Annotated in this window: 104 protein-coding genes (1 of these 104 running past the window's edge); 51 read left to right on the forward strand and 53 right to left on the reverse strand. The window is 69.8% G+C overall.

Annotated elements, in window-relative coordinates; translation table 11 throughout:
* Nucleotides 1–533: 533 nt before the first annotated feature.
* Nucleotides 534–2,078 (reverse strand): acyl-CoA synthetase, encoded by a 1,545-nt coding sequence (locus T333_RS28325; protein WP_496426412.1) that lies wholly within the window; start codon nt 2,076–2,078, stop codon nt 534–536.
* 142 nt (nt 2,079–2,220) lie between these two features.
* On the opposite strand from T333_RS28325, the gene T333_RS28330 reads away from it, so the two are divergent.
* The 5 genes from T333_RS28330 to T333_RS28350 all read left to right on the forward strand — a co-directional run bounded on the left by T333_RS28330 (nt 2,221) and on the right by T333_RS28350 (nt 7,123).
* Entirely contained in the window at nt 2,221–3,363 is a 1,143-nt protein-coding gene (locus tag T333_RS28330; RefSeq protein WP_496426413.1) for a PucR family transcriptional regulator, read from the forward strand.
* 83 nt (nt 3,364–3,446) lie between these two features.
* Entirely contained in the window at nt 3,447–4,325 is an 879-nt protein-coding gene (locus T333_RS28335; protein WP_355002523.1) for a bile acid:sodium symporter family protein, read from the forward strand.
* 111 nt (nt 4,326–4,436) lie between these two features.
* Complete coding sequence (locus T333_RS28340; RefSeq protein ID WP_496426414.1) at nt 4,437–5,972, forward strand: glycosyltransferase family 39 protein; 1,536 nt, start codon at nt 4,437–4,439, stop codon at nt 5,970–5,972.
* A 22-nt stretch (nt 5,973–5,994) separates the two neighbouring features.
* Nucleotides 5,995–6,363 carry an arsenate reductase family protein gene (locus tag T333_RS28345; protein ID WP_355002525.1) on the forward strand — a complete coding sequence of 123 codons (369 nt, stop codon included), beginning with the start codon at nt 5,995–5,997 and terminating at the stop codon, nt 6,361–6,363.
* A 79-nt stretch (nt 6,364–6,442) separates the two neighbouring features.
* On the forward strand, nt 6,443–7,123 hold the full coding sequence (locus T333_RS28350) for a TIGR00266 family protein (RefSeq protein WP_067847657.1): 681 nt from the start codon (nt 6,443–6,445) through the stop codon (nt 7,121–7,123).
* 200 nt (nt 7,124–7,323) lie between these two features.
* Here the strand turns inward: T333_RS28350 and T333_RS28355 are convergent, their stop codons facing one another.
* Nucleotides 7,324–7,833: an NUDIX hydrolase gene (locus T333_RS28355; RefSeq protein WP_357249069.1), complete on the reverse strand. Its 510-nt coding sequence runs from the start codon at nt 7,831–7,833 to the stop codon at nt 7,324–7,326.
* Nucleotides 7,834–7,905: 72 nt separating this feature from the next.
* Between T333_RS28355 and T333_RS28360 the strand changes: the two genes are divergently transcribed.
* Nucleotides 7,906–8,286 carry a nitroreductase family deazaflavin-dependent oxidoreductase gene (locus T333_RS28360; RefSeq protein WP_357249009.1) on the forward strand — a complete coding sequence of 127 codons (381 nt, stop codon included), beginning with the start codon at nt 7,906–7,908 and terminating at the stop codon, nt 8,284–8,286.
* Between the two features lie 7 nt (nt 8,287–8,293).
* Here T333_RS28360 and yidC read toward each other — a convergent pair whose 3' ends face one another.
* The 9 genes from yidC to T333_RS28405 form a co-directional block, all read right to left on the reverse strand.
* Entirely contained in the window at nt 8,294–9,334 is a 1,041-nt protein-coding gene (yidC, locus tag T333_RS28365) for a membrane protein insertase YidC (RefSeq protein WP_496426415.1), read from the reverse strand.
* A 99-nt stretch (nt 9,335–9,433) separates the two neighbouring features.
* Nucleotides 9,434–9,730 carry a DUF6412 domain-containing protein gene (locus T333_RS28370; protein ID WP_496426416.1) on the reverse strand — a complete coding sequence of 99 codons (297 nt, stop codon included), beginning with the start codon at nt 9,728–9,730 and terminating at the stop codon, nt 9,434–9,436.
* Nucleotides 9,731–9,758: 28 nt separating this feature from the next.
* A complete protein-coding gene (locus T333_RS28375) occupies nt 9,759–10,574 on the reverse strand; it encodes a helix-turn-helix transcriptional regulator (RefSeq protein ID WP_355002529.1) in 816 nt (271 codons plus the stop codon).
* A 301-nt stretch (nt 10,575–10,875) separates the two neighbouring features.
* Nucleotides 10,876–12,933 (reverse strand): CocE/NonD family hydrolase, encoded by a 2,058-nt coding sequence (locus T333_RS28380; RefSeq protein ID WP_496426417.1) that lies wholly within the window; start codon nt 12,931–12,933, stop codon nt 10,876–10,878.
* A 149-nt stretch (nt 12,934–13,082) separates the two neighbouring features.
* Entirely contained in the window at nt 13,083–14,276 is a 1,194-nt protein-coding gene (locus T333_RS28385; protein ID WP_496426418.1) for a PucR family transcriptional regulator, read from the reverse strand.
* Between the two features lie 40 nt (nt 14,277–14,316).
* Nucleotides 14,317–16,131: an AMP-dependent synthetase/ligase gene (locus T333_RS28390; protein ID WP_496426419.1), complete on the reverse strand. Its 1,815-nt coding sequence runs from the start codon at nt 16,129–16,131 to the stop codon at nt 14,317–14,319.
* Nucleotides 16,132–16,409: 278 nt separating this feature from the next.
* Nucleotides 16,410–16,946, reverse strand: a complete 537-nt coding sequence (locus T333_RS28395; protein ID WP_496426420.1) for an NUDIX domain-containing protein — start codon at nt 16,944–16,946, stop codon at nt 16,410–16,412.
* Nucleotides 16,943–17,656: a hypothetical protein gene (locus tag T333_RS28400; protein ID WP_355002534.1), complete on the reverse strand. Its 714-nt coding sequence runs from the start codon at nt 17,654–17,656 to the stop codon at nt 16,943–16,945. The genes T333_RS28395 and T333_RS28400 overlap by 4 nt, the downstream gene beginning before the upstream one ends.
* A gap of 136 nt (nt 17,657–17,792) precedes the next feature.
* A complete protein-coding gene (locus T333_RS28405; protein WP_496426421.1) occupies nt 17,793–18,986 on the reverse strand; it encodes a DUF418 domain-containing protein in 1,194 nt (397 codons plus the stop codon).
* 92 nt (nt 18,987–19,078) lie between these two features.
* Here T333_RS28405 and dop point away from each other — a divergent pair, with 92 nt between their 5' ends.
* From dop to T333_RS28435, 6 genes are all read left to right on the forward strand, one after another.
* Nucleotides 19,079–20,578, forward strand: coding sequence for a depupylase/deamidase Dop (dop, locus tag T333_RS28410; protein ID WP_355002536.1), 1,500 nt, complete (start codon nt 19,079–19,081; stop codon nt 20,576–20,578).
* Between the two features lie 175 nt (nt 20,579–20,753).
* Nucleotides 20,754–20,948, forward strand: coding sequence for a ubiquitin-like protein Pup (locus T333_RS28415; protein WP_067781199.1), 195 nt, complete (start codon nt 20,754–20,756; stop codon nt 20,946–20,948).
* Between the two features lie 14 nt (nt 20,949–20,962).
* Entirely contained in the window at nt 20,963–21,811 is an 849-nt protein-coding gene (gene prcB, locus T333_RS28420) for a proteasome subunit beta (RefSeq protein WP_355002537.1), read from the forward strand.
* Entirely contained in the window at nt 21,808–22,581 is a 774-nt protein-coding gene (prcA, locus tag T333_RS28425) for a proteasome subunit alpha (RefSeq protein WP_355002538.1), read from the forward strand. Before prcB ends, prcA begins: the two co-directional genes overlap by 4 nt.
* 339 nt (nt 22,582–22,920) lie before the next feature.
* Nucleotides 22,921–24,279 carry a Pup--protein ligase gene (gene pafA, locus T333_RS28430; protein WP_185757090.1) on the forward strand — a complete coding sequence of 453 codons (1,359 nt, stop codon included), beginning with the start codon at nt 22,921–22,923 and terminating at the stop codon, nt 24,277–24,279.
* 108 nt (nt 24,280–24,387) lie between these two features.
* The gene (locus T333_RS28435) at nt 24,388–24,768 is read left to right on the forward strand and encodes a nuclear transport factor 2 family protein (RefSeq protein ID WP_355002540.1); all 381 of its coding nucleotides are present in this window, start codon (nt 24,388–24,390) and stop codon (nt 24,766–24,768) included.
* A gap of 43 nt (nt 24,769–24,811) precedes the next feature.
* Here T333_RS28435 and T333_RS28440 read toward each other — a convergent pair whose 3' ends face one another.
* The gene (locus T333_RS28440) at nt 24,812–25,108 is read right to left on the reverse strand and encodes an MTH1187 family thiamine-binding protein (protein WP_496426422.1); all 297 of its coding nucleotides are present in this window, start codon (nt 25,106–25,108) and stop codon (nt 24,812–24,814) included.
* Nucleotides 25,109–25,232: 124 nt separating this feature from the next.
* Between T333_RS28440 and T333_RS28445 the strand changes: the two genes are divergently transcribed.
* The 7 genes from T333_RS28445 to T333_RS28475 all read left to right on the forward strand — a co-directional run bounded on the left by T333_RS28445 (nt 25,233) and on the right by T333_RS28475 (nt 33,278).
* Nucleotides 25,233–26,228, forward strand: coding sequence for a helix-turn-helix transcriptional regulator (locus T333_RS28445; protein ID WP_355002542.1), 996 nt, complete (start codon nt 25,233–25,235; stop codon nt 26,226–26,228).
* Complete coding sequence (locus T333_RS28450; RefSeq protein ID WP_355002543.1) at nt 26,225–27,205, forward strand: helix-turn-helix transcriptional regulator; 981 nt, start codon at nt 26,225–26,227, stop codon at nt 27,203–27,205. Before T333_RS28445 ends, T333_RS28450 begins: the two co-directional genes overlap by 4 nt.
* Before the next feature lie 19 nt (nt 27,206–27,224).
* Nucleotides 27,225–28,256: a 2-dehydropantoate 2-reductase gene (locus T333_RS28455; protein ID WP_496426631.1), complete on the forward strand. Its 1,032-nt coding sequence runs from the start codon at nt 27,225–27,227 to the stop codon at nt 28,254–28,256.
* Nucleotides 28,257–28,358: 102 nt separating this feature from the next.
* Nucleotides 28,359–28,619, forward strand: coding sequence for a Sec-independent protein translocase subunit TatA (gene tatA / locus T333_RS28460; protein WP_355002544.1), 261 nt, complete (start codon nt 28,359–28,361; stop codon nt 28,617–28,619).
* A 148-nt stretch (nt 28,620–28,767) separates the two neighbouring features.
* The gene (gene tatC / locus T333_RS28465; protein ID WP_355002545.1) at nt 28,768–29,715 is read left to right on the forward strand and encodes a twin-arginine translocase subunit TatC; all 948 of its coding nucleotides are present in this window, start codon (nt 28,768–28,770) and stop codon (nt 29,713–29,715) included.
* Nucleotides 29,716–29,718: 3 nt separating this feature from the next.
* Nucleotides 29,719–32,415 (forward strand): DEAD/DEAH box helicase, encoded by a 2,697-nt coding sequence (locus tag T333_RS28470; protein WP_355002546.1) that lies wholly within the window; start codon nt 29,719–29,721, stop codon nt 32,413–32,415.
* Nucleotides 32,416–32,561: 146 nt separating this feature from the next.
* Nucleotides 32,562–33,278: a DUF4333 domain-containing protein gene (locus T333_RS28475; RefSeq protein ID WP_355002547.1), complete on the forward strand. Its 717-nt coding sequence runs from the start codon at nt 32,562–32,564 to the stop codon at nt 33,276–33,278.
* A gap of 349 nt (nt 33,279–33,627) precedes the next feature.
* Here T333_RS28475 and T333_RS28480 read toward each other — a convergent pair whose 3' ends face one another.
* On the reverse strand, nt 33,628–34,593 hold the full coding sequence (locus T333_RS28480) for a 5'-3' exonuclease (protein WP_355002548.1): 966 nt from the start codon (nt 34,591–34,593) through the stop codon (nt 33,628–33,630).
* Nucleotides 34,594–34,704: 111 nt separating this feature from the next.
* Here T333_RS28480 and T333_RS28485 point away from each other — a divergent pair, with 111 nt between their 5' ends.
* The gene (locus T333_RS28485) at nt 34,705–35,832 is read left to right on the forward strand and encodes a M24 family metallopeptidase (protein ID WP_357254881.1); all 1,128 of its coding nucleotides are present in this window, start codon (nt 34,705–34,707) and stop codon (nt 35,830–35,832) included.
* A gap of 16 nt (nt 35,833–35,848) precedes the next feature.
* Here T333_RS28485 and T333_RS28490 read toward each other — a convergent pair whose 3' ends face one another.
* Nucleotides 35,849–36,247, reverse strand: a complete 399-nt coding sequence (locus T333_RS28490; RefSeq protein WP_355002550.1) for a PPOX class F420-dependent oxidoreductase — start codon at nt 36,245–36,247, stop codon at nt 35,849–35,851.
* Between the two features lie 105 nt (nt 36,248–36,352).
* On the opposite strand from T333_RS28490, the gene dprE2 reads away from it, so the two are divergent.
* The 4 genes from dprE2 (at nt 36,353) to T333_RS28510 (ending at nt 39,811) form a co-directional block, all read left to right on the forward strand.
* Nucleotides 36,353–37,108 carry a decaprenylphospho-beta-D-erythro-pentofuranosid-2-ulose 2-reductase gene (gene dprE2 / locus T333_RS28495; RefSeq protein ID WP_496426423.1) on the forward strand — a complete coding sequence of 252 codons (756 nt, stop codon included), beginning with the start codon at nt 36,353–36,355 and terminating at the stop codon, nt 37,106–37,108.
* Between the two features lie 7 nt (nt 37,109–37,115).
* Nucleotides 37,116–38,363 carry a precorrin-6y C5,15-methyltransferase (decarboxylating) subunit CbiE gene (cbiE, locus tag T333_RS28500; RefSeq protein ID WP_496426424.1) on the forward strand — a complete coding sequence of 416 codons (1,248 nt, stop codon included), beginning with the start codon at nt 37,116–37,118 and terminating at the stop codon, nt 38,361–38,363.
* 96 nt (nt 38,364–38,459) lie between these two features.
* The gene (locus T333_RS28505) at nt 38,460–39,065 is read left to right on the forward strand and encodes a DUF8020 domain-containing protein (protein WP_496426425.1); all 606 of its coding nucleotides are present in this window, start codon (nt 38,460–38,462) and stop codon (nt 39,063–39,065) included.
* Complete coding sequence (locus T333_RS28510; protein WP_355002669.1) at nt 39,062–39,811, forward strand: cobalt-precorrin-6A reductase; 750 nt, start codon at nt 39,062–39,064, stop codon at nt 39,809–39,811. The genes T333_RS28505 and T333_RS28510 overlap by 4 nt, the downstream gene beginning before the upstream one ends.
* Here T333_RS28510 and T333_RS28515 read toward each other — a convergent pair whose 3' ends face one another.
* The 5 genes from T333_RS28515 to T333_RS28535 form a co-directional block, all read right to left on the reverse strand.
* On the reverse strand, nt 39,812–40,336 hold the full coding sequence (locus T333_RS28515; RefSeq protein ID WP_355002554.1) for a PadR family transcriptional regulator: 525 nt from the start codon (nt 40,334–40,336) through the stop codon (nt 39,812–39,814).
* A gap of 70 nt (nt 40,337–40,406) precedes the next feature.
* A complete protein-coding gene (locus T333_RS28520) occupies nt 40,407–41,012 on the reverse strand; it encodes a TetR/AcrR family transcriptional regulator (RefSeq protein ID WP_355002555.1) in 606 nt (201 codons plus the stop codon).
* 50 nt (nt 41,013–41,062) lie between these two features.
* Nucleotides 41,063–42,739 (reverse strand): precorrin-2 C(20)-methyltransferase, encoded by a 1,677-nt coding sequence (locus T333_RS28525; protein WP_496426426.1) that lies wholly within the window; start codon nt 42,737–42,739, stop codon nt 41,063–41,065.
* Nucleotides 42,736–43,371: a precorrin-8X methylmutase gene (locus T333_RS28530; protein ID WP_141810222.1), complete on the reverse strand. Its 636-nt coding sequence runs from the start codon at nt 43,369–43,371 to the stop codon at nt 42,736–42,738. Before T333_RS28530 ends, T333_RS28525 begins: the two co-directional genes overlap by 4 nt.
* Before the next feature lie 287 nt (nt 43,372–43,658).
* On the reverse strand, nt 43,659–44,096 hold the full coding sequence (locus T333_RS28535) for an Lrp/AsnC family transcriptional regulator (protein ID WP_355002557.1): 438 nt from the start codon (nt 44,094–44,096) through the stop codon (nt 43,659–43,661).
* A gap of 129 nt (nt 44,097–44,225) precedes the next feature.
* Here T333_RS28535 and ddaH point away from each other — a divergent pair, with 129 nt between their 5' ends.
* A complete protein-coding gene (gene ddaH / locus T333_RS28540) occupies nt 44,226–45,068 on the forward strand; it encodes a dimethylargininase (RefSeq protein ID WP_357254891.1) in 843 nt (280 codons plus the stop codon).
* Nucleotides 45,069–45,150: 82 nt separating this feature from the next.
* On the opposite strand, the gene cobG is transcribed toward ddaH, so the two are convergent.
* Nucleotides 45,151–46,329, reverse strand: a complete 1,179-nt coding sequence (gene cobG / locus T333_RS28545; protein WP_496426427.1) for a precorrin-3B synthase — start codon at nt 46,327–46,329, stop codon at nt 45,151–45,153.
* Nucleotides 46,330–46,702: 373 nt separating this feature from the next.
* Between cobG and cobN the strand changes: the two genes are divergently transcribed.
* On the forward strand, nt 46,703–50,359 hold the full coding sequence (cobN, locus tag T333_RS28550) for a cobaltochelatase subunit CobN (protein WP_496426428.1): 3,657 nt from the start codon (nt 46,703–46,705) through the stop codon (nt 50,357–50,359).
* A gap of 318 nt (nt 50,360–50,677) precedes the next feature.
* Nucleotides 50,678–51,187, forward strand: coding sequence for a DUF8020 domain-containing protein (locus T333_RS28555; protein WP_496426429.1), 510 nt, complete (start codon nt 50,678–50,680; stop codon nt 51,185–51,187).
* A 652-nt stretch (nt 51,188–51,839) separates the two neighbouring features.
* On the opposite strand, the gene T333_RS28560 is transcribed toward T333_RS28555, so the two are convergent.
* Together T333_RS28560 and T333_RS28565 are read right to left on the reverse strand one after the other, a co-directional pair.
* Nucleotides 51,840–52,289: an SgcJ/EcaC family oxidoreductase gene (locus T333_RS28560; protein ID WP_355002561.1), complete on the reverse strand. Its 450-nt coding sequence runs from the start codon at nt 52,287–52,289 to the stop codon at nt 51,840–51,842.
* Nucleotides 52,286–52,417 (reverse strand): hypothetical protein, encoded by a 132-nt coding sequence (locus tag T333_RS28565; RefSeq protein WP_355002562.1) that lies wholly within the window; start codon nt 52,415–52,417, stop codon nt 52,286–52,288. Before T333_RS28565 ends, T333_RS28560 begins: the two co-directional genes overlap by 4 nt.
* A 147-nt stretch (nt 52,418–52,564) precedes the next feature.
* Between T333_RS28565 and T333_RS28570 the strand changes: the two genes are divergently transcribed.
* Nucleotides 52,565–53,191, forward strand: a complete 627-nt coding sequence (locus T333_RS28570) for a P-loop nucleotide/nucleoside kinase family protein (protein WP_496426430.1) — start codon at nt 52,565–52,567, stop codon at nt 53,189–53,191.
* A gap of 42 nt (nt 53,192–53,233) precedes the next feature.
* Here T333_RS28570 and T333_RS28575 read toward each other — a convergent pair whose 3' ends face one another.
* From T333_RS28575 to T333_RS28585, 3 genes are read right to left on the reverse strand one after another with little or no spacing between them, the layout of a single operon-like run.
* The gene (locus T333_RS28575; protein ID WP_496426431.1) at nt 53,234–53,665 is read right to left on the reverse strand and encodes an arsenate reductase ArsC; all 432 of its coding nucleotides are present in this window, start codon (nt 53,663–53,665) and stop codon (nt 53,234–53,236) included.
* Between the two features lie 30 nt (nt 53,666–53,695).
* Nucleotides 53,696–54,787 (reverse strand): ACR3 family arsenite efflux transporter, encoded by a 1,092-nt coding sequence (gene arsB, locus T333_RS28580; protein WP_496426432.1) that lies wholly within the window; start codon nt 54,785–54,787, stop codon nt 53,696–53,698.
* Nucleotides 54,784–55,158, reverse strand: coding sequence for an ArsR/SmtB family transcription factor (locus T333_RS28585; RefSeq protein ID WP_496426433.1), 375 nt, complete (start codon nt 55,156–55,158; stop codon nt 54,784–54,786). The genes arsB and T333_RS28585 overlap by 4 nt, the downstream gene beginning before the upstream one ends.
* A 46-nt stretch (nt 55,159–55,204) precedes the next feature.
* Here T333_RS28585 and T333_RS28590 point away from each other — a divergent pair, with 46 nt between their 5' ends.
* Complete coding sequence (locus T333_RS28590) at nt 55,205–55,489, forward strand: hypothetical protein (protein ID WP_496426434.1); 285 nt, start codon at nt 55,205–55,207, stop codon at nt 55,487–55,489.
* A 72-nt stretch (nt 55,490–55,561) separates the two neighbouring features.
* Here the strand turns inward: T333_RS28590 and T333_RS28595 are convergent, their stop codons facing one another.
* The 8 genes from T333_RS28595 to T333_RS28630 form a co-directional block, all read right to left on the reverse strand.
* A complete protein-coding gene (locus tag T333_RS28595; protein ID WP_496426435.1) occupies nt 55,562–56,611 on the reverse strand; it encodes an ABC transporter ATP-binding protein in 1,050 nt (349 codons plus the stop codon).
* Nucleotides 56,608–57,420, reverse strand: coding sequence for a molybdate ABC transporter permease subunit (modB, locus tag T333_RS28600; protein ID WP_496426436.1), 813 nt, complete (start codon nt 57,418–57,420; stop codon nt 56,608–56,610). Before modB ends, T333_RS28595 begins: the two co-directional genes overlap by 4 nt.
* A complete protein-coding gene (locus T333_RS28605) occupies nt 57,417–57,815 on the reverse strand; it encodes a TOBE domain-containing protein (protein ID WP_355002570.1) in 399 nt (132 codons plus the stop codon). The genes modB and T333_RS28605 overlap by 4 nt, the downstream gene beginning before the upstream one ends.
* A gap of 52 nt (nt 57,816–57,867) precedes the next feature.
* Nucleotides 57,868–58,131 carry a helix-turn-helix domain-containing protein gene (locus T333_RS28610; protein ID WP_355002571.1) on the reverse strand — a complete coding sequence of 88 codons (264 nt, stop codon included), beginning with the start codon at nt 58,129–58,131 and terminating at the stop codon, nt 57,868–57,870.
* A gap of 54 nt (nt 58,132–58,185) precedes the next feature.
* A complete protein-coding gene (locus T333_RS28615; RefSeq protein WP_355002572.1) occupies nt 58,186–59,523 on the reverse strand; it encodes a hypothetical protein in 1,338 nt (445 codons plus the stop codon).
* A 76-nt stretch (nt 59,524–59,599) separates the two neighbouring features.
* Entirely contained in the window at nt 59,600–59,989 is a 390-nt protein-coding gene (locus T333_RS28620; RefSeq protein ID WP_496426437.1) for a hypothetical protein, read from the reverse strand.
* Complete coding sequence (locus T333_RS28625) at nt 59,986–60,177, reverse strand: hypothetical protein (RefSeq protein ID WP_355002574.1); 192 nt, start codon at nt 60,175–60,177, stop codon at nt 59,986–59,988. Before T333_RS28625 ends, T333_RS28620 begins: the two co-directional genes overlap by 4 nt.
* Nucleotides 60,174–61,949, reverse strand: coding sequence for a hypothetical protein (locus T333_RS28630; protein WP_496426632.1), 1,776 nt, complete (start codon nt 61,947–61,949; stop codon nt 60,174–60,176). Before T333_RS28630 ends, T333_RS28625 begins: the two co-directional genes overlap by 4 nt.
* Nucleotides 61,950–62,386: 437 nt before the next feature.
* Between T333_RS28630 and T333_RS28635 the strand changes: the two genes are divergently transcribed.
* A complete protein-coding gene (locus T333_RS28635) occupies nt 62,387–62,533 on the forward strand; it encodes a hypothetical protein (protein WP_496426438.1) in 147 nt (48 codons plus the stop codon).
* A gap of 179 nt (nt 62,534–62,712) precedes the next feature.
* Entirely contained in the window at nt 62,713–63,480 is a 768-nt protein-coding gene (map, locus tag T333_RS28640) for a type I methionyl aminopeptidase (RefSeq protein ID WP_496426439.1), read from the forward strand.
* A 16-nt stretch (nt 63,481–63,496) separates the two neighbouring features.
* On the opposite strand, the gene T333_RS28645 is transcribed toward map, so the two are convergent.
* A complete protein-coding gene (locus tag T333_RS28645) occupies nt 63,497–64,216 on the reverse strand; it encodes a DUF8817 family protein (protein WP_496426440.1) in 720 nt (239 codons plus the stop codon).
* 119 nt (nt 64,217–64,335) lie between these two features.
* Here T333_RS28645 and T333_RS28650 point away from each other — a divergent pair, with 119 nt between their 5' ends.
* The 3 genes from T333_RS28650 (at nt 64,336) to T333_RS28660 (ending at nt 65,961) form a co-directional block, all read left to right on the forward strand.
* Nucleotides 64,336–64,884, forward strand: coding sequence for a PadR family transcriptional regulator (locus T333_RS28650; protein ID WP_496426441.1), 549 nt, complete (start codon nt 64,336–64,338; stop codon nt 64,882–64,884).
* A 24-nt stretch (nt 64,885–64,908) separates the two neighbouring features.
* Nucleotides 64,909–65,295, forward strand: coding sequence for a PPOX class F420-dependent oxidoreductase (locus tag T333_RS28655; protein WP_355002578.1), 387 nt, complete (start codon nt 64,909–64,911; stop codon nt 65,293–65,295).
* A 165-nt stretch (nt 65,296–65,460) separates the two neighbouring features.
* The gene (locus T333_RS28660; protein ID WP_355002579.1) at nt 65,461–65,961 is read left to right on the forward strand and encodes a DUF4333 domain-containing protein; all 501 of its coding nucleotides are present in this window, start codon (nt 65,461–65,463) and stop codon (nt 65,959–65,961) included.
* Nucleotides 65,962–66,030: 69 nt separating this feature from the next.
* Here the strand turns inward: T333_RS28660 and T333_RS28665 are convergent, their stop codons facing one another.
* Together T333_RS28665 and T333_RS28670 are read right to left on the reverse strand one after the other, a co-directional pair.
* The gene (locus tag T333_RS28665) at nt 66,031–67,347 is read right to left on the reverse strand and encodes a metallopeptidase TldD-related protein (protein WP_355002672.1); all 1,317 of its coding nucleotides are present in this window, start codon (nt 67,345–67,347) and stop codon (nt 66,031–66,033) included.
* 95 nt (nt 67,348–67,442) lie between these two features.
* Nucleotides 67,443–68,987, reverse strand: coding sequence for a TldD/PmbA family protein (locus T333_RS28670; protein WP_496426442.1), 1,545 nt, complete (start codon nt 68,985–68,987; stop codon nt 67,443–67,445).
* A 197-nt stretch (nt 68,988–69,184) separates the two neighbouring features.
* Here T333_RS28670 and T333_RS28675 point away from each other — a divergent pair, with 197 nt between their 5' ends.
* Nucleotides 69,185–69,841 carry a TetR/AcrR family transcriptional regulator gene (locus T333_RS28675; RefSeq protein WP_355002581.1) on the forward strand — a complete coding sequence of 219 codons (657 nt, stop codon included), beginning with the start codon at nt 69,185–69,187 and terminating at the stop codon, nt 69,839–69,841.
* A gap of 7 nt (nt 69,842–69,848) precedes the next feature.
* Here the strand turns inward: T333_RS28675 and T333_RS28680 are convergent, their stop codons facing one another.
* Complete coding sequence (locus T333_RS28680) at nt 69,849–70,616, reverse strand: TSUP family transporter (protein WP_355002582.1); 768 nt, start codon at nt 70,614–70,616, stop codon at nt 69,849–69,851.
* A 122-nt stretch (nt 70,617–70,738) separates the two neighbouring features.
* Here T333_RS28680 and T333_RS28685 point away from each other — a divergent pair, with 122 nt between their 5' ends.
* Nucleotides 70,739–71,917: a sensor histidine kinase gene (locus tag T333_RS28685; protein ID WP_355002583.1), complete on the forward strand. Its 1,179-nt coding sequence runs from the start codon at nt 70,739–70,741 to the stop codon at nt 71,915–71,917.
* 1 nt (nt 71,918) lies between these two features.
* On the opposite strand, the gene T333_RS28690 is transcribed toward T333_RS28685, so the two are convergent.
* Nucleotides 71,919–72,620: a DUF4132 domain-containing protein gene (locus T333_RS28690; RefSeq protein WP_355002584.1), complete on the reverse strand. Its 702-nt coding sequence runs from the start codon at nt 72,618–72,620 to the stop codon at nt 71,919–71,921.
* A gap of 118 nt (nt 72,621–72,738) precedes the next feature.
* On the opposite strand from T333_RS28690, the gene T333_RS28695 reads away from it, so the two are divergent.
* From T333_RS28695 to T333_RS28725, 7 genes are all read left to right on the forward strand, one after another.
* The gene (locus T333_RS28695; protein ID WP_067791887.1) at nt 72,739–73,398 is read left to right on the forward strand and encodes a response regulator; all 660 of its coding nucleotides are present in this window, start codon (nt 72,739–72,741) and stop codon (nt 73,396–73,398) included.
* 83 nt (nt 73,399–73,481) lie between these two features.
* Nucleotides 73,482–74,006 carry an FxsA family protein gene (locus T333_RS28700; RefSeq protein ID WP_357254929.1) on the forward strand — a complete coding sequence of 175 codons (525 nt, stop codon included), beginning with the start codon at nt 73,482–73,484 and terminating at the stop codon, nt 74,004–74,006.
* 53 nt (nt 74,007–74,059) lie between these two features.
* A complete protein-coding gene (locus T333_RS28705) occupies nt 74,060–75,658 on the forward strand; it encodes an amidohydrolase (protein WP_496426443.1) in 1,599 nt (532 codons plus the stop codon).
* Between the two features lie 2 nt (nt 75,659–75,660).
* On the forward strand, nt 75,661–77,385 hold the full coding sequence (gene lnt, locus T333_RS28710; protein ID WP_357255122.1) for an apolipoprotein N-acyltransferase: 1,725 nt from the start codon (nt 75,661–75,663) through the stop codon (nt 77,383–77,385).
* 378 nt (nt 77,386–77,763) lie between these two features.
* Complete coding sequence (locus T333_RS28715; RefSeq protein WP_496426444.1) at nt 77,764–91,416, forward strand: amino acid adenylation domain-containing protein; 13,653 nt, start codon at nt 77,764–77,766, stop codon at nt 91,414–91,416.
* Between the two features lie 16 nt (nt 91,417–91,432).
* Nucleotides 91,433–92,425, forward strand: a complete 993-nt coding sequence (locus T333_RS28720; protein WP_355002588.1) for an ATP-binding cassette domain-containing protein — start codon at nt 91,433–91,435, stop codon at nt 92,423–92,425.
* A gap of 172 nt (nt 92,426–92,597) precedes the next feature.
* The gene (locus T333_RS28725; protein WP_355002674.1) at nt 92,598–93,380 is read left to right on the forward strand and encodes an ABC transporter permease; all 783 of its coding nucleotides are present in this window, start codon (nt 92,598–92,600) and stop codon (nt 93,378–93,380) included.
* Between the two features lie 60 nt (nt 93,381–93,440).
* Here the strand turns inward: T333_RS28725 and T333_RS28730 are convergent, their stop codons facing one another.
* Nucleotides 93,441–93,776 carry an RNA polymerase-binding protein RbpA gene (locus T333_RS28730; protein WP_067791875.1) on the reverse strand — a complete coding sequence of 112 codons (336 nt, stop codon included), beginning with the start codon at nt 93,774–93,776 and terminating at the stop codon, nt 93,441–93,443.
* A 262-nt stretch (nt 93,777–94,038) separates the two neighbouring features.
* On the opposite strand from T333_RS28730, the gene T333_RS28735 reads away from it, so the two are divergent.
* Nucleotides 94,039–94,362 (forward strand): hypothetical protein, encoded by a 324-nt coding sequence (locus tag T333_RS28735; RefSeq protein ID WP_355002589.1) that lies wholly within the window; start codon nt 94,039–94,041, stop codon nt 94,360–94,362.
* Between the two features lie 66 nt (nt 94,363–94,428).
* Here the strand turns inward: T333_RS28735 and T333_RS28740 are convergent, their stop codons facing one another.
* Together T333_RS28740 and T333_RS28745 are read right to left on the reverse strand one after the other, a co-directional pair.
* Nucleotides 94,429–95,445 (reverse strand): hypothetical protein, encoded by a 1,017-nt coding sequence (locus T333_RS28740; protein WP_496426445.1) that lies wholly within the window; start codon nt 95,443–95,445, stop codon nt 94,429–94,431.
* 222 nt (nt 95,446–95,667) lie between these two features.
* Nucleotides 95,668–96,372, reverse strand: coding sequence for a M23 family metallopeptidase (locus T333_RS28745; RefSeq protein WP_496426446.1), 705 nt, complete (start codon nt 96,370–96,372; stop codon nt 95,668–95,670).
* A 183-nt stretch (nt 96,373–96,555) separates the two neighbouring features.
* On the opposite strand from T333_RS28745, the gene T333_RS28750 reads away from it, so the two are divergent.
* Nucleotides 96,556–96,873: an ArsR/SmtB family transcription factor gene (locus T333_RS28750; RefSeq protein ID WP_355002592.1), complete on the forward strand. Its 318-nt coding sequence runs from the start codon at nt 96,556–96,558 to the stop codon at nt 96,871–96,873.
* Between the two features lie 4 nt (nt 96,874–96,877).
* Here the strand turns inward: T333_RS28750 and T333_RS28755 are convergent, their stop codons facing one another.
* Nucleotides 96,878–97,852 carry a glycosyltransferase family 9 protein gene (locus tag T333_RS28755; RefSeq protein WP_496426447.1) on the reverse strand — a complete coding sequence of 325 codons (975 nt, stop codon included), beginning with the start codon at nt 97,850–97,852 and terminating at the stop codon, nt 96,878–96,880.
* 197 nt (nt 97,853–98,049) lie between these two features.
* Between T333_RS28755 and T333_RS28760 the strand changes: the two genes are divergently transcribed.
* On the forward strand, nt 98,050–98,463 hold the full coding sequence (locus tag T333_RS28760) for a VOC family protein (RefSeq protein ID WP_357254940.1): 414 nt from the start codon (nt 98,050–98,052) through the stop codon (nt 98,461–98,463).
* 57 nt (nt 98,464–98,520) lie between these two features.
* Nucleotides 98,521–99,105 carry an HdeD family acid-resistance protein gene (locus tag T333_RS28765; protein ID WP_496426448.1) on the forward strand — a complete coding sequence of 195 codons (585 nt, stop codon included), beginning with the start codon at nt 98,521–98,523 and terminating at the stop codon, nt 99,103–99,105.
* Here the strand turns inward: T333_RS28765 and T333_RS28770 are convergent, their stop codons facing one another.
* Entirely contained in the window at nt 99,106–102,438 is a 3,333-nt protein-coding gene (locus T333_RS28770) for a protein kinase domain-containing protein (RefSeq protein WP_496426449.1), read from the reverse strand.
* Nucleotides 102,439–102,550: 112 nt separating this feature from the next.
* Complete coding sequence (locus T333_RS28775; protein ID WP_357254946.1) at nt 102,551–103,210, reverse strand: class I SAM-dependent methyltransferase; 660 nt, start codon at nt 103,208–103,210, stop codon at nt 102,551–102,553.
* Between the two features lie 130 nt (nt 103,211–103,340).
* On the opposite strand from T333_RS28775, the gene T333_RS28780 reads away from it, so the two are divergent.
* Nucleotides 103,341–103,709, forward strand: a complete 369-nt coding sequence (locus T333_RS28780) for a helix-turn-helix domain-containing protein (protein WP_355002598.1) — start codon at nt 103,341–103,343, stop codon at nt 103,707–103,709.
* A 5-nt stretch (nt 103,710–103,714) separates the two neighbouring features.
* On the opposite strand, the gene T333_RS28785 is transcribed toward T333_RS28780, so the two are convergent.
* Complete coding sequence (locus T333_RS28785) at nt 103,715–104,308, reverse strand: ClpP family protease (protein WP_355002599.1); 594 nt, start codon at nt 104,306–104,308, stop codon at nt 103,715–103,717.
* A complete protein-coding gene (locus tag T333_RS28790; protein ID WP_355002600.1) occupies nt 104,305–104,910 on the reverse strand; it encodes a ClpP family protease in 606 nt (201 codons plus the stop codon). Before T333_RS28790 ends, T333_RS28785 begins: the two co-directional genes overlap by 4 nt.
* Nucleotides 104,911–105,184: 274 nt before the next feature.
* Between T333_RS28790 and T333_RS28795 the strand changes: the two genes are divergently transcribed.
* Nucleotides 105,185–106,495, forward strand: coding sequence for a lipase family protein (locus T333_RS28795; protein ID WP_355002601.1), 1,311 nt, complete (start codon nt 105,185–105,187; stop codon nt 106,493–106,495).
* A gap of 550 nt (nt 106,496–107,045) precedes the next feature.
* Nucleotides 107,046–108,236 carry an alkane 1-monooxygenase gene (locus T333_RS28800; RefSeq protein ID WP_496426450.1) on the forward strand — a complete coding sequence of 397 codons (1,191 nt, stop codon included), beginning with the start codon at nt 107,046–107,048 and terminating at the stop codon, nt 108,234–108,236.
* Between the two features lie 477 nt (nt 108,237–108,713).
* Here T333_RS28800 and T333_RS28805 read toward each other — a convergent pair whose 3' ends face one another.
* Complete coding sequence (locus T333_RS28805) at nt 108,714–108,941, reverse strand: hypothetical protein (RefSeq protein ID WP_357254950.1); 228 nt, start codon at nt 108,939–108,941, stop codon at nt 108,714–108,716.
* Nucleotides 108,942–109,118: 177 nt separating this feature from the next.
* On the opposite strand from T333_RS28805, the gene T333_RS28810 reads away from it, so the two are divergent.
* The gene (locus T333_RS28810; RefSeq protein ID WP_355002604.1) at nt 109,119–109,685 is read left to right on the forward strand and encodes a DUF6968 family protein; all 567 of its coding nucleotides are present in this window, start codon (nt 109,119–109,121) and stop codon (nt 109,683–109,685) included.
* Between the two features lie 129 nt (nt 109,686–109,814).
* Here the strand turns inward: T333_RS28810 and T333_RS28815 are convergent, their stop codons facing one another.
* The 6 genes from T333_RS28815 to T333_RS28840 all read right to left on the reverse strand — a co-directional run.
* Nucleotides 109,815–110,780 (reverse strand): glycine betaine ABC transporter substrate-binding protein, encoded by a 966-nt coding sequence (locus tag T333_RS28815; RefSeq protein ID WP_496426451.1) that lies wholly within the window; start codon nt 110,778–110,780, stop codon nt 109,815–109,817.
* Nucleotides 110,777–111,550, reverse strand: coding sequence for an ABC transporter permease (locus tag T333_RS28820; protein ID WP_496426452.1), 774 nt, complete (start codon nt 111,548–111,550; stop codon nt 110,777–110,779). The genes T333_RS28815 and T333_RS28820 overlap by 4 nt, the downstream gene beginning before the upstream one ends.
* Entirely contained in the window at nt 111,547–112,722 is a 1,176-nt protein-coding gene (locus tag T333_RS28825) for an ABC transporter ATP-binding protein (protein ID WP_496426453.1), read from the reverse strand. The genes T333_RS28820 and T333_RS28825 overlap by 4 nt, the downstream gene beginning before the upstream one ends.
* On the reverse strand, nt 112,715–113,365 hold the full coding sequence (locus T333_RS28830) for an ABC transporter permease (RefSeq protein WP_496426633.1): 651 nt from the start codon (nt 113,363–113,365) through the stop codon (nt 112,715–112,717). The genes T333_RS28825 and T333_RS28830 overlap by 8 nt, the downstream gene beginning before the upstream one ends.
* Nucleotides 113,366–113,446: 81 nt before the next feature.
* Nucleotides 113,447–114,568 carry an alpha/beta hydrolase gene (locus tag T333_RS28835; RefSeq protein ID WP_496426454.1) on the reverse strand — a complete coding sequence of 374 codons (1,122 nt, stop codon included), beginning with the start codon at nt 114,566–114,568 and terminating at the stop codon, nt 113,447–113,449.
* Between the two features lie 212 nt (nt 114,569–114,780).
* Nucleotides 114,781–115,343, reverse strand: partial view of an alpha/beta hydrolase gene (locus T333_RS28840; RefSeq protein ID WP_357254960.1) — the 3' portion only. Its footprint extends 400 nt past the window's final position; the window shows 563 of its 963 coding nt (coding positions 401–963); its start codon lies beyond the right edge, outside the window — the gene reads right to left on this strand; the stop codon is at nt 114,781–114,783.

Below are 115,343 nucleotides of genomic sequence, written 5' to 3' on the forward strand. Positions count from 1 at the left end.
AAGAACGCCAGTGCCAGCCGTGCGATCGACACGGAGTCGAACACGGGTCAGTACCTGTAGTTCGGTGGGACATCTCGGGCCGCGTCTCTCCTGGGGCGCGGCCCTTGTCGTATCTGGTGAACGGATTCCGGATCTCACTCAGTGGACTGTGACCCAGCCCACTGGACGCTTGTCTGGGAAGATAACGCCAGCTAGAGACCATGTTTTCGGTGCCAAAGCGGCGCCTCGCCGGATTTGTGGTTCGAAAACACCTCCGGCAAGCATCTGAATCATTCATGCTTCAGATTAACGGAGCGCCGACCGTGCGCACCGCATCGAGATGAGGAGCACCCCATGTCCGGATCCGCGTCGGATTTCCTGGCCGAAGTTCTGATCAAGACCATCCAGCAGCTGCTGACGGGCAGCGCGAGCTGAGCGAACTCCGCGTCGAAGGGCCGAGCCACCCTGGTGGCTCGGCCCTTTCGTCTGTGCGAGCGGGAATCGAAGCTGGCGCGGAACTTTCGGGGCGCGACGCCCCGATCCGAGCGAAGGGCTCAGTTGACCTGTCGCGCGTCGACGTCCCAATACTTCTGCCGCAGATCGCGTTTCAGAATCTTCCCGGCGCCCGACACCGGTAGCGCGTCCACGATCTCGATGCTGCGCGGCGCCTTGTATCCGGCGATCAGCTCCTTGGCGTGACCGCGGATCTCCGCCGAGGTCACCTGCTGTCCCGGCTTGCAGACGATGACCGCGTGCACCCGCTCGCCCCATTCGGCGTCCGGCACGCCGATCACCGCCACCGCGGCGACCGCCGGGTGCGCGGCGACGGCGTTCTCCACCTCGGCGGAGTACACGTTCTCGCCGCCGGAGACGATCATGTCCTTGATCCGGTCGACGATGTAGACGTAGCCGTCCTCGTCCATATAGCCGCCGTCCCCGGTGTGCATCCAGCCGTCCCGCACGGCGTCCGCGGTCTCGGCGGGCTTGTTCCAGTAGCCGAGCATCACGTGGCCGCCGCGCACCACCACCTCGCCGACGGTGCCGCGCGGCACCTCGGCGCCGTCGGAATCCACGATCCGGATCTCACTGTGCGGCGCGGCCCGTCCCGCCGAACGCAGCCGACCGGCCAGGTGATCCGCCGGACCGAGCAGGGTGGCGATCGGCGCGACCTCGGTCATGCCGTAGGCCTGGGCGAAACCGGCGTTGCCGAAGGCGGCCATCGCGCGCTCGAGCACCGCCTGCGAGATCGGCGAGGCGCCGTACATGATGTGCTCGACGCTGGACAGGTCGAACTCGCCCGCGCGCGGATGGTCGACGAGCATCTGGATCATCACCGGCACCAGCACGGTGGAACTCACCCGGTGCTGCTGGATCGCCGTCAGGGTGGCCACCGGATCGAACGCCGGGATCATCACGTGGGTGCCGCCCAGCATCAGCACACCCTGCCACCCGGCCAGATCGGCGAGGTGGAACATCGGCGCCGCGTGCAGGAAGACCGCGCCCGGGGCCATCAGATACCCGGTGGCGACGCCGCCGAGCGCGGAGGTCAGCAGATTGGCGTGGCTGAGCACCACGCCCTTGGGGAATCCGGTGGTGCCGCCGGTGTAGAAGATGCCCGCCGGCGCCTCGCCGCCGCGGCGCGCGTCGGGAATCGCCGTGGCGTCCGCGAGGATTCGCTCGTAGTCGAGCGCGCCGTCGGGGGTTGGTCCGTCGCCGCAGTGGATCTCCGCGCGTAGTTCCGGATACTGCGCCCGCAGCGCCGGAACCATCGGGGCGAAGGCGTCGTCGACGAAGAGCACCCGGCTGTCGGAATCGGCGAGGGAGTAAGCGATTTCGGCCGGACTCCACCGGATGTTCACCGGATTGAGAACCGCGTCCGCCCACGGCACCGCGAGCAGGTACTCGTGATAGCGGTCGGAGTTCAGCGACAGCATCGCCACCCGATCGCCCGGGCCGACGCCGAGGTCGCGCAGCGCGCCCGCCAATCGGGCGACCCGGTCGAGCACCTCCCGGTTGGTTCGGGTGCGGGAACCGCAGATGGTCATCAGGCCGTCGGGGTTGAGCTGGGCGGCGCGGTGCAGGCCCTGAGTCAGATACATCGTCGATTCCTCGTCGAACGGCAGTGGTCGGTCCCGACGAGTATTCGGCGGAAAGTGTGATCTGCGCCATGGAAAGCGTGTTGAACTATCAGTCGCCGGTTTGTTGATTTCTCCAAGCGCCCGCCCGTAGGCTCGCCCCACTATGAGCAGACGCCCGACCGCCGCCGAACGTTTGGTGGTGTCGCGCGTGCGGCATCGCGCACCCGAGCTCGTCGACCGCGTCGTAGCGCGAGCCAGGGCGGAGATGTCGGCCTACGCGCCGCTGCCCGCCGCGACCATCGCCACGTCCACCGCCTCGGTCGTCGACCGCCTGCTCGACGCGCTGCACGACGGTCATCCGCTCACCTCGGGCGATCTCGCCGTGCTGCGCGAGTTCGGCGAAATCCGTGCCCGCCAAGGTATTTCGCTGGCCGAGATTCAGAACGGGTGGCGCATCGCGGTCCGTGAGATCCTCGCCGAACTGACCGAGGCTGCCGCCACCAGCGGTGTCGCCGATCGCACGCTGCTCCAGTTGATCACCGCGCTGCTCGACCTCGTCGACGCCGCCGTCGTCCCGTACAGCGGCGGGCACCGCGACGTGGAGATCGCCGCCGCGCGGCACGACGAGCAGTTCCGCGCCGAGTTCACCAGGGCCGTGCTCCTCGGCACCCTCGGTCCCGGGGACCTGCGGATCCGCGCGCAGCAACTCGGCGTCGATCCCGAAGCCGAGTACCGCGCGTACCGGGCCGGGGCGGAAGATTCGCCCGATCCCGCCGCGCCGCTCCCCGCGAGCGGGTTCGTGACCACGGTGGACGGCGACGTCGCCGGGTTTGTGGAAAAGTCCAGAAGCCCGGGAGTGGGCGGCGTCGTCGGGCTCGGTCCGCCGACCCGGCTGGAGGACTTGGCGCGCTCGTTCCGCCTGGCCGGTCGGGTGCTGGTCACCGCGCGGCTGTTCGGGCGCACCGGAATTGTCGACCTGGACAGCGTCGGCGTGCTGCCCGCGATCGCCGCCGACACCGATCTCGGCGCGGAACTCGTCCGGCGCTATCTGGCGTCCCTGGGCGGCGGCGAATCCGCCCGCACGATCGTCGACACCGTCGAGGCCTACCTCGACACCGGCCTGCGCGTCGAGGCCACCGCCGAGCGGCTCGTGGTGCATCCCAACACCGTTCGCTACCGGCTGAGCCGCTTCGAGGAACTCACCGGCGCGGACCTGCGCGCCGCGCACACGGCGCTGCGAGTCTGGTGGGCGATCCAATATCGCAAGACCCAGAACCCGGGGGAGCGGCGCCCGCCGCGCGGGTGAGACTTTCGCCGCGCGGCTTTCCTTCCGTGCCTTCCCACCGATACGGTCGAATCCGGTGGATGCCGGTTCGAGAGGAGATCCGCATGGGTTCAACGGCTTTCGCCGTTTTTCTGCCGCTGGCGCTGGCCTTGGTGATGTTCGGGCTCGGCCTGACACTCACCGTCGACGATTTCGCCAGGGTGCTGCGCTATCCCGCGGCGGCGGCGATCGCGCTGGTCTGCCAGATGGTGCTGCTGCCCGCCGCGTGCTTCGGGCTCATCCTGCTGTTCGGCGTGGAGGGCGCGCTCGCGGTGGGCATGATGCTGCTCGCGGCCTCGCCGGGCGGACCGTCGGCGAACCTGTTCAGCCACATCGCCGGTGGGCACGTCGCGCTGAACATCACGCTCACGGCGGTGAATTCGGTGCTGGCGGTGTTCACGTTGCCGCTGGTCGTCGCGCTGTCCTACACGGTGTTCCTGGACGGCGAGGGTTCGATCGGATTGCGGCCGGACAAGTTCGCGCAGGTCTTCGCGATCGTGCTGGTGCCGGTCGCGGTCGGCATGTGGGTGCACCGGCGTTTCACCGACTGGGCGCGGCGGATGCGCGGGGCGGTGAAGGTGTTGTCGATCGTGGTGCTCGCGCTCGTGGTCGCGGCCGCCGTGGCGAAGAACTTCGAGACCCTCACCGAGCACCTCGGCGAACTGGCCGCGCTGTGCCTGGTGTTCGCGGTGCTCAGCCTGACGGTCGGTTACCTGGCGCCGCGGCTGTTCGGCGTCGACGAGGACCAGGCCGTCGCCTCGGCGATGGAGATCGGCATCCACAACGGCGCGATCGCCATCGCCGTCGCGGTCTCCGTGCTGCACAACGACACGATGGCCGTGCCGGGCGCGGTGTACGGCGTGCTGATGAACATCCCGGCCGCCGGCGCGGCCTACCTCCTGGCGCGCCGCCACCGGTCCGCGAAGGTGACAGCCGCGGCCTGAGCCAGGGACTACGCCTGAATGTTGATCTCGACTCGCCCCGAGGGTGGATGGGCGAGCGGGCGTTTCCCGTTAGATTCGACGCGGTCGGAGTCCGAATCGTCGAGGAGCGGCGTGATCGATACGGTAGAGCGTCAGCAGCGGAACCTCGCGGGGGCGGATCGTCCCGCGGTGGCGTCCACGGGCATCGCCGTCGTCGCGGGCGTTTCCCTCGCGGTGCTGCTGTTCTCGGCGAGCCGCTACGACTACTTCGGCGACGAGCTGTACTTCCTCGCCGCGGGCCGCCACCCGTCCTTCGGCTACGCCGATCAGGGGCCGGTGCTCCCGATGCTGGCTCGCCTGATGGACACCGTCGCCCCCGGCTCGTTCTTCGCGCTCCGGCTGCCCGCGGTCGCGCTGACCACGCTGGCCGTGGTGCTCACCGCGCTGCTCGCCAGGGAATTCGGCGGCGGCCGCCGCGCCCAGTTGCTCGCGGCCATCGCCTACGCGACGTCGCCGTTCCTGCTGTTGCAGGGCAAGATGCTCACCACCAACGCGATCGACACCGTGCTGTGGGTGATCATCACCTGGCTCGTGGTGCGCTGGGTGCGCACCCGCCGTGATTCGCTGCTGCTGTGCGCCGCGCTCGTGACGGCGGTGGACATGCAGGTGAAGTGGCTGATCCCGTTCTTCTGGATCGCGATCGCGGTGACCTCGTCGGCCCTCGGTCCGCGCGAGCTGGTGCGGCGCCCGCTGCTGTGGCTCGGCGGCGCGATCGTCGTGCTCGCCACGGTGCCGACACTGATCTGGCAGGCGGGCAACGGGTGGCCGCAGCTGCACATGGGCGAGGTGATCAGCGGCGAGCAGGGCGTTCTCGGCGGGCGGCTGATGTTCGTGCCGCTCGCGCTGCTGACCGCGGGTCTGCTCGGCGCGGTGGTGCTGGTGTACGGCGTGTGGGCGCTGCTGCGCAATCCCGCGCTGCGCCCGTACCGCTTCCTCGGCGCGACGCTGCTGTTGCTGGTCGCCATCTTCCTGGTGATGGGCGGACGCATCTACTACATGGCGGGGATGTACGGCGTGGTGCTCGCCGCGGGCGCGGTCGGGCTGGTCGAGCTGGCCGCTGGACTGCGCCCGTCGCCGCGCAGGCTGGCCACCGCGGGCGGCGCGGCGGTGGTGCTGGGTTCCACGGCGCTCGTCCTGTGGTCGACGCCGTGGCAGCACCCCGACCGCATCGCACCGCCCGCCGGCGTCGCGGAAGCCGCGATCAATATCGGCGTCTACGGCGAATTCGGCTGGCCCGAGCTGACCACCGCCGTGACCGAGGCCTATGCCGCGCTCGCCCCAGCCGAACGCGCGAACACCGTCGTGGTCACCGACACCTACTGGCAGGCCAGCGCACTCGACCAGTTCGCGCGCGACGAACTGCCGCCGATCTACAGTCCGAGCCGCGGCTACGGCTACTTCGGCAGGCCGGACGAGCAGACCGGAACCGTGCTCGCGGTCGGCGTGCCCGAGAGCTTCCTGCGCTGGAACTTCGACAGCGTGGAACCGGTCGGCAAGGTGGACAGCAGGCTCGGCTTTCCCGGCAACACCCAGGACGTCACCGTGTGGGCGTGCACCGGGTCGCGTCATCCGTGGGCCAAGACCTGGCCGGACTTGATGCATCTGTAGCCGGACGTGGTTATCTGAAGGCATGACATCAGGGCAAACCGAGATCTGGCACAACCCGCGGTGCTCGAAGAGCCGCACCGCGACGGCGCACCTGGACGAGACGGGCGTGGCCTACTCCGTGCGCCGCTACCTGGACGACCCGCCGACCGCGGACGAGTTGCGCGAGGTGCTGCGGCGGCTCGACGCGCAACCGTGGGACATCACCCGCACCGGCGAGCAGATCGCCAAGGACCTGGGCATGGCGGACTGGGGCCGCACGCCCGCCGACCGCGACCGGTGGATCGAGGCGCTGGCCGCCAACCCGCAGCTGATCCAGCGTCCGATCGTGCTCACGGCGAACGGCGGCGCGGTGGTCGCGCGCACCGAGGACGCCTTGCGCACCCTCGACTGAACTCGGCGCGCGAAACCCGGACTCCCCGGGCGGTATTCGCCGATACCTGCCGCCGCGCACAGGCGGTAGGGTCGGCACCATGAAGGTTCAACTGCGCCACAATCCCGCCTCCACCGTCGCGCGGTGCTTCCTCGCGGGCGGTGAGCCGATGCGGGTCGAGAGCGGCGCCATGGTCGCCCATTCGGCGGGAATCACGCTGCAGGCCAAGGCCGAAGGCGGCATCCTGGCCGGTCTCAAGCGCTCGGTGCTCGCCGGGGAGTCGTTCTTCGTCTCCACGTTCACCGCGCCGCAGCAGGGCGGCTGGGTCGACGTCGCACCCGCGCTGCCCGGCGACATGCTGAACCTGCAGATCACCCCGGACCGGCCGTTCTTCATCAGCCGCGGCGGCTGGATCGCCAACTCGCACGGCGTGCAGGTGGAGAGCAAGTGGGGCGGCTTCGCGAACCTGTTCGGCGGTGAGGGCGGCTTCGGCCTGCGCGCGCACGGCGAGGGCGAGATCGTGGTCGGCGTCTTCGGCGCGATCGACGTGATCGACCTGCAGCCCGGCGAACCGATCACCATCGACACCGGACACGTGGTCGCCTACGACTTGGCCATGAACTTCACCATCCGGCGCGCCGTCTCCGGCCGCTCCATCCAGTCGCTGAAATCGGGCGAAGGATTCGTCTTCGACTTCGTCGGCCCCGGCCGGGTGCTGCTGCAGACCCGCAACCCCGGCGCGTTCCTGTCCTGGGCCAGCACCGGCGCGTCGTCGAGCTGACCGAAGCGAATTCCGCACGGCGAGGATTTCCATCCGCGCCCGTCACGTCCGGATAACCTCCCGGACACCCGGGTCCGTGATGCTGGCCGCTCCACTCGATGAACTACCCGAAGGATGACATCTCATGGAGCTGCTCGAAGTCGTCGCCACCATTTTCCAGACGTTCCTGGCCCTGGGCAGCGGCAGCGCGGCGTAACGGATCAGGACAGGAGATCGCCGATCAGCACCCGGGTGTCCGGGACGAACGGCCAGTCCGGGTCGGCGAGGTGGGCGCGCAGTTCCGCGTCGGTCCACCACCAGCCGTCGGCGATCTCCTCGGGCTGATGACGGATGGGGCCGTCGTAGCGCAGCTCGTAGGCGAACAAGTGGCAGCGCATCGGCCTGCCCTCCCATTCCCCGTCCCAGGACGCGCTGGCCATCGGCAGCGGCGGCGTCGCGTCCGGGCCGAGCACGATGCCGAGCTCTTCGCCGAGCTCACGGATCGCGGTCCGCTCCGGATCCTCGCCAGGCGCGACGACACCGCCCGCGAGGCAGTCGTGCATCCCGGCGAACACCATCTTCGTGTCGGTGCGGCGGTGCACGTAGACCCGCTCGCCGTCCATCGATCGCACCAGCACCCCCGAACTGGCGTGCCACAGCCCCGCGCGATAGACCGCGGCGCGATCGGCCGCGCCGACCTCTCGCCCCTGCCGGTCGTAGACCGCGATCATCTCGTTCGGCTGCGCTGACACCGCTCGAGGGTAGCCTGAGTGGTGCACTCCACCTGGAGAGAGGACCGTCCGATGGTGCTTCCGCGCGCAGTGGCGAGATTCAACCGGCACGTGACCAATCCGGTGGCCGGACTGATCGCGGGCACGGTGCCGCCGTTCGGTGTCGTGGTGCACAAGGGGCGAAAATCCGGGCGCGGCTATCGAACTCCGGTGTGGGTGTTCGAGGACGGCGGTGTCTACCGCATCGCGCTGACCTACGGTCGCGACGCGGAGTGGGTCAAGAACGTCGTCGCCGCGGGCGGTTTCGAGCTCGAGACGAGGGGCCGCACCGTCGAGTTGGTGGATCCGGTGGTGCTGGAGGACCGGTCCGCGGGCTGGGCGCCGATCGGTATTCGGCAGGTGCTGCGGAGCATCGCCGCCAAGTACTACCTGCAGGCCGGTCCTGTCGGCTGATCGCGGGTCAGCGGCGGCGGCGGGCTTTGGCGCTGCGCGATGATCTGGTGTTGTGCGGTGCCGGCGTGCGGCCCTGAGAAGCCACGCGCTGCTCGGACCGCACGGTGCGCCCGGATGCCACGGGGTTCTCGGATGCCCCGCCGGGCCGTGGTTTCGCCGCCGGCACCGGTTTCGCGCCCGGCTTCGGTTTCGCGCCCGGACGTGGGGCGTTCGGCTCTGTGGTAGCTGATGCCGTTGGCGCGGAACGGGTTTCGGCGTCGATCCACCGGTACGTGAGGTACTGCTGGGCCAGCGTCCACGCGTTGTTCGACACCCAGTACAACAGGATCACGATCGGAAGCACCGCGCCGCCGATCAGCACGCCCGCGGGAAACACCCACAGCGTCAACGTGTTCAGCATTGGTACCTGCGCGGCGGCCGGGTCCTGGCGGGCGATCGAGGCCCGCCCCGTGAAATGCGTCGCGAGGGCAGCCAGCGCCATCAGCGTGCCGGCGACCGCGGCGATCGAAACGCTCGGCTGCCCGGCCAGGGTGGCCGACAGCGGTGTCCCGAAGAACTCGGCCCGCAGGAACGTCTGCACGTCGGCGGCGTCGAAGACGTAGTTCGGTGTCTGCGCGTTCTGTTCGGGCGTCATCGGCGCCGGCGTCGACTGGAAGGGCAGATGCCCCAGTGCGCCGGTGCGGTCGAACGAGCGCAGCACGTGGAACAGCGCGAGGAACACCAGCCCTTGGCCGAGCATCGGCAGGCAGCCCGCCAGCACACTCACACCGTGCTGCCGTTGCAGTTTCTGGATCTCGGCGACCTGACGTGGCCGGTCGTCGGAATAGCGCTTGCGCAGCGCCTCGATCTCGGGTTGCAGGCGCTTGACGACGGCCTGGGTTCGGACCTGTTTCAGGAAGAGGGGATACATGGCCGCGCGGAGAGTGGCGACGAGGAACACCACGGCCAGCACCCAGGCCAAGCCGCTGCCGGGCCCGAGCAGCGCGGCGAAGGCGGTGTGCCAGAGCCAGAGCACGGCGGAGACAGGGTAGTAGACGACATCGAGCATGGGGGAACACCTGATTCGGTGAGACGTGCGCGCACGCACGGAAACGGGAGAAGGTCACCGCGAAAGGGCCGACCACCACCGCGCGGTGACGCGGGCCGATCAGCCCGTGACCCGTCCCGGAGCTCGCGGCCGCGGACGGCCCGCCGTGTCGGGATTGCTCTGTCGCAGATATGAACCGCGCCTGCGGCGCTGCGCCGAGGGCGGCGGTCCGCAGCGCGGGACGACGACCGGCGCGACCGCCGCGCCGCGCAGCGCCACGATCGCGAACACCGCGGCGGCGAGCACGCCGAGCGCGGCCAGCGAGGCGTGCTCGGGCAGGGGCGTGGCCAGCAGCGCGAACGCGGAAGCCAGGCACGCGAATACCGCGAACGCCGTCAGCTGAACCCGCGAGAACACGGGATCGAGCGTACCGGGTGTGGGCGGGTCACGCTCCGTCGCCGAGATCCCACTGTTCGGCGCGGTGCAAGGCGGCGGGGGTCAGCCCGAAGGTGCGACGGCAGGTGCGGGTGAGCTGGGTGCTGTCGTCGAAACCGGCGGCGTGTGCGGCGGCGGCGAGGTCGTCACCGGAACGGAACCGGCCGATCGCGACCCGCAGCCGCAACCACAGCATGTACGGGCGCAACGGCATTCCGACCTGCTCGGCGAACAGATGCGAGAGCCGGGCGGGGGAGAGCCCGACCCGCTTCGCCACATCGGACCCGCGGATCGAATGATCCGGCACCAGACTCGGCAGCAGCCGCAGCGCCTCGGTCACCGCGCCGTGCCGCTGCGCGCCGTGGGCAGCCGTTGGGACGCCGCGTAATTCGCGCACGATGGCGGCCACCTGCTCGGCGATCGGCGCGCCCGCCAGCGTCGCGGGCAGCGCGTGCTGATCGTCGGCCCAGCCGCCCGCGTGCGCGCGACGGTCGGCGGCGGCGCCCGCCGCGGTCTCCGGATCGAGGTAGAGCGCGGCGCCTTCGGCGGCGGTCTCGATCCGGTGCGGCGCGTCGGCGGGCACGATGATCCTGGTGCCGCGGTGGCGGACCCCGCCCGCGTCCATCACCGTGATCGGAGTGCGGGCGGCGAGCAGTTGGACGGTGTGATGGGCGTGCAGCGCGGTCGGGCGGATCGCACCGCCGAAGGCGAGAATTCCCGGCCGCAGCAAAGCCGTTGCCCGCCGGGGGGATTCGTCGGGCGTGCGGGCGCCGCCCGAGGCTGGGGGTGTCGCGGACACCCCGTCGGTGACCAGAGCCTTCTCCATCGGACGCTCCCGGCAGGTGACGCATGGATCCGGGTTTCGGATCCATCGCCGAGACTATCCGGGTCGCACCGCGGCGGTGAGCGTTTCGGTCAGGTGATCCAGGAATTCACCCACGATCGGTCGCGCGGTCCGGTGTGCGGAAACCGGGTGCGCGACGCCGGGCCCGTCGTCGCAGCGGTCGTGGGGGCGAGCAGCTTTCGGACCTCGGGGAGTTCGGCGACCGCCGATGTGACGGGCCCTGCGGACAGGCCGAACGCCGCGCGGGTTCTCCGAGGAATCCGGCGCGGCGTTCGCGGTCGCTCTAGTCGAATGCGGTGGCGGGCGCCAGCGGGACGACCAGGCTCGACGGCCTGGTCGCGTCCCGGTGGATCTGCTGTGACGAGCCGATCAGCCTGGGCAGATCGGTGGGCACCGGGATCGTGGAAGGGAAGGTGCCGCTGGTGATCCGCACGCGCAGCGCGTGTCCCGGCTCGAGCCGATGGAACGCTGGGCGCAGCTTGATCTCCATCCGCGTCACCTCGCCGGGGACGAGCAGTTGCTCGGCCTCCTTGCGCACCACGTGCTCGGGTCCGTAGACGGTGCCATCCGCGGCCCGCCAGGTCTTCTCCTCGTCGAGGGTGCGCATGCTGGCCAGCTGCGAGCCGCCGGTGATGTTCACCGAGGTGCCGTCCGGGGCCACGTCGTCGAGCCACACCTGGAAAGCCGCGTCGGTACTGGTCGAGGACGCGTACAGGGTGAGACTGCTCGGGCCCGCCAGCACCGTCGGCTCGGTCACCGGATCCATCGTGTACGCGCGCCCCGCGGTCGGGCCCTGCACCCATTCGGTACACGGGTTGTAGGCGTTGAAGACGCGGAAGACGAAGTCGAGCAGGCCGCCGGAGTACTGGCCCAAGGTCTGCCGGTTGCAGATGTTGTCCAAGCCGCTGTAGTCGAGCCGGTCCGCGGCGTCGGGGATCGTGGGCTGCCCGGCGACGAGCCGGTCGCCGTCGAAGTAGCGGCGCTGAATCTCGGCCTGCTCGAACGGGTATCGCGCTGTCGCGACAGCGTTGTTGTTCGCGTCGATGACGTGCAGCGTGCGATCGGCCTCGTCCACGCCGTTGTCGATCCCCTTGAGGAAGCGGTCGAACCAGGCCAGCGTGATCATGTCGGTGTCCAGCCGCGAACCGGGCCCGAAGCCCAGGCCGACGTGGTACCACGGGCCCATCAGCAGCTGGAACCGCCCGTCGGTCGGCTGCCCGGGCGTCATGGGCGCGAACTGGTCGCGCCCGGCCGCCAGGTTCTGCAGCTGGGAGTAGTTGCGCCACGGCCCTTCCTGGTACAGGTCCCACAGCCCGCCGACCTGGTACATGGCGATGTCGTTGTCCACCAACGCTTCCAGCTCGGTCTCGAACCGCCGCTCCTGCCACCACGCGCCGTCGTAGGCCAGCGGGCCGCCCGCGTACGCCTCCACCAGCTTGACGATGGTGCTGTCGGTCGACACCAGCGCCGCGAGGTGATCGCCGAGCGCCTGCACGAAGGTCTGCGGTGTCACCACCGCCGTCATGAACGGGCCGATCAGACTCAGATACGGCACCATCAGCGAGATGACGGTGAGCAGCAGCGGGCTCATCAACCCGTCGTGACCGAGCACCTCGTTGAAGATGTTGTTGGGCATGGCCATCGGCACGATCGCCTTCAACGGCGAACCGGGACCGACGGATTCGGCGGTCCGCATGGCCGACAGCGCCGGGAAAGAGTACCCGTACATGCCGACCTTGCCGCTGGAACCCGGCAGCCGGGCGGCCCAGTCCACTACCTGCGCGCCGTCGAGGCCGTCTTGTTCGGACGCCGGATTCCAGGCGCCGGTGGAGCCGCCGGTGCCGCGGACGTCGGCGATCACCTCGATGTAGCCGCGCCGCACCAGCATGTCCTGGGCGCTGGTGGCCTGATTGATGATCCGGCGCGCGTCGCGCAAATGGTCCGGCAGCGGGATGCGCAGCTGATCGATTACGCCGGTGACGGCGGCGGTGAGCGCGCTGGAGATCGCGCCGTAGGTGGTGAAGTTGACGACTACTGGGAACTCGCCCTCGGCCCGTCGCCCGGTCGCCGGGTCGGTCGGATACCTGACCTCGGCCTGCAACTTGGTGCCGTCGGCAAGCGGAATCACCTGTCCCAGTTGATATTCGATGCCGTACCGCTCCGGGGTCGGCACGTAGTCCGCGGGCAGGCCGAAGTTCGCGGGCGCGGAAGGCACCGGGCCCGCGGCGGGGACGGCGCTCGCGCCGGGCGCGAGCTGAACGGTCGGCCCGAGGGCGGTGATCGCCGCGAGGGCGACCGTGGCGGCGCGGCGGCGGAACCGCGCCCGGCTCGAAATCGTCAACTATATGAACTCTCTGCTCGCGGTGCCGAGACCGGCGACCCGGGGCCTCACTGTCTGATACAGCAGACCGCATAAGTCGGGTGCCGCACCACCGGCAGTTCCCAAGACCGCCGGGCGGCGATTTGTGCGCCCGACCAAACCGGGCGGAACTACGGTGCGAACGAGGCGGCTTCGAGCCGCCTGGCCAGCCGCGCCGCCGACAGCGTCATGGCGTCGGCGGGGCGGTGCGGATCCAGCCCGGTGAGTTCGTGCACGCGCGCGAGGCGATAGGTCACCGTGTTGCGGTGCACCATCAGCTGCCGCGCTGTGGCGAGCTGGTTGAAACCGGTGTCCACGAACGTCTCCAGCGTCTCGGCGAGCATCGGCTGGGCGTCCAGCGGTGCGAGCAGCGCGGCCAGACCTGGCCGGGCCGCGTCGCTCACCGCCACGGTGTACTCGAAGTGCAGATCCGTTCGGCGACAGACGATCTCGCGTCGCGCGAGACAGCGCCCGAGCTCGGCGAGCACGCGCGCCTCGGCGGCGAGCGCGGGGACCGCGGCCCTGGTGGACGCGGCTCCCACGCCCACCCAGTACGGGGGAATTCGGCCGGGCGCGTGCGCGGGCAGGCGGGCGGTGAGCCCGGCCAGCGCGGCTGAGCCGTCGTCGCCGGAGGCCAAGGGGATCAGTGCGGTCCAGCCCCCGGTGTCCAGACGCAGGAAGACGCCGGGGATGGCCTCGACCCGATGCCGCAGGGCCGCCGCGGGACCACCGTTGCTGCCGCACAACCGGAACACCGCGACCAGGAAGGCGTCGGCCACCGGGATGACCGGGTCGTCGGCCCACTCCACCGGATCGCGCCCGGCGAGCAGCGCCTCGGCGATACCGCGGCGGCGCTCCAGCAGTTCCCATCGCGGATCGTGGGCGCGCTGGACGGCCGCGGTCGCGATGCGCGAGCCGACCAGCGCGATGTACTTCAGCAGCGCCGGGGAGGCGTCCAGCAGCAAGGTCTCGTCGGCGCCCGCCGAATCGCGCAGCCGGTCCCAGAGGAACGCCGCGCCGAGCCGATACCGTTCGAGCACATCGGCCAGCGGTGTGCCGTCGCGCAGCCGGTCCATCGCCAGTTCCACCAGCTCCCTGGTGTCGGCCTCGGACGGCTCGACGCCGCGGCGTAGGTACTGGAAGAACAGATCGACATTGAGCTTCGCGCCGCGGGCGAAATCGGTTTCGACCAGCGAGAAGGGCAGCTGCGCGTAGGGCGGCAGTGTGCCGTAGAACCCCTCCAGCAGCGCGGCCGCGGCGCGGTGCAGGTCGTCGATCCGCGCGGATCGCTGCCCGTGGCCGGGAGTTTCGCCCGGGTCGGTCATCGGCGCCTCCGTGTGCCTCAATGCCGTCCTGTGTCCCGGCTCAGGCCGAGTACAGGGCCTCGATGGTATCGGTGTAGCGGTTCGCGATCGGCGCGCGGCGAAGTTTGCCGGTTGCCGTCAGACAGTCGCCGCCCGGCTCCCACACCTCGCCGAGCACCCGATACTTCTTGATCTGCTCGACGCGGGAGAGTTTGCCGTTCGCCGCCGTCATCCCGCGCTCGATCTCGGCGAGCACCTCCGGGCTGGCGGCGAGGTCGGTGACCGAGTTCGCCGCGAGCCCGTTCCGCTTGCCGAAGGCGGCGGCCAGATCGGGGTCGAGACAGATCAGCGCGGTGTTGTACGGGCGCTGTTCGCCGATCACCACGACCGCGCCCGCCAGCGGGCAGTTCTCGGTGATCGTGTTCTCGATGTTGGCCGGGGACATGTTCTTTCCCGCGGCGTTGATGATGAGCTCCTTCTTGCGGCCGACGATCGACAGGTAGCCGTCGGCGTCGAAGGAGCCGATGTCGCCGGTGTGCAGCCAGCCGTCGGGGTCGACCGTCTCGGCGGTCTCGACGGGGTCGCCGCGATATCCGCGCATCACGATCTTTCCCCGGATCAGCACCTCGCCGTCCGCCGCGAGACGGACCTCGGCGCCCGGCAGCGGCGTGCCCACCGTGCCGATCTTGATCCGTCCCGGCCCGTTCAGCGTCGCGCCCGCGGTGCACTCGGTCATGCCGTACCCCTCGCACAACGGCAGGCCGAGGCCGAGAAAGAACTCGTGCACGTCCGGCGGGATGGCCACCGATCCGGTCACCGCGACGCGCACCTGGTCCAGGCCGAGCCTGGCGCGCAGCGGACCGAGCACCAGCCGCTCGGCGACGGCGTGCTGGACGCGACCGGTGAACCCGAGCGCGCGTCCGTCGGAGGCGGCACGCGCGCGGTCGCGCCCGACGCCGACCGCCCACCGGGCCAGCGCGCGACGCGGCGGCGGCTCCGCGGCGAACCGTTCCTCCAGCGCGCTCTTGACTTTCACCCACACCCGCGGCACGCCGAGGAACACGGTCGGCCGCACCTCGGACAGCGCGGCGGCCACCTGTGTGAAATCCGGAACCGTGGTGATCTGGCTGCCCTCCAGCATGGTCAGGTAGTGCGCGAACCACCGGTTGGCCGCGTGCGCGTCGGGCAGATAGGAGATGACTCGATCGTCCGGACCCCCGCCACCGAATTCATCGATGACGCGGGCGTTCTCGATGAAATTGGTGTGCGTGAGCTCGACGCCCTTCGGCGGGCCGGTGGTGCCCGAGGTGTAGACGATGGTGAGCAGGTCCTCGGGACGCACCGCGCGCCACGTCGCCTCGAAACCGAAACCGTCCGGTGCGGAGGCGGATTCGAGCGCGTCGAGCGCCACGGTGCCCGCGGGCGCGTCGTCCACGACGATCACGTGCTCGACGCGGTGGCCCCGCTCGGCCGCCACCGCGATCGCCGCCGCAATCCTTGGCGCGAACTGGCTTTCGCAGATGGCCGCCCGGTTCCCGGCGTTGCCGAACTGGTAGGCGAGCAGCTCGACCGGATTGGTGTTGTACACCGAGAAGGGCGTGGCGCCCGCGTGCAGCACGGCGGTGTCGCACAGGTGGAACTCCGGCCGGTTGGTCAGCATCAGCGCGACGGTGTCGCCGGGGCGCACGCCGAGCGCGGCGAGACCCGTCGCGATGGCGCGGACCCGCGCGCCGTACTCGCGCCAGGTGATCGTCTGCCCGCCGCCGAGAGTGCGCAGCGCGACCGCGTCGGCGTAGCGGGCGACGTTCGCCTGGAACGCCGCGCACAGGGTGTCCGGACGCACCCGTTCGACCGCCGGAGTTGTGGAGGGAACCAAGACCGAGACCTTCTGCTGGAGTGTGGTCGAGGCGACCCCGCGTCACCGGCGGTGGCGTCGACCTCGTCGTCCGTCCAAGCTCAGCGCATCGAGCGGACCTGTCGCCAGGGGCAAAGGACAAGACTGTAACGTCCCGATTTGTGCATCGGACCAAACGGCCGCGCACGACGGCAGCGGTGGAGCATTCCGGCGGCCCGGCCCGCGACCTGCCCGCCGCCCTCGCGGACACCGTCAGAGGACGCTGCCGGTCCGTCGAGAGTCAGTGCGCGGCCGGACGTCTAGCGCGCGGTGGGCCGGTGCAATTCCCTTGCCAGGGTGAGGAGTTCGGGTAGGTACGCGCCGTCGGTGGCGACGTGTGCGAGCGCGTCCTCGAACACGAAGGCGCGGACCTCGAGAATCTGCTCGGCGTCGGCGGGATTGCTGGGGGAGGACTCCAGCACGACGTCGGCGGCGCACCACAGCCACGCCTTGTGCGGGTGCGGCTGCCACGGCCGGTACGGTTCCGGTGCGTCACTGGTCGCGTGGTGCGCGCCGAGCCACCGCACCGGGCCGACCGGGCGCGCGCCCGCCTCCTCGCGCAGTTCGCGGCGCAGGCACTCGTCCACCGATTCGCCCGCTTCCCTCGTCCCGCCGGGCACCAGCCAGAAGTCGCGGTCGTCGCGGCACAGCACGATCCGCTCGCCGACGAAACACACCACGTGCACGTTGGTCACCAGCTCGTCGGCGGGCAGCTCGGTGGAGAAGTGGACGTCCAGGCCACCCCACTCCCAGCGGACGGGTGTATGCAGCAGCGGATAGCGCTCGGCGAGACTCACTCGCTCGAGGTTAGTTCAGGAAGCCGGAACAGCAGCACCTCCGGATCGAGGCCTTCGTCCTCCACTCGAAACGCGTTGCGGAACAAGTCCTGATCGCGATCGTTGCGCCGGATCACGGTGCCGATCTCGGGATTGACCCGGCAGGCGGCGGCGCAGCGCAGCCAGTCGCGCGCGAAGGCGGCGTCCTGGAATGCGGGGAAGCTGAACTTCGGGCCCATCGCCCAGCACATGCTGAGCATGCCGAGTTGCGCGTCGGCGGGCCAGGAGTCGAAACCGGCGAACGGCATCACGACCGCGCCGGTGCCGTGCCGCACCATTCGTCCGCGCAGCAGCGTCTCCAGCTCGTCGAGCCTGGCGAAGACGACGCGGTCGATGTGCTCGTCGGTCAGCCGCAGCTCGGTGACGTCGGCGAAACGGCGGTAGCCGCCCGCCACGAGATCCATCCGGCTCTTCACCGCGTCCCATGCCGCGTTGATCTCCGCGCAGGTGGCGGCCGAGCCGTCGGGGCGGCGCCACGGCAGCCTGCGGGCGGCGATGAGCGAGGCGGCCCGTTCGGCCGGAGTCGGAGCGCCGCGCACCCGTCCGGTGTCGTCGAGCTTGTTGCCGACACCGGTGCTCACGAAGCCTTCGGAATCCAGGTACATCCAGGGCACCCGGCCCTCCAGCGTTTCGTTGAACGGCAGCCAGACACGGCGCACCGCGGCCTTCATGGACGATTCCCCTCGTAGACAGTGCGGAAAGGTGTCGTTTCAGCATGGGACGAGGAGCGGCGGCGAACACGAGTAGCGCACTACTCGTGTTCGCCGCCGAAATTGTGTGCGATCGCGCTGACCGGGGCCGCGCCGGTCAGCGCTCGCGGGTCAGCACCCGGTAGCAGGCGTTCCACGCCCACTCGACCGGCCCGCGCTCGAAGCGCCGCAGCCACAGGTGCGCGGCCGTCACGATGATCAGCGTGACCACCAGGTAGATCGCGATCGTGAACGGGACGCGCGCGTCGGGGGAGACCCGCGCGGCCAGGCCAAGACCCCAGCCGTAGCACAGCGCCGAGGCGACCAGGTTCTGCAGGATGTAGCAGGACAGCGCGGTGCGGCCGACCTCGGTGAGCCGTCGGCCCGCGAAACCGAGCCGAGGACGGCGCAGGTAGAACTCGGCGACCAGCGCGAGGATGCCGAAGGCGACGAACGGCGCGCTGCCGTAGCGGGTGAGCAGCACCAGATCGCCGCCGAACACGCCGACCAGGAAATCGATCGGCGCGGCGATCGCGCCGATCACCATGAGCCGCTTGCGGGTTCGCGCGCCCTCCGGGCGGAACACGCCCGCGCGATACAACCGGGCGCCCGCGAGGAACAGCGCGACCGACATGGCGAAGACGAAGACGGCCTCGACCCGGAACGTCAACGCGTTGTCCAAGCGGAACACGACCAGGTCCGAGAACGAGCCGTTCGCATAGGGATTCGGGTCCAGCGGCTCGCGCGGCGCCGAATCCTGCTGCGGCGCGAACGCCATCGCCAGTGCGACGAGTGTGAGAATGGCCAGGTGGACGCTCGCCGCGATCGTCAGCCAGCGGCGTTGCGCGCGCTCGCTCGTGGCGAGCACGAAGGCGACCACCAGGCCGGTCACCGCGTAGCCCATCAGCACGTCGAACTCGGCGACCAACAGGAAGTTGAGCACGCCGTCCAGGAACAGCAGCCCGGCCCGCCACGGATACCCGCCCGGCCACGCGCGGCCGCGGCGCGCGGCGGAGGCCTGCTGGATGGCCAGACCGATGCCGAACATGATGGTCAGCAGGCCGAGGAACTTGCCCTGCGCCAGCTGTTGCAGCACCCGCTCGGTCCACATCCAGCCGCCGTCGGTCGCGGCGCCCAGTTCGTCGATGTAGCCGATCAGGCCCTCGGGGTTGGTCATGATCCAGACATTGGTGCCGAGTGTGCCGAGGATCGCGATGCCACGCAGCACGTCGAGCGCGACGAGCCGTGTGGGCCGCCCGGCACGGTCCCGTTCGGTGGCTTTCGCCCCGGTTTCGGCGATGGATTCGGTCATGAGTCGACTATCCGGCCCGGGAGCGGGGAACATGATCCTCCGGAAGTACCACCCTCGGTATGACATTGGTCGGTGTCGCCTAGGCTCGAGGTATGCAGCGCATCATCGGTATCGAGGTCGAATACGGCATTTCCACCCCCACCGAGCCGTCGGCCAACCCGATCCTCACCTCTACCCAGGCGGTCCTCGCCTACGCGGCGGCCGAAGGCGTGCCGCGGGCCAAGCGGACGCGCTGGGACTACGAGGTGGAGTCGCCGCTGCGCGACGCGCGCGGTTTCGACCTGAGCCGGATGAACGGACCGGCGCCGGTGATCGACGCCGACGAGGTCGGCGCGGCCAACATGATCCTCACCAACGGCGCCCGCCTGTACGTCGACCACGCGCACCCGGAGTACTCCGCGCCCGAGGTCACCGACCCGCTCGACGCCGTGATCTGGGACAAGGCGGGCGAGCGCGTGATGGAGGCCGCCGCGCGGCATGCCTCCAGCGTGCCGGGCGCCCCGCGGCTGCAGCTGTACAAGAACAACGTCGACGGCAAGGGCGCCTCGTACGGCACCCACGAGAACTACCTGATGAACCGGGACACTCCGTTCAACCAGATCATCGTCGGCCTGACGCCGTTCTTCGTCTCCCGCCAGGTGATCTGCGGTTCCGGCCGGGTCGGCATCGGCCAGTCCGGCGATCACGCCGGGTTCCAGCTGTCCCAGCGCTCGGACTACATCGAGGTCGAGGTCGGGCTGGAGACCACGCTCAAGCGCGGCATCATCAACACCCGCGACGAGCCGCACGCCGACGCCGACAAGTACCGCAGGCTGCACGTCATCATCGGCGACGCGAATCTGGCCGAGATGTCGACCTACCTCAAGGTCGGCACCACCGCGCTGGTGCTCGACCTGATCGAGGCGGGCGAGGACCTGTCCGACCTGCAGCTGGCCCGCCCGGTCACCGCCGTGCACCAGATCAGCCACGATCCGAGCCTGCGCGCCACCGTCGCGCTGGCCGACGGCCGCGAGCTGACCGGTCTGGCGCTACAGCGGCTCTACCACGAGCGGGTCGCCAAGTTCATGGACCGCGAGGGCAACGAGGACGCCCGCGTGCAGGACATCCTGGACAACTGGGCGATGGTCCTGGACCTGCTCGAGCGCGACCCGATGGAATGCGCGAACCTGCTCGACTGGCCCGCCAAACTGCGCCTGCTCGAAGGCATGCGCCAGCGCGAGGGCCTGAGCTGGGCCGCGCCGAAACTGCACCTGATGGACCTGCAGTACTCCGACGTGCGCCTGGACAAGGGTCTGTACAACCGCCTGGTGGCGCGCGGTTCGATGAAGCGGCTGGTCTCCGAGCAGCAGGTGCTCGACGCGATGACCAAGCCGCCCACCGACACCCGCGCCTACTTCCGCGGCGAATGCCTGCGCCGTTTCGGTGCGGACATCGCCGCGGCCAGCTGGGACTCGGTGATCTTCGACCTGGGCGGCGATTCGCTGGTGCGCATCCCGACCCTGGAACCGCGCCGCGGCACCAAATCGCATGTCGGCAAGCTGCTCGACGGCGTGGACACCGCCGCCGAGCTGGTCCAGCAACTCACCACCTGACCGCGCGGGCCAGGTCGCGAATCGGGCGCTGTCCGCGCGGCGAATTGGGCACAGATCCGACATCGTGTCGGCTCGGCTGGGTAGTGTTGTTGTACGAGCACGCACATTGCTCATGATCGGAACCGTGCTCATACTTTGGGTCCGGTCATGATGAGGACAGAGGAGGTCGGCTGCCATGGCACAAGAGCAGACCAAGCGCACCGGGGGCGGCGACGAGGACGAGGGTCCCGACGGCGTCGACGCCGCCGGTCAGGAGCGCCGCGAGAAGCTGGCGGAGGATACCGACGACCTGCTCGACGAGATCGATGACGTGCTCGAGGAGAACGCGGAAGACTTCGTCCGCGCCTATGTGCAGAAGGGCGGCCAGTGACAGCAGGTGACCCCATGCGTCTCCACCCGGGGTACGCCCTCTCCTCGTTCACCGAACACCTGCGCGCACACGCACCGGAGCTGTTGCCCGGCAACAGATTCGCCGCGATCGATGGCGCCACCGGACACTCCGGTGGCGCCGTCGCGAAGGACGTCGCTCCGCACGGCACCACCATCGTCGCGGTGACCTACCGCGGCGGCGTGCTGATCGCCGGTGACCGGCGCGCCACGCAGGGAAACCTGGTGGCGAGCAGGGACATGGAGAAGGTGTACATCACCGATACCTATTCGGCGGCGGGCATCGCGGGCACCGCGGGCATGGCCGTCGAGATGGTGCGCCTTTTCGCGGTGGAGCTGGAGTACTACGAGAAGATCGAAGGCGTTCCGCTCACCTTCGACGGCAAGGCCAACAAACTGTCGAAGATGGTGCGCGACAACCTCCCCGCCGCGCTGCAGGGCCTGGCGGTGGTGCCGGTGCTGGTCGGATACGACCAGCAGGCCACCGATCAGGACCGGGTCGGCCGCATCGTGTCGTATGACGTGGTCGGCGGTCGCAGCGAGGAGCGATTCGGTTACACCGCAGTCGGTTCCGGTTCGATGTTCGCCAAGACGTCGCTGAAGAAGTTGTACGCCAAGGGAATCGACGCCAACCGGGCGTTGCGCATCGCGGTCGAGGCGCTGTTCGACGCCTCCGACGACGACACTGCGACCGGTGGGCCGGATCTGGCGCGCGGCATCTACCCGACGATCGTCACGATCGACGAGGACGGCGCCGTGGAGGTGCCCGAGGAGCGCGTCGAGGAGATCGCCCGCGGCATCGTCGCCGACCGCGCGGCGGCACAGGAAGGGAGCGCCAACGCATGACACTGCCGTACTACGCGTCGGCCGAGCAGATCATGCGCGACAAGACCGAGCTCGCGCGCAAAGGCATCGCTCGTGGTCGCAGTGTCATCGTTCTGGCGTACGACAAGGGTGTGCTGTTCGTGGCGGAGAACCCCTCCGCGACGCTGCACAAGGTGAGTGAGCTGTACGACCGCGTCGGGTTCGCGGCCGTCGGCAAGTACAACGAGTTCGAGAACCTGCGCCGCGGCGGCATCCTGCAGGCCGACCTGCGCGGGTACCAGTTCGACCGGCGCGACGTGACCGGTCGGGCGCTGGCCAACGCCTACGCGCAGACCCTCGGCACGATCTTCACCGATCAGCTCAAGCCGTACGAGGTGGAGATCTGCGTGGCGGAGGTGGGCTATCCGGAGCAGGCGCCGCAGTCGGTGCTGTACCGGATCACCTTCGACGGCTCGATCGTGGACGAGCGCGAGTTCGTGGTGATGGGCGGCACGACCGAGCCCATCGTCTCCGCGCTGAAGGGGTCCTACCGGCCGGGTCTCGACCTGTCGGCCGCGATCGGTGTCGCGGTCAAGGCGCTGCAGGCCGGGATTCCGGAGGGCGCCGACAAGGAGAAGCGAGCGCTCGGCGTGAGTTCGCTCGAGGTGGCCACGCTGGAACAGTCGCGGCCGCGCCGGGCGTTCCGCAGGATCGCCGACACCGCCTTGGAGAAGCTGCTTCAGCCGGCGAGCGCGGCGAAGACGAAGACCACCGTGGTGGAGCTTCCCGAGGAATCCTCGGACTCGGAGTAGTCGAAGACCGATGGCCCGCGTGGGACCGCCTCGATGGCGATCCCACGCGGGCCATCCGCTGTCTCCGGGGGCGCCGCGATCGTGCCGCGCAAAGTTCCAGCGGCCGGGTGCGCGGCAGCGGCCCGTCGAAAGATCTGTCGCGACGCGGCGATCGCGCCGACGAATCTGTGCGCTCGCCGTCCGCTCGGCGCAGGGGTTTCGCTGCGGCCCTCGGGGCGAAATCCGCGTCTGACCGGCCGAGCGCGCCGGGCATACGGTGCCGAATCGTTGTGAAGACGTATGCGTCCGTGTTGTCCGCAGCGCCACGCGAGTACCTGACATGGCTGTAATGTCGATGGTGTGCAGCGACGAATTATGGGGATCGAGACCGAGTTCGGTGTGACATGCACCTTCCACGGTCACCGTCGGCTGTCCCCCGACGAGGTAGCCCGGTACTTGTTCCGCCGGGTGGTGTCCTGGGGCCGTAGCTCTAACGTGTTCCTTCGCAACGGCGCTCGGCTGTATCTCGACGTCGGTTCGCATCCGGAGTACGCCACGGCCGAATGCGACAGTCTGCACCAGTTGGTCACCCATGACAGGGCGGGCGAGCGGGTGCTCGAGGAGTTGCTGATCGATGCCGAGCAACGCTTGGCCGAAGAGGGCATCGGCGGCGACATCTACCTGTTCAAGAACAACACCGACTCCGCGGGCAACTCCTACGGCTGTCACGAGAACTTCCTCGTGGTGCGCGCGGGCGAGTTCTCCCGTATCTCCGACGTGCTGCTGCCGTTCCTGGTGACCAGGCAGCTGATCTGCGGAGCGGGCAAGGTGCTGCAGACGCCGAAGGCGGCCACGTTCTGCCTGTCGCAGCGGGCCGAGCACATCTGGGAGGGCGTCTCCTCGGCGACCACCCGGTCGCGCCCGATCATCAACACCCGCGACGAGCCGCACGCCGACGCCGAGAAGTACCGGCGCCTGCACGTGATCGTCGGCGACTCGAACATGTCCGAGACCACGACCATGCTCAAGGTCGGCACGGCGGCGCTGGTCCTGGAGATGATCGAGGCGGGCGTCTCGTTCCGCGACTTCGCGTTGGACAACCCGATCCGCGCCATCCGCGAGGTCAGCCACGATCTCACCGGTCGCCGTCCCGTGCGGCTGGCAGGCGGTCGGCAGGCCAGCGCGCTCGACATCCAGCGTGAGTACTACGCCCGCGCCGTCGAGCACCTGCGCAACCGGGACCGCGATCCGCAGATCGACCAAGTCGTCGACCTGTGGGGCCGGACACTGGACGCGGTCGAGGCGCAGGACTTCGCCAAGGTGGACACCGAGATCGACTGGGTGATCAAGCGCAAGCTGTTCCAGCGCTACCAGGACCGCTACAACATGGAGCTGTCCGATCCCAAGATCGCGCAGCTGGATCTGGCCTATCACGACATCAAGCGCGGCCGCGGCGTCTTCGACCTGCTGCAGCGCAAGGGTCTGGCCAAGCGTGTCACCGAGGACGACGCGGTGGACGCGGCGGTCGACACTCCGCCGCAGACGACTCGCGCCAAGCTGCGCGGCGATTTCATCACCGCGGCGCAGGAGGCCGGTCGCGACTTCACGGTCGACTGGGTGCACCTCAAGCTGAACGACCAGGCGCAGCGGACCGTGCTGTGCAAGGACCCGTTCCGCTCGGTCGACGAGCGCGTCGACCGGTTGATCGCCTCGATGTAGTCGGTCTTTCCGGAGAGCCGGAGCTCTTCCGGACGAGTGTCGGATGGGCAGGAGACAGCCGCGCGTCGGCTCGGCCTCGTCTGCCCATCCCGCGCCTACTGTGGAGCAATGACCGACACGGATGTGCTCGACGAGTTGCTCGACCTCGAGGGCCGCGGCTGGGACGCGCTGTGTGCGAGTACCGGCGCGGACTTCTACGGCGCGCTCATGACCGACGACGCGCTGATGATCCTGGCCAACGGCATGGTGCTGGACCGCGACGGCGTCGTCGAATCGCTGCGCCACGCCCCGCCATGGCGCACCTACGAAATCCAGAACCCCCGCCTGGTGCGCGTCGGCTCCGACGCCACCGCCCTGATCTACGTCGGCATCGCCTACCGCGAGGGCACGGACCCCGCCTTCCGCGGCGTCATGTCCAGCGTCTACACCCACACCCCCGACGGCTGGCGCCTGTCCTGCTACCAGCAGACACGCTTCCCTGAGGAGTGAGCGGCGCTGCTGCGGCGCTGGATGCGCGCCAGCGGCAGGGAAGTCAGTTCTCGGCGAGGTAGCGCTCGACCGACTCGACCTTGGCGGTCATCGCGTCGGTGACGCCGGGGCGGATGTCGGCCTTCAGGACGAGGCTGCAGCGGGGAGCGATGGACAGGATGGCGTCGGTAGCGTCCTTGACGACGCGCATGACCTCGTCCCATTCGCCCTCGAGGGTGGTGAACATGGCGTCGGTGTGGTTGGGGAGGCCGCTCGCCCGGACGACGCGCACCGCCTCGGCCACCGCGGGGCCGACGTCCACGCCCGTGCCGAGCGGGGTCACTGAGAAGGCAACGATCACCGCACCATTGTGCTCCGCGAGGTGTGTGGTCGTGCGCCGCCGCGCTCGTTCATCGCGCGCCGCCGCGCTCGATTATCGCGCGCCGCCGCGCGGTGATTCGACGGTGGCGATTACCCTCTTACGGGTGGCGATATCCAAGGTCGAGCGGCTGATGAATCTGGTCATCGCGCTGCTGTCGACCCGGCAGTTCTTGAGCGCGGAGCGGATCAGGGAAAGCGTCGCGGGCTACGAGGACTCGGCCAGCGACGAGGCGTTCAGCCGCATGTTCGAGCGGGACAAGAACGAGCTGCGCGACCTGGGCATTCCGTTGGAAGTCGGGCCGGTGAACCGGTATTCGACGCTGGAGGGGTACCGGATCAACCGCGACGCCTACGAGCTACCCGACATCGATCTGAGCGACGAGGAGGCCGCCGCGGTCGCGGTCGCGGTGCAGATGTGGGAGTCCCCCGAGCTGGCGGCGGCCGCCGAAGGCGCCTTGCTGAAGCTGCGGGCCGCGGGCATTCACGTCGAAACGGACGCGGCCGTCGCCTCGGTGCCCGCCGTGCCCGCCCGCACCCGCGGCTCGGAGCCGGTGCTCGGCAAGCTGCTCGCGGCCGTCGACGCCGGGCAGGCCGTGCGCTTCGAGCATCGCGGCGCGGTCAACGCGCCGTACCTCATGCGCGATGTCGAACCGTGGGGCGTGGTGACCCACCACGGGCGCTGGTATCTGGTAGGCCACGACCGCGACCGCGACGCGGTGCGTAGCTTCCGCCTCTCCCGCATCGGCGACGACGTGACGCCCTACGGCCCGGTCAACGCGGTGCACAAGCCCGAGGACGTCGACCTGCGCGCGATCGTCGCGACAGTCACCAGCAGCGCGCCGGTCAGCGGCTCGGCCACGGTGTGGATCGCCGACGGGCGCGGCCAGGAGATCCGCAGGCTCGGTCAGGTCGTCGAGGAACGCGCCGTCGGCGGGCGCGGCGGCATGGTGGTCGAGGTGCCGATCCGCTCGCGCGACTGGCTGGCCAGGCTGATCACCGGTCTCGGCCCGGACGCCCTCGTGCTCGCCCCCGACGACCTGCGCGCCGACGTGGTCGCCCGGCTGCGCTCAGTGTTCGACACGACGGAGGTGCGGGCGTGACGACCAGCCGGCTCTCCGTGCGGCTTTCTCGGCTGCTCAACATGATTCCGTACCTCATCGCCAACCCCGGCATCAGCGCCGCGGACGCCGCCGCCGACCTCGGCGTCACGACCAAACAGCTGATGAGCGACCTGAACCAGCTGTGGATGTGCGGCCTGCCCGGCTACGGGCCGGGCGATCTCATCGATCTGTCCTTCTCCGAGGAGAGCATCGAGGTCACCTTCTCCGCGGGCATCGACCGGCCGCTGCGGCTGACCTCCACCGAGGCCACGGCGCTGTTGGTCGCCCTGCGTTCGATCGTGGACATGCCCGGCATGGTCGACCCGACCGCGGCGCACGCGGCCATCGCCAAGATCGAGTCCGCCATCTCCGGCGGCGCGCCGCGGACGGCGGGCGACGCGCGAGCCACTCCGGTGGAGGCGCCCGCGGTGGCGACCGTGCGTTCGGGCCTGGCCCGCCAGCACGCGTTGCGCATCATCTACTACTCGGCCAGCCGCGACGTGGTGTCCGAACGGGTCGTCGATCCGATCCGGATCGTGCTCGTCGACGACAACAGCTACCTGCAGGCGTGGTGCCGGGAGGCCGAGGGCGTGCGACTGTTCCGCTTCGACCGGATCGAAGCCGCCACCGAACTCACCGAGCCCGCCCGGCCGCCCAGCCACGCCGCCACCGAGGCGGCCGCCTCGCTCGATCTGTTCCAGGACGATCCCGCGGTCCCGCTGGCGCGGCTGCGCATCCGCGGCGACTACGGCTGGGTGCTCGACCAGTACCCGATGCACCGGCAGGCCGTGCATCCGGACGGCAGCCTGGAGGCGACCATGCGTTTCGCCACCCTGGACTGGATGGCGCGGTTGCTGCTCGGCTTCGGATCGGGCGTCACGGTGCTCGGTCCGCCGGAGTTGATCGCCGCGGTGCGCGAGCGATCCAACGCGGCGCTGGCCGCGTACGGGGACGCGGGACTAGAGGAATTGGAGTGAGGTGACCGAGCTCGGCAACATGCCGCGGCGAGTCATGGTGCTCGGCGCGGGCAGCATCGGCGTCTTCGTCGGCGGAAAGCTGGCGGCGGCCGGTGCGGACGTCACGTTCGTCGGCAGGCAATGGTTGCTCGACGAGGTCGGCGCCGCGGGCCTGCGCCTGACCGACCTCGACGGCGGAGAGGTGCTCGTCTCCCCGGACCGGCTCTCGCTCGCGACCGGCCCGGAGGATGTCGGCTCGGCCGATCTGGTGCTCGTCGCGGTGAAATCCGGGGCGACCGCCGCCGCGGTGCGCGAGCTCACCGGCAAGATCCGGCCAGGAACGGTCGTGCTCAGCTTGCAGAACGGCATCGGCAACGACACGGTGATCCGGGAGATTCTGCCCACCTGTGTCGTGCTCGCCGGAATGGTGATGTTCAACGTCGTGCACCACACCGAAGGCCGCTTCCACCGCGGCACCGAGGGCGGGCTCGCGGTGCAGGACGACCCGGCGCTGGCCGACTATGTCGAGCTGTTCGCGCGGGCCGGGCTGCCGTTGCGCCGCCACTCGGACCTGCGACCCGTGCAGTGGGCCAAGCTGCTGCTCAATCTGAACAACCCGATCAACGCGCTGTCCGGCCGTCCGCTGCGCGAGGAACTCGCCGACCGGGACTACCGCCGCTGCCTCGCGCTCGCGCAGCGCGAGGCGCTCGCCGCGATGAACAAGGCGCGAATACGCCCGGCCCGGCTCACCCCGCTGCCGCCGGAGCTGATGACCCGGCTGCTGACCGTGCCCGACGGCGTGTTCCGCCGGGTCGCGGGGCAGGTGCTCGCCATCGATCCGGTGGCGCGTTCCTCGATGGCCGACGATCTCGCCGCCGGTCGCAAGACCGAAATCTCTTGGCTCTGTGGCGAAATCGTTGGTCTCGGCGCGATGGTCGGCGCGCCGACCCCGGTGAACCAGCGGCTCATCGAACTCGTCGTCGCGGCCGAGCAGGGCGATCGGCGGACCTGGACGGGGCCGGAGTTGCTCGCGCAACTGCGCGCCGCGGCCGCGCCCGAATCGCCGCGATAGCAAAAGTCGAGGTTGAACGCACGGCAAACGGGCGAAGTCGGGCGAGTTCGGGTGTCGTGAGGTCCGGTAGCATCGGAGCTACCACAGTCTTGGGAGGTACAGATGTCAGGCACGTTCAGCTGGTCGCACCTGCTGATCATCGCGCTGCTGTTCGTGGTGTTGTTCGGTGCGAAGCGGCTGCCGGACGCCGCGCGCGGCCTCGGCCGATCCTTGCGCATCTTCAAGAGCGAGGTCAGCCAGATGCAGAACGAGGCGAGCCCCGCCGCGGGCGCCGCGCCCGCTCAGCAGCCGGCGCAGCAGCTGCCGCCCGCGCAGCCCTCGAACCAGGCGATCACGCCGCAGGCCGAGAAGAAGTCGGTCTGAGTCGAATGTTCCCGCCGGGGTGAGTACGGTCTCACCCCGGTCAGTGCTGTTCGGCGGTCCGTGAAGGCGTTCGTCGGTCCCTGACACCGCACGGGACGCGATACCGCCGCGCCAGGCGCGGCACTCGAGCACAGGGGCAACCACAGATATGCGAATCCCGTTCGATCCCCGGCGCAGCAGGCGCAGGACGAATCCCGACGGCACCATGTCGTTGGTCGAGCACCTGCAGGAACTGCGCAGCCGGTTGCTGAAGTCGATCTTCGCGGTGCTGCTGACCACCGTGATCGGCTTCCTCTGGTACTCGCATTCGTTCTTCGGCCTCGAGAGCCTCGGCGAGATCCTGCGCGGACCGTACTGTTCACTGCCCCCCGAGTCCAGGGCCGCGCTGACCCCCGACGGGTCGTGCCGCTTGCTGGCGACCGCGCCGTTCGAGCAGTTCATGCTCCGGTTGAAGGTCGGTTTCACCGCGGGCGTCGTGCTGGCCGCGCCGATCTGGCTCTACCAGATCTGGGCATTCATCACCCCCGGCCTGTACGCGAAGGAACGCAAGGTCGCGGTCGGCTTCGTCACCTCGGGGACGGTGCTGTTCGGGCTCGGCGCCGTGCTCGCCTACGTCGTGGTGGCGCACGCCTTGAGCTTCCTGCTCACCATCGGCGACAACGTGCAGATCACCGCGTTGAGCGGTTCGCAGTACTTCGGCTTCATCATCCAGTTGCTGATCATCTTCGGTGTCAGCTTCGAGACGCCGCTGTTGATCATCGGCCTGAACCTCGTCGGCGTGCTGACCTACGAGAAGCTCAAGGCGTGGCGGCGCGGGATCATCTTCGGCCTGTTCGTCTTCGCGGCCATCGTCACACCGCAGGATCCGTTCTCGATGCTGGCGCTCGCGTGCGCGCTGACGGTGCTTTTCGAGTTCGCGGTGCAGGTCGCCAGGCTCAACGACAAGCGCAAGGCGCGCAGGGAGGCGCTCGAGGCGCTGGCCGACGACGAGGCCTCCGCGATCGCCGGGCCCGAGCCGATCGGGGCGGCGGAGTCGATCATGGATCCGTCGGCGAAATCCACGCGACCGGTGTCGGACTACTCCGATACCCTCTGAACGGTGACAGATCACCGGTCCCGCACCGAGCTGGCCAGGTTCTCCGCCGAGCTGAAATTCACCCTCGATCCCTTCCAGCGTGACGCTTGCCGTGCGCTCGAGGAGGGCCACGGCGTGCTGGTGTGCGCGCCGACCGGCGCGGGCAAAACCGTGGTCGGCGAGTTCGCCGTCCACCTGGCGCTGGCGTCCGGCGGCAAATGCTTCTACACCACACCGATCAAGGCGCTGTCGAACCAGAAGTTCGCCGACCTCACCGAGCGGTACGGCCGCGACAGCGTCGGCCTGCTCACCGGCGATCAGACGATCAACCCGGACGCGCCCGTGGTGGTGATGACCACCGAGGTGCTGCGCAACATGCTCTACGCGTCCTCGGACGCGCTGCGCGGGCTGTCGTACGTGGTGATGGACGAGGTGCACTACCTGGCCGACCGGTTCCGCGGCGCGGTGTGGGAGGAGGTCATCCTGCACCTGCCCGCCGACGTCCGGCTGGTCAGCCTGTCGGCCACGGTCAGCAACGCCGAGGAATTCGGCGCCTGGATGGAGACCGTGCGCGGCGACACCTCGGTGGTGGTGGACGAGACGCGCCCGGTGCCGCTGTGGCAGCACGTGATGGTCGGCAAGCGGATGTTCGATCTGTTCGACACGAAGTCCAGCGAGCAGAAGGTGCTCGTCGACGAGGACCTGGTGCGCTACATCCGTCATCGCGAGTCCGCGGACCGGATGAACAACTGGGGTGTGCCGCGCGGACGCGGCGGCATGCGCCGCGACTTCCGTCCGCTGCCGCGCCCCGAGGTGCTGGCCCGCCTGGACGAGGAGGGATTGCTGCCCGCGATCACCTTCATCTTCAGCCGCGCGGGCTGCGACGGCGCGCTGGCCCAGTGCCTGCGCTCGCGGCTGGATCTGAGCCGGGAGGGCGAGGCCGCCGAGATCGACGCGATCATCGAGAAGCACACCGGTGATCTGCCGAAACCCGATCTCGAGGTGCTCGGCTACTGGGAGTGGCGCGAGGCGCTGCACCGCGGGCTGGCCGCCCACCACGCGGGCATGCTGCCCGCCTTCCGGCACACGGTGGAAGACCTGTTCGTCCGCGGGCTGGTGCGGGCCGTCTTCGCCACCGAGACGCTCGCGCTCGGCATCAACATGCCCGCGCGCACCGTGGTGCTGGAACGTCTGGTCAAGTTCAACGGCGAGACGCACGCCGAGCTGACGCCCGGTGAGTACACGCAGCTGACCGGTCGCGCGGGCCGCCGCGGCATCGATATCGAGGGCCACGCGGTGGTGCTCTGGCAGCCGGAGGTCGACACCAGTGCGGTGGCGGGTCTGGCGTCCACCCGGACCTATCCGCTGCGCAGTTCCTTCCGGCCCGGCTACAACATGTCGATCAACCTGATCGATCGAATGGGCGCCGACGAATCGCGCGCCCTGCTGGAGCGTTCGTTCGCGCAATTCCAGGCCGACCGCTCGGTCGTCGGGCTGGTGCGCGGCATCGAGCGCAACGAGGGTGCGCTGCGCAAGCTGCGCGACCAGCTCGGCGGCGCGGAAAGCGGCTTCCTGGAATACATCTCGCTGCGCGAGCGGATCAAGCAGCGGGAACGTCAGCTGGCTCAGCAGAGCCGTACCGACCGGCGCGGCGCGGCGGTCAGCGCGTTGACGGCGCTGCGCCGCGGCGACGTGGTGGCGATTCCGTCCGGCCGCCGCGCGGGTCTCGCCGTCATCCTGGAGCCGGACACCACCCCGAACGATCCGCGTCCGCTCGTGCTCACCGCGGACAAGTGGGCGGGCCGGGTCTCGGTCGCCGACTTCCCGGTGCCCGCGGAGCCGCTCGGCCACATGCGGCTGCCCCGGCGCGTCGACCACCGCACCGCCCGCGCGCGCAGCGACCTCGCCTCGGCGCTGCGCAGCACCGGCATCAGCGCGCCGGGTCGTTCGCGCCGCGGCAAGCGCTCCGAAGCGGCCGATGACCGCGAACTGGCCACGCTGCGCCGCAGCCTGCGCGCCCACCCGGCGCACACCAGGCCCGATCGCGAGCAGATGAGCCGGATCGGCGAGCGCTACAACCGGCTGCTTCGCGAGACCGAGAGTATGCGCCAGAAGGTTGCCGCCACGACGAATTCGCTGGCGCGCACCTTCGATCGCATCGTGGGCCTGCTGGAGGAGCGCGGCTTCGTGCACGAGGGCGAGGTCACCGCGGATGGACGCAGGCTGGCCCGAATCTACGCGGAGAGCGACCTTCTGGTCGCCGAATGCCTGCGCCACGGCCTCTGGCGCGGCCTCGGTCCGGCCGAACTTGCGGGTGTGGTGTCCATGCTGGTCTACGAATCCCGCCAGGAGGGCAGCATTCTCGGTGCGACGGGTCCCACGGCGCCGATCCGGCGCGCGGTCGCCTCGACCATCGGCGTGTGGAGCGAGTTGCGTTCCGACGAGGCGCGGCACAAGCTGCCGCCGACCAGGGAACCCGACCTCGGATTCGTCACCGGCGTCTACAAATGGGCCCGCGGCGACGGATTGGCCGAGTCGTTGCTGGCCAGCGGCGACCAGGGCGCGCCACTGTCCGCGGGCGATTTCGTCCGGTGGTGCAGGCAGGTGATCGACCTGCTCGACCAGATCCACGGCACGGCCGACGACCCGGAGATCGCGGGAACGGCAGCGAAGGCGGTCCGGGCGATCCGGCGGGGTGTCGTGGCAGTGGACGCCGCGTAGCGGATTCGATTGTGATTTGATTTCTTTCGCGTACCGACCGTGGCGTAGGAGTCGCATGAGCGAGCGCAGCGAGCGAATCATGTGAGTGCGACGAGTCGCCGGCGGGGGGCTACCGTGTGAATAACGATGCGAGTGGAGGCAAGCAGATGAGCGGCCCTTACGGACCGAACGACCCCGGGGAGGGACGCAACGATCCCACCCAGCAGTGGGGCGGACAGCAGGCGCCCGGCGGCGCCGGACCGACCCAGCACTGGGGTGGCCAGCAGACTCCGTCGCAGGCGCAGCCCACCCAGCACTGGGGCGACCAGAATCAGCCGCAGCAACAGTGGGGCCAGACCCCCGGCCAGCCGCAGCAACAGTGGGGCCAGCCCCAACAGCCCCAGCAGCCGCAGCAGCAGTGGGGCCAGACGCCCGGTCAGCCGCAGCAGCAGTGGGGTCAGCCGCAGCAACAGGATTGGGGCCAGCAGCAGCAGCCGCAGCAGCAGTGGGGTCAGCAGCCGCAGCAGCAGTGGGGCCAGGGCCAGCAGCAGCCGCAGCAGAGCGGCGGCGGTGGCGGCAAGAAGGGCCTGATCATCGGTCTCGCCGCGCTGGGCGTGCTGGTGATCGGCGCGGTCGTCGCGCTGGTGCTGGTGCTCACCGCCACGGACAAGCTGGACCAGGTTGCCGTTCAGGACGGCGTCAAGAAGGTGCTCACGGATTCCTACGGCATCCAGGACGTCACCGACGTCTCCTGCCCGTCGGGCCAGAAGGTCGAGGTGGACGCCAGCTTCGAGTGCACCCTCAAGGTGAGCGGCGAGCAGAAGAAGGTCAACATCAAGATCACCAAGGACGACGGCACCTACGAGGTCGGCCGCCCGAGCTGAGCGTGATCCCGGGCCGGACGGCCCGTGCTGCGGCGCGGGCGTCCGGTGGGGTGGAGAACCGGACCGAGCCCACGAACCGATGTTCGTGGGCTCGTTGCTTTTTCAGCCCGTCCGGCCCGGCCCGCGCTGTACGGGCCGAGCTCGTGACCGCCTTCTGGCATGACCTGCCGCAACCCCTCGAGAGGATCGGCGGCACAGCCTCGCGGCACGAGATCCTGGAACGCAGCGCTGAGCCCTCCCTCGGATGGTCGGTGAACCTGGCTGCCTTCTCGCTGCGACGGACGCACAGACGCCGATGGTGCATGGTTGCATTCGACGCAAAACAGCGCCGAATGCCGTCGCGGCGGTCTCAGGAACGCGAGGCCAGGGCGGCGGTGAGCCGGGTGACCGGGCTTTCCGCGTTGTAGGCCACCGCGAGTTCCCGCAGGCGGTCCGGATCGGCCGGTGCGATCGGCAGCGCGTCCGGACGCGACAGGTCGACGTCGGCGTCGCACACCACGCGCACCACGGGAGCCGCCGCCTTCAAGTAGTCCTCCGCCGCACGCAGTTTCCCGCGCACGCCGGGGGCCAGCTCGGAGTCCGGATCGTCCACGGCGGCGACCAGCGCGTCGAGCGAACCGAAGCGGGAGATGAGCGTCGCCGCCGACTTCTCGCCGATGCCAGCGACACCCGGCAAGCCATCGGAGGCGTCACCGCGCAACGTGGCCAGGTCGGCGTAGGCGGGTCCGGCGTTGCGCACCGGCACGCCGTACTTCGCGGACACCTCGGCGGGACCGAAGAGTTCGGCCTTGGCCAACCCGCGCCCGGCGTAGAGCACCCGCACGGTCGGCGCGGGCTCGTCGCGCACCAGCTGCAACAGGTCCCGATCGCCGCTGACCACGATCACCTCGTCGGCGCGCTCGCGGCTCGCCAGCGTGCCGAGCACATCGTCGGCCTCCAGACCCGCCGCGCCGCCCGTCGCGATACCGGCGGCGTCGAGAACCTCGAGGATCATCTCGACCTGAGGGGTCAGCCGGTCGGGCACTTCCTCCTCGCCCGGCGCGGCGTCGGCCGAGGTGGCGAGCCGGTGTGTCTTGTAGGACGGCACGAGGTCGACGCGGAACCGCGGCCGCCAGTCCAGGTCCAGGCACACGACCAGCCTGCTCGGCGCGTGCTTGGTGATCAACGAGGCGACCATGTCGGTGAAGCCGCGTAGCGCGTTCACCGAACGCCCGTCCGGCGCGGTGATCTTGTCCGGAATCGCGTAGAACGCGCGGAACCACAGGCTGGCACCGTCGAGCAGCAGCAGCGGGCCTGATGTCGCAGCAGAGGTCACGCGCTGAGGCTACCCGCCCGCTCCGACAGGCCGGAGCCGATCCGAGCGGTGCCGGGGGGCTGCCAGGTGTTCGGGTTTGCTCCGAGCCGAGGACGGGTAACGTCGATCGGTATGAGTGGGCACACGGAGTCCAGGTTCGCGGCGGATGTCTACGGAGACCGGCTCGAGCGGGCGGTGGAGTCGATGCGCGCGGCGCACCTCGACGCCCTGCTCATCACGCCGGGGCCGGATCTGCGCTATCTGATCGGTTCGGCGGCGGAATCCTTCGAGCGGTTGACCTGCTTGGTGATCCCGGCCGACGGCGCGACGCCGTCGGTGATCATCCCGAAGCTCGAACTCGCCTCGCTGGCCGGATCCGCGGCGGGGGAGCTGGGTCTGCAGGTGCTGGACTGGGTCGACGGCGTCGACCCGTACCAGGTGGTGAAGTCCACGCTGCACGTCGGTTCCCGGGTCGCGGTCGCCGACGCGATGCCCGCGCTGCACCTGCTGCCGTTGGCGGTCTCGTTCAGCGGCCTTCCGGTCTCGGCCACGCCGGTGCTGCGAGAACTGCGCATGCGCAAGGACGACGCCGAGATCGACGCGCTGCGCCGGGCGGGCGCCGCGATCGACCGGGTGCACGCCAGGATGGGCGAGTTCCTCCAAGCCGGACGCACCGAGGCCGAGGTCGGCGCCGACATCGCCGCGGCGATCGTCGCGGAAGGCCACACCGAGGCCGCGTTCGTCATCGTCGGCAGTGGACCGCACGGCGCCGATCCGCACCACGGTGTGTCCGACCGGCGTATCGAGCAGGGCGACGTAGTGGTCGTCGACATCGGCGGTCCCGTCGAGCCGGGCTACTACTCCGACTGCACCCGCACCTACGTGCTCGGCGAGCCGAGTCCGGAAGTCGCCGCGCGCTACGCCGAGCTGGAACGCGCCCAGGCCGCGGCCGTCGCCGCCGTCCGCCCCGGCGTCACCGCCGCCTCCGTCGACGCCGCCGCGCGGAAACCCTTGACCGAGGCCGGTTTCGGCGAGGCGTTCGTGCACCGGACCGGTCACGGCATCGGCCTGTCCGTGCACGAGGAGCCCTACATCGTCGCGGGCAACGACCTGATCCTGCAGCCGGGCATGGCCTTCAGCATCGAACCGGGCATCTACTTCCGCGGCGAGTGGGGCGCCCGCATCGAGGACATCGTCGTGGTGACGCCCGAGGGCTGCGAGTCCATGAACGGACGTCCGCACGGCCTGACCGTGCTGTGACGGACGAAAGGCGTTGTCAGCGCAGCGTGCTCGACGAGAGCACGCGGCGCACCTCGATCGCGATCACCACGCGGGTCGGGTTCTCCCTCGGCACTCGGTAGCGGCCCGCGTAACGCTCGACCGCGTCGGCGACGCTCGCCGGGTCGTCCAGCACCCGCGCGGGTCCCTCCAGGGTCAGCCACCGGATGCCGTCCACCTGGCTGACCGCCGCGTACCCGTAGCGGCGCACGTTGCGCACCTTCACCGACCCGTCGTTGGTGATGATCCGCGCGATCCCCGCTTCCTGGTCCCAGGTGAATCCCACCGCGACCACGTGCGGCGTGCCGTTGGCGCGCAACGTGGTCAGTGTCGCCAGATGACGTTCGGTGACGAAGTCGAGTGCGGCGGGGGACAGCGGTGCGGTGGTGGTCGGCATACCTCGACGGTAGCCCCTGTGTTGCACGGTGGCTGCCACGGCACGGGCGTTTTCGCGATGTGAGGGGCTGGTCGGCGTCGTGAGCCGGGATGACAGACTGAGCGCATGGGTAAGCGAGGGATCGCCGAGGGTTCGGTTCTGGTGCTCGGCGGACGCAGCGAAATGGGTCTCGAGATCGCCGAGCGCCTGGCTCCGGGCCGGGTGGTGATCCTCGCGGCGCGACGCAGCGACGACTTGGCGGCGCAGATCGCGACCGTCGAACGGGCCGGAGCGGTCGCGGTGCACGCGGTGGAGTTCGACGCCGACGACACCGGCGGTCACGCCGTGCTGTTGGAGAAGATCGCCGCCGAGCACGGACCCATCGGCGTCGCCGTCTTGGCCTTCGGCATCCTCGGCGACCAGGCCCGCGCCGAGCGCGATCCCGAACACGCCGTCGCCGTCGTGCACACCGACTACGTCGCCCAGGTCGGCGTGCTCACCACTCTCGCGAATCTGCTTCGCGTGCAAGGCCAGGGCCAGATCGTCGTCTTCAGCTCCATCGCGGGCGCGCGCGTGCGCCGCGCCAACTACGTGTACGGCTCGGCCAAGGCCGGATTGGACGGATTCGCCAGCGGACTCGCCGACGCGCTGCACGGCAGCGGCGTCCACCTCCTGCTGGTGCGTCCGGGTTTCGTCATCGGCAGGATGACCGAGGGCATGGACCCCGCGCCGCTGTCGAGCACGCCCGGTCAGGTGGCGGACGCCGTCGTCGATGGGCTGCGCCGCCGAGCGGGCAAGATCTGGGTGCCCCGCGCCCTCGGCCCGGCCGCTGTCGTGGCGCGCATGGTTCCGCAGTTCCTCTGGCGGCGGATGCCTCGATGAGCGCGAGGTGACCGGCACTTGGCAAGGCTCCCCGATCACGGTGGTCGGGATCGGAGCCGACGGATGGGACGGGCTCGGCACCGCGGCACGGGACGCGGTGGCCGCGGCCGAGGTGATCTTCGGCTCCGAGCGACAATTGGCATTGGTGCCAACGCATCTCGATGGAGACCGGCACGCATGGCCCTCGCCGCTGCTCCCCGCGCTGCCCGGACTGCTCGCCGAGCACGCCGCGCGCCGAATCTGTGTGCTCGCCAGCGGCGACCCGATGTTCTACGGCATCGGCGTCACGCTGGCCCGCCTGTTCGGGCCCGCGTCCCTGCGGGTGCTGCCGCAACCGTCCTCCGCGTCGCTGGCGTGCGCGCGTCTCGGCTGGGCGCTGGCCGAGACGCCGGTCGTCAGCGCGGTGGGCCGCCCCGTGGCAGCGGTTCTGCCCGACTTGGTCGACGGCAGGCGGCTGCTGGTGCTCAGCGCTGACGAGACCACCCCGGCCCGACTGGCGGAACTCTTGCGAGACAACGGATTCGGTGGATCGAGCCTCACGGTGCTCGAGCAGCTCGGCGGGCCGTCGGAACGTCTGCGAACCGTCACCGCGGCATCCTGGGATCTCGACGCGGGCGACCCGCTGAACCTCGTCGCCGTCGACTGCGTCGCCGATCCGGCCCGCACCCGCGTCACCCGGTTGCCCGGCCTGCCCGACACCGTCTACGGCGGCGACGGCCAGCTCACCAAGGCCGAGGTGCGGGCGTTGACCCTGGCCGCGCTCGCCCCAGCGCCGGGGGAACTGCTGTGGGACGTCGGCGGTGGCTCGGGCAGTATCGCCATCGAATGGTGCCGAACGCATCCCGCGTGCCGCGCAGTCACTTTCGAGCGGCTGGAGCGGCGCAGGGAGCAGATCACCGCCAACGCCACCGCGCTGGGGGTCCCGCACGTGCGGGTGCGCGGCGAGGTGCTCGCCGAGCTGGCCGCCGAGCACGAAATGCCTTCGCCCGATGCCATTTTCGTCGGCGGCGGGGTCACCCAGGCTGGCCTGCTCGAGACATGCTTTGCCCATCTGCGCCAGGGCGGCAGGCTGGTCGCGAACGCCGTCACCGCCGAATCGGAAGCACTGCTGGTCGCTATGGCCGCCGCGCGGGGCGGTGAGCTGCGAAAGTTCCAGATCTATCGGGCCGAGCCGCTCGGCGGCTTCACCGCGTGGCGTCCCCAGCTACCCGTTGCGCAGTGGACGGTCGTCAAATCGGTTCAGGGTTCACCCTGAAACCTCCGATGCGAGGGTGAAACACGTGCTTGTCAGCGGGTAGGGTCGGGCGCGAGATCCACTCGTTATCGGAAAACCGATTCCATGGGGAGATACATGAAGTTCAAGAAGTTCGCCGCTACCGCTCTCCTGGCCATCGCCGCCACCGGCGTAACCGCGGGCACCACCTATGCCGCACCGGCCGAACCCCCTGTCGCCCAGGAGCAGACCGCGCTCGCGGCGCAGGGCCAGGACCAGGGCGTCGGCTATACCGCGCGACTGGCCGACGCGGGCAAGTCCATCGTCACCACCGTGACGGGCGGCGCGTTCACCCTGGACGCGGACGGCAAGTCCGTCACGCTGAAGAACGACGCGGGTGAGGTCGTCACGGCCATTCCGCTCGCCGCGCGGGAGGCCAGCAACGGCGCGCCGGTGGAGATCGCCGCCGCGATCGACGCCGACGGTCGGTCCCTGACCCTGACCCCGAAGGCCGATGTCGTCGCCGTGCAGGACATCGGCGCGCAGGAATGGTTCTTCGCCGAACTGCAGCGCGCCTCGCTCGGCGCCGCCGTCGGCGCGGTGATCGGCGGCCTGATCGGTCTGCTCGGTCTCGTGGTCGGCGTCATTCCCGGCGCCATCATCGGCGGTGTGATCGGCCTGCTCGTCGCGGGCGGCCCCTCGCTGCTGAACGCGGGCATCGCCTACTTCAGCGGTCAGCCCTGAGAACTCTGATCCTGGGCGGCACCGCCGAAGCGCGGGAGCTGGCCCACATCGCTTCCGGCGAGCGAGGATTCGACATCGTCTCCTCGCTCGCGGGTCGTGTTCGCGACCCGCGATTGCCGGAGGGATCGGTCAGAATCGGCGGCTTCGGCGGCGTCGCGGGTTTACGGGAGTGGCTGGAGGCCAACGGGATCGACGCCGTCGTCGACGCCACTCACCCCTTCGCGGGCACGATCACCGCGAATGCCGCTGCCGCCGTGCGTGGTTCGGGTGTACCGCTGGTGCATGTGCGGCGGCCGGGCTGGACCGAGGTGGCGGGCGACCGGTGGATTCGCGTGCCAGATCTCGCGGCCGCTGCTCGCGCGCTCCCGGACCTCGGCGAGCGCGTATTCCTCACCATCGGCAGGCAGGGCGTGGGCGCGTTCGCCGGACTCACGGAACAGTGGTTTCTGATCCGCGCCATCGACCCGCCGGAAACCGAGCTGCCCCCGAACCGCGAAGTACTGCTCGCCCGCGGACCTTTCACAGTGGACGAGGAATCCCGGCTGCTGGCGCGGCACCGCATCGACGTGCTGGTCACCAAGGACAGCGGCGGTGACCGCACCTACGCCAAACTGGCCGCCGCCCGGGCGGCCGAGCTGCCCGTCGTGCTGGTCGACCGGCCGCCACTGCCCGCCGGAGCGGAGGTCGTCGAGACTGTGGCCGAGGCCTGGGAATGGTTGCGGGACAAGGCATCCGGCGTGCGCTGATCAGCGCCTGAGCAACTCGGGCAGCCGATCGAACCAGGCCAGCACCGCGCGCTCGTAGCCGATGCCGAACTCCAGCGTGGCCCGCTGGTGCGGCCGCAGGGTGTCGCACTCGTCCTTCAGGTAGCGATCGAGGCGGCGCTGGTGCACCTGGCGGTTGGCGGCGATGATCCGATCGAGGTGCTCGGGGTCGACATGGTCGCCGAACGACATGGTGAGCAGCAGCGGCACCCGGATCGTTTCCGCACCGGGATCGCGGGTGACCCATTCGAGAAAGGCCTCGCGGCCCGCGTCGGTGATCCGGTAGGGCGTGCGATCCCGCGCCCCGGTCTCGCCCTTGGCGACCAGCCCGGCGGCGTCCATCGCGGCCAGCTCGCGATACACCTGGCTCTGCGTGATCGTCCAGAAATCGCCGATCCGGTCCTGGGCGAGCGTCACCAGGTCCCAGCCGGACATCGGCCCCTCGTGCAGGAAACCGAGCAGTGAGGCGGCCGTCGAATTCAGCGGTTTGCGCCGGGTCGTCGTCATCGGAGGATCCCTTCTCGACGTTCCATAGTGGAATGTTAGCGGAACGACCGCGCTGTCCGCGTTCGGGTTCTCAATCGCTTCGTCGCGCGGCGTCCGGTCCGGGTACGCGCCGGAGTAGGTGCTCGAGCAGGTCGGTCGCCGCCTCGTTGGAGTGAACGCCGGCCACCATACTCTGGGTGAGCGCGGCGGCGGCGAGCACGATGACGGTGGCGTCGAGCTCGGCGTCGGCCGAGTCGCTCGCCCGGCGCAGCTGGTCGGCGACCGCGGCGATCAACCATTGTGTGCCGCCTAGGGTTTCGTCCGCGGTCAGACCCGACCCGGCGAGCATGGCGGCTTGGAAGGCGCCGAGCACCACGGTGTCCTGGCGCCGCTGCTCGTTCATCGGCAGCAGTTCCTCGAGCATCGCGTAGATGACGTCGCGCGGAGCGGCCTGCTCGCCCAGCGCGGCGAATCGCTTGGCGAAGCGATCGCCCGCGTCCGCGCTCACCGCGAGGTGGGTGGCGCGCAGGAAGTCCTTCTTGGTGCCGAAGTAGTACTGCACCAAGCGCACCGAGATGCCTGCCTCGGCGGCCACCGATTGGAACGTGGCGGACTCCAGTCCGCCGCGCGCGATGACCCGCCGCGCGGCGTCGGTGATCTCCCGCCTGCGCTGCTCGTGGTCCACCAGCCGCGGCACAACGGTCTCCTTTCGTCCTCGCGAAGAGACTTATGGTAGGTCGTCGCGAGTCAGGGACGGTGGTAGCGCCGCGAGGTGTAGACGCGAGTGCCGTGCGCGGTCTCGACCGTCGCGGTGGTGGACGCGCCGATGATCAGCAGGGTGCGCATGTCCACGTCGGCCGGATCGAGATCGGCGAGCGACACCACCCGGACCGACTCGGTGGGCCCGCCGACGTCGCGGCCGAGTACCACCGGGGTCTCCGGTTTGCGATGCTCCAGCAGCAGGTCGCGCATCGCGCCGACCTGCCAGGTGCGCTGCGAGGACGCCGGGTTGTAGATCGCGATCGCCATGTCGGCCGCCGCGACGGCCGAAAGGCGTTGCGCCACCACCTCCCACGGCTTGAGCCGGTCGGAGAGCGAGATCATGGCGTAGTCGTGGCCGAGCGGCGCGCCGACCCGGCTGGCCACGGCATTGGCCGCGGTGAGGCCGGGGAGCACCCGCACCGGCACGTCCTGCCACTGCGGTTCGGCGGACTCTTCCAACACCGCCGCCGCCATCGCGAACACCCCGGGATCGCCGGAGGAAACCACCGCGACTCTCGCGCCACGCTTGGCCAGATCCAAAGCCATGGCGGCGCGTTCGGACTCCACGCGATTGTCGCTGGCGTGCCTGCGCTGGCCGGGACGCGGCGGGACGCGGTCGATGTAGGTGGTGTAGCCGACGAGATCGGTGGCGGCGTTCAGCGCCTCGCGCACCTCGGGGGTCGTCCAGTCCGGCGAGCCGGGGCCAAGGCCGACGACCACGACCTCGCCGATCGAATCCGCCTGCGCTGGTGGAGCATCGGAGTGCGCGTTCGCCGTAGTCGAATCCGCTCGAGCCAGCGGTGCGGCGGCGTCTTCGGCGGCCGGGTCGGAGGCGCTCGCCGAGGTCGATACGCCGGTCGAGGCGGCCGTCGCTTGGCTCACTTCGACGGCGGAGCGTGCTTCGGCGCTCGCAGCGGAACTTCTCGGCAGCGGCGTCGTCGGTCGCGGACCCGGCACCAGCGTGATCGAGAAGTAGGGCACGTCGGCGTCGTTCACCTCGGCGGCGGTGCGCACTCGCTCGCGGTCGGTGCTTGCCCGCTCCACATAGTAGGCGTCGTCGAGTCGTCCCGCGTCCGAGAGTGCCTGCCGCACACCGGGATACGTGCGGCCCAGCTTCATGATGGCGGCGGCGTCGGTATCGCGCAGGCGGCGGGTGAGTTCCTCGGTCGGCATGGTGCCGGGCAGCACCGTCAATACTTGCTCGCCCTCCACCAGCGGGGTGCCGAGCGCCGCCGACGCGGCGCTCACCGAGGTGATGCCCGGAACGATCTCGGCCTCGAAGCGATCCGCCAAACGGCGGTGCATGTGCATGTAGGAGCTGTAGAACAGCGGATCACCGGCGGCGAGCAGGGCGACGGAGCGACCCGCCGCCAGGTGCGCGGCCAGTCGTTCGGCGGCCTGTTCGTAGAACTCGTCGATCGCGCCCTGATAGCCGCCGGGGTGGTCGGTGGTCTCCGTCGTCACCGGGTAGACGAGGTGCTCCTCCAGTTGGCCCGGCCGCATGTAGGGCGCGGCGATGCCGCGCGAGATGCTGCGCCCGTGCCGCGCGCTGTGGAAGGCGATCACATCGGCCGCCGCGATGATTCGCGCCGCCTTGACGGTCACCAGTTCGGGATCGCCCGGCCCGAGTCCGATACCCCAGAGTTTGCCCGGTGTGGTCATTCCGCTTCGCTCGCAATCGCGTTCAGTGCCGACGCGGTGATGGCGCTGCCGCCGCGCCTGCCGCGCACCGTCAGGTATTCGACGCCGCCGTAGGCCGCCAGCGCGTCCTTGGACTCGGCGGCGCCGACGAAACCGACGGGGATGCCGAGGATCGCGGCCGGGCGCGGGGCGCCCGCGTCCAGCATGTCCAGCAGGTGGAACAGCGCGGTCGGCGCGTTGCCGATGGCGACGACCGCGCCGTCCAGCCGGTCACGCCACAGCTCCAGCGCCGCCGCCGAACGCGTATTGCCCAGTGCCGCGGCCAGTTCCGGCACCCGCGGGTCGGCGAGGGTGCAGATCACCTCGTTGTCGGCGGGCAGTCGCTTGCGCGTGACGCCGGAGGCGACCATCTGCGCGTCGCAGAGGATCGGCGCGCCCGCGTGCAACGCCGCCCGTGCCGCCGCGACGACACCGGGGGAGAAGGCGATGTCCTCGGTCAGATCCACCTGTCCGCAGCCGTGGATCATGCGCACGACCACCCGCGCCACGTCCGGCGGGAACGCGCTCAGGTCCGCCTCGGCTCGGATCGTCGCGAACGACTGCCGATAGATCTCGGCCCCGTCGGTGAGGTAGCTGGTGCGCACGTCGGACATGGCGTCCACCCTAGGACGCGGCCGGGGGAGTCCGCCCACAGCCCCGGGATGTCGGAGCGAGGGCGGAGGTATGGCCACGCAGGGATGTGTCGAACCGTGAGGCAGGCATGCCGCGGGTCGGCCAGATCGGCGGGGGAGTCCGCCTCGAGGTCCCGGAATGTCCGAAACGGGGACGGAGGCGCGCCCAACTCGGGGCGGGCGGACGGGGCCAGGCGAATGACCCGCCGATGGCCGGAATGGACGCGCAGGTATGCGCCGAACGGTGGAGCGGGCGTGCGGGTCGCGGGTCAGGTGCGTGGTCGTTCGAGGATGCGGGACATGACGATCGCGCTGCGGGTGCGCCCGACGCGCGCGTTCTCCCTGATTCGCTCCACCGTCGACTCGATCTCGGCCATGTCGGTGGCCATGACGTGCACCAGCGCGTCGGCCTCGCCCGCGATCGTCCACACGCCGACCACCTGCGGGATCGGCTCCAGGCTTCGGCGCAGTTCGGCCGGGGTGATGTTGTCGCGGTAGTACACCTCGACGTAGGCCTCGGTGGTCCAGCCCAGCGCGGCCGGGTTCACCAGCGCCGTGAAGCCGGTGATCTGACCGCTGGCGACCATGCGGTCCACCCGGCGCTTGACCGCGGGCGCGGAAAGCCCCACCGCGGAGCCGATCTCCTGGAACGACGCGCGCGCCGAGCGCAGCAGGTGGCCGAGAATCTTGCGATCGGTATCGTCCATCACAGCCCTTCCTCCGTGACGCAATGATTCGCCGTTCCACCGTCGATTTGCGCAACGATTCGGCGTTCCGGACGCAATGCTAGGCCCTTTACCTTCGTGGCAGCCGTATTCCTCACTCCGGGAGCCACGATGACCTCAGTAGCTACCCTCCAGACCACCGAGCCCGCCCCCGCACGCCGACCCGTGCCGCGCCGGTTCGTGATGTGTCGCCCCGACCATTTCGACGTCCGGTATTCGATCAATCCGTGGATGAATCCGGACGCGCCGGTGAATCGCGCGCTGGCGCTCGCCCAGTGGGACGACCTGCGCGCGACCTTCGAGCGCCATGGTCACCGGGTCGACGTGGTGCCCGGCGAACCGGGTCTGCCCGACATGGTGTTCGCCGCCAACGGCGGACTGGCCGTCGGCGACCGGATCATGTCCGCGCGCTTCACCCACCCCGAACGCGCCGCCGAGGGTCCCGCCTTCCACCGCTGGTTCGCCGGACGCGGCGTGGACGTCGCGGCGGCCGCGGAACTCAACGAGGGCGAGGGCGATTTCGCGTTGATCGGCGGCCGATTCCTGGCGGGCACCGGCTTCCGCAGTTCCGCGGCGGCCCACCGCGAGGTCGAGCTGCACTTCGGAATCCCGGTCGTCTCACTGGAATTGGTGGACCCGCGGTTCTATCACCTGGACACCGTCTTGATGGTTCTCGACGAGTCCACCATCGCCTACTACCCGCCCGCCTTCGACGAGACCAGCCGCACCGTGCTCGCGGGCCTGTTCCCGGACGCGGTCGAGGCGACCGACGCCGACGCCGCCGTTCTCGGCCTGAACGGGGTGTCCGACGGGTATCACGTCTTCCTCAGCCCGCACGCCACCGACCTCGCCGCCGCCCTCCGCGCCCGCGGCTACCTTCCGGTTCCGGTGGACGTCTCGGAGTTGCTGAAGGCGGGCGGCGGAATCAAGTGCTGCACGCTGGAATTGCACTGAAGGCGGGCGGCGGGATAAGTGCCGCGCGCGCGAACCGGCCTCGCCCGGTCCACCTGACGTCGGTTCGGGCGCTATCGCGTGCTCAGTCGACGCGGTAGCCGTCGGGAGTCGCCACCACATCGGTGACCTCGCCGCGCGGGCGGCCACAACGGCGGTCGCAGCCGGACCAGTGCTGACGTCCCGCGACGGTGACTTCCTCGGCGGGGATGTTGTCGCCCGCGCTGTCGGTCGACGAGCTGTGCGCCAGGACGCGGCCGGATTCGACTGCCGCGGTGACGTCGGCGCGCACGTCGGTCAGCGACTTCGCGCAGCCGGGCTGTCCGGCGCACGCGCTGACGTGCAACCACGGCGAGGCGGCGTCGAAGATCAAGCCCATCGGCGCGAGCACGCGGACCACCTGTTCGGCGGCCCACTCCTCGAGGTCCGCGACGATCAGGCTGCGCCACGGCGTGATGATCACCGGGCGTTCGATCGCCGCGACGAATTCGGCGAGTCGCGCGTCGAGCGCGCCGAGCCGGACGCCCGCGCCGAGCGCGACCGAGCCGTCGTCCTGGTCGAGCCAGCCGATCGGAACATCCTGGGCCGCAGTGATTTCCACGCGGTCCGTGCCGGGCGTCAGACCGAGCGACTCGACGATCCTCGCCGGACCGTCCGCGACCTCGTGCAGCCGCCACTGGCCCGAGCTCACCTCGAGAAAGCCCTCCGCGGCGGCCAGCACGATATCGACGGCCTCCGCTCCGGTGACGCGGATGCCGGTGTCGGCTCCCGCCAGCAGCAGCGCGAACTCGTCGGGGCCGACCGCGTGGACGCCGATGTCTCCGTCCAGACCGCTGACATCGCCGCGGCCGTCGTCGAGCGTGAACAGCACCCGTCCCGGCAGTTCCGCCAGCCGGGGCGTCGCGCACAGCCGAGCGTCGAGATCGCCGACCAGCCCGCGCACGTCCGCGAGCCCGCCGACCCGCCCGGACAGCGGCGAGGCCACGATGTTCCGCACGCGCTCGTGCGTCCGGCTCGGCAGCAATCCCGCCGCCGTCAGATGTGCGGTCAGCGCCTCCGCGTCGCGCACCTGACGCAGCTGGAGGTTGCCGCGCGAGGTCAATTCGATCGCGCCGTCGCCGAACTCGCTCGCCGCGGTCGCCAGGGCGAGCACCTGATCGGAGGTGAGCCGTCCACCGGGCACCCGGATGCGCGCGAGCGGTCCGTCGGCGGCCTGATGCAGCCGCAGCACGCCGGGGCAGGAATCGGGGGCGGTTCGAGTCATAGCTTCTTCAGCCTACGTGCGCGGGCGTGTCCGAACCCACGGGCGGGAGTTCGTCCTGCGCGCGATGCCGAGAACGCCGCGGCCAACGGCACGACCCGCAGCTTCGGCGGTAGCTACGACCTCGGCATCGAGCGCACGCCCGCGGGCTCGCGGACCGACCGGCTCCGCTCTTTCCTCGCTGCCAGCAGACGGCGACACCGACCGCTCCGGAACCGGGCGTGCGGCGGGCCACGCCATGCCGGGTACGCTCGGCGTGCTCGGCGGCGTCGAGGAAACCGGTGCAATTCCGGTGCGGTCGCGCCACTGTGAACAGCCAGACCCTCTCCGGCGAGCACCACACCCCGATGGGCGCGTCACCCGAGGAAGGTCACCCGTGATCCTGCTGCTGTCCACGTCCGACACCGATCTGCTCAGCGCGCGCGCCAGCGGCGCGGACTACCGGCTCGGCAACCCCGCCCGCCTGCTGGTCGACGACCTGCCCGCGTTGCTGGACGGGGCCGATCTCGTGGTCGTCCGCATCCTCGGCGGCAAGCGTGCCTGGGAGGACGGGCTCGCCGCGCTCCGCGACAGCGGTGTGCCGATGGTCGCGCTCGGCGGTGAGATCGCGCCGGACGCCGAGCTCATGGAATGCTCGACGGTGCCGGGCGGCGTCGCGGCCGACGCGCACAACTACCTGGCCGCGGGCGGTCCGGAGAACCTGCGCCAGCTGCACAACTTCCTGTCCGACACGGTCCTGCTCACCGGCCACGGCTTCGCGCCGCCGGTGCAGCTGCCCAGCTGGGGCGAGCTCGAGCGCGTCGCCCGCCACCCGGCGCCGGTCGCGGGCCTTCCGACCGTCGCGGTGATCTACTACCGCGCCCAGCATCTGGCCGGCAACACCGGCTACGTCGACGCACTGTGCGCGGCGATCGAGGACGCGGGCGCGCGACCGCTGCCGCTGTACTGCGCCTCGCTGCGCACCGCCGAACCCGAGCTGCTGAACACGCTGCGCCAAGCCGACGCGCTGGTCGTCACCGTGCTCGCCGCGGGCGGCACCAAGCCAGCCACCGCGTCCGCGGGCGGCGACGACGAGGCATGGGACGTCGGCGCGCTCGCCGAACTGGACGTGCCGATCCTGCAGGGCCTGTGCCTGACCAGCGGCCGCGCCCAGTGGGAGGACAACGACGACGGCCTCTCGCCGTTGGACGTGGCGACCCAGGTGGCCGTGCCGGAGTTCGACGGCCGCATCATCACGGTGCCGTTCTCGTTCAAGGAGTTCGACGCCGACGGCCTGTCCACCTACGTCCCCGACCCGGAGCGGGCCGCCCGGGTCGCGGGCATCGCGACGCGCTACGCCCGGCTGCGCCACATCCCGGCCGCCGAGAAGCGACTGGCCGTGATGCTCTCCGCCTATCCCACCAAGCACGCCCGCATCGGCAATGCCGTCGGTCTGGACACGCCCGCGAGCGCCATTCGGCTGCTCACCGAATTGCGTTCCGCCGGTTACGATCTCGGCGAGTCGGGGGGAATTCCCGGTTTCGAAGAACGGGACGGTGACGCCCTGATCCACGCGCTCATCGCGGCGGGCGGTCAGGACCCGGACTGGCTCACCGCCGAACAGCTGGAAGGCAACCCGATCCGCATCGGCGCCGCCACCTACACCGCCTGGTTCGACACCCTCCCGGAAGACCTGCGCGAGGCCGTCGTCGAGGCGTGGGGTCCGCCGCCGGGTGAGCTGTACGTCGACCGCTCGGCCGACCCGAAAGGCGAGATCGTCATCGCCGCACTGCGTTTCGGCAACGTGGTGCTGATGGTGCAGCCGCCGCGCGGCTTCGGTGAGAACCCCGTCGCCATCTACCACGATCCCGATCTGCCGCCCAGTCACCACTACCTGGCCGCCTACCGCTGGCTGGCCGCGCCGGAGACGGCGGGCGGTTTCGCCGCCGACGCCATGGTGCATCTGGGCAAGCACGGCAACCTGGAGTGGCTGCCCGGCAAGACGCTCGGCATGTCGGCCTCGTGCGGCACCGACGCGGCGCTGGGCGACCTGCCGCTGATCTACCCGTTCCTCGTCAACGATCCCGGCGAGGGCACCCAGGCCAAGCGGCGCGCGCACGCCACCCTGGTCGACCACCTGATCCCGCCGATGGCGCGCGCCGAAAGCTACGGCGACATCTCGCGATTGGAGCAGCTGCTCGACGAGCACGCCAACATCTCCGCGCTCGACCCGGCCAAGCTGCCCGCCATCCGCCAGCAGATCTGGACGCTGATGCGCGCGGCCAAGATGGACCACGACCTCGGGCTCACCGAACGCCCCGACGAGGAGTCGTTCGACGACATGCTGCTGCACGTCGACGGCTGGCTCTGTGAGATCAAGGACGTGCAGATCCGCGACGGCCTGCACGTGCTCGGCCAGGCGCCCGCGGGCGACGGCGAACTCGATCTGGTGCTCGCGATGCTGCGCGCGCGGCAGCTGTGGGGCGGCGAGGTGTCGGTGCCCGGACTCCGAGAGGCGCTGGGACTGAACGAATCCGGCGACGAGGCGCGCGAGCGGGTCGACGTGATCGAGGGTCGCGCGCGCGAGCTGCTCGGCGCGCTACAGGCCGCCGACTGGTCGGTGGACGCGATCGACGGACTGGTCGCGCGATTCGCCGACACCCTCGTGCCCTCGGGCGCGGCGGCCATCGGCGGCGCGGAACCGGGTACGGCCGGCGCGGTGCGCGCCGTACTGCGCTTCGCCGCAACGGAAGTGGTGCCGCGCCTGCGCGAGACCGGCGTCGAGATCGAGCGGGTGCTGCACGCGCTGAACGGCGGGTTCGTCCCGGCGGGCCCGAGCGGTTCGCCGCTGCGCGGCCTGATCAACGTGCTGCCGACCGGCCGCAACTTCTACTCGGTCGACCCGAAGGCGGTGCCGTCGCGGCTGGCCTGGGAGACCGGTCAGGCCATGGCCGAATCGCTGGTCGAACGCTATCGCGCCGACCACGGCGAATACCCGCGCTCGGTGGGCCTTTCGGTGTGGGGCACCTCGGCCATGCGCACCTCCGGTGACGACATCGCGGAGGTCTTCGCGCTGCTCGGTGTGCGGCCGGTGTGGGACGAGGCCAGCCGCCGCGTCACGACTCTCGAAGCGATCCCGCTCGCCGAACTCGGCAGGCCGCGTATCGACGTGACCGTGCGCATCAGCGGGTTCTTCCGCGACGCCTTCCCGCACGTGCTCGCCCTGCTCGACGACGCGGTCCGGCTGGTGGCCGAGCTCGACGAGCCCGCGGAGTCGAATTACGTTCGCGCGCACGCGGAGTCGGATCTGGCCGAACACGGCGACGCCCGCCGCGCCACCACCCGCATCTTCGGTTCCAAGCCGGGCACGTACGGCGCCGGTCTGCTCCAGCTCATCGATTCCAAGAGCTGGCGCACCGACGACGATCTCGCGCAGGTCTACACCGCGTGGGGCGGTTACGCCTACGGCCGCGATCTCGACGGCGCACCGGCCGCCGACGACATGCGCTCGGCCTATCGCCGAATCGCGGTGGCGGCCAAGAACACCGACACCCGCGAGCACGATATCGCCGACTCCGACGACTACTTCCAGTACCACGGCGGCATGGTCGCCACCGTGCGCGCGCTCACCGGCAAGAATCCGGAAGCCTATATCGGCGACAGCACCCGGCCCGACGCGGTGCGCACCAGGACCCTCTCCGAGGAGACCTCGCGCGTGTTCCGTGCCCGCGTGGTGAACCCGCGCTGGCTGGAGGCGATGCGCAGGCACGGCTACAAGGGCGCGTTCGAGATGGCCGCCACCGTGGACTACCTGTTCGGCTACGACGCCACCACCGATGTGGTCGCCGACTGGATGTACGAGAAGCTCACCGAGAGTTACGTTTTCGATGACGTGAACCGCAAGTTCATGGAACAGTCCAACCCGTGGGCGCTGCACGGCATCACCGAACGGCTGCTGGAGGCGGCCGAGCGCGGCATGTGGTCCGCCCCCGAGGCCGAGACGCTGGATCGGTTGCGCCAGGTGTACCTGGAGACCGAAGGGGAACTCGAGTAGTATCGCGGCGCGGACCCGGTCGTGCTCGGGTCCGCCCCGCCCCCAATTCGTTCGGAATGGCTCCGCAAAACGACGCCTCGGTTTTTATTGCGGCGCATGTCGTTTCATTTCCCGCCGTCGCCGTATTCGTCCGCGAAAAGTCGAAGGGCCGGTGCTGGCAACCCCCCAATTCCTGGGCCGATTCGCTGATCTTGCAACGTAATTCGGTTTCGTCATTCTGTCGACATCGAGAGTGTGGAAGGCGCATCATATCGATGTCCTGAAAGCCGATTCTCGGGGCACACACTATTCGGATCGGCCGGATGATGGGAATTCATCATGATCAAAAAGTTGATAGCGGCAGCGGTGCTGACCATTGCCGCGACCACCGGAATCGCCACCGCGACCGCCAACGGCTCGCCGGGGGGCGTGGTGGCGGGGGCGGACCGCGGCGTCGAGTACACCGCTTCGGTGGCGCCGGATCGCTCGGGGGCGACGCTCACCTTGGCCGCCGGGACCTTCGAGGTCGCGCCGGACGCGGTGTTGGTGCACGCGCCCGACGGCACGGTGATCGGCAGCGTGCCGACCACACTGCACTCCGTGACGGGTCAGCTGGTGCGCGTCGCGCCGGTAATCGACGCGAGCGCAACGGAATTGACGCTGACCCCGGTGAGCGCTCCGGCCCAGCCGGAACTGGGGTTCATCGGCGATGCGGGAACGACGATCGCGGGTATCGCGATCGGCTGTGTGATCGGCGCATTGATCGGCGCGATCTTCTTCATCCTCCCGGCCATTCCCGGCTGTATCATCGGAGCGGTGATCGGCGGGATCATCGGCGCGAACGCCTGAGGCGAGCAATCGAGGGGTGAACACTCCTCGCGAACCCGTGGCCCGTCCGGAAAACAACCGGACGGGCCGCATTCGTGCGCCGAGAAATTCCGGACACGGTGCATTTCAATTTCTCGAAATGCGCCTCGCGGCCCTTTCGCACGCTGCGCAGGAGAAAAGGACCGCGGCCAAGCGTCCAAGATGGTGTGAGGAGACCGCGTCGCCGGGGAGGGGCGGCTCGGGCCTGGTTTCTCCGCGCGCATTCCCGCCTTGTACCGGTGCGACAGGCCGTGCGATGGCAGTGGTCGCCCGGGATGCCGTCCGCTGCGGGGGCCGTCTGCCGCAGGTTCGCCGGGGGTCCCGCAGCCGGGTGTCGACGTCGCGGTGAGCAGGCGAAATACCTCGAAATTGGGGGTCTCCAGGTATTGACTAGCGGCGAAAACCGAGGACACTAGATGTACACCGGAACACCGAAGAGTGCCACACAATCGGCGGAGACGTCCAAAGAAAGTACTGGTAACTCGCACAGGATCCGGCTAGGCCCCCGGCAAGCCAGTCGAAGACCAGGGTAATCAGCGACGACTGAAACCCAAGGATTCGATGGAGACTACCGGGGACTGTTCTGTTCGGGGGTAGTTCTCCCTCGCACGACCCTCCGACCTGCGGTATCGCCTCACTCGGCCTTCGGGACGAGCGTGTTGTGCCGCGCCGCCGTCCACCAGCGCCCGCCCTCCTTCACCAGGACGTACAGCGCGACCATCGCCGGATCCACATCGATGGGATCGCCTTCCGCCGTGATCGCCCGCGCGGCCTTGTGCGCGACGGCCACATCCGGCCGCAGGAAGACGATGTCGGTCACCTCGTAGCGCGCGTACTCGTCCTTCAGGAATCCCGCCAGCCCCTTGCGGCCCGCCTCCAGCAGCGCATCCCGCCCGGTGATCACCATGCCCACCGCGTTCCCCGCCGACGCGTTCGCGGTGAAGCCGCTGACCATCAGCTCCGCGTCCTTGTTGTTGAAGCCCTCCTCCACATCGGCCACCAATCGCTTGATCGCGGCGATGTCCTCGGTGTGGTCCACGGTCGTATCCTCGACCACCGGCGATTCGTCTGTCGTTGCGTTCATGATCGACAGCTTGGTACCTGAACAAAGGTTGAGGTCAAGTCCGGCGGGTCGACCGGGTTCGCGGAGGCGCTGACGAAGGTGCCGACCGCGCTGTCGGCGACGTCCGCCTGGTCGGCGATCTCCTGCACGCGGGCCAGGGTGTAGCTCCGGCCCGCGAAGACCGTGAAGCGCTCCGAACGGTGTCCGGAGTTCTTCCAGGCGCAACCCCGGCGCGGGAGACGGCCGCGTGGGCTAGGCCGACCGGCGGGATGGAGCGCGGGTCGAGCGTGCCGAGGATGTGGTGGACTGGAGCGGTGCTGGAGGACCTGGATCGGGTGGAGACGGGCGTGCGGGAACGGTTGCGCGGGGTGGCCGACGCGCTCGGTTCTCGCGGGCTCGTGCTGCTGTGCGGATTTCCCGCCTCCGGGAAGTCCACGGCCGCGGCGTATGTGCACGAGCTGACCGGCGCCGTCGTGTTGGACAAGGACCGCTTCGTGCCGCGCCTGGAGGAAGCGGTGATCGAGGCGTTGACCGGCGATCGGCACGACCGCGATTCCGACACCTATCGCGCGCTGATCGCCCCTGGCCTGTACGAGGGTCTCATCCGCACGGGGCTGACCGTCGCCGCCGCGGCCCCGGTCGTACTCGACGCGCCGTTCCTGTCCGTCATCCGTGCCGCGCACGCCGCGGGACGCACGCTGGGCGAGCACGTGCGCACCTATCCGGAATCGGCGCCGTCGAGCCCGATCGTCACGGTCTGGCTGGATACGCCCGCCGAGCGGATTCGAGCCCGGATGGTCGCGCGCGGCGCCGACCGCGACGCATCCAAGCTCGGCCGGTGGGAGGCTTATCAGTCCTCGGTACTCGAGTCCGGGACGCGCGAGAAGGCTTATGCTGCCTGCGATTTCGTCATTCCCAGCTGAGAGTTGGGCCACCGGGGCTTGACCCGGATATGTGGTACCCGCTCAGCTGGCAGGGTCGGTGAGCCAGGCACGCGTGGGCAGTAGTTCCGCGACGAGTTCCGTGACCCGGCGACCAATCTCGTCCCGGATCGGCCGCACGGCCTCCACTCCCTTGCCCGCCGGGTCGTCGAGAACCCAGTCGCGGTAACTCACGCCGGGAAATACCGGGCAGGTGTCGCCGCAGCCCATGGTGACGACCACGGTCGAGGTCTCCACCGCGTCGAAGGTGAGGATCTTCGGCCGCTGATCGGAGATGTCGATGCCGAGCTCGGCCATCGCCTCGACCGCGGCGGGGTTGATCGATCCGGCGGGCGCGCTGCCCGCCGAGCGGACCTCGATGTCGGCGCCGGCAAGGTGCGTCAGGAACCCGGCCGCCATCTGGGAGCGTCCGGCGTTGTGGACGCAGACGAACAGGACACTGGGCTTGGAAGCCATGGGGAAGTGGGCCTTTCGGGTCGACGCGGATCAGGCGAGCGGGGTCTGCGCCGCGGTGCTGAACGGGAAGCGGTCGCGCAGGGCCAGCGACACATAGACGAGTCCGACGAGTACCGGAACTTCGATCAGCGGGCCGACGACCCCGGCGAGTGCCTGCCCGGAGGTCGCGCCGTAGGTGGCGATCGCGACGGCGATGGCGAGTTCGAAGTTGTTGCCCGCGGCGGTGAACGCGAGGGTCGTTGTCCGTTCGTAGCCCAGGCCCATCGCTGGGCCGAGCAGGTAGCCGCCGCCCCACATGATCGCGAAGTAGGCCAGCAGCGGAATCGCGATGCGCACGACGTCGAGGGGCTGGGAGGTGATCTGCTTGCCCTGTAGGGCGAACAGGATCACGATCGTGAACAGCAACCCGTACAGCGCCCACGGGCCGATCCTGGGCAGCAGTGTCGACTCGTACCAAGCGCGGCCCTTCGCGCGTTCGCCGAAGCGGCGGGTGAGATACCCCGCGAGCAAGGGAATGCCCAGGAAGATCAGCACCGATTTCGCGATCTGCCACGGCGAGGTGTCGATGGTGGTCTGTTCCAGGCCGAGCCAGCCGGGCAGCACGGACAGGTAGAACCAACCGAGCGCGGCGAACATGATCACCTGGAAGGTCGAGTTCAACGCCACCAGCACTGCGGCGGCTTCGCGGTCGCCGCAGGCCAGGTCGTTCCAGATGATGACCATCGCGATGCAGCGCGCCAGCCCGACGATGATCAACCCGGTCCGGTACTGGGGCAGATCCGGCAACAACAGCCAGGCCAGTGCGAACATCAGTGCCGGGCCCAAGACCCAGTTCAACACCAGCGAACCGATCAACAGCTTGCGGTCACCGGTGACGGTGTCGAGGCGGTCGTAGCGGACCTTCGCAAGCACCGGATACATCATGATCAACAAGCCGATCGCGATCGGCAGCGAGATCCCGTCGACTTCCACGGCGCTCAACGCGTCCCCGAGCCTCGGAATCATTCGCCCGAGCAGCAGCCCGGCGGCCATCGCGACACCGATCCACACCGGCAGGTACCGGTCCAGCGTGGACAGTTTCGCCACGACTTCGTTCTGCGGGGTTCGGGTCTCGGCGCTCAAGGGTTCACCCCGGCGGCGCCGCTCTCGACCAGTAGCACCTCCGAAAGCCTGTGCAGCGCTTCGGGAATCACCCGGTAGTACACCCACGACGCGCGGCGTTCGCTGGTGAGCAGCCCCGCCTCGCGCAGCACCTTGAGGTGATGGGAGATCGTCGGCTGGGTCAGATCGATGCCTTCGGACAACTCGCAGACGCACGCCTCCTGCCCCGCGCGGGCGGCGATGGAACTGAGCAGCCGCAGCCGAATCGGATCCGACAACGCCTTGAACACGCCCGCCAACTCGGCCGCCGCCTCGCCGGACAGCGGTTCGCGGACGATCGGCGCGGCCGAGCACGGCGGCACCGGCAGCAAGGGAAGTTCCGACTTCGACATACGCCTATATTGATGGTTGTCTAAATCGGGCGCAAGCAAACATCTGGTGAATGAGGCGCTCCGCACCCTTGTCCGCGCACGGCCGAGTGTTCTCGACCGCGTTGACCGGATTCGGGCTCGCCTCGGCGACCACGCTCGGCCCGCCAAGGTGCGCGACGGTGTGCGGTTGCGGTGGCGGACCGGCACTGCGACCTTCCTGGACGATGACGACGCGACCGCGCGCCACCGCCTGCTGGGCAAGGGGCGGCCGTCCTATCGGCTCGACGGAATCCTGCTCCGGCGACTCGCACGCGGCGGGCCGATGCTCACCATCCGCATCGACCTGGACTAGCGGCCGCCGCGTAATGGCAGCGCGAGTCGTGGGCGGAGTTCGGCGATGCGACGGCGGCGAGCGTCGCGCGGTTCAGGCCGGATAGCTCCTGACCTCGGTCGCCTTCACCGCCGCCCACAATTCCATCCCGGGCCGCAGCCGGAGTTCGGCGACCGTGGCCGGGGTGATGTCGGCGAGGACCGGTGGGTGGCCGTCGAGGCGGACGCGCGTGGTGTGGGCGTGTTGTTCGATGCCGGTGATGGTGACCGGCCATGCGTTGCGCGGGCTGCCCGCGGGGTGTTCCAGGTGCAGGCCGACCGCGTTCGGCGGAAAGGCGACGTGCACTCGACCGTCGGCGGGTTCGGCGATGGTGAGGACGCCGCCCTCGTCGAGATCGACGACGCCGCCGCGGGCGGTGCCGCGATACAGGTTGAGCCCCACCAGGTTCGCCACATAATCCGAACGGGGTTGCCTGGCGACCTCCGCGGGCGCACCCTGCTGTACGACGCGGCCGTGTTCCAGGATGACGAGCCGGTCGGCGAGCACCATCGCGTCGAGCGGATCGTGGGTGACGAGCACCGTGTGGCCCGGATAGTCGCGCAGATGGTGGGCCAGATCGGAGCGCACCTGGAGCCGGGTGCTCGCGTCGAGCGCGGCGAGCGGTTCGTCGAGCAGCAACAGCCGCGGCTCGGTGACCAGCGCGCGGGCCAGCGCGACCCGCTGGGCTTGCCCGCCGGACAACGCGCGGGGTTTGCGGTGCGCGTACTCGGAAAGGCCGACGCGATCGAGCCATTCGGCGGCGCGCTCACGGGCCGCGGCGCGCCGATGGCCGCGGGCGCGCAAACCGAACGCGACGTTGTCCAGCGCGGAGAGGTGCGCGAAGAGCAGATAGTCCTGGAAGACCACGCCGACCTCGCGGTGCTCGGCGGGCACGAACACCGAAGGCGGTGCGTCCCAGATGTGTTCGCCGAGCCGCACGCGTCCCTCGGTCACCGCGAGCAGGCCAGCCAGCGCCCGCAACACCGTGCTCTTACCCGCGCCGTTCGGGCCGAGCAGCGCCACCACCTCGCCCGGTTTCGCCGTCAGTGCGAGGTCGAGGGTGAATGTGCCGCGGGTGACGCGGATCTCGGCGTCCAGCGTCACATCGCACCTCGAATCCACCGCTCCCGCAAGGCGGCCAACACGCCCACCGAGACGAGCAGCAGCACCAGGCTCAGCACGATCGCCGCGTCCGGATCGGTCTCCAGCGCCAGATACACCGCGAGCGGCATGGTGGTGGTCTTGCCGGGAAAGCTGCCCGCGAACGTGATGGTCGCGCCGAACTCGCCGAGTGCGCGGGCCCAGCAGAGCACCGCGCCCGCGACGACGCCGGGCAGCACGGACGGCAAGGTGACGCGGCGAAACGCGTACCAGCGGGACGCGCCGAGGGTGGCGGCGGCCTCCTCGAACCGGGGGTCCGCGGCCCGCAGCGCGCCCTCCACCGAGATGACCAGGAACGGCATCGCCACGAAGGCCTCGGCCACCACCACACCCGCCGTGGTGAACGGCAACGAGACGCCGAACCAGTCGTACAGGTACTGGCCGATCAATCCGCGCCGACCCAGCACCAGCAGCAGCGCGACACCGCCGACCACCGGCGGCAACACCAGCGGCACGGTGACCAGCGCCCGCGCCAGACCGCGGCCCGGCACGTCGCCGCGCGCCAGCAGCCAGGCCAGCGGAATGCCGAGCGCCAGGCAGACGAGGGTGGCCAGGCTCGCGCACACCAGCGAAAGACGAAGCGCCTCGGCGACTTCCGCGCTGAACAGGCGCTCCGGCATGGTGGCCCACGGCGCTCGAACCGCGAGCCCGAGCAACGGCGCGACCAAGAAGATCAACCCGCACACCGCGGGCAGCACAAGGATCAGCGGCCGCCGCCCGCGCACCGCCCGTCGCCGCGCGGCGATGGTCACGTCTCCGGAATTTCCACGACGACGTGCGTGGACTTCACCGACGCGACGGCGACGCTGCCGACCTCGAGGCCGAGTTCGTCCACCGATTCGCGGCTGAGCAGCGACACCAGCCGGAACGGTCCGGCCTGCATCTCGACCTGGGCCATCACCGTGTCCTTGACGATGCGGGTCACGATGCCGCGCATGCGGTTGCGCGCGGACGCCGCCACCGTCACCCCCGGCGCGGGCGCCTCGGCGTTGGCGCGCAGGAACTGCGCCAGATCGCGGCCGTCGACGCCCTTGCGGCCGTTGTCGAGTTGGATCGCGGGCAGCTTGCCCTGGTCGATCCACCGTCGCACGGTGTCGTCGCTGACGCCCATCAGGGCGGCCGCTTCACTGATCCGCAGATTCGTCACGAATTGGAGTTTATTGACGTATTCGCGGGAAGGGAAACCCGGGCGGTAGCGATCAGGCGGATTCGGCGAGCCCAGCGGAGCGCCAGGTGTCGGCCAGTTCCTGGAGCGGGAGGTCGAGCGCCTGGCTCAGTGCCACGACCGTGCCGAAGGCGGGCGACGGCAGGCGACCGGTCTCGATCTTGCGCAGCGTCTCCGGCGAGATCCCCGCAGCGGTGGCGACCTCGGTGAGTTCGCGCTCGCCACGCGCCGCGCGCAGCCGAGCGCCCAGGCGGCGGCCCGCCTCGATCTGGGCGGGTGTCAGCGGCAGGCGAACCATGCGCCCCAGGGTAGGGGCGGTATTTAAATACCGCAAGTGGGCGCGGTCGACGGGTCAGGCCTCGAACAACAGGTACAGCCCGGTGAAGGTGTAGCCGACCATGGTCAGCATCAGCGCGAGCTGGCCGGTCAGTCGGTGCGCGGGCGGGAGCAGCCGAAGACAGCGGTCGTGTGCCGCGGCGACGCCGAGGATGTGACCGGTGAGGACGGCCAGCACCTTGATGCTGGCCAGTACGGCGGGATGGGTGGACAGGATGTACTGCACGTCGAAATCGCCCAGCCACAGGATGTTCCAGCCGCGCTGGAACGGGTCGGCGCACAGGATCAGCGTCGCCTGCCCCTTCTCGACCAGGAAGCTGAGGTAGTGCGCGACAAGGTAGCCCGCCACGATCGGGGTGAGACTGTGCGCGAGCCGAATCGGCAGCAGCGCCCGCTCCGCCCTGGTGACGCCGCCGGTCGCGCGGGTGGCCAGCCGGAAGACGCCGCCGACAACGGCGATGAACCCGAGCAACCCCGCGGTGCGCAGCAAGGTGGTCAGCAGGGTGGAGTCGCCGCCCGCGCGATCGAGGAAGTCGCGCCAACTCGCGAACATCGAAAAGCTGTCGAACGCGGTCGATCCCAGCAGTGTCGCCGCCACCGCGACCGAGCCGGTGAGCGCGGGCGTGCCCGCGAGATTGTTCAGCGGCCACCGCAGCACCGGGACCCCGGTGTCGCGCCGCGCGTACGGGCTCAGACGCGCCAGCAGACTGCTGTACACCTCCAGCGGGTCGCCGCGCTCGGCCCACGTTGTCCCGAACACCACGAGGCCGACCGTCCCCACGACGAGGTAGCCGAGAAACCACATCGTCACGGCGAGCACCGAACCCGGTTCGGGATAAGCCAATTCCAGCCACACGAACGAGAACAGCCCCAGCGCCGCGGGCAGGCAGCCCCACGATTCCGGGTAGGGCAGCAGCCCGCGCCCCGGCGGCCGCCCCGCCACCCGGCAGGCCAGGCGGTGCAGCGCGCGCACCGGCGAGACGATCTTCCACACCGGCCCCAACACCAGTGAGGCCACCATCACCCCGACCCACAGATAGATATAGACAATCCCCGGCACGGGATTGTCCGCCGACTCGGCCGCGCCGAAGAAGCCGACCGCGAGGACCGCGATCGCCCCGAGCAGCCCGAGCCCCGCGAGCACCGTCCGCACCGCCGCGGAATCGACCATGGCGCGCGCGAACGCGGGCAGCGCGACGCCCGGCGCATCCGGATCGAGTCGCGGCTCGCGCCACGCGAAGGCCAGTACGGCGAAGGAGAACGTCAGGGCCCACGCGGCGCCGATCAACGCGTAGGACAACGGAATCGGCAGATCGGTCGCACCGGAGATCCCGTGCGCGAGGACCTCGTTCACGACTCCACCCCGCTGGCGCTCGGCTCCGTCGTGCGCGAGTGCGCGCTGTGCCTATGGTTCGCTCGCTGGCGCTCGTTCACGGGCGCACGACTACCGTGGCGACGGTCTTGTGCGCGCGGTGCAGTTCGATCTCGACCCGCCCCGGCACCTCCACCGTGAACCGGAAGCGCTGCCCGGCCTCGGGGCGGACCTCGAAGGTGTGCTCCGGCGTGGCGTGCACGTGCAGTTCGTCCTCGGCGTCGCTGTCGACCACCAGCTCGATCGGCTGCCCGATCTCGGCCTCCCTGCGCTCGTTCACCGGACTCACCGACCCGTTCGCGATACGGAAACGCACGACGACGGCGTCGGCTTCGGCGGGCGAACTCGCGCTGGGCCGCGGCGTGCTCGGGGCGTCCTCGGTGGCGCAACCCAGCGCGGCGGCGGCTACCGCGCAGGCGAGCGCGGCGTAGCGCCACGTGCGGGTCATCGGGTCTCCTCGTCGCTGTTCGAAGGGGTTCGGTCGTTCCGCTCGCTCTCGCGCCGCTCGGCGCGGCGGTCGCGCACCGCGATGAGCACGATGATGCCCACCACGGCGAACGCGGGAAGGAAGGCGGGGATGGCCAGCAGGACGGAATGGTCCGCGAGCAGCTCCACGCCGTCGGCGGCGCCGGTCATCCGGCCGCGACGGGCTCGGTCGCGTCCGTCCGCGCGGTGGTGGGGTAGCGGTCGTTGATCCGCGCCGCGCCCCAGGACAGCGCGCCGATCAGGATCAGGCTGCACACCAGAACGACCAGCGAGGCGGCGCCGAACAGCCAGGCCGGATGGTCGAACGAGCGCTCCCGCTGCAACACCGTGATCTCGGCGACGAACGGGCGGGTGAACTCCGGTGGCGCGGCGACCTCCGCGGCGCCGATGCCCGGGTCGTCGGGCATGAAGATCGGCAGCGCGGTCTGCATGCGGCCGTCCTGCAGGCGCAGCACGGTCTTCCAGGTGCCGTGCGCCGGAACGGGTTTGGTCGAGACGTAGTGGCCGTCGCCGACGCGCCGCAGCTGGTCGACGACCAGGCCGCGGCCGGGGCTGTCCGATCCGACGCCGCCCTGCCAGGCCAGGATCTGCACCCATTCGGGATCGGAGCCGACCAGGTCGGCCGGTTCGAGCCGCACGTCGGCGGTCACCATGCGGCCGCCGTCGACGGGCTCGGCCTCGCGCAGCGCGACGGTCGCTCTCGCTTGATCCGGGAGGCGAATGAGCAGGCCGTTGGTGGTGGTAGCGGCGACGACGAGCACCGCGGCGACGACCATGGTGCGGCGCACGGGCGGGCGCGGCAACGGCTCACCGCGCAGCACCATGCCGAGCAGCGCGCCGACGACACCACCCGCGATGCCCGTCGGCACCGTCATCGCCAGCAGTTCCGGCCACATCGAAGCGGGCCACGGATCGACGAACATCGCGGCGACCCAGAGGGATTCGAGCCAGACACCGACGGTCGCCACCGCGAAACCGGCCACCGCACCCCACCACAGCGGCTTGCGCGCCAAGGGGAGCAGGGCGAGCAGTTCGACGACCACGGCGGCGCCGAGGTAGAGCGGGAAGACGTTGCGCGGCGCGTCGATGATCGGCCCGCCGACCAGGAACGCCACGATCCCGCGCACCACCGCCGCGAAGCCGACCACCACGAAGGTGCTGAACGCGCCGAGCGTCGCCCGCGCGGCGACCAGCGTGACGGTGGCCGCCGCGACGATCAGCATCGGCTGCAGGACGAGCCGGAACTGCTCGACGCCGAAATCGAATTCCACTTGGAACACCGACAGGCCGATGATCAGACCGCCGAAGGCGAACGCGCGCAGCGTCCAGATCAGCCAGCCGTCTTCCCGGTCCGGATCGGGCCGGTTGCGGCCGCCCTCGAATTCCAGCAGCAGCACGCCGACCAGGGAGAGTCCGGCGCCGCCGATGAGCATCAGGTGCGTCGGTCCCCAGAGCGTCACATCTTGGCCGAACATCCGGTGCCAGATGTCGTCGAGCGGAAAGCCGATGAGCGCGTAGAGGCCCGCCCCGGCGATGAGAATGCCGCCGACGGGCGCGTACCAGGTGCGGGTGATCCGCACCGCCGCCTCGCCCGGCTTCTCGTCCAGTGGTAGCACGATCGCCAGCATTCCGGCCGTGAACAGGAAGAACAGTCCGGCCAAGATGAAGTAGTGCGCCGGATTGGCGAGCGGGCCTTCGTCGCGGCCGTTGCCCACGTGCAGGCTGACGTCCCAGATGAAGCCGAGCAGCGCGGTCAGGATGGTGGCCAGGAACATCACGATGGGCAGTGCCACCCACCCAGGCCGGTTGAAGACGGCGCCGATCCGGTCGGCCGTGGCGCCGAGCCACGTGATGCGCCGCGTCCGGTGCAGATAACCGACCCACAGCAGCACCAGCGCGATCAGGCCCGCCGAGCCGGTCATGATCGCCACCTGGTCCAGCGCCGCGCCGCCGCCCTCGGTGCCCTGCGCGGCGATCTCTCCTATCGCTTCGTGGATCGTGCCGGACACGAAAACCTCCAACGCCAGTGAGTTTACACTCGTCGCCTATTAATGTTACGAAACGTAGCACACACTGTCGAGCAGGTGGTGCTATTGCTTCGCGACCGCGATGAGGGGCAGCTTGGGAGCCCTTTCCGTCGGTACGGGAGTGGAGCGTCGCGCACGTTGGGAGGGGTGCGCGCGCGACACCGTCCATCCCTGTCAGAGTACGACTGTTCACCCACACGATGTGGCGCCACTCACGGGACGATTACCCGGTCGTGCCCGGAAATCTCGCATCCGGGCAAGGGTTTCCGTCCGGCGAAACCGGACACCCCATGGATGGAATGACAACGCCGCGAGAGCGAGAGGGAGGATTCATGGTTTCCCGCGACACGATCGCCCAGCTTCGTCAGGACATCACCACGGCCGAGGACTGCAACGATCGGCAGGCGGCCGAACGGCTGCGCGCCGAATTGGCGGAGGCCCTGCGCGCCAGGGAGCAAGGCGAGGACGACGCGGAGTAGGGCTGCCGCCGGAGCGATCCGGCATGTGCGTCTCCTGAGTTCCGCCGCGTCCGGGGATCGCCGGGCGCGGCGAGTTCTCGCGTGTGGCTGGTATTTAAATACCGCCGTAGCTAGGCTGGTATAAAAATACCGGCCGGGCGCGTGCTCGCCGGTGGGATTCGGCGCAGTGGAGGTCGGGAATGGTGGAGTTGAAGTCGCCCGCGGAGATCGCTCGGATGCGGGTGGCGGGGGAGTTCGTCGCGGACGTGCTCGCCGAGCTGCGCACCAGGGCGCGGGTCGGGGTCAACCTGCTCGACCTGAAAGCCTATGTGCGCGAACGCATCCGGGAGCGCGGAGCGGTCTCGTGCTATTGGGATTACGCGCCGTCCTTCGGGCGCGGTCCGTTCCGCAACACGGTGTGCCTGTCGGTGAACGACGCTGTGCTGCACGGTCTTCCGTTCGACTACGCCCTACGCGACGGTGACGTGCTGAGCATCGACCTCGCGGTCGGCGTCGACGGCTGGGTGGCCGATTCGGCCATCACCGTCATCGTCGGCACGGCAGCGGAGGCGGACCGGAAGCTGGTGCGCGCCACCGAGGAGGCGCTCGCCGCCGCCATCGCGGTCGCGGTGCCCGGCAACCACATCGGCGATCTCTCCGCGGCCATCGAAGAGGTGGCCCGCTCCTACGGCTTTCCGGTCAACACCGAGTTCGGCGGGCACGGTCTCGGGCGCACCATGCACGAGGACCCGCACGTGCCGAACGCGGGCCGCGCCGGTCGCGGGTATCGGCTGCGGCCCGGGCTCACCCTCGCCATCGAGCCGTGGTTCGCCCGCACCACCGACCGCATCTACACCGACGCCGACGGCTGGACCATCCGCTCCGCCGACGGCTCGCGCACCGCGCACTCCGAGCACACTATCGCGATCACCGCCGACGGACCGCAGGTGCTCACCCGAGCCTCCTGACGAGACCCTCTCCGGCTCAGCGCGTTTCGGTCAGCCACCGCTCCAGATCGGTGCCCGCCCCGAGATCGACGGCCACCGCCGCGCGATCCTCGTCCGAGAGGTTCAGCGCGCGCACCTCGCCGCGGTACCGGGCGGCGCGCTCGGGGTCTTCCGCGGCGACGGCTATCTCGGCGAGCATGGCCAGCGCCCGCGCGCGCTCCACCGGTGCGGCCGTGGCGGCGAAGCGGCCGAGGCCGACTTCGAGCACCCGCGCGGCGGCCTCGTCGTCGTTCTTGAAATCGCGCAGAATCCGCGCGTTGTCGAGCACCTTCGCCAGATCCGCCAGCTCGGACGAACCGCCGTACTCGAGTTCGCTGGGTTCGTCGCGCTGGATGAACAGCAGGGTGTTGCCGTCGGGGTCGACGAGGGTGAAACGGCTCTGTCCCGGCCGGAAGCGGGTGATGCGCGGGCGGCCCTTGGCGGGCACCTTGCCGAAGGCGGCGCGCAACGCGCCGGTGAGTTCACGGTGGCGCGCGGCCACGTCGTCGACCATCACCAGACAGCCGACCCGCTCGGCCGGTATCGCGAAGTCCTTGGGCGGCGAGTTGAAATGCACTGGGCAGCCGTGCGCTTCGAGCGCGAGATAGACGTAGGGGCGGGTCTGTTCGTGGGTCACCGTGTATCCGATGGCCCGGTAGAAGTCGAGGGTGGCGGTCGGCGACGCGGTCCACAGCACCGGAACCGGGAAGTCGTCCATGAGGCGTTCCTCCGAAGTGCACTAGTCAAACTTGATTACTGCGAGGCTAGGGGCGTTCGTTCGCGGAAGTCAAATTTGAGTAGCATGAGTCGTTCGTCGCACGGAGAAAGGAGTCACGCGTGGCGGCCGTCCGTCTGCTCGTCCTCGGGGTCATCCGCACCCGGCAACCCGCCCACGGTTACGCCGTGCGGCGCGAGTTGCTGGCCTGGCGCGCCGAAACCTGGACGAACGTCAAGCCCGGCTCGATCTACCACGCGCTCAAACAGCTGACGCAGGAAGGAAAACTGCGCGCGCTCGGCACCGAGAGCAGCGATCAGGGACCCGGCCGGATGCTGTACGAGCTCACCGAGGCGGGCGAGACCGAGTTCCGCAGGCTCATGGACGCCGCGCTGGTCAGCATCGACATGGAAGAGCTCGGCGCCGCCATCGCCTTCATGGACGCGCTGCCACGCGCGCACGTCATCGCGAAGCTGGGGGAGCAGCGGCGCAACGCGGCCGCTGTTCGCGACGAGCTGATCGCCATGATCCCGACCTACCCCGGTCGCTACGAGTCGCCGCACATGCCCGACCTGCTGGAGCTCTGGAGCGGCGTCTTCGACAACCTGACCCGGTGGACCGACGGTCTGCTCGCCCGTCTGGATTCGGGCGAGTACCGCATGCCCGAGTGACCGCGTTGCGGATACGCTGCGATCATGACGAACTCGCTCGGGGACGCAGGCTCCGCCGACTACGTGCAGCTGACCACCTACCGTAAGGACGGCACGCCCGTCGCCACGCCGGTGTGGGCGGTCGCCGAGGGCGACAAGCTGTATGTCTGGACGGTCACCGACAGCTGGAAAGTCAAGCGGCTGCGCCGGAATCCCGCCTGCACCGTGCAGGCGTGCGACTACAGCGGCAAGCGGCTGCACGGCGCCGTCGTCGCGGGCACGGGCCGGGTGCTGGACGCCGAGGGCACCGAGCGCGTGCGCAAGTTGCTGCGCAGGAAGTACTGGCTGCTCGGGCCGCTCGTCATCCTCGGCAGCAACCTGCGCAGGGGCAAAGCGGGCACGATCGGCATCGAGTTCACCCCGGACGCGTAGCCCGGGCCGAGCGCCCGGAAAGTCCGGAATAGGCAAGGCGGACACGGAGTTTCCGGGGGACCGGCGGTGCGGCGATCACGGCTCGGCTATTGTTCGTCGGGCATACCGGGGTAGTCCCCAGGCGGACACGATGTCTCGACCCTGCCCCGGGGGGAGGGATCGTTCATGACAGCACCGACTCGGCCGCCGCGGGCCTCACAGCCCTACCCGGTCGCCGAACATCCGGACACCGGCGAATTCACCGACAGCGGCTGGCTTCCCGTGCTCGTCGCCGGCTTGGTCGCCGCCGTCGCCATCGCGATCGCCGGTGTCATCGCCGGACTGGTGGTGGTCAACATCCGCGAGAGCGCGGTGGCCGACAACCCCGTTCGGACGCCGGCCGCCTCGGCGCCGATGGCGCAGTCCCCGGCGCCCGTCGCGCCGGTCCGCGCCGTCGAGCCCGCGCCCCAGCTGCTGGACCAGGTGGACCTCCAGCGCGGCGTGCAACTCGTCCTCATCGACTCCTACGGCATCGACGACGTCCGCGACGTCCGCTGCCCCGCCGGCCAGACCGTGACGGTCGACGCGAGCTTCGACTGCCTCGTGAAGGTCGGCAGCACACAGAAGTCCGTGTCGGTCACCATCACCGACACCGACGGCACCTACGAGGTCGGCCGCCCGTACTGAGGCCGGTCACCGCAACGATCCCACCCCGCACGGGCCGCCGCGAGAACGCGAGCGGCCCGGCGTCGTGTCTCAGGTGGCCTGACTGACCGAGGACATGTGGAAGTCCGGAATCCGCAACGGCGGCATGGCGGTTCGGGTGAACCAGTCCTTCCACTCCCTGGGCAGCGCGGTCTGGGTGGCGCCCGCCTCGGTGGTCCTGCGCAACAGATCGATCGGGCTCTCGTTGAAACGGAAGTTGTTCACCGCCGCGGTGACCGCTCCGTTCTCCACCAGATACACGCCATCCCTGGTGAGACCGGTCAGCAGCAGGCTCGCCGGATCCACCTCGCGGATGTACCAGAGCGTCGTGAGCAGCAGACCGCGTTCGGTACGCGCGATCATCTCGTCCAGACCCGCCCCGGAACCGCCGGTGAGCAAAAGATTCTCGCCGGGCACGGTCGCGGTGGCGTCGAATTCCGCCGCCGTGGCGCGCGGATAGACGAGCGATTCCACGACACCCTCGCGCAACCAGTCCACCCGCTCGGCGGACAGGCCGTTGTCGAAGACCGACAGCGCTTCCGACGAGGCGGGCGTTGCGACGAAGGGCCGATACTCCAGTCCCGTGGCGACGGGATCGGAGTACAGCGTGAGCGGAATGTCGGTGAGCCGCTCGCCGATTCGAGTACCACCCGCGCGGGCGAAGGCGTTGTGGCCCTCGTGCGCGCCGCGGCCCTCCATCGACCACGCCAGATAGATCATCAGGTCGGCGACCGCCGAGGGCGGCAGCAGCGTCTCGTAGCGGCCCGCGGGCAGCTCGACGCGGCGGCCCGCCCAATCCAGGCGGCGGTTCAGCTCGACGAGCAAGCCCGGTGTGTCGACATCGGTGAAATCGGCGGTGCCGACGCCGACCCAGGCGCTCGCCAGCTCCGCGCCCGCGCCGCGTTTTCCGTTGATCTCCACCGAACCGGTCGGCTGCACGAAGCGGCGGCGGATGCCGGTGGAGGTGCCGAGCCAGGTGGTGTGCATCTGGTGGTGGGCGAAGCCGTAGAGCTGGTCGGCGCCGTCGAAACCGGCCGACAGGTCACGCGCCAGATCCGCGAACACCTCGATACCCGTGCTGCCGGGCGACTCTGCCCAATCCGCGGCGCGTGCGTCCGATTCCAGCAGTGGCATGGCGTCTTTCGCGGGTTCGGCGGTGCGCGCCGCCGCCTCACTGGCCCGCACGATCGCCTCGATCTCTGACGAATCGACGCTCGTCGAGCTGACGCTGCCGACCCGGGCCGCGTGCGGTCCGTCGCGGAAGATCGAGACCACCGCCCAGCCCCGCGACACCGAGGAGCCGTTGGTCGTCATGGAATTGCCCGCCCAGCGCAGCGAGGCCTCGTGCGCGTCGGTGACGATCACCATCGCCTCGTCGGCGCGGGAGAGGGCCAGCGCCCGCTCGACGACCTCGCCCGCGGGCGCCACGCCGCGCGCGTCCACCGTGTCGATGCCCGGCTCGCTCACTGACCCGCCTCCGTCCTGGTGTTGAGAACGTTGATGCCGCGCACCAGGATCGACGGACAGCCGTGGCTGACCGCGGCCACCTGACCGGGCTGTGCCTTACCGCAGTTGAACGCGCCGCCCAGCTGCCAGGTCGACGGGCCGCCGACGGCCTCCATCGCGCCCCAGAAGTCGGTGGTGGTGGCCTGGTAGGCGACGTCGCGCACCTGCCCGTCCAGCGCGCCGTTGCGGATACGGAAGAAGCGCTGCCCGGTGAACTGGAAGTTGTAGCGCTGCATGTCGATCGACCAGGATTTGTCGCCGACGATGTACAGCCCGTCCTCGACCCGCGAGATCAGCTCCTCGGTGCTGGTGTCGCGCTCCGGATCGGGTCGCAGCGAGACGTTGGCCATCCGCTGGATCGGCACGTGGTGCGCGGAATCGGCGTAGGAGCAGCCGTTGGAGCGCGTCAGCCCGAGCCGCGGTGCGAACACCCGGTCCAGCTGGTAGCCGACGAGCACGCCGTCGCGCACCAGATCCCAGCGCTGCCCCGCAACGCCCTCGTCGTCGTAGCCGACGGTGGCAAGGCCGTGCCGCTCGGTGCGGTCGCCGGTGACGTGCATGATCGGCGTGCCGTAGCGCAACGTGCCGAGCTTGTCCGGTGTCGCGAACGAGGTGCCCGCGTAAGCGGATTCGTAGCCGATGGCGCGATCGTATTCGGTGGCGTGCCCGATGGATTCGTGGATGGTCAGCCACAAATTGCTGGGATCGATGACCAGATCGGTCGGGCCCGCGGTGACGCTCGGCGCCTTCACCTTCTCGGCGAGCCAGCCGGGGATCCGCGCGAGTTCGTCGTCCCAGTCCCAGATTCCGTCCGCGCCGGTGACGTACTCCCAGCCGCGCCCCGCCGGTGCGGCGAGGGTGCGCATGGTCTCGAAGACGCCCGCGGCCGAGTCGACGGTGATCGCCTCCAACTGCGGGTGCAGCCGGACCCGCTGCTGGGCGATCGACGAGCCCGCGGTGTCGGCGTAATACGTCTGCTCCTTGACCTGCAACACCGAGGCGGTGACGTGGTCGACGCCGTCGGCGGCGGCCAGCCTGCCCGAATAGTCTTGCAGCAGCGCGACCTTCTCGGCGGTCGGCACGGTGAACGGGTCGAGATCGTAGGCCGAGACCCAGTGCGCGCCGTCGTAGCGCGGCTCGTCGGCCAGCTCGACGTGCTCCCGGTTCAGCTCGCGCAACGCTTTCGCCACGGTGACCGCGCGGCGCGCCACCTCGGCGGCGGTGTCGGCGGTGAGCGCGGCATGCGAGGCGAAACCCCAGGTGCCGTCGACGATCACGCGGACGGCGAAGCCGAGATCGGTGGCGTTGCTGATCGCCTCGACCCGCCCGTCCCGCAGCCGGATCGACTGGGTGACCAAACGGTGCACTCGTAGGTCGGCGTGTTCGGCGCCCGCCGCGGTGGCCGCGGCGAGCGCGGCGTCGGTCAGCGCGGACAGTGGTAGCGCGCGGAATTCGGCGTCGATCGCCGAGCCCGACGTGTCCTCGGAAGTCGCGATGCTCACCCCGGCAACGCTACCGGGTTCTCGCCGACCGGTCCGCGCGCCGTTCCGCGGCGGTGCGCGTCTCGCGCGAAAAGCCCAGCGGCACAGCGACGATCCGTCCAACGCCAGGCCTGACGTGCGCTATCGTTCCGACGCGAACGGCGCGCGCGAGACCCGGGTTACCGCATCGGCGCTGCGGAATGCCGTACTGTGCCCGCGTGCCGCCATCCGCCCTCCGTGACCGCAAACGTGAACGTACCCGCCGCGCTCTGCTCGAGGCCGCCGTCGAGCTCTTCGAGACCAGAGGCTACGACGACACCACGGTGGCCGACATCGCCGCCGCGGCGGAGGTGGGCACGCGCACCTTCTTCAACTACTTCGCCAGCAAGGAAGAACTGCTCTTCCCCGAGCCGGACGAGCGGGTCCGGCTCGCGGTGGCCGCGATCGCCAGCCGCCGCGTCGGCGAGCGTCCGGTCGAGGTGCTGCTGCGCGCGCTACGGGCGGCGGGCGACAACCCGGGCGAACATCTCGTCGACGATCTGGGCGCCCGCATCGCCGCGGTGCGCGCCCAGGTCTCGCGGACCGTGCCCGCGGTGAGCGGACGCGCCGCACACGCCCAGCTGGTGGCGCAGCGCGAGATCGGCAGGCAGCTGCACGCCGCGTTCCCGGACGAACTCGACGAGGTCGGCGCCGCGGCGCTGGTCGGCGCGGTGGTCGGCGCGGTCTCCGGCGCGCTCACCGTGCTCTTCCAGCAGCCGCATTCCGGACCCGAGGACGGCGAGCGGCTGCACCGGAAGATCCACGAGACCACCTCCAAAGTCTTGCGGCCCTGGCTCGCCTCCACCTGCACGGCCCACGCCGAACCGGTCGGCTGAGCACGGCTCAGCCGAACTGCTGCCAGCCCAGGCGAATCACCATCGCCACCACGACGACGAGCAGCACGATGCGGACGAATTCCGCGCCGCGGCTCAGCGCCATCCGTGATCCGGCGATCGCGCCCGCGACGTTGGCCACCGCCATGGTCGCGCCGAGCGCGAACAGGATGTGCCCGGTGAGACCGAAGAAGATCAGCGCGCCGACGTTGGACCCGCAGTTGATCACCTTCGCCATGGCCGCGGCCCGCACGAACTCGGTGCCGAGCAGGGTGGCGAAGGTGATGATCAGGAAGGTGCCGGTACCCGGACCCAGCAAGCCGTCGTAGAGCCCGATCAGTCCGGCGGCCAGCGCCACCACGAGCACCACCTTGCGGCGGGTCGGCGGATGGGTCGCCATGGTGACGCCGATGGATGGGCGCAGCGTCACGAAGATCGCGACCGACACCAGCACCACCATGACGATCGGGATGAACAGGTCGCGGTCGATCAGCGAGACCGCCGCGGCGCCGACAGCCGCGGCCACGGCGGCGATGCAGGCCGCGGGCAGCAGCACTCGCCACTGCATCGGCACCTTCTTGGCGAACGTCAGCACCGACGCGGTGGTCCCCGCGACCGCCGCCAGCTTGTTGGTGCCCAACGCGGTCTGCGGCGCGATGCCCGGCGCTACCAGGAACAGCGTCGGCAGGATGATCAGGCCGCCGCCGCCGACCACGGCGTCGACCCATCCTGCGGCGGTCGCGGCCGCCACCAGCGCCGCCCAATCTGCGAGATCCACGCTGCAAGACAACCAGACGTCCCATGTTTCCCCGCTGCCTGGGACGGTCCGGCACCGCCGGTGCGGCCACGGACAGCCGCATGCCCGCGGCGAACGCGGAGGTACGCCTTAGTCTGGCCGTCATGCGCCGGTTCAGTCTGTGGCTTCGCGGCAAGCCCCTCGTTGCGGATTCCATCCTGGCGTTCGGGCTGCTGCTGCTGGACCTCACGGCCATCGGCGACACCGATCAGAAGGCCGTATATCTGGTGGTCGGCGGGCTGCTGCCGATCCCGGTCGCGTTCCGCCGGGTCTACCCGAGGGCCATGGCCGCCACCCTGCTCGGCCTCGCCCTGTGCACCACACTGCTGAGCTACGTGCTCGACGACAAGGCCGTGCACCCGGCGCTGCTCGCCCTCGGGATCATGCTGTACACGCTGGTCGCCTATGTCGGCAGGCGCGAGGGACTATTGCTGCTCGCCGGTCTGGTGCTCGACACCGCGTCGTCCACCCTGCTGCTCGATCAGCCGGTCTGGTCGACGCTCGCGTTCATCGCGCTGTACTACGCGCTGTGCTGGACCCTGGCCGAGTTCAACGGCGCGCGGCACGCCTACGACGCTGAGGTCGCGGCCCGGCTCGCGGTCGCCGACTACGACAGGGAGCGGCGCACCCACGAGGCGGTCGCGCTGGAACGCACCCGCATCGCGCGCGAACTGCACGATGTCGTCGCGCACGCGGTCAGCGTCATCATCGTGCAGGCCGACGGCGCGAAGTACGCACTGCGCCGTGACCCGGACAGCGCCGAACAGGCCGTCACCACTATTGCCAGCACCGGCCGTGAGGCGCTGCGCGAGCTGCGTCGCACCGTCGCGCTGCTGCGCACCGAGCACGCGCCGGATCAGCTGCCGCAGCACGGCACGGCGGGCATAGCCCGGGTGGTGGAGATGATGCGCGGCACTGGCCTCGCCGTCGAGCTCGAGCTGACCGGCGACATCGACGACGTCGCCCCCGAGGTGAGCCTCGGCGTGCACCGCATAGTGCAGGAGTCGCTGACGAACACGCTGCGCCACGCGGGCGCCCACCCGAAGGCGTGGGTGCGGGTGCAGCGCCGCGACAGCGACGTCCTTGTCGAGGTCACCGATTCCGGCGGCGTTCCGGTGCACGGGCCCGAGGCCAACCCGATCAAGGGCAGCGGTCTCGGGCTGGTCGGCATGCGCGAACGCATCGCGGTGCTCGGCGGGACCTTGGACGTCGGGCGCGCCGCCGACGGCGCCTGGCGGGTGCGCGCGACCATCCCGCTCGAGCCCGACGGGACGGATTGCTGACCTAGTCGAAGACCGCCGCGAGTTCGCGAAGCACCTCGCTCGCGGTGATCGGATCCAGCGCGCCGAAGGCCGTGTCGCCGCACCGGCGCCACCACGACGACACCGGCGGCGAACTCAGCTCGACCGCCTCGATCACCCGCTCGCCCTCCGGTGCGGGGTCCTCGACGGCGATGCCGTCGTCCAAGTGCAGCAGCACCTGGAGATCGCCCTCGACCGGCCGGTAGAAGTGATCGTGCACACCGTCGACCGGAGCGCCGCGACGCCAGCCGAAATCCTCCAGCCGCAGCAGCGCGTGCGTGGGCACCATGCGGTGCGCGAAACGTTCCAGCGAGGTCGCCGTGCGCTCCCGCTCGGTCAGTGCATGCACCTCCCGCGCGAGTTGCGGAAAGGGTTGGCGCAGTTCGTGATCGGTGAACTGGCTGACCCAGTACGGCAGCTCCTCGGCGAGCTGTAGCGGATGGGCGACGGCGATGCGCGCCGAGTCGACGCCGATCGTTCGCCCGTCACGGTCGGTGGCGGCGCCGTCCGCCCCGATTCGAAAGGAAATCTCCGGGTTGGCCCGCTCGTCGAAGCCCAGCCACACCAACCGTCGCGCCGGGTGGCGCAGGGACGGATGGTCCAGGACGGCGACGCGGTGCTGGCCGCCGGTCCACGTGCGCTGCTGAATCATCGCGAGCTCCAGAAGTTGAATCTGTTCGCACATCTCTCCACCACGAGAGTCGATTACAGGGAACGCAAGAGAATAGCGACGCGCGCCGACAATCCCGTGAGACGCGCGGGAGGGTAACCGAATCGTCGCCGGGCACCGCTAGATTGGAGCCGTGCCGATCACCGTTCTCGTAGTCGACGACCAAGAATTGATGCGCATGGGCCTGAAGATGGTGCTCGGCGCGCATCCCGACATCGAGGTGATCGGGGAAGCCGAGAACGGAGCCGCCGCCGTCGGCAAGGCCAAGGAACTGCGCCCCGACGTGGTGCTGATGGACGTCCGGATGCCCGTGGTCGACGGCGTGACGGCGACCGGCCGCATCGTGGAGGCGGGCGACGGCTGCCGCGTCCTGGTGATGACCACCTTCGACCTCGACGAACACGCACTCGGCGCGCTGCGCGCGGGCGCCAGCGGCTTCCTGCTCAAGGACACCCCGCCCGAGGACCTGGTCTCGGCCATCCGCAGTGTGGCCGCGGGCGACGCGGTGGTCTCGCCGAAGGTCACCAAGCGGCTGCTCGACCGGCTCATCGCCGACGATCCCGCGGGCATGCGCGACCCGTCGGTGCTCGACGTGCTCACCGCGCGCGAGCGCGAGGTGCTCGAGCAGATCGCCGCTGGCCGCTCCAACGCCGAGATCGCCGAACAGCTCTACCTCTCCGAGGCCACCGTGAAGACGCACGTCGGCCGGGTGCTCACCAAACTCGGCCTGCGCGACCGGGTGCAGGCCGTGGTGCTCGCCTACGAGACCGGGTTGGTGCGGCCCGGCGGCTGAATCTCAGCGAGCTATCAGCCGCGCCCGGGAGAAAAACTCCGCGGGCGGGCGTTGGTAGGGGTAGATCGTCCGGAAGGAACGCCATGCCCGCTCTGCTGTTCGTGCTCTACGTGGTCGTAGAGATCGCCGCGCTGTTCGCCGTCGGTCAGCTGATCGGCGTAGTGCCCACCATCCTGCTGCTCATCGCGGGCTCCGCCGTGGGCATGCTGCTGATCGGCTCGCAGGGGCGGCGGGTGATCGAACAATTCCGTCGCGCCGGACGCGGTGAGATCACCCCGGGCACCGCCGTCGCCGACGGCGCGCTGGTCGCGACGGGCGGCGTCCTCATGTTCGTGCCCGGCCTGGTGACCTCGCTGTTCGGCCTGCTGTTGCTGCTGCCGCCGACCAGGACGCTGGTGCGTCCGGTCGTCGCCGCGGTGGCCGCGCGTCGCTTCGGCCGCTTGGTGCGCAACGCGCCGTACCGCGGCGTCGTCATCGACGGTGACGAGGTAGTAGACGGCGTGGTGGTGCAGCAGTATTCGTCCACCCCGTCGGCTCCGCCGACTGCCGTCCCCCAGTGGTACGACGACGGTCAGGGCAACGCCCGCCGCGCGGTCGGCCCGGCCTGACCCGCCCGTCCACGGTGATCGACCGAATCCGGGATACGGCAGACTGGTGACCCGTGGGTACCCAGTTGCTGCTCGGCGGTCGTTTCTACAGCTCTAGTTCACCGGACGCGACCGCGATGGCGGTCACCGACGGCACAGTGGTGTGGCTCGGCGCCGAACAACCCGGCCGGGCGCTGCATCCGGACGCCGAGATCATCGACTTGGCCGGCGCCTTCGTGGCGCCCGCGTTCGTCGAGCCGCACGTGCACGTGACGGCGCTCGGCCTGAAACTCACCGGACTCGACCTGTCCGGAACACGCTCGCTCGCCGACTGTCTCGCGGCGCTGCGCGACCATGCCGCGGCCCAGCCCGGCGGCGCGATCCTCGGTGACGGCTGGGACGAGACACGCTGGCCGGAGGGCCGCCCGCCGACGGTCGAGGAGATCGACGCCGCCGCGGGACCCGGCCGTCGGGTGTACCTGACCCGAGTCGACGCGCATTCGGCCGCGGTGTCCTCGGCCCTGCTGGACACCGTCCCCGAGGTGACCTCGACGGCCGGGTTCACCAGGGGCGAGCCGCTACGCGGCGCGGCGCACCACCTCGTGCGTTCCGCGGTGCTCGGCGGCCTGGACCGCGCCAGGCGCGACGAGGCCCGCCGCGCCGCGTTGGACGCGGCGGCGGCGCGGGGCATCGTGGCCGTCCACGAATGCTCGGGACCCGACATCGCGGGTCGCGACGACGTGCGCGAACTGCTGGCATTCGAGCACGGTGTGGAGGTCCGCGCCTACTGGGGCGAGGCCGTGACCAGCGCCGAGGAGGCCAAGGCCCTGGTCACCGAACTCGGCGTGCACGCGCTCGGCGGCGACCTGTTCGTGGACGGCTCGCTCGGTTCGCACACCGCGTGGCTGCGCGAACCCTATGCCGACACGCCCGGGACGGGAAATGGATATCTGGACGCCGAGGCCATCGCCGCGCACCTGCGAGCGTGCACCGCGGCGGGCATTCAGGCGGGCTTCCACGTGATCGGCGACGCCGCCATGGACGCGGTGGTCGCGGGCTTCCAGCGGGTCGTGGACGAGTTCGGCGGCCCGGCCGTCGCGGCGCGGGGGCACCGCGTCGAGCACGCGGAGATGCTCGACGCCGAGCAGATCGGCAAGCTCGCCGCCTGGGGCGTGATCGCCAGTGTGCAACCGGTTTTCGACGCGACATGGGGCGGCACGGACGGCATGTACGCGGCCCGGCTCGGCGCCGAGCGCGCGGCCACGCTGAATCCGTTCGCGGCCATGGCCGCCGCGGGTGTGTCGCTGGCCATCGGCTCGGACGCGCCGGTCACCGAACTGAATCCGTGGCTGGCCGTGCGCGCCGCGGCGAATCACCGCACGCCGGGCCACGGCATCTCGCCGCGCGCGGCGTTCGCGGCCGCCACGCGCGGGGCCTGGCGCGCGGGCGGCGTGCGCGACGGCATCGCGGGCACCCTCGTGCCCGGCGCGCCCGCCTCGTACGCCGTATGGGAGGCAGGCGATCTCGTCGTCGCGGCGGCCGCCGACTCGGTGCAGCGCTGGTCCACCGATCCGCGGTCCCGCGTGCCGGGACTGCCGCCGCTGGAACCGGATTCGGCGCCGCCGCGATGCCTGCGCACCGTGCACCGCGGCGTCACCCTGTTCGAGGCATGACGATGCCCGGCCCGACGCGCACCTCCCGCGCACCGGAGCGGCTGCGCGGCGTGGCCGCGCGTTCGCTGGCCGCGCTGATCGCGGGACTGCTGCTGTTCGGCAGCTTTCCGCCGCGCCCGTTCTGGTTCCTCGCGCCGGTCGGCATCGCCGTGCTCACGGCGACGGTGCGCGGCGCGGGCGGCCTGCGCGGCGGCTTCGGCTACGGAATGCTCGCGGGCTTGGGCTTTTTCGTGCCGCTGCTGCCGTGGACCGGAATCTACGTGGGGCCGCTGCCTTGGCTGGCGCTCTCCACCACGTGCGCGGTGTATATCGGGCTGTTCGGCCTGCTGGCCAACCTGATCGGGCGGCTGCCCGGATGGCCGCTGTGGGTGGCGCTGGCCTGGGTGACCACCGAATGGGTTCGATCGAGCTTCCCGTTCGGCGGATTCCCTTGGGGTCGGCTGGCTTTCGGTCAGGCGGATGGCTGGTTCCTGTCGCTGGCCGCGGTGGGCGGCGCGCCGCTGATCGGCTTCGCGGTGGCGTTGACGGGCACTGGACTCGCGGCGTTGATCGAACGGCTGCCGACGCTGCGCGCGCCCGCCGCGCCGGGCGAGGCCGCAGCCGCCGAGGAGTCGAAGGACGCTGCGGGCGTACCGAACTCGGCGGACGAGCTGTCCGGGAGCGGCCCGGCCGTCACGACGAAACCCCGGCTCGGCACCGCGTCGCGGACCGGGATCGTCACCGCGGCAGCGACTCTGGCTGTCATGCCGCTCGCCGGAGTGATCCTCCGGACCGCGCTGCCCGCCCCTGACGACGGTGACCGGACGATCACAGTCGCCGCGATTCAGGGCAGCGTGCCGCGCCTCGGTCTCGACTTCAACGCGCAGCGACGCGCGGTGCTGGACAACCACGTCCGGCGCACCGAGCAGCTGGCCGAGGACGTCGCCGCGGGCCGGGCGCGCAAGCCGGATGTGGTGATCTGGCCCGAGAACTCCTCCGACATCGATCCGCTGCGCAATGCCGACGCGGCGGCGCTGATCACGCGGGCCTCCGAGGCGATCCAGGCGCCGATCCTGGTGGGCGCCGTGCTCGTGAACGGCGATCGCACCACGACGAATTCCGTGATGGTGTGGAACGGCGCGGAAGGTCCGGCGGACCGGCACGACAAGAAGATCATCCAACCGTTCGGCGAATACTTGCCGATGCGTTCCTTCTTCCGGCTCTTCTCCGAATACGCCGACCGCGCAGGCTATTTCGTGCCGGGTGACGGTGACGGCACAGTACGCGCCGCCGGCGTGGACATCGGCGTGGCGACCTGCTACGAGGTCGCGTTCGACCGGGCGTTTCGCGATTCGCTGCGGGCCGGCGCGGAATTGCTCACCGTGCCGACCAACAACGCGACCTTCGGCGACAGCGAGATGACCTATCAGCAGCTGGCGATGTCGCGGGTGCGCGCGGTGGAGCACGGCAGGGCACTGGTGGTCGCGGCCACTTCGGGTGTCAGCGCGATCGTCACCGCCGACGGAGCGGTGCCGCAGCAGACCGAGTTGTTCGTGCCCGCGGCCCTCGTCGCGGACCTGCCGTTGCGCACCAGCACCACTTTGGCTACTCGAATCGGCGCCGCACCCGAATGGGTCTCGGCTATCCTGACCGCTGCCGCCGTCGTTGTTGCGTTGTCCCACCGGCGGAGGTCGCGGTCTGTTCACGCGACCTGGCAGGGCTTTTCGGCCGACCAATCGGTCGGCTGACCTGGATCACGATCTCCTCGACAACCGAACATCCGGTCTCTTCCGGGACGGGCGAGGCCTCCGTAGCCTGTTTGTTATGTTGCCAAGTGTTTGCTGGCATGGGCGTCGGGGGTTGATTCCGTCCGCGGCGTAAGCCGTCGGACCTCGGTGTTTGTGGTCCGCGACGCCGCTCGACGCGAAAGTTTGCGGAAATGTAGCTGGCCAAAAGGACGTTCTGCCAACGTCGTTCGATGTGAAACAAATCCAATACGTCGGCCATCCGGCATCTGGGGTGCTCCGAATCATAGGGCGTGGATCACACGTCCTACGGCTCGCGCATGCGTGGCCGCCGTAGGGGGGTCGGGGAGTTGCGTCAGTTGCGGCAGAACGGAGTGATGAATGAGTTCATTGGCCACCGATCGCGTCGACCAATGCACTTCGGGTGAGTTTTCGGCACAACCCTTCGCTCTCTCCCCAGCGCAGACGGCCCTGTGGTACGCCCAGCGGATTCGGCCCGACGTACCCTTGACGATCGCCCAATACGTCGAGATCCACGGAGATCTGGACGTCGGGTGTCTGCTCTACGCGATCGAGCGTTTCGGTGCCGAGACCGAGGTCGGGCACGTCCGAATGGCGGAGATCGACGGTATTCCCCATCAGATGGTCGACTGGTCCCGCCGCCCCGGCTGGGGCCGCTTCGATCTGCGCGACGAACCCGACCCGCGCGGCGCCGCGCTGCGCTGGATGACCGAGCACGCCAGCTCTCCCATCGATCTGGAACACGATCCACTCACAACCAACGTGGTGCTGCGCGTCGGTGACTACGAGTATTTCTGGTACTCGCGCGGCCACCACATCGTGATCGACGGCTACGGCGCGATGAACGCGCTGACCCGCACGGCCGAGATCTACACCGCGGTCCAGAACCAGACGGAGCCGTCGGTCTCGCGCGCGACCGGGCTGGCGCAGATCTACGCCGACGAGTCGGCCTACCGCGAGTCCAACCGGTTCCGCACCGACCGCGAGTACTGGCTCGAACAGCTCTCGGGCGCGGGCGGACCGCTCAGCCTGTCCACCGTCGCGGTCACCTCCTCGACCCCGGATCCGGGCAGGCATCTGGCCATGGGCATGCTCGACGACCGCGCCGACGCCGCCATGACCGCGGCGATGGCGGCGTTCGACACGAACAACTCGACGCTGTTCGTGGCGGCGCTCGCCTGCTACGTGCGCTCGGTGACCGGCGATTCGGATGTGGTGCTGAGCCTGCCCGTCGCGGCGCGGACCACCGTCGCGCTGCGTCGTTCGGCGGGCGTGCTGTCGAACGTGGTGCCGATTCGCCTGCGCTTCGACGCGGACACCACCGTGGGCGACGTGGTGCGCTCGACGGAACTGCAGATCACCGGCGCCCTGCGGCATCAGCGCTACCGGCACGACGACATCCGGCGCGATTGCGGCTACTCCAGGGACGCGCGCGGATTCTTCGGGCCGATGGTCAACATCATGCTGTTCCACAACGAGCTGAAGTTCGGCGAGTCGACCGGCTCGCTGCACGTGCTCGCCACCGGACCGGTGGAAGACCTCTCGATCAACCTCTACAACGGCGAAGCCGGCCACATCCACGTCGACTTCGAGGCCAACCCGAGGCTGTACGCCGACCGCGAGGTCGCCATGCACCACGGTCGTTTCCTCGACTTCCTCGGCGAGTTCCTGGAATCCGAGCCGGAGACCGCGGCGGCGTCGCTGTGCGCGATCACCGACGCCGAGCGCGAACTGGTGTTGGGCGAATGGAACGACACAGAGACGCCCGTCCGGGAAGGCACGCTGGCCGAGCTGTTCGCCGAGCGTGTGGAGATCTGCCCGGAGGCGACCGCGCTCGAGTTCGAGGGACGCGCGCTGACCTACCGTGAGCTCGACGAGCGGGCCAATCGGTTGGCGCGCTTGCTCATCGCGCGCGGCGCGGGCCCGGACACGGTCGTCGGTCTCTGCCTGCGGCGCGGCATCGAACTGGTCGTCGGCATGTACGCGATCGTCAAGGCGGGCGCGGCCTACCTGCCGCTGGACCCCGATCACCCGGCCGATCGCATCGACGGCATCCTCGGCCAGGCCGCTCCGGTGTGCCTGCTCGGCGCCGAGCGCGACGGGCTGGCGCTTCCGGTGCGCGCCCCGGTGCTGATGCTCGACACCTTGGACACGTCCGGCTATGACGCCGCGCCGATCACCGACGCCGACCGGTGGGCGCCGCTGCGTCCCGAGCACCTCGCCTACGTCATCTTCACCTCGGGCTCCACCGGAAAACCCAAGGGCGTCGGCGTATCTCACGAGTCCATCGTGAACCGGCTGCACTGGATGCAGCACGAGTACCCGCTCGACCGCACCGACGCGGTTTTGCAGAAGACCCCGGCCACCTTCGACGTCTCGGTCTGGGAGTTCTTCTGGCCCTTGCAGATCGGCGCGCGTCTGGTGATCGCGGCGCCCGACGGCCACCGCGATCCCGCCTACCTCGCGCGCGTCATCGCCGAGAAGCGCATCACCACGGCGCATTTCGTGCCGTCCATGCTGTCGGTGTTCGTCACCGACACCGATGTGCGCGGGTGCGTCGGCCTGCGCAGGGTGTTCTGCAGCGGCGAGGCGTTGCCCGCCGCCACCGTTCGCGATTTCCACGCGGTGCTGCGCGGCACCGAGCTGCACAACTTGTACGGGCCCACCGAGGCCGCCGTCGACGTCACCTACTGGCCGTGCCCGAGTTCGCCGGAGACCGTGCCGATCGGCTCGCCGGTCTGGAACACCCAGACCTACGTGCTCGACGAGCGGCTGCGACCGGTGCCACCCGGCGTCGTCGGCGAGTTGTACCTGGCCGGTGTGCAGCTGGCCCGCGGTTATCTCGGCCAGCCGCGGCTGACCGCCGACCGATTCGTGGCCAACCCGTTCACTCCCGGCGCGCGCATGTACCGCACCGGCGATCTCGCCCGCTGGCAGCTCGAGCCGACGGCCGAGGGCCGCGGTGTGCTGGAGTACCTGGGCCGCACCGACTTCCAGGTGAAGATCCGCGGCCTGCGCATCGAGCTCGGCGAGATCGAGGCCGCGCTGCTGGACGACGAGCGCGTCACCAGGGCGGTCTGTGTGGCGCACACCGGGCGCACCGGCGACGAGCTGGTGGCCTACGTGGTCGCCGCACCGGGCGCGGACGACGAGCGCATGGACACCCAGACCCTGCTGGCCGCGCTGCGCCGCACGCTGCCCGCCTACATGGTCCCCGCGGCGGTCATCGAACTCGACGAACTACCGCTCAGCGCCAACGGCAAGATCGACCGCAAGGCGCTGCCGGTGCCGACGCTGGTCGCGAGGACGATGCCGGTGACCGCTGCGCCGCGCACCGAGGTGGAGCGCGCGCTCGCGGCGATATTCAGCGAAGTGCTCGGCATCGACGCGATCGGGCTCGAGGACAGCTTCTTCGATCTCGGCGGCAACTCGCTGATCGCCGCCCGCGCCGTCGCGCGGATCAACGTCGCGCTGGGCACCGCGCTGACCATCCGCGACCTGTTCGAGGCGTCCACGGTGGCCGCCCTCACCCAGCGCTTCGCCTCGCACATCCCCGACACCACCTCGCCGCGGTTGCTGCCCGCCGAACGGCCGGAACGGATTCCGCTGTCGCTGGCCCAGCAGCGGTTGTGGATCCTGAACCGCTTCGCCGAGCATGCCGCCGCGTACAACATGCCGCTGGCCGTCCGCCTCGACGGACCGCTCGACCATGCGGCACTGCGCGCCGGTCTCGTCGACGTGATCGATCGCCACGAGAGCCTGCGCACCACCTTCCCGGAAGCCGCCGACGGCCCCTACCAGCTGATCCACCAGGCCGCCGACATCCCGCTGACCCTGGATCCGATCGACGCCATCGGCGCCGACGTGGCCGCGCTGGCCACCGAGTTCGCCGGGTACGGCTTCGATCTGCGCGGTCAGGCGCCGATCCGGGTCGCCCTGTGGCAGACCGGTCCGCAGCAGCACGTGTTCCTGATCGTGCTGCACCACATCTGTGGTGACGGCTGGTCGGTGACGCCGCTGGCCAAGGACCTGATGGCGGCGGTGGCCGCGCGCGCGGAGGGCGCCGCGCCGCGGTGGACGCCGCTGCCGGTGCAGTACGCCGATTTCGCCCTCTGGCAGCGCGAACTGCTCGGCGACGAGAACGATCCGGCCAGCGCGCTGAGCCGCCAGCTGACCTACTGGCGTTCGGCGCTGGCCGGCCTGCCCGACCAGCTCGACCTGCCGCTGGATCGCCCGCGCCCGATGCGCCGCTCCACCACCGGCGGCCGGGTCGCGTTCACCATCTCGGCCGAAACTCGCCGCGCCGCGGCCGAACTCGCCGCCAGCCGCGGTGTCAGCATGTTCATGGTGCTGCACGCGGCACTGGCCACCCTGCTGGCCCGGCTGTGCGCGAGCTCCGACATCGCGGTCGGCACCCCGATCGCCGGCCGCTCCGATCCGGCGCTCGACGACCTGGTCGGCATGTTCGTCAACACGCTGGTGCTGCGCACCGAGGTCGACGCGGCGGCCGGTTTCGACCGGATGCTCGACGTTGCCCGCGAGACCGACCTGAACGCGTTCGCCAACGCGGACGTGCCGTTCGAGCGGCTGGTCGAGGTGGTCAACCCGGAGCGGTCGGCCGCGCGACACCCGCTGTTCCAGGTGATGCTGTCCTACGACCGCGCGCCGGAACTCGGCGTCGAACTGCCGAACGTGACGGCCCAGGTGGTGCCGCTCGCGGCCGACGTAGCCAAGTTCGATCTGCAGCTCGAGGTGCACGACAGCTTCGGCGACGGTCCGCTCACCGCCGAATTCGGCTACGCCAAGGATGTTTTCGACGAGCGGACCGTCGAATCGTTCGCACGCCGTTTCGTCGCCCTGCTCACCGCGGCGGTCGCGGCGCCGGAGATGCCGGTCGGCGACATAGCCATCCTCGACCGCAGGGAAGCCGACAACCTGGTCCCCATCGCGGCCGCACCCGCCGAGCCGTCGATCTCGCTGGCCCGCCTGCTCACCGCCACCGCCGAGCGGCTGCCCGACGCCGTCGCGGTGCGCTACCTCGGACAGGCCACCACCTATCGCGAACTCGACGAGATGTCGAACCGCCTGGCGCGCGTGCTGATCGAGCACGGCGCGGGGCCCGAGGTGGTGGTGGCCATCGCGCTGCCGCGCAGCCTCGACTCGATCGCCGCGGTCTGGGCCGTCGCGAAAACCGGTGCGGCGTATGTGCCGATCGATCCCGGCTACCCGGCCGAGCGGATCGGGCACATGATCGCCGACTCCGGCGCGTTTCTCGGCCTGACCATTCCGGAGTGCTTGGCCGCCATACCCGAATGGCCCGCACCGCGTGGGCGGCACCGCAAGTCCTACGTGGACTGGCTGGTGCTCGGGTCGACCGAACTGGCGGCCGAGTGCGACCATCACTCCACCGCGCCGATCACCGACGCCGACCGGCACCACCCGCTGCGGACCAGCCACCCCGCCTACCTGATCTACACCTCGGGCTCGACCGGAATTCCCAAGGCCGTCGTGGTGACCCACGCCGGCATCGCGTCGCTGGCCAGCGAGCAGATGCACAAGTTCGGCGTCACGGATTCCGCACGCACGCTGCACTTCTCGTCGCCGAGCTTCGACGCGTCGGTACTCGAACTGCTGCTCGGTTTCGCGGCGGGCGCGACCATCGTGATCGCTCCGGCCGGGATGTACGGCGGTGCGGAGCTGGCGGAACTGTTGCGCGACGAGCACGTCACGCACGCGTTCATCACCCCCGCCGCGCTGGCCACCGTGCCGGACGAGGGTCTCGACGAGCTCGAGGCCGTGATCGTCGGCGGCGAGGCGTGCTCCGAGGAGCTCGTGGCGACCTGGTCGGCGCGGCACCGCATGCACAACATGTACGGGCCGTCCGAGGCCACCGTCGCCGCGACGGCGTCGGGACCGATGGCGGCGGGACATCCGGTGCCGCTCGGCATGCCGGTGCGCGGCATGCGCCTGTTCGTGCTCGACCGGCGCCTGCACCCGGTGCCGCCGGGCACGCCGGGCGAGCTGTACCTGTCCGGCCCCGGCCTGGCCCGCGGCTACCTCGGCCGTTACAGCCTGACGGCGCAACGCTTCCCGGCGAATCCGCACGGCAGGCGAGGCGAAAGGATGTACCGCACCGGCGATCTGGTGGTCGCCGATCCGGCCGGGCGGCTGCGCTTCCTCGGCAGGGCCGACGACCAGATCAAGATCCGCGGCTTCCGCGTCGAACTCAGCGAGATCGACCACGCGCTGCGCACGCACCCCGGCGTGCGTTCCGCGCTGACGATCGTGCACGCCGGCAACCACGGCGACCCGCGGCTGGTATCCTACGTGACGGCGGAGAAGGACGCGGAGGGCGTGACGCCCGCCGCGATCCTGGAGACAGCGCGACAGCAGCTGCCCGGCTACATGGTGCCCGCCTCGGTGATGATGCTCGATCGGCTGCCCGTCGCCCCGTCCGGCAAGCTGGACCGAAAGGCCTTGCCGCAGCCGGTGTTCGCGGCCGCAGGTCCGTCGCGCGCGCCGCGCACCGAGACCGAGATCCGGGTGGCGGGCGTGTTCGGCGCCGTGCTCGGACACCCGGTCGAGGGCGCCGAGGACAGCTTCTTCGACATCGGCGGCACCTCGCTGCTCGCCACCAGGTTGGCGGCCGCGCTGCACGCCGAGTTCGGTGTGGATCTGCCGGTGCGGACGCTGTTCGAGGAGCCGACGGTCGCCGCCGTCGCCGAGCGATTGGCGGAAGCGCCCCGGACGCGACGGGTGGCGCTGGCTGTGCACACTCCGCGTCCGGGACGCATCCCGCTGTCGCTGCCGCAGCAGCGACTGTGGTTCCTCAATCGATTCTCGCCCGAATCCAGCGCCTACAACATCGCTTTCGTCATTCGAATCGACGGCGATCTGGATGTGCCCGCGCTGCGCGCCGCGCTCACCGATCTGGTGGAGCGGCACGAGGTGCTGCGCACCGTGTACCCGGAGGACAGCGCGGGCGCCCAGCAGCTGGTCCTGCCGATCGGCCGGGCGCTGCCCTCGGTGGAGCCGATCATGGTCGACGAGGCGGGGGCGACGGACGCGCTGCGCGTAGTCGCGCGCGGCGGCTTCGACCTGACCAGGGACACGCCGCTGCGAATCGCGTTGCTGCGCACCGCTACTCAGCGCTACCAACTCGGTATCGTGGTGCACCACATCGCGGCCGACGGCTGGTCGCTCGGCCCGCTGACCCGCGACCTCGCGGTGGCCTACGCGGCGCGCCGCGAAGGTCGCGCGCCGGTGTGGACGCCACTTCCGGTGCAGTACGCCGACTTCGGGCTCTGGCAGCGGGCCTGCCTCGGCGACGAGAGCGATCCGGAGAGCGTCGCGGGCGCGCAGCTCGCCTACTGGCGCACCGAACTGGCCAACCTGCCCACCGAGCTGCCACTGCCGTACGACCGCCCGCGGCCGCTCGACCCGACCCAGCAGGCGGGCACCGTGCGGTTCGCCGTGCCGGAGCCGGTCCAGCGGGCGCTCGCCGAACTCGCGCGTGAGCAGGGCGTCAGCCTGTTCATGGTGCTGCGCTCGGCACTGGCCGTGCTGCTGCGGTTCGTCACCGGCGGGCGCGACATCGTGATCGGCACGCCGGTCGCGGGCCGCACGGACACCAAGCTCGACGAACTGGTCGGCATGTTCGTGAACACCATGATGCTGCGCTCCGACGTGGATCCGGACCGGCCGTTCAGCGACCAGTTGCGCGCCGACCGCGACACCGAGCTGACCGCCATGGCCAACGCCGACGTGCCGTTCGAGCGCGTCGTCGAGGAGCTGGGCCGGGTCGCGGGCGCCGGGGCGAACCGGCCGCTGTTCCAGGTGGCGCTGACCGTTCAGGACGGGCCCACGCCGACTCTCGAACTGCCGGAGCTGGCGCTGAGCGCCGAGGAACTGGACATCGCGCGCGCCAAGTTCGATCTGGAGCTGCGGGTCGCGGCCCGTGACGCCGGCGCACGTGACTTCGAATTCGTCTACGCGGCAGAGCTTTTCGACGCCGAGACGGTCGAGACGCTGGCCGATCGGTTCTTGCGCGTGCTGACCGCGGTCACCGCCGACCCGCGTGCGCTGGTCCGTGAGATCGATGCTCGCACCGAGAACGAGCGCAGGCTGCTGAGCCCGGCGACCGGCGGGCAGACCACGTCGCAGCTCACCTTGGCGGCGTACTTCACCGTCACGGCGCGGCGGCACGCGCGGCGCGACGCGGTGCGGTCCGGCGGCGCCTCGATGACCTACGCCGAACTCGACCGGCGTTCGAACCGCTTGGCCCGTGCCCTCGTCGGGCGCGGCATCGGCGTCGGCGATCGGGTCGCGCTCGGCCTGACCCGCTCCATCGACTCGGTGCTGACCGTGCTCGCGGTCGCCAAATCCGGTGCGGCCTTCGTGCCGGTGGACCCGAACTACCCGGCCGATCGCGTCCGCCACATGCTGACCGACTCCGGCTGCCGGTTCGGCGTCAGCGTGTCCGGGCACGCCGGGCGGCTGCGCGCCGCGGGCGACGAAGCGTCGACCGACTGGCTGCTGCTCGACGAGCCGGCCATGACGGCGGAGCTGGACGGGCTGGACGACGGACCGATCGATGACGCGGAGCTGTCGCGGCCCGTGCGGATCGCCGACCTGGCCTACATCATCTACACCTCGGGCTCGACCGGTAGGCCGAAGGGCGTCGCGGTCACCCACAGCGGACTGTCGAACTTCGCCGACGAGATCCGCGACCGGATGCGGGTCGACGCGGACGCGCGGACGCTGCACTTCTCCTCGCCGAGCTTCGACGCCGCCGTGTTCGACCTGCTGCTCGCGGTGGGTGCGGGCGGGACCATGGTGATCTGCCCGCCGGACATCTACGGCGGCGACGAGCTGGCCGCGCTGATGGACCGCGAGCGGGTCACCCACACGTTCATGACGCCCGCGGCGCTGTCCACCATCGACAACGAACGCTGGCCGCTGCCGCACCTGCGTTCGCTCATGATCGGCGGCGAGGCGTGGGGGCCGGAGCTGGTGGCCCGCTGGGCGCCGGGGCGGCTGATGTTGAACGGGTACGGCCCGACCGAGACGACGGTCGTCGTCACGGCGGCCGAGGTGACCGTCGGCGCGCCGATCACGATCGGCACGCTGGTGCGCGGTGCGCGGGCCATGGTGCTCGACGACCGGCTGCGGCCGGTGCCCGTCGGCGTGCCCGGCGACCTGTATCTGGGCGGATTCGGGGTGGCGCGTGGCTATTTCGACCGACTCGGCCTCACCGCCGCGCGGTTCGTCGCCGACCCGTTCGGACCGGCGGGCGCCCGCATGTACCGCACGGGCGACGTGGTGCGCTGGAACGCCGCGAACGAGCTGGTCTACCTCGGCCGCAGCGACCACCAGGTGAAGGTGCGCGGGTTCCGCATCGAGCTCGGCGAGATCACCGCCGCGCTCGGCGGGCACCCGAGCGTGCGGTTCGCGCACACCGACGTCCGCCACATCGCGGGCGCCGATCGGATCGTCGCCTTCGTCCAGCCGATCGATGTGCGCGCGGGCGTGAACACCGAGGCCTTGCGCGCGCACGTCGCGGAACAGCTTCCGGCGCACATGGTTCCGGTGAGCATCACGGTGCTCGACCGGATTCCGCTCACCCCGGTGGGCAAGCTGGATACCGCGGCGCTGCCAGAGCCGCAGTTCGCGGCCGTATCCGTCGGCCGGGCGCCGGAGACCGAACTGGAGAAGCTGGTCGCCTCCGTGATGGCCGATCTGGTCGGCGCGGAGACGGTCGGCGCCAGCGACAGCTTCTTCGACATCGGCGGAAACTCGCTGCTGGCCACCCAGCTCGTCGCGCGACTGGAGGCGGCGACCAACACCCGGCTCGAGGTGCGCAGCGTCTTCACCGCGCCGACCGTCGCCGAGCTGGCCGCCATGCTCGAGTCCGGGCCGTCCGGCGCGGAGGCGCGCCCCGGGCCGGTGCCGCGCGAGCGGCCCGACCGGATTCCGTTGTCCGCCGCGCAGCACCGGCTGTGGTTCCTCAACCGGTTCAACGAAGTCGGCCCGGTCGCCGACGCGGCGGACCGCAGCGCGGGCGCCTACAACATTCCGGTCGTGCTGCGGATGCGCGGCGAACTGGATGTCGACGCGCTGGTGTGGGCGCTGCACGAGGTGCAGGCCAGGCACGAGTCGCTGCGCACGGTGTTCCCGGAGCTGGACGGCGAACCTGCCCAGGTGGTCCTGGATCCCGCCGACGCGGCGGTGACGCTGTTCGTCGCGACGGTCACCCCCGACGGCGTCGCCGACGCGGTCCGGAGTTTCGCCGAACCGGGCTTCGACCTCGGCGAGTCCGTGCCGCTGCGCGCGGCGCTGATCACCGTGTCCGACGAACCCGATCCGGACGGCACGGCCCGGCCCGCCGCCTCGACCGACAACGTCCTCGTGCTCGTCGTGCACCACATCGCGATGGACGGCTGGTCGCTGGAGCCGCTGGCCGTCGACGTGGCCGTGGCCTACCGCGCCGCCTGCGCCGGACAGCGGCCGGAATGGGACGAGCTGACCCTGCAGTACGCGGATTACACACTGTGGCAGCGGGATACGCTCGGCGCCGAAGACGATCCCGACTCGGTGCTTCGCCGCCAGCTCGACTACTGGCGAGCCACCCTCGACGGTGTTCCCGAACTGCTGAACGTGCCCGCGGACCGGCCGCGGCCGCCCGTGCCCTCCTATCGTGGCGGCACGGTGGAATGCGCGATCGACGCGGTCACCCACCGCGAGCTGCAGGCGGTGGCCACCAGCAACAACGTCAGCATGTTCATGGTGCTGCACGCCGCCCTCGCGGTGCTGCTGCACCGGATGACCGCCACCGACGACATCGCGGTCGGCACCGCGATCGCGGGCCGCGGCCACCCGGCGCTGGACCGGATGATCGGCATGTTCGTCAACACGCTGGTACTGCGCACCCGGCTCGATCCGGACGCGCGGTTCACCGACCTGCTGCACAGCGTGCGGGACACCGATCTGGACGCGTTCGCGCACGCCGACCTGCCGTTCGAACGCCTCGTCGAGGTGCTCAACCCGGCCCGCTCGCAGGCGCACCATCCGCTGTTCCAGGTGATGCTCTCGGTGCGAAATCGTCCGCTGCGGAGCCTGGAACTGCCGGGTCTGCGCATCGAGGCCGAGGACGGCGACACCGGGATCGCCAAGTTCGACCTGCAGTTCACCCTCACCGAGGAGCAGACCGCGCAGCGCGAGCCAGGCGGTATCTCTCTCGCGGTGAACTACGCGAGCGATCTGTTCGACGAGCGGACCGCGCACGGACTCGGCAAGCGCCTGGTCCGCCTGCTCGGGGCGATCGCGGCGACGCCGACCGCCGCCGTCGGCGATCTGGAACTGCTCGACCCCGAGGAGTGGACCGGGCTGGCTCCGGTGCGCGGCATCGAGGCCGACCGCCCGATCGTCTTCTCCGACGTGTTCGAGGCCGCGGCGAACGTCGACCGCACCGCGGTGGCGCTGATCTCGGACGGCACACAGGTGACCTACGACGCGCTGGATCGCTGGACCAACCGGCTGGCCCGGGTGCTCATCGGCCACGGCGTCGGTCCGGAAACCCTGGTGGCGCTGGGTATTCCGCGTTCGATCGAGTCGGTCGCCTCGGTCCTCGCGGTCGCCAAGGCGGGTGCGGCGTTCGTGCCGGTCGACCCGCTGTACCCGGCCGGGCGCATCTCCCACATGCTCACCGATTCCGGTACGGCGCTGGGTATCACGCTCGCCGAGTACCGCGACGAGCTGCCCGACGGCGTCGAGTGGATCGTGCTGGACGACGCGCAGTTCCGCGCGGGCGTGCTCGCGGCGTCGGACAAGGCGATCGTGCAACGGGAGCGGGTGCGCCCGCTGCGGGTCGACAACCCGGCGTACGTGATCTACACCTCCGGTTCGACGGGCACCCCGAAGGGCGTGATGGTCACACACGGCGGCTTGTCCAACTTCGCCGCCGAGACCGCGGAGCGCTTCGACGTCCAACCCGGTTGCCGCGTGCTGCATTTCGCGACGCCGAGCTTCGACGCCGCGATGCTGGACCTGCTGCTCGCCCTGGGCGGCGCGGCGACGCTGGTGATCACCCCGCCCGGAGTGGTCGGCGGCGCGGAGCTGGCAGAGGTGTTCATCGAGGAACGGATCACCCACGCGTTCATCACGACCTCCGCGCTCGGCACGGTCGACCCGACCGGTGTCACCGATCTGGCGCACGTACTGGTCGGCGGCGAGGCGCTGCCGCCCGATCTGGTCGCCCGGTGGGCGCCCGGTCGCAACCTGTACAACGCGTACGGGCCCACCGAGACCACCATCGTCACGGTGATCTCCCAGCCCATGGAGCCCGACGGGCCGATCACCATCGGCGGCCCGATCCGCGGCGTCGCCGCCACCGTGCTGGACGCCAGGCTGCATCCGGCGCCGGTCGGCGTCACCGGTGAGCTGCACCTGGCGGGCAGCGCGCTGGCCCGCGGCTACCTGAACCGGCCGGGACTGACCGCGCTGCGGTTCGTCGCGAACCCGTACGGCAAGCCGGGTGAGCGCATGTACCGCACCGGCGACCTGGTGCGCTGGTGGTCCGGCGCGGCGGAAGGCGAACACGAGATCGAGTACGTCGGCCGCACCGACCACCAGGTCAAGATCCGCGGCTTCCGCATCGAGCTCGGCGAGATCGACACCGCGCTGACTCGCCACCGCGCGGTCGAGTTCGCCACCACCATCGGCTATCGCACGCCCGCGGGCAGCACGGCGCTGGTGTCGTATGTGAAGCCGCGCAAAGGAACCGAGGTCGGCGCCGCCGAGTTGACCGAGCACGTGGCCGGGCTGGTGCCGAATTACATGGTGCCGCAATCGATCATGCTCATCGATGAGGTCCCGCTGAGCCCGGTCGGCAAACTCGACCGCAAGGCGCTGCCGGAACCGGTGTTCAGCGCGTCCGGCGGCTACCGGGCGCCGAGCAACCCGGTCGAGGCGGTGCTGTGCGCGGCCTTCGAATCGGTGCTCGGGGTGGAAAGGGTCGGCGCCGACGACGCCTTCTTCGAACTCGGCGGCAACTCGCTGCTGGCCACGAAGGTTGTCGCCCAGGTGCGGGCCGAGGGCATCGACCTGCCGGTGCAGGTGATGTTCGGCGAGGCGACACCCGCCGCCATCGCCGCGCGGCTGGCAGGTTCCGACGGCGCGGCCACCGCGATGGCCGGTGCGCTCGGCGCGGTGCTGCCGATCCGGCCGACCGCTCCGGGACGCCGGGCTCCGCTGTTCTGCGTCCACCCGGCGATCGGGCTGTCCTGGTGCTACTCGGGTCTGCTCGCGCACCTGTCGCCGGACCGGCCGCTGTACGGGCTGCAATCACCGCACGTCGCGGGGGAGGAGGGTTTCGCCACCATCGGCGAGGCCGCGGATTACTACGTGGCGCACATCAAGTCGGTGCAGGCCGAAGGTCCGTACCACCTGCTCGGCTGGTCGCTCGGCGGTCTCATCGCGCACGAGATCGCGGTGCGGCTGCAGGAGTCCGGCGACGAGGTGGCGCTGCTGGCGATGATGGACAGCTACCAGCTCTCCGACGAATTGCTCGAACACGCCATCCCGGGCGTCGCCGACATCATCGCGGAGTTCGGCAGCGACCTCGGCGACGACGTCGAACTCGATCCCACGATGAGCCTGCTCGACGCGGCGGAACTGCTGCGCTCGCGCCCCGGCGCGTTCGCGGCGCTCACCGTCGAGCACCTGGAAAGGCTGTACACCGGCTACACCAACGGCACGGAGCTGGCGCACGGCTTCCAGCCGCGCACCTTCGATGGCGACGTGCTGTTCTTCACCGCCGCGGCCGACGAGATCAACCAGGCCGATCCGGCACGGTGCGCGGCGGCGTGGGAGCCGTTCGTCACCGGAACCGTCCACGACCACGAACTGCTCTGCCGCCATTCGGCCATGACCGCACCCGAGTCGCTCGCCGTGATCGGACCGGTGCTGAACCGGCAGCTCGACGGCGGCGCGGGCACAACGAAGGAGGATGCCTAGTGAGTGAGGTGCGGTCATGACTCTCGCGGTGGAGGTGCGCGGTCTCGTCAAGAACTACGGCAAGATTCGAGTGCTCGACGACATCGACCTGGAGATTCCGGCGGGCACGGTGATGGGACTGCTCGGGCCCAACGGCGCGGGCAAGACCACCACCGTCCGGATCGTCACGACCCTGCTGAAGCCGTGCGCGGGTTCGGTGCGGGTGGCCGGTATCGACGTGCTCCGCGACCCGGCGGACGCGCGGCGGCGGATCGGTCTCTCCGGTCAGTACGCGGCGGTCGACGCCAACCTCTCGGGCTACGAGAACCTCCGCATGGTGGCCCGGCTCTACGGCATGACACCGCGCCAAGCCACCACCCGCGCCGCCGAACTGCTCGGCGCGCTCGGCCTCGACCACGCCGCGCACCGCCGCGCGGGCACCTACTCCGGCGGCATGGCGCGCCGCCTCGACCTGGCGGGCGCGCTCGTCGCCCGGCCCGCGGTGGTGGTGCTCGACGAGCCGACCACCGGTCTGGATCCGCGCGGCAGGCTCGACATGTGGCGGGTCATCGGCGATCTCGTCGACGACGGCACCACCGTGCTGCTCACCACCCAGTACCTGGAAGAGGCCGATCTGCTCGCCGACCGCATCACCGTCATCGACCGCGGGCGGGTCATCGCGCGCGGTTCGGCCGACGAGCTGAAGACCTCCATCGGCGGCGACCGGCTCACCGTCACCCTGGCGCCCGGCCAGGAGGCCAAGCCCGCGATGACGGTGCTCGCCCAGATCGGCGTCGGCGAGCCGAGCCACGAGACCGGCACCGACGAGGTGACGGTGGTGGTCGGCGACGGCTCGCGCACCATGGTCGAGGCGTTGCGCAGGCTCGACGACGCCGGGGTGTGCGTGGTCGACGCGAGCGTGCACCGACCCAGTCTCGACGACGTATTCCTGTCCCTCACCGGCACATCGGCGGCGACGCCGAGCGCCGAATCGGAAACCGACGACGTACCCGAGGAGATCATGTCGTGAGTCAGCGACGCGAACCGACAACTACGACAGCGGCATCGCCCCGCGCGAGCGAGGTGGCCCCGTGACGAGTGCCTCCACCGTGGTACGCGACGAGCTCGACAAGGCCGAGGAGACCGCGCAGACGAAACCGAAAGAGCCGGTGCCCCAAGAGATCACGCCACCGAAGCTGCGGATCTTCCGGGACAGCGCGATCGTCGCCTGGCGCAATCTGCTGACCATCCTGCGGGTGCCGACGCTGCTGGTGACCGCGACCATCCAGCCGTTGATGTTCGTGTTCCTCTTCGCCTACATCTTCGGCGCCTCGCTGGGCGGCAGCCAGTACCGCGAGTTCCTGCTGGCCGGAATCTTCGCCCAGACGGTCGCTTTCAATGCGGCGTTCACCACCGTCGGCCTGGCGGGCGACCTGCACAAGGGCATCATCGATCGGATGCGCACGCTGCCCATGTCGCGGCTCGCGGTGCTCATGGGCCGCACGCTCTCGGACCTGGCCGTGAACATCCTGAGCTTGGTGGTCATGGTGGTCTGCGGCTACATCGTCGGCTGGCGGATCAACGGCGGAATCGCCGACGCCGTCCTGGCCTTCGGGATCATCCTGCTGTTCGCGTTCGCGATGTCGTGGGTCGGCGCGGTCACCGGTCTGTTCTCGCCGACCGTCGAGGTCGCCCAGTCCGCGGGCCTGATCTGGTTGTTCCCGCTCAGCTTCATCTCGTCGGCGTTCATTTCCGCCGAGACGCTGCCGGGGCCGCTGCGCACCATGGCGGAGTGGAATCCGATCACCGCGGTCTCGGCGTCCGGACGCAAGTTGTTCGAGAACGATTCCCCGCCCTCGTTCGTGCCGCCCTCGGGCTGGGCCGCCGAGCACTGTGTCGAGTACGCCATCATCTGCTCGGTCGCGATCCTGGCCGTGGCGATGCCGTTGGCGCTGCTGCGCTACCGCAAGGTCGCCAGCCACTGAGTCGCGGACACGACGAAAGGCCGCCTCCCGATCGGGAGGCGGCCTTTTCAGTCGGCTGCGTCAGGCGCGGCGGCGGGTCTTGAGCAGTTCGAGGCGCTCCTTGAGCAGCTCCTCGAGCTCTTCCTTGCTGCGACGCTCCAGCAGCATGTCCCAGTGGGTGCGCGGCGGCTTGACCTTCTTGGTCTCCTGCGTGGTGCCCTCGACCAGGATGCCCTCCTGGCCGTTGCGACACAGCCAGGTCGGGGGGATCTCGGCGTCGTCGGCGAAGGGCACGTCGAACTCTTCGCCGTTGTCGGTGCGGTACCGGGCGATCCGACGCGGGGCCAGGTCGTGGTCGCGATCGGTCTCGTAGCTCACCGCTCCGAGCCGACTGCCCCGGAGTACGCGATCTGCCATGGTGTGCCTCTCCCTGTGTGCTCGAGTCTTGTTGCGCTGCGACCGTGCCCGGCGAACGCGTCCTGCGCTCGCTGGACCTCTAGTGCAACGAACGGGCCTGCGTCAATAGTTCCCGACACGGCGACGGTGAACCGTTCCATTGTAGTCGGTGGCGATGTCGTGCTTCGCGACGCGGGCGTCCTGCGGTTTCCCATGTTGCGGTCCGGCGACGGCGGGGGGTCTGCGGGCGAACTCGCCGGGCGACACACTAGTGTTCTGCCTCATGTCGCGCCGCTTGCTGTCCTGCCTGTGGTGTGGGCGGGAGATCGTGGAGTCGGAGGCCGGACGTCGTCGCCGGTACTGCCGCCAGTCCTGCCGCCAACGGGCCTACGAACACCGCAACAGCCTCAAAGGCACCGGTATCCCGGAAGACTCCGTGGTGCTCAGCGCCCAGGAGGCCGCCGACCTCGCCGACCGCTGGTTCGCGGCCCGCTGCGCCGCCGAGGACATCGCCACCGCGATCGGCGAAGGCGCCGACGCCACCGAACTCGCCTCCCTCAGCGCCACCCTCGTCACCTTGGCCAGAGAAGCCGAACGCCTGCGCTAGCCCCGACGCCCGATTCCGCGTCTTATGGCAGCTCCTGTAGTCCAGCACCGGATGGTGAGGCACTACCTACGCCGCGAGACGGCGGGCGCGGTAGTAGAGGACGAAGGTTGCGGTTGTGGTGAAGGTGAGGAGGGCGGCGTAGGCGGTGAGGGTGTGGGGGTCGGGGTGGAGGAGGGATTGGGCGCGCATGGCTTGCCAGAAGGTGATGGCGAGTACGCCGGTGTAGGTGAGGGCGAGGACGGTCATGAGGGCGGCGCGGGTGGGTTCGGGGCGCAGCCAGCGGTGGCGGCGGGCCAGGTAGGTGAGCAGGAAGGTGGCCAGGAGCAGGGCTTGGATGCTGTGCAGGCCGATGAAGTGGGGGACGCGGAGGTCGCCGCCGATGGTGCTCCAGTGGGTGAGCGGCATGCCTTCGGCGGTGTCGCGGATCGCGAGTTCGACGGCGGGCGCATCTTCCGGCAACACGGTGTGGCCAGCGACCAGCTCCACGACTTGTCCGTTGGCGTCACGGACGAGCTGTTCGCCGGTGAAGCCCATCATGTACCCGAGCGCCATGCCCGCCACGGCCAGCGCCAGTCCGGCGTGGATGGCCCGGGCGGTGGGCCGGTCGACCAGCCGCTGCCAGGACAGGATCAGCACGATGAGCAGGTTCGCGAAGAACAGGCCCGGCACGCCGGTGGCGAACACCATCTGGCCGATGGAGTTGACCGGGTCGTCGGACGAGTTGAAATGGCTGAAGGTGCCGCGCGCGGCCTGGACCACGATGAAGCCCACGTCGAGCGCCCCGGTCACCGCGAACGTCGTGCCGAGCCACCAGGTGGCGCGAGATCCCTTGTGCGGCACGGACAACAGCCATGCGAGCGTGATCTCGTATACCGCGAACGCCACCCCGAACTTGAAGGTCTTCAACCACACGGACTCCCCGAGCAGCGTGCGGTCGTCGACGATCATCCCGCCCAGCGAGAACAGGACGAGCGCGGCCATAGCGACCGATGACCAGAGCAGGGGACGGTGCAGGCGCCGGGTATCGCGCGGGAGATCGGGCTGATCGTATCCGCTGACGGTGGCGAGTTCGGTCGTCGACATGTCCCGAACGTAGGAATCGCGGACGCCGGAACACGTCCCGCCACAGCACTATTCGCGCCCCGTACCGGAGTATCAGACGACTCCGCCGCTCACCCTGGGGCGGGGGAGCGGCGGAAGAACGCACATGCCCGCGAACGGCGCTGTTCGCGGGCATGGCTGCCGGGAGTGACGACCGGCGGGGATTCGCGAGCCCCTCATCGGGCTCGCGAACCCGGGTGCGGATCACTCCCCGGCGAAACCTACGTGGACGCCACGGGCGGCGAGCCACGGCATCGGGTCGATCGGGCCGTAGGTGGGATCGTGCACTTCGTAGTGCAGGTGCGGACCGGTGGACTGGCCACGGTTACCGACGGTCGCGATCACGTCGCCTGCCAGGACCGGCTGACCGACCTCCGCGAGGATATCGTTGACGTGTCCGTAGACTCCGACGGTGCCGTCGTCCTGCTGGACTCGCACCCACAGGCCGAAGCCGGAAGCGGGGCCTGCCTCGATCACGACGCCGTCGGTGACGGCGAAGATCGGAGCGCCGATCGGGTCGCCGAAGTCGAGGCCGTTGTGCTGCGAGCCCCAGCGGGAACCGAAGTTGGAGGTGAGTCGGCCCGCGACGGGACGCACGGTGTGCGGACGGGCGGGTTCCGCGATGGGTTCCGCGACGGGCGCCGGGGCGGCTTCCTGAGCGGCGCGGTGCTCGTCCCAGGCCTCGGGAGCGGACGGCTGGGTCGGGTCGAACGCCGCGTACTGGATGGCGCTGGAGTTCGCGGCGGTTTCGGCGGCCGCGGGAGCCGGGTTGTCGGGGTTGGCGAAAGCCAGGACGCCGAGGGAGGCGCCAACGGCGGCGGAGACGGCCACCGCACGGGTGGCGACACGGTGCCGGCGAGAGCGAGTCGCGCCGGGCCGAAGGGCTGATAACAGATCGGTCACGGGCATGACTCGAAGCTAACGGACCGTGATAGTCGAATTGTTATCTTGTGGCTACCATCACAGAACGGTAAAAGCCCAGCTCGAGTATCACGAACAGATAACGGAGGAGCGCGTCCGTGTTACCGACCTGGGGAAATTGGGTAGTAAGCGATCTTGACCAGCTAATTGCTAGTTGATCACAATGTTTAAGTGGCGACTAACGGAGTTCGGGCACTCGAGGCGCTGGCCGAGCCGACCAGGCGGGCGATTTTCGAGGCGCTGCCGCATGCGCCGAGATCGGTGGGGGAGCTGGCCGACCTGGTCGGCGTGAGCAGCTCGGCGGTCTCCCAGCACCTGAAAGTGCTGCGGGCGGCGCGGCTGGTCATGGTGCGCGCGGAAGGCACCCGGCGGGTGTACACGCTCGATCCGCGCGGACTCGGCGACGCGCGCGACTACCTCGAACAGTTCTGGCCGAGCGCGCTGGCGGCCTACGCGGCCGCGCTGAGCGAGGCGCGCGCCGAGCAATAAGGAGTCAGCCCACCCTGCGGTAGGTCGGGCGCCGCGCCGCGGCGGAGTTTCGCTGGTCGAGTTGCTTCTCGACCGCGCCGACGACCTCGCCCACTCCGATACGCAGCAACCCGGGATCGGGCGTATCGGCATGCCGATCACCCGTCTGACCCGCCCACAACACGATGTGCCTGGCAAGCAGATGCGGTGGCGGTCCGCCCCAGTGCGGCGGCGTCGGGCCGAACAACAGAACGGTGCGGGTGCCGAAAGCCGTGGCCAGCCGCGCGACGCCCGTATCACCGCTGATCACCAACGCGGCCTCGGCGACCGTGGCGGCGAGGTCGATGAGGTTCTGCTCGCCCGCGAGCACGTTCGCCTGGGAAAGTCCGGCGCGCGCGGCGACGTTCAGCGCGATGTCCCGCTCGAACTCGTCGCCGGTGAGCACCACCTCGCGGCCGAGCACCAGCAGGTGCCGGACGACCGCGGCGAACCGGTCCGGCGGCCAGCGCCGCGCGGGAGCGCCCGCCCCGACGTGCACGACGACGCAGTCGCGGCGGCTGTTGGTGGAGACGGGCGGCACCAAGCCCAGGTTGCGGCGGTCGGCCACGAGGCCGTCGGACTCGAGCAGGTGACACCACCGCTCCACGTCGTGCATGTCCGGCTGCCAGATCGGGCCCGCCAGCTCGGGGAAGGCCGGGTTGCGGTAGGTCAGGATCCGTGCCGGATCGGTCTTCACCAGCTCGACGACGCTCTCGGCGCTCGGCCCGTGCAGGTTCACCGCCAGCTTCGGCGACGGTCCGTCCCAGCGCAGCGCGCTCACGTCGGCGGTGGGGACCATGGTGTCCACCGAGGTGATCAGGTCCACGATCGGCTTGAGCCGGTGCGGCGCGGCGAGGACGATCTGGTCGCTCGGCTTGGCTCGTCGCAGCGCACGGAGCGCCGGGACCGCGGTGAGCAGATCACCGAGTCCGCGTGCCTGTAGCACGAGTACAACCGCCACCCTCTTCTCCTAGCAACCCGAGACTCACGAAATGCGACCCCCACCCCGCAGGTGTTCAAACGACGAGAGCCACTTACGGATGACTTCCCATGGCGCTCGGGCGGTAAACGTGGAGCCCGTCGAGCGTTATCCACGCCACTCTCCGCGGCGCGGCAGTACCCTCGCACCTGGCGGCAACTACAGCTAAGGAGCATTCCATGGTCTCCAAGCTCAACCCGTACCTCGGCTTCGGCGACAACGCGCGCCCGGCACTCGAGTTCTATCGCGATGTATTCGGCGGCACCCTGGCCGTGAACACCTTCGGCGAGTTCGGCGACAAGGAATCGCCCGGCGCCGAGCTGGTCATGCACGGCCAGCTGGAGACGCCGAGCGGGTTCACGCTGATGGCGGCGGACACCCCGCCCGGCATGGAATATCAGCCGGGCAGCAGCATCTCGATCAGCCTCAGCGGCGACGACGCGGACGAGCTGCGCGGCTACTGGGACAAGCTGATCGCGGGCGGCGTGGTCACTGTGCCGCTGGAGAAGCAGATGTGGGGCGACGAATTCGGCATGTGTCGCGACAAGTTCGGCATCGCGTGGATGGTGAACATCGTCGGGCCCGAGGAGTGACCCACGCTGTATAGCAAATGTCCAGAAAACTTATGTCGCGCGGCATAACATCTGGTCATGACGACAAACAGTGTGGTCGAGGGACCTGTTCAGGCGCTCGCGAGGAGCGCCTGGCAAACCGTTCTGGTCACCGGCGTCCTCTCGGTGATCCTCGGTGTGGTGATTCTGGTGTGGCCGGGCAAGACCCTGGTGGTCGCGGGCATCCTGTTCGGCATCTACCTGGTGATCGCCGGTGTGCTGCAGCTGGTGGCCGCGTTCGGCGCGACCAAGAGCGCGGGCATGCGGGTGCTCTACTTCCTCAGCGGCGTGCTGTCGATCATCATCGGCGTGTTCTGCTTCCGTGACGAGCTCGCCTCGATCCTGCTGCTCGGGCTGTGGATCGGTATCGGCTGGCTGTTCCGCGGCGTGGCCGTGCTCGTGGCCGCCGCCTCCGATCCCGGCCTGCCCGGACGCGGCTGGCAGGCCTTCTTCGGCGTGATCACCGCGATCGCGGGTGTCGTCCTGATCATCTGGCCGGTCAGCTCGGTGGCCACCCTGACCCTCGTCGCGGGCATCTGGCTGATCGTGCTCGGCATCATGGAGATCATCACCGCCTTCGGCGTCCGCAAGGACTTCAGGCGGTTGACCGAAACCGCTGCCTGATCAGCGAGCGTCGGGGCCGGGCAGGTCGCGCATCGCATCGATCGGCAGACGAACGAGCCCCGCTTCGTCGCACCTCGCCGCCGCGGCGGCCAGCTCCCGTTCCGCCTCCTCCGCCCGGCCCGCGCGGCGCAGCGCCGTGCCGAGCAGCAAGCGGGCGCGCACCGCGGCGAGCGGGCGAGGTGCGGACTCGATGCTCGTCAGCAGGGCGCGCGCCCGCTCGCACGCCTCGTCGTACCGGTCCGGCGGGTACGCGGTGAGCAGCAGCCGAATCGCCGAGTCCTCGTCGATTTCGGCGATGAGCGTGGCGATCCCGTCGTCGTGCCGGAGGTCTCGCCGACCGACGAGGCGCTCGATCTCGGCGGGCGCGAGGTCGAGTCCCAACCGGATTCGCTCGTTGCGCAACCGGGCCGCCAGCCGCGGCAGCGCCATCCGCTCGGCGCTCGCCATGCCGTCGTTCAACCGCTTCGCGGCCGCCCGGAGATCGCCCCTGACGGCTTCGACACGCGCTCCCGCCGCATAGGTGGCGATCATGAAATCGACGCCGCCCCCGCCTTCGTCCGCCAATCCGAGACTCTCCAACAGCAGTTCCGCCGCGGTGTCCACATCGCCTGTCTCGTAACGCAATTCGCCGAGCAGTGCGCTCGCGAGCCGCGCCGCGTGCGAGTGCGGGCCCATGGTCGCCGTCGCGAACTCCACCGCGTCGCGGAAGGCCTCGTCGGCCGCCGGGATCAGAAGTTGCTCTCGCTCGGCGATGCCCGCGAAGCAGCGGCCGTACACCCTGAGGAAGGGCCCCGTCGCATCGTGATAAGGCACGGCCCGCTGCTGCCACCGGCGCGCGGCGTCGAAATCGAAGCGGTGGATCGCGGCGATCGCGGCGATGTTGGTCGCCACTCCGGCCACTCGCGCGGAGAAGTCGCCGGGGCGCGACAGCACGGCGCGGATCAGCCTGTCTCCGTGATCGATTCGATCGGCGAACATCTCCCTGGTGCCCGCGAGCACATCGGCCTCGGCGCGTAGGTCCGCTCGTTCGGCGTCCGTCAGCTCGGCTTCGTCGAGCGCGGCCGTGAAGCGAGCCAGCGCGGCGGCGGCGGGTTCCGGCCTGCGCAGAACGAGATACACCCAGGAAAGGAACAGTTGGATACGGGGCCGCGACAGGATCGACCGCGGCGGCAGCTTGGCCACGATGCCCAGCAGTGTCGTCATCTTGGACCGCTCCAGCAGGTATCCGCCGCCTTGCTCGATGAGATCGACGGCGCGGTCCGGGTTTTCGGCGGCCAACGCGTGATCGACCGCTTCGTTGAGCAACTCGTGCCGCGCGAACCACTCCGATGCTCGATAGTGCAGCGCTTCGATCTCCTCGGGACGATCCCGCTCCAGTCGGCGGCGCAGATATCCCGCGAAAAGCTGGTGATAGCGGAACCATTCGCGATTCGGGTCGATGCGTTGCAGGAACAACCCGCGGTCCTCGACGTCCTCCAGCATCGCGCGCCCATGCTCGTCGCCGGTGACGGCGGTCGCGAGCGCACCGCAGATTCGCCCGCATATCGAAGTCCTGGTGAGGAATTCGAGGATGTCCGGTTCCAGCGCGTCGAGCACGTTCTCCGCCAGGAACTCACCGATGTCGGCGTGTGCGGACAGGCTGTCGACCAGGTGCGCCGGGTCATCGCCCTTGCGCAGCGACAACACCGCCAATTGCAGCGCCGCGGCCCAGCCGTCCGTGGTCTCCGTCAGGGCTTCGACATCGGCGTCCGGCAAGTGCAGCCCGCCCGCCTCCGCCAAGAAGTGCCGCACCTCGTCGACATCGAAACGCAGTGCGCCCGAATCGATCTCCTCCAGCTCGCCGTCGATGCGCAGCCGGCTCAGCGGAAGTCCCGAGCGAGACGTGCTCGTCACGATGATCGGCAGGTGGTGGCAGCCGTGCTCGACCAGGAAACGGACGGCCGCCAGCGAGGATTCGTCGGTCACCCGCTGCCAGTCGTCCAGCACGATGGTGACCCGGTCGTCGTGCGAGTGCAGATCATCGATCAGCGCGGTGAGCACGTACCGCTCGGCCTTGGCGGGACGGACCTCGAGAACGCGGTCGAGTTCGTCGGCGAGGTGAGGGCGCGGACCGCGAATGGCCTCCACCAGGTGCGCGAGGAACCAGGCGAGGTTGTTGTCGTCCTCGTCGACGGTCAGCCAGGCGACCGGCGTGCCCGCGTTCGCGAGTTCGTCGCGCCATTGTGCGGCGAGCGTGGTCTTGCCGAAGCCGCTGGGCGCGTGAATGAACGTCAACCGCTTGCGCGCGCCCGAGCGAAGCAGATCGAGCAGGCGCTTCCTGGTGATGGGCGTCCGGGACGGGGTCGGCGGGCGGTACTTCGTCGCTGGGGTCGGGGGAGCGGTCGGGCGTTCGCGCTGGCGAACCGTCGCGGCGGGCGGCGTCTTCCGCGGGCCGGGCGGGATCGGCAACACCATGACGTCGACCGGCACTCCGCGATGCTGCTGCACCGCGCGCAACTCGTCGCCCAGGGCGAGCGCCGATTCCGGCCGCTGCGCCGAGTCGCCCGCCATGGCGTGCTCGATGACGGCGCAGACATCGTCGGGCATACCCTCGGCGCGCAGGTCGGGGATCGGTTGCGCGGCGACCCGGAGGAAATGGGCGAGCACCTGTTCGCCGGTGTGGCGCTCGTAGGCGACGTGCCCTGTGAGCGCGCAGAACAACGTGGCGCCAAGGCTGTACACGTCGGACGCGGGTGTCGACGGCTCACCGCGCAGCACTTCCGGCGCGGTGAAAGCCGGTGAGCCCGTGATGATTCCGGTTGTCGTCCGAAAACCGCCCACGGTGCGCGCGATGCCGAAGTCGGTCAGCTGCGGCTCGCCGTAGTCGGTGATCAGGATGTTGCCGGGTTTCACGTCGCGGTGCAGGGTGCCGACCCGGTGCGCGGCCTCCAGTGCCCCGGCCATCTTGACGCCGAGTCGTAGCGTCGCGGTCCAATCGAGCGGGCCGAAGTTCCTGATCCGCTGCTCCAGCGAGCCGCGCGCGTGATACGGCATGACCAGATACGGGTGCCCGCCGCCGGTGGTGCCGACCTGGAAGACATCAGCGATGTGCGGGTGGCCGGACAGCCGTCCCATGGCCTGCTGCTCCCGGATGAACCGCTGCATGCTCTCCGCGTCGAGATCCGAGGTCAGGACCTTGACGGCCACGATCCGGTCCAGGTCGGGTTGCTTGCAGCGGTACACGACGCCGAAGCCGCCGCGTCCGATCTCTTCCGCCTCCTCGAACCCTTCGGCGTTCAAGTCCCCGACCACGCCGGAGGAGGAACTGCGCTGTGTCGGCAGCATGTCGGCCATCGTGGCCTCGATTCCGGGCGAACTCGTGGTGACCCGGCCCTACGGGTCGGTTCCTGCTTCCCGAGGATAACTCCGAGAACCGACCCCGCCACCGCCCCGGACCGACGCCCGCTCAGACCCGCCGGATACGCGCAAGCCAGGCCACCACGTCGACCGGGCCCTCGGTGGGCAGGTCGAGGCGGGCCGCGTCCTCGGCCACCACTTCGGTGACCCGCCCGCGATAGGTGGAGGGGACGAGTTCTTCGAGTTCCCAGCCCTCGCCCGCGAACGATTCCCGGATCAGCGAATCGCTGATGCGCGGCCCGAAACCCTCCTCGGTGTCCGACAGCGCGAGGACGTGCACGAGTCCGCCGGGCGTGCACACCCGGAGCAATCCGCGCACATAGGCGGCCCGCGCGTCGGGCTCGGTGCCGAAGACATGGAAAAGGGCGCTGTCGACCACGGTGTCGAAGACACCGAGCCGGTCGTCGTCCGCGTCGGCGAGCGTGAGCACGTCGGCCACCTCGAACCGGGCGTTCGGGACGCCCTTGTCCGCGGCGTTGCGCCGGGCGTAGGCGATCGCGCTCGGTGACAGATCCACGCCGAGCACGTCGTAGCCCAGTTTCGTCAGCGCGATGGTGTGCTCACCCGCGCCGGTGCCGGGATCGAGCACCCGGCCGCTGATCCAGCCGTCCCGTTCGAGGGCGAGGATCGCCGGTTGCGGTTCCCCGATCACCCAGGGGGCGGTGTCGTTGTCGTAGACGGTGTTCCAGAATTCCGGAGCCTGAGTCATGCTTCCAGCGTGCACCCTGAACCTGGGTTCAGGTCAAGGGTCCGGTGCGGTGGCGGCTACCGCGTCGGACCCGTACGCCCACAGCGTAATGACTAGCCGAACACCGCGGGGCGAAACGTACGCTTCGTCCATGACCGAGCATCCGAGACTGCACTCGATCCCCGGTGGCCGTGACGACCGAACGCGCCGACCCGAGCCGTCCGCTCCGGAACCGCTGTGGCGGGAGGCGCTCGGCGAACGGTTGCGCGCGCTGCGGCGGGAACAGCGCGAGACGCTCGTGGAAACCGCGGGCCGGGCGGGCATCTCGCCGCAGTACCTCTCGGAGGTCGAGCGCGGGCGCAAGGAGCCGTCCAGCGAGATGATCGCGGCGTTGGCCGGTGCGCTCGGCACCACCCTCGGCGGGCTGACCGAGCAGGTCGCCGAGGAGTTGCGCGGGCGGCGGCACGCCTACCAGCGGCGGTCCGGGGCCGCGCCGACCCTGCTGGTCCGCGCGGCCTGAGCCGGTCATCCCCGCGGCTGCAACACGGTGTCGACCAGTCCGTAGTCGATGGCCGCCTGCGCGGTGAAGACGCGGTCCCGATCGGTGTCGTGGCGCAGCCGCTCCACCGACTGCCCCGTGTGCCTGGCCAGAATCGACTCGATCTCCGCCCGCATCCGCACGAGTTCGTCGGCCTGCAGGATCAGGTCCGGAATCGCGCCCTGGCCGCGCGCCGCGGGCTGATGTAGCACCACCCTGGCGTGCGGGAGCATCGCGCGGTGCCCCGGCGCGCCGCCCGCGAGCAGCACCGCGCCGACGGCGATGGCCTGGCCGACGCAGGTGGTATGCACGGGCGCGCCGATGTGCTGGATGGTGTCGTAGATCGCGAGCATGGAGGTCAGGTCGCCGCCCTCGCAGTTGATGTAGAACTGGATCTCCTGTTCGGGACTCTCCGATTCCAGGTGCAGCAGCTGGGCGATCAGCGCGTTGGCGACGCCGGAGTCGATCGGTGTGCCCAGATAGACGATGCGTTCCGCGAGCAGGTGCGAGTAGATGTCGGTGATGCGCTCGCCGCCGCGCGGATGCTGGGCGATGACGTTGGGGATGGTGTAGGTAGTCATGCCGAGATCCCGATTCGCTGGCGTTGGGGGACGACCTGTCCGAAGCTTTCGACGATGTGGTCGACGAATCCGTACTCCTTGGCCTGCGTCGCGGTGAACCACCGGTCGTGCAGGGAGTCCTCGTAGATCCGTTCGAAGGGCTGGCCGGTGTCGGCGGCGATCAGCCCGAGCACCGTTTCCACGGTGTGGCGCAGGTCGTCGGCCTGGACCTCCACGTCGACGGCCGTACCCGCGATGCCCGCCGAGCCCTGGTGCATCAGGATCCTGGCGTGCGGCAGCGCGAAGCGCTTGCCTCTGCTGCCCGCCGAGAGCAGGAATTGCCCTGCACTGCACGCCAATCCTAGAGCGAGCGTGGACACCTCGCACGGCACGAGCCGCATGACGTCGCGGATCGCGAGCATGGCGGGAACAGAGCCGCCCGGCGAGTGGATCCAGAGCGAGATGCCCGCTTCGTCGTTCTCGGCGGCGAGGGTTAGCAACTGTGTAGCAAGCAGCGTGCCGTTGTCGTCGTCGAGGGGGCCGTCGAGCACCAGGACGCGGCGGCCGAGCAGTTGCTCTCTGGCGCGCCAGCTGAACAGTGGGGTCTTGTCGTCGTGAGCCATGCGTCCACCGTGCCCCAGCCGGACGGTGGAAATGTGCCGATGCTGCCCTCGGCAGATCTGCTCACAGCAGCGCCGAAAGCGGGGTATCCGGACGATGCGCCAAACATGTGTTCTCGGCGCGATTGTCGGCGCCGGGACGGGGAAATCGGCGCTCGGAACCGTCTTTCACGGAAATACGATGCGCGTTGTGGCTGCCTAATCGCCGCAGTACGGATAATCTCGATATCCGATTCTCGATGTCATGGCTCTTCCCAATCGAAGGAAGGATCGGATCGTGAGGAGTCGATTACTCAGCTTGGCCGCAGTTTTGACGGGAACCCTCACCGTGGTCGGCGGCGGGGCGATTTCCGCAGCACCAGCATGGACGGATCCGGCGGCCGAAGCCGTCGCCGATTTCTACGTTCCGCCGCCCGTGGGCGGTGCACCGGGCAACATCCTGCGCGCGGAACCGTCGGTGGTGGCGCTGTCGGCTCCCGGACAACCCGGAATGGTCCCGGCGCGCGCGACCCGATTGATGTACGTCAGCAACGATGCCCAAGACGCGCCGACCGCCGTGGTCGGCACGTACCTCGAGCCCGCCATGCCGTGGATCGGTCCCGGCGAGCGTCCGCTGGTCGCGTACGCGGGCGGTACCAAGGGGCAGGGCGATCAGTGCGCGCCTTCGAAGCTGCTGTCGCAGGTCGTCTCCTACCAGCCACCCGGCGACGTGATCTTCGAATACGACCTGCTCGCACTCACCACGCTGCTGTCGCGCGGCATGTCGGTGGTGATCACCGATTACCACGGCCTCGGCACGCCCGCGGTGCACGACTACCTCAACCGCAAGTCGCAAGCGCACGCGTTGCTGGACTCCGCGCGCGCGGCGTTGCAGCTGCCGGGCAGCGGCCTCGGCCCGAACGCGCCGGTCATCCTGTACGGATACTCCCAGGGCGGCATGGCTTCCGCGGGCGCGGCCGAACTCCAGCCGAGCTACGCGCCTGAGCTGAACGTCCGCGGCGCCTACGTCGGCGGCCCGGTCGTGGACGACCAGTTCTTCATCGGGTACAACGACGGCCGGGCCAGCATGGGGGCCACCTACGCCTGGATCCTCAACGGCATGGCCGCCAACTACCCGTCGGTCGGTCCGGTGCTCGACGCCGAACTCAACGACACCGGCAAGGCGATTCTGAACGAATCGCTCGGCAAGTGCGCCGTCCCCATGGGTCTGGCCCAGATGCATGGGCACACGTCCCAGTGGACCACGAGTGGGCAGCCGCTGACCGCCGTGATCGACCAGTCCCCGGCGTTGAAGCAAGCATTCGACGAGCAGATCGTCGGCGGACTCACTCCGAATGTGCCCGTGCTCGTCGCCTCGGCGCCGAACGACGAGGGCGCGCCGTTCCCGCCCATCCACGCCATGGCGGCCAGCTGGTGCAGCCGCGGCGTGCCGGTTCAGCTGGAGGCGAACGGTCAGATTCCCAGCATGTCCGGGGTTGTCGGCACCCATGTGCTGGCGTTCTTCCCGGCGCTGATCGCCTCTCAGCAGTGGATGATGGATCGGCTCTCGGATGCTCCGGCGCCCACCAACTGCGGGGCGCTGCCGTAGCAGCGGATGCGCGGCACATTCGGACACCGGACGTATCGCCATGGGGCGGACGATGTCCTGTTTGTGCCGCGCATTCGTTCGTGATGGGGGTGTTCGGCCGGGGCTGAGGGGCTGTGATTCGGCGCGAATCGCGCTTCGCGGCATGGTTGCCGCACTTTCGCGCGGGGGAGAGTATCGCGTTCGACGGAAAGCCGCCATTTCGTTGCGATATTGCGACCATTGCGCGGTCGGCATCTCCCGGTGGCCATGGACAGCGGCTCGAGCTCGGTGGAGTTCGCCGATTCCGTACCCGAGTGTGCCCGTCTGCGGCGATATTCCACGACGTCGAAGGTGCGCGGGGCGAGAACTGGTCCCGGCGCACCGATCTCGGGCTCGTCCGGGCCGACCGATCGCCGGTGTGCGATATCGGCGGCGAAGTCGCCCGGTCAGAAGACTATTTTCGCGGTTTGCTGGAATGCTGCCGGGAAACAGTTATCCTGGAGCGACCGATTTAGCGTAACCGTTTTCGGCGGCACACTCTGTCCGGGTTGTGTTCTGTTGGATCAGCGGGATGGCTATGACTGTCTTGAAAAATACGCAAGCACGCGACCCCAAGCGGTATCTCTGGGTATTCGGATTGATCGCGCCGGGGTGCGCACTACTTCCCTCACAACTGGTGGCTCATACTGGGCTGGAACTGTTTTGGTGGATCGGTCCGATCATCGTGTTCGTGGTCATCCCGCTGCTCGACTGGGCGGTGGGTGACGACGGAAGCAATCCACGCGACGAGGACTACGAGGCATTGTCCAACGATCGTTATTATCGTTGGTGCACATACCTTTTCCTGCCGATGCAGTTCATCGGACTGATGATCGCGGGATTCCTGTGGTCCAGAACGGAATTGAGCCTCGCGGACAAGCTCGGGCTTGCCGTGACCCTCGGTGTGGTGTCCGGTATCGGCATCAACGCCGCGCACGAGCTCGGTCACCGGGTCGAACACCTGGAACGGTGGCTGGCGAAGATCGCTCTCGCGCAATCCGGTTACGGTCATTTCTTCGTCGAGCACAACCGCGGCCACCATGTGCGCGTCGCGACGCCGGAGGACCCGGCGAGCGGCCGCTACGGCGAGACGCTGTGGGAGTTCCTGCCGCGCAGCATGTTCGGCGGGTTCCGCTCGGCGCTGGCCTTGGAGCGGGAACGCCTGTCCCGCAAGGGCAAGCGCTGGTTCACCCTGGAGAACCATCTGCTGCAGGCGTGGTCGATGAGCATCGCGCTGTTCGGCTCGATGATCGTGCTCTTCGGCCCGAAGGTGATCCCCTTCCTGGCGCTGCAGGCGCTGATCGGCGCAGGCTTGCTGGAGACGGTGAATTACGTCGAGCACTACGGCCTGCTGCGGGGCCGCCGCCCGAACGGCAACTACGTGCGCTGCTCGCCGCGCGACAGCTGGAACAGCGACCGCCTGGTCACCAATATCTTCCTGTTCCATTTGCAACGCCACAGCGACCACCACGCGAACCCGGGTCGCCGCTACCAAACCCTGCGTAGTTCACAGGAGGCCCCCCAGCTACCTGCTGGCTACGCCACCATGGTCGTCCTCGCCGCCATCCCCCCACTCTGGCGCGCCGTCATGGACCACCGCGTCCTCGCCCACTACAACGGCGACATGACCCTCGTGAACCGCAAATCCCCCGCCAAATCCAAAGGCAAACCCCCCTCCAAGCGCACTCCCACCCCCGGGCCCCGCGGCTACGCCACCCGCTGATCCTGGTCTGCCTCTTCTCACGGTCGGCGCCGTACCGGGCCCCTACGCGGGCATGCTGTGAAAGCGGTGCCGAGCCGAAGGGGGCACCGAGCCCCTCAACCGGTGCTGAGCCGAGCGGGTCAGCCGAGCTGGACGGTGCCGAGCGGGCTCTTGGGCTCCCACGCTGGCCGATCCAAGCTCCAGGTGTTGACCGATCACCGGCAGGGCGCGATCCATCGATGCCGGACGGCCGAGTTGCGTTGGGCTGGATCCGTGTAGTCGACAATCGGCGGGTGAGAAATGGCGGTTGTCGAAGTGCGAAGAGCCGCCTTATGACTACCGTCGAAACCATTTCTCTATCGACGGTAGTCATAAGGCGGTCTGTGGTTGGTTCGGGTTCGTGCCGCGGCTTCGGCCGGTGGGTGCGCGGCGGCGGGTGCCGTCGAGTAGAAGCGTGCTCTGCGGAGTCACGTGAACTCGCAGCACCTCGGGCGAAAGTCAGGAAACGCGAATCGAGTTGGTGGGTCGGCGGGGTGGGCGGCCGATCGCGGGCACCAGCACGATCATGCCGATGCAGACGGCGGCGAAAGAGCCGAGGGCGGCCGATAGGGACCCGGTGATGACCGCTACTCCGCAGCCGAGAGCCAGCGCGATGATGCCGCCGAGCACGGCGGTTCCGCGTTCGATGCCGACGATCTGTGCAGGTCGCTCGTTCATCGGAGTCATGCCGGTTGTGGTACCCGTCCTGTCCGTGATCAAAACGTGACTGGCACTTCTCGTTCGGTATCACAAGGGTGGCGGCCGGTTAAGCCCGTTGGTGGGCGGGTATCACGAGGACCGTCGCTGTGGAACGAACGGGCGCAACATGTCCGGCGGATCGGCCGGAAGGCGGGAGGTGTACCGGTGATCGATCGCCTGGGTGAGGTGATTGCCAAACGAATGGTCGCCGACGGGGATCGGTCGGTTCTGATCGAAGTCGGCAGGCCGCGACCGGCGGCGGGCGCCGGAGGTGACGTGTGCGGCTTCCGAATTCAGGGCTGGGGCGAGTCGAGGGCAAGCGGGGTGGACGCGTTGGCGGCTCTGTATCGCGCGCTGGTGGAGATCGGCGCGCAGCTGACCCAAGCGAACGAGGCCGGCGCGCAATTCACGGTCGCGGGACCCGCCGAGCTCGGCTTCCCCGCCCCACCCACCCGCGACGACATAGCGCACGACCCTGGAATGGAATACGAGCTCGGTGATCTGCTCGCGATCCGCACCTTGATCGCCGCCGACGGCCCGCACACCATCACCATCGGCCGCCCGATCTCCTCCTCCGACAACCAGTTCTACGTGTGCCCGTTCCGCATCGACGGCAGCCGCCACGCCGTGGCGTCCGGCCTCGACGAAATCCAGGCGCTGCTCACCGCCATCCGCATGATCGGCGCCTGGCTCGACCTACCGGGCGACTGGCCGATCAGCCGTCTCTCGTAGCGCGCCGATATGGCTGGTAATCAGCGTGTTTTCGGCCCAGCGAGCGAACTCCGCCCAGTTTGCTAGCGGAGCGCTGTCCGGTCGCATTCGGCTCGCTCGCCGAGGACGGATTGCCCGCACATGTGCGATCTACTCGGCGGTGACGAACCCGTGTCCGACAAGCCAATCGCGAGCGACCTCGGCGGGTTCGCGACCGTCCACGTCGACCTGCCGGTTCAGCTCGGTGATCACCTCGTTGGTGAGCAACGCGGAAATCGGTGTCATGATCTCGGCGATCCGCGGATGCGCTTCGTGGAAGTCGGCGCGCAGCACCAACGCCGCGTTGTACTTCGGAAAGAAGGCCCGATCATCCCGCAGGAGCACGAGATTCAGCGCGGGTATGCGTCCGTCGGTCGCGGCGACCGAGCCGAAGCGGCACTGCGCCGCGTCGGCCGTCGCCTGGTAGACGAGGGCGTCCTGCATGATCTGCTTGCGCACCTTGCCGACGTCGATGTCATATTTGCGCGCCATTCCCGGATAACCGTCCTGCCGGACGTTGAATTCGGTGCCGACGCAGGTGGCGGCGGCCGCGGGGTCGGCCTCGATCAGCCGCGCGTAGTCCGACAGCGTCCGGACGCCGGTCCGCTCGGCGGTGCGGCTGCTCGTCACCAGGGCGTAGGTGTTGTTCATCGGCGCCATCGCCGTCCACACCATCCCGTGTTCCGCGCGGTCGGCGTCGCGGACCGCCTCGAACTGCCCGAGTTCGCTCGGCACCGGGGTCTCGTTGCCGAGGTAGTTGATCCAGCCGGTGCCGGTGTAGTCGTAGGCCACGTCGACCTGGCCGTGCAATTGCGCGTCGCGCAGGCTGTTGGAGCCTTGGATGTTGGTCAGATCGCGGACGTTGGCGCCCGCCGCTGTCATGGCGAACTCGATGAGATAGCCGAGGATGTTCTGCTCGGTGAAGTCCTTGGAGCCGACGGTGATCGTGACCCCGTCGAGTTCCGGCACCGGCTGGATGCTGCCGGGTCCGACGCGCAGCGGCACGGCGCCACCCGACTCCAAACCGCACCCGGCGAGCGTCAGTATCGCCACCGCGAGCACGATCAGCCACCTCATCGCAGGCCTCTCGGTCCGAGAAAGCGTTCCGCCAACGCCCCGAGCCAGTCGACGAGCAGGGCCAACGCCACCGCGAGCACCGCGCCGACCACCAGGGTGACGTTGTCGCGCAACTTGTACCCGGTGTCGATGAGAATCCCCAGCCCGCCCGCGCTGACCAGGAACGACAGCGTGACGGTGCCGACCGCCAACACGAGCGAAGTACGCAGTCCCGCAAGGATGTACGGCACCGCCAGCGGAAACTCGATGCGCCGCAACACCGTCGCCGCCGACATGCCCTGACCGCGTCCCGCGTCGACCAGCGTGCGATCCACCTGCTGATAGCCGAGGATCGTATTGCGCAGCACCGGAAGCAGGGTGTAGAAGGCGATCGGCGCGACCCCGATCCAGAACCCGGTGGTCCGCGTCACCAGGTAGCACAGCACGATCAACCCGATGGCGGGCGCGGCCGCGCCGACGTTGGCGATGCCGATGAAAACCGGTGCGAGACCGCGATATCCGGGTCTGGTGAGCAGCGTGCCGAGCGGCACCGCCACCGCCACCACGATCAGCACCACCGTCGCGGTGAGCAGCACGTGCTGCCAGGTGACGGTGGCGATGTTGCTCGCGTTGATACTCGCGCGTTGAGTGGCGGTGAGATCCCGGCGGAATGCCCACACCAGCACGCCGACGGTCAGCACCGAGACCAGAGCAGGCTGCACGAGAAGCCGCAGACTCTCAGCTCGGCGTGCGGCGGCGGGGGCGGACGCGGCGGTGCGGGGCGCGGTCACGGCGTCGCCTCGGCCGCGGACCGATCCCCGCCGTGGCGCGCCCGCAGCGTGGACAGGTGCCCGACCAGTGTGTCGATCGTGATCAATCCCGCGTACTCGCCGCGCGCATCGGTGACGACTGCGGTCGCGGTCTGCTCGGCGAGCAGCGCCTCCAGCGCGTCCTGCAGGGTCGATCGCAGCGACAGCGTCTGACCGATCGGGCTGCCCACCTCGCCCAGCGTCCGCGCGCTCGTCACCTGCTCGGCCGACACCCAGCGTAGGGGCCGTCGGCGATCGTCGAGAATCAGCGCCCAGTCCCGGTCGGCGAGTGCCGCGCGCAGCGTCTCCACCGGTTCGTCCTGCCCCGCCGTCGGGCAGTCGCCCAGTTCCACGTCACCGACTCGGGTCAACGTCAACTGCTTGAGCGAGGCGTCGGCGCCGACGAACCCCGCCACGGTCTCGTCCGCGGGATCGGCGAGGATCGCGGCCGGGGTGTCGTACTGGAGAATCCGGGACCGGTCGCCGAGCACCGCGATCCGGTCGCCCAGCTTCACCGCCTCGGTGAAATCGTGGGTGACGAAGACGATGGTCTTGCCGAGTTCCGCCTGCAGACGCAGCAATTCGTCCTGCAGCAGCCCGCGGGTGATCGGGTCGACCGCGCCGAACGGTTCGTCCATGAGCAGCACCGGCGGATCGGCGGCCAGCGCGCGCGCCACCCCGACGCGCTGCTGCTGTCCGCCGGAGAGCTGGCGCGGGTAGCGCCCGCGGAAGGTGTCCGGGTCCAAGCCGACGAGGTCGAGCATCGCGTCGACCCGCGCGGTGATCCGCGCGCGGTCCCAGCCGAGCAGGCCGGGCACGGTCGCGATGTTCTTGGCCACCGTCATGTGCGGGAAGAGCCCGGCCTGTTGGATCGAGTACCCGATGCCTCGGCGCAGCTGATCGGGATTCATGTCCGCGGCATCGCGTCCGCCGATGGTGATGGTGCCGGAGGTCGGCTCGATCAGTCGGTTGATCATCCGCATGGTCGTGGTCTTGCCGCAGCCCGACGGTCCGACGAGGACGACGATCTCACCGGCCGGAATGGTCAGCGACACCGCGTCCACGGCTGGATCACGCTGTCCCGGATACTGTTTGGTGACCGTGTCGAGCACGATCTGCACGCCGGATACCGCGCCGGTCTCGGTGTCAGTCACGAATCCCCCTCGGGGTGGTCAGTCGTCCCACGACGACGAAGAGACCGTCCAGGAGCAGCGCGAGCACGATGATCAGCACCGTGCCGCTCAACGCTTGCGGCACGGCGTTGGGGCTGCCGAGCCGGGACAGCCCGGAGAAGATCAGATTGCCGAGCCCGGGCCCTTTGGCGTACGCGGCGAGCGCGAGGATGCCCATGATCAGCTGCGTGCTGACCCGCATCCCGGTCAGGATGGAAGGCCAGGCCAGCGGCAGCTCGATGGCGGCGAGGACGCGCATCCGGTTCATCCCGACTCCGCGCGCCGCGTCGACCACCGACGGATCCACCGCGGCCAGGCCGACGATGGTGTTGCGCAAGATGGGCAGCAGCGCGTAGAGCACGAGCGCGGTGATCGTCGGACCGACGCCGAGTCCGAGCACCGGGATCAGCAAGCCGAGCAGCGCGAACGAGGGCACCGTGAGGATCGCGCTCGCCGCGGCCGTCGCCGCCGCCGAACCGAACGGACTGCGGTAGACGAGCACGCCGACGATCACGGCGATCAGCGCCGCGACCAGCAACGACTGGATCACCGCCGAGACATGCAGATACGAGTCGACGAGCAGCTGGTGTCGCCGATCGATGACGAACGTCCACAGTGCGTCCAGGGCCGAACCTCCCGTACAGCGTTGTGCCGGAGTCTATCTCGCACCCCACACGGCGCGGGGCGGTGCGCCCGAAATGGCCGTCTATGGGGAGTTGGATGGGCCAGTGGCCGCCCGGTCTCGTCCGCTGTCCGTTCCGGGGTCGGTCGAGGAGCCGCCTGACGCGGACAGGGCGTCGGCGAGCAGCGTGGCGACCTCGTGCACCGCGGGGCCGAAGGCGAGCGCGTTGTTGACGAAACCGTGCATGTAGCCGTCGAATCGGCGCAGTGCGACGGGCACACCGTCGGTTCGCAGCCGGTTCGCGTACGCTTCGCCTTCGTCGCGCAGCGGATCGAAACCCGCCGTGATCACGACGGCTCGGGGAAGTCCGGCCGTGGTCTCGGCGCGCAGGGGAGACACATCCGGTCGGGCGCGGTCGAGGTCGGGTGGCAGGAAGCAGCGGTCGAAGAAATCGATGTCGGTGCGAGTGAGCGCGAACCCTTCGGCGAATGTTCTGCGGGACTCGGCTTTTCCGGTCAAGTCGGTGGGCGGGTAGATCAGCAGCTGGAGCAGGGGAGCGGGTCCGCCGTCGCGACGCATCCGCTGACACAGCACCGCCGCCAGATGGCCGCCCGCACTGTCGCCGCCCACCGCGACGCGTTCCGGCGCGACGCCGAATTCGTCCGCGCGACCGACGATGTCGCGGAACGCGGCCGCCGCGTCGTCGATCGCCGCGGGATAGGGATGCTCGGGCGCCAGCCGGTAGTCGACCGCGACGACTCGTATTCCGGCCGTGTATGCCAATGTCCGGCACAGCGCGTCGTGGGTGTCGAGATCGCCGATGACCCAGCCGCCGCCGTGAAAGTAGACCAGCAGGGCGTTCGCCGCGCCGGGGTCGTACAGCCGCGCCCGCATCGGTCCCGCGGCGCCGGCGACGGTGCAGTCGTCGACGCGGACGGGCGCGCGTCGCCCCGCGCCGATCGCCGCCATCCGGCGCGCTTGGGTCCGCAGGGTCACCGGGTTCGGCTCGGGCCTCGGCAGCGTCCGGGTGATTCGCAGGAGCAGCTGCGCGTCGAGGTCGAGCTCGTTGCCGTCGCGGTGAACCGCCGGACCGGCGAGTGCGCGCTTGGTGCGACGCGGCAATCGGAGCAAACCGCGAACCGCCGCCGCGGCCATCCGCGTGGCCGGCGGCGCGGCGGGTACCGGGTTGACGGGATCGACCGGCACGGGAATACCTCTTTCGCGTGGTTCTGGTCCGCGGCGACGGCCTCGTCGCGGCGGTCCGGTGCTGGCCGACCCAAGAGGCCGGGACCTGCCTCATCGATGCTGCCACTTGGATCGGGGAACGGTGGCGATTGTCCGTGAATGCGCGCCACGTGCGGCGACCGGCCCGCATCGCGCCGACGCGTTCCGCCGCCCGACTGTCCCACCGCCCGACCTCACCGCGTGTTCTGGGTGACGAATTCCGTGATGGCGTCGTGCATTTGGCGCAAACCGGGTTCTTCGAGCGGGTAGTGCCCGGCGTTGTCGAGCACGACGGTGGTGACAGGCGCCTTGGTGATCGCGCTGGTGACCGGCTTGCTGAGCTCGAGCGGAGTCCAGTGGTCTTCGGCGGGCTGGGTGTGCAGGACGGGGCACACGTCGAAATCGGCGGGCTCGATATCGGGAGAGTAGGCGCCGAACTCGCTGAAGAACCTGGCCGAGACCCAGCTCCCCGCCGAAGTCTTGTCGCGCAGAAAGACTTTCATCGCGTCCGTGTTGTTGCACAGCGCGCTCATCTTCGATGCCGCCGACATCGGGTAGCGGACGCCACGCAGCGGAGTGCGGGCCAGGAAGTTGAAGACCGCGGTGCCGAAAGTGGCATGGAAGGGGTCGTGGGAGACCGCCCGCCAGACGGTCTTGTCGCGCGGGTCGAGGAAGGTCGTGCCGATGATGCCGCGCAGCGTGCCGCGCGGTGCGTGCGCCGCCACGTGGTAGGTGAGCATGCCGCCCGCGCTGAGGC

The sequence above is a fragment of the Nocardia sp. CNS-044 genome (assembly GCF_059570515.1).

What these genes read in the sequence shown, in the direction of transcription:
- T333_RS28325 (WP_496426412.1), bottom strand. Translation starts at nt 2,078, where the DNA reads ATGTATCTGACTCAGGGCCTGCACCGCGCCGCCCAGCTCAACCCCGAC.
- T333_RS28330 (WP_496426413.1), top strand. Translation starts at nt 2,221, where the DNA reads ATGAGCAGACGCCCGACCGCCGCCGAACGTTTGGTGGTGTCGCGCGTG.
- T333_RS28335 (WP_355002523.1), top strand. Translation starts at nt 3,447, where the DNA reads ATGGGTTCAACGGCTTTCGCCGTTTTTCTGCCGCTGGCGCTGGCCTTG.
- T333_RS28345 (WP_355002525.1), top strand. Translation starts at nt 5,995, where the DNA reads ATGACATCAGGGCAAACCGAGATCTGGCACAACCCGCGGTGCTCGAAG.
- T333_RS28350 (WP_067847657.1), top strand. Translation starts at nt 6,443, where the DNA reads ATGAAGGTTCAACTGCGCCACAATCCCGCCTCCACCGTCGCGCGGTGC.
- T333_RS28355 (WP_357249069.1), bottom strand. Translation starts at nt 7,833, where the DNA reads ATGATCGCGGTCTACGACCGGCAGGGGCGAGAGGTCGGCGCGGCCGAT.
- T333_RS28360 (WP_357249009.1), top strand. Translation starts at nt 7,906, where the DNA reads ATGGTGCTTCCGCGCGCAGTGGCGAGATTCAACCGGCACGTGACCAAT.
- yidC (WP_496426415.1), bottom strand. Translation starts at nt 9,334, where the DNA reads ATGCTCGATGTCGTCTACTACCCTGTCTCCGCCGTGCTCTGGCTCTGG.
- T333_RS28375 (WP_355002529.1), bottom strand. Translation starts at nt 10,574, where the DNA reads ATGGAGAAGGCTCTGGTCACCGACGGGGTGTCCGCGACACCCCCAGCC.
- T333_RS28385 (WP_496426418.1), bottom strand. Translation starts at nt 14,276, where the DNA reads ATGACCGACCCGGGCGAAACTCCCGGCCACGGGCAGCGATCCGCGCGG.
- T333_RS28400 (WP_355002534.1), bottom strand. Translation starts at nt 17,656, where the DNA reads ATGAAGGCCGCGGTGCGCCGTGTCTGGCTGCCGTTCAACGAAACGCTG.
- T333_RS28405 (WP_496426421.1), bottom strand. Translation starts at nt 18,986, where the DNA reads ATGACCGAATCCATCGCCGAAACCGGGGCGAAAGCCACCGAACGGGAC.
- dop (WP_355002536.1), top strand. Translation starts at nt 19,079, where the DNA reads ATGCAGCGCATCATCGGTATCGAGGTCGAATACGGCATTTCCACCCCC.
- T333_RS28415 (WP_067781199.1), top strand. Translation starts at nt 20,754, where the DNA reads ATGGCACAAGAGCAGACCAAGCGCACCGGGGGCGGCGACGAGGACGAG.
- prcB (WP_355002537.1), top strand. Translation starts at nt 20,963, where the DNA reads ATGCGTCTCCACCCGGGGTACGCCCTCTCCTCGTTCACCGAACACCTG.
- prcA (WP_355002538.1), top strand. Translation starts at nt 21,808, where the DNA reads ATGACACTGCCGTACTACGCGTCGGCCGAGCAGATCATGCGCGACAAG.
- T333_RS28435 (WP_355002540.1), top strand. Translation starts at nt 24,388, where the DNA reads ATGACCGACACGGATGTGCTCGACGAGTTGCTCGACCTCGAGGGCCGC.
- T333_RS28455 (WP_496426631.1), top strand. Translation starts at nt 27,225, where the DNA reads ATGCCGCGGCGAGTCATGGTGCTCGGCGCGGGCAGCATCGGCGTCTTC.
- tatA (WP_355002544.1), top strand. Translation starts at nt 28,359, where the DNA reads ATGTCAGGCACGTTCAGCTGGTCGCACCTGCTGATCATCGCGCTGCTG.
- tatC (WP_355002545.1), top strand. Translation starts at nt 28,768, where the DNA reads ATGCGAATCCCGTTCGATCCCCGGCGCAGCAGGCGCAGGACGAATCCC.
- T333_RS28475 (WP_355002547.1), top strand. Translation starts at nt 32,562, where the DNA reads ATGAGCGGCCCTTACGGACCGAACGACCCCGGGGAGGGACGCAACGAT.
- T333_RS28485 (WP_357254881.1), top strand. Translation starts at nt 34,705, where the DNA reads ATGAGTGGGCACACGGAGTCCAGGTTCGCGGCGGATGTCTACGGAGAC.
- T333_RS28490 (WP_355002550.1), bottom strand. Translation starts at nt 36,247, where the DNA reads ATGCCGACCACCACCGCACCGCTGTCCCCCGCCGCACTCGACTTCGTC.
- dprE2 (WP_496426423.1), top strand. Translation starts at nt 36,353, where the DNA reads ATGGGTAAGCGAGGGATCGCCGAGGGTTCGGTTCTGGTGCTCGGCGGA.
- T333_RS28505 (WP_496426425.1), top strand. Translation starts at nt 38,460, where the DNA reads ATGAAGTTCAAGAAGTTCGCCGCTACCGCTCTCCTGGCCATCGCCGCC.
- T333_RS28515 (WP_355002554.1), bottom strand. Translation starts at nt 40,336, where the DNA reads ATGACGACGACCCGGCGCAAACCGCTGAATTCGACGGCCGCCTCACTG.
- T333_RS28525 (WP_496426426.1), bottom strand. Translation starts at nt 42,739, where the DNA reads ATGACCACACCGGGCAAACTCTGGGGTATCGGACTCGGGCCGGGCGAT.
- T333_RS28530 (WP_141810222.1), bottom strand. Translation starts at nt 43,371, where the DNA reads ATGTCCGACGTGCGCACCAGCTACCTCACCGACGGGGCCGAGATCTAT.
- T333_RS28535 (WP_355002557.1), bottom strand. Translation starts at nt 44,096, where the DNA reads ATGGACGATACCGATCGCAAGATTCTCGGCCACCTGCTGCGCTCGGCG.
- ddaH (WP_357254891.1), top strand. Translation starts at nt 44,226, where the DNA reads ATGACCTCAGTAGCTACCCTCCAGACCACCGAGCCCGCCCCCGCACGC.
- cobG (WP_496426427.1), bottom strand. Translation starts at nt 46,329, where the DNA reads ATGACTCGAACCGCCCCCGATTCCTGCCCCGGCGTGCTGCGGCTGCAT.
- T333_RS28555 (WP_496426429.1), top strand. Translation starts at nt 50,678, where the DNA reads ATGATCAAAAAGTTGATAGCGGCAGCGGTGCTGACCATTGCCGCGACC.
- T333_RS28560 (WP_355002561.1), bottom strand. Translation starts at nt 52,289, where the DNA reads ATGAACGCAACGACAGACGAATCGCCGGTGGTCGAGGATACGACCGTG.
- T333_RS28570 (WP_496426430.1), top strand. Translation starts at nt 52,565, where the DNA reads ATGTGGTGGACTGGAGCGGTGCTGGAGGACCTGGATCGGGTGGAGACG.
- T333_RS28575 (WP_496426431.1), bottom strand. Translation starts at nt 53,665, where the DNA reads ATGGCTTCCAAGCCCAGTGTCCTGTTCGTCTGCGTCCACAACGCCGGA.
- T333_RS28585 (WP_496426433.1), bottom strand. Translation starts at nt 55,158, where the DNA reads ATGTCGAAGTCGGAACTTCCCTTGCTGCCGGTGCCGCCGTGCTCGGCC.
- T333_RS28610 (WP_355002571.1), bottom strand. Translation starts at nt 58,131, where the DNA reads ATGGTTCGCCTGCCGCTGACACCCGCCCAGATCGAGGCGGGCCGCCGC.
- T333_RS28620 (WP_496426437.1), bottom strand. Translation starts at nt 59,989, where the DNA reads ATGACCCGCACGTGGCGCTACGCCGCGCTCGCCTGCGCGGTAGCCGCC.
- T333_RS28625 (WP_355002574.1), bottom strand. Translation starts at nt 60,177, where the DNA reads ATGACCGGCGCCGCCGACGGCGTGGAGCTGCTCGCGGACCATTCCGTC.
- T333_RS28630 (WP_496426632.1), bottom strand. Translation starts at nt 61,949, where the DNA reads ATGACCGGCTCGGCGGGCCTGATCGCGCTGGTGCTGCTGTGGGTCGGT.
- T333_RS28635 (WP_496426438.1), top strand. Translation starts at nt 62,387, where the DNA reads ATGGTTTCCCGCGACACGATCGCCCAGCTTCGTCAGGACATCACCACG.
- map (WP_496426439.1), top strand. Translation starts at nt 62,713, where the DNA reads ATGGTGGAGTTGAAGTCGCCCGCGGAGATCGCTCGGATGCGGGTGGCG.
- T333_RS28645 (WP_496426440.1), bottom strand. Translation starts at nt 64,216, where the DNA reads ATGGACGACTTCCCGGTTCCGGTGCTGTGGACCGCGTCGCCGACCGCC.
- T333_RS28655 (WP_355002578.1), top strand. Translation starts at nt 64,909, where the DNA reads ATGACGAACTCGCTCGGGGACGCAGGCTCCGCCGACTACGTGCAGCTG.
- T333_RS28660 (WP_355002579.1), top strand. Translation starts at nt 65,461, where the DNA reads ATGACAGCACCGACTCGGCCGCCGCGGGCCTCACAGCCCTACCCGGTC.
- T333_RS28665 (WP_355002672.1), bottom strand. Translation starts at nt 67,347, where the DNA reads ATGGTGATCGTCACCGACGCGCACGAGGCCTCGCTGCGCTGGGCGGGC.
- T333_RS28685 (WP_355002583.1), top strand. Translation starts at nt 70,739, where the DNA reads ATGCGCCGGTTCAGTCTGTGGCTTCGCGGCAAGCCCCTCGTTGCGGAT.
- T333_RS28690 (WP_355002584.1), bottom strand. Translation starts at nt 72,620, where the DNA reads ATGTGCGAACAGATTCAACTTCTGGAGCTCGCGATGATTCAGCAGCGC.
- T333_RS28700 (WP_357254929.1), top strand. Translation starts at nt 73,482, where the DNA reads ATGCCCGCTCTGCTGTTCGTGCTCTACGTGGTCGTAGAGATCGCCGCG.
- lnt (WP_357255122.1), top strand. Translation starts at nt 75,661, where the DNA reads ATGCCCGGCCCGACGCGCACCTCCCGCGCACCGGAGCGGCTGCGCGGC.
- T333_RS28715 (WP_496426444.1), top strand. Translation starts at nt 77,764, where the DNA reads ATGAGTTCATTGGCCACCGATCGCGTCGACCAATGCACTTCGGGTGAG.
- T333_RS28720 (WP_355002588.1), top strand. Translation starts at nt 91,433, where the DNA reads ATGACTCTCGCGGTGGAGGTGCGCGGTCTCGTCAAGAACTACGGCAAG.
- T333_RS28730 (WP_067791875.1), bottom strand. Translation starts at nt 93,776, where the DNA reads ATGGCAGATCGCGTACTCCGGGGCAGTCGGCTCGGAGCGGTGAGCTAC.
- T333_RS28735 (WP_355002589.1), top strand. Translation starts at nt 94,039, where the DNA reads ATGTCGCGCCGCTTGCTGTCCTGCCTGTGGTGTGGGCGGGAGATCGTG.
- T333_RS28740 (WP_496426445.1), bottom strand. Translation starts at nt 95,445, where the DNA reads ATGTCGACGACCGAACTCGCCACCGTCAGCGGATACGATCAGCCCGAT.
- T333_RS28745 (WP_496426446.1), bottom strand. Translation starts at nt 96,372, where the DNA reads ATGCCCGTGACCGATCTGTTATCAGCCCTTCGGCCCGGCGCGACTCGC.
- T333_RS28760 (WP_357254940.1), top strand. Translation starts at nt 98,050, where the DNA reads ATGGTCTCCAAGCTCAACCCGTACCTCGGCTTCGGCGACAACGCGCGC.
- T333_RS28765 (WP_496426448.1), top strand. Translation starts at nt 98,521, where the DNA reads ATGACGACAAACAGTGTGGTCGAGGGACCTGTTCAGGCGCTCGCGAGG.
- T333_RS28770 (WP_496426449.1), bottom strand. Translation starts at nt 102,438, where the DNA reads ATGGCCGACATGCTGCCGACACAGCGCAGTTCCTCCTCCGGCGTGGTC.
- T333_RS28775 (WP_357254946.1), bottom strand. Translation starts at nt 103,210, where the DNA reads ATGACTCAGGCTCCGGAATTCTGGAACACCGTCTACGACAACGACACC.
- T333_RS28780 (WP_355002598.1), top strand. Translation starts at nt 103,341, where the DNA reads ATGACCGAGCATCCGAGACTGCACTCGATCCCCGGTGGCCGTGACGAC.
- T333_RS28785 (WP_355002599.1), bottom strand. Translation starts at nt 104,308, where the DNA reads ATGACTACCTACACCATCCCCAACGTCATCGCCCAGCATCCGCGCGGC.
- T333_RS28790 (WP_355002600.1), bottom strand. Translation starts at nt 104,910, where the DNA reads ATGGCTCACGACGACAAGACCCCACTGTTCAGCTGGCGCGCCAGAGAG.
- T333_RS28800 (WP_496426450.1), top strand. Translation starts at nt 107,046, where the DNA reads ATGGCTATGACTGTCTTGAAAAATACGCAAGCACGCGACCCCAAGCGG.
- T333_RS28805 (WP_357254950.1), bottom strand. Translation starts at nt 108,941, where the DNA reads ATGACTCCGATGAACGAGCGACCTGCACAGATCGTCGGCATCGAACGC.
- T333_RS28815 (WP_496426451.1), bottom strand. Translation starts at nt 110,780, where the DNA reads ATGAGGTGGCTGATCGTGCTCGCGGTGGCGATACTGACGCTCGCCGGG.